Below are 115,343 nucleotides of genomic sequence, written 5' to 3' on the forward strand. Positions count from 1 at the left end.
CTCGCGCGTCGGATCCTCGCCGACGGCCAGCAGCAGTTCGCGGACGGCCGCGACCACCCGGTCGTGGTCGAAGGGGCGGACGACGGTCCCGTCGGGCAGGACGACGGGGTTGACGGTCGGTGTGGTCACGGCCGGATCATCCCGCCGTGCCGGGGTGCGGGTGTCCAGTGGGGCCCGGTACCGGACCGGTCGGCGCCGGGGCACTCCCGTTGGCCGGCGCGCCGCTGGCCGGAGCGCCGCTGGCCGTCGTACTGCCGGCGCCCTCCGTACTGCCGTTCGCCGGAGTGCCGTTCACCGGAGTGCCGTGGGCGGCGGCGCCGCCCTGGTCGGCCAGCCGCTCGCGCGGGGTGAGCACCGGACCGCGGTCGGACGGCCGCCGGCGGGTCGAACCGGTCCAGGCCGGCCGGGTGTCCCGGACGACGACGGGCGCGAAGATGCGCTCCACGTCGGCCTTGTCCAACGTCTCCTTCTCCAGCAGCTCCAGCACGAGGTGGTCGAGCACGTCGCGGTTGGCGACCAGCACCTCGTAGGCCTCGTGGTGCGCGGTGTCGACCAGCTTGCGGACCTCTTCGTCGATCGCCGCGGCGATCTCCTCCGAGTAGTCGCGCACGTGGCCCATGTCGCGGCCGAGGAAGACCTCGCCCTGCTCCTGGCCGTAGCGGATCGCGCCCAGCCGCTCGGTCATCCCGAACTGCGTCACCATCGCGCGGGCGACGGACGTGGCCTTCTCGATGTCGTTGGACGCCCCGGTCGTCGGGTCGTGGAACACCAGCTCCTCGGCGGCCCGGCCGCCCAGCATGTACGCGAGCTGGTTGAGCATCTGGCTGCGGGTCGTGGAGTACCGGTCGGCGTCGGGCAGCACCATCGTGTAGCCCAGTGCCCGCCCCCGCGGCAGGATCGTGATCTTGTGCACCGGGTCGTTGTCCGGCAGCGCCGCGGCGACCAGGGCGTGGCCGCCCTCGTGGTACGCCGTGATCTTCTTCTCGTGGTCGTCCATCACCCGGGTACGGCGCTGCGGGCCGGCGATCACCCGGTCGATCGCCTCGTCCAGCGCACGGTCGTCGATCAGCGTGGCGTGCGAACGGGCCGTCAGCAGGGCGGCCTCGTTGAGCACGTTGGCCAGGTCGGCGCCGGTGAATCCCGGCGTACGGCGAGCGACAGCCATGAGGTCCACGCCCGGTGCCAGCGGCTTGCCGCGCGCATGAACCTGCAGGATCGCGAATCGGCCGGTCAGGTCGGGACTCTCGACGGCGATCTGCCGGTCGAACCGGCCCGGCCGCAGCAACGCCGGGTCGAGGATGTCGGGCCGGTTCGTCGCGGCGATGAGGATGACGCCGCCGGCCACGTCGAAGCCGTCCATCTCGACCAGCAGCTGGTTGAGCGTCTGCTCCCGCTCGTCGTGCCCGCCGCCCAAGCCTGCGCCGCGGTGGCGGCCGACGGCGTCGATCTCGTCGACGAACACGATCGCCGGGGCGCTGGCCTTCGCCTGCTCGAACAGGTCACGAACCCGGCTGGCGCCGACACCGACGAACATCTCGACGAAGTCCGAGCCGGAGATCGAGAAGAACGGCACGCCGGCCTCGCCGGCGACCGCCCGGGCCAGCAGCGTCTTGCCGGTGCCGGGCGGGCCGTACAGCAGCACGCCCTTGGGAATCTTCGCCCCGACCGCCTGGAACCGGGCCGGCTCCTGCAGGAACTCCTTGATCTCCTGCAGTTCTTCCACGGCCTCCTCCGCCCCGGCGACGTCGGCGAAGGTCGTCTTCGGCATGTCCTTGTTGAGGGCCTTCGCCTTGGACTTCCCGAAGTTCATGATCCGGTTGCCGCCGCCCTGCATCTGGCTCATGAAGAAGAACAGCAGCAGCACGATGATCGCGATCGGCAACAGCGAGACCAGGAGCGTCACCAGGACGCTGTCCTGCGGAACGGTGACCTTGTAGCTGGTCAACTGGCCGGCGTCCACCTTGGACTGCAGCAACTCCTGCAGCCGGACTCCCTGCCCGTTGATGAACTGGGTCGTCTGCTTGTCGCCGTTGGTCAGCACGAGCTCCAGGCGCTGCTCGCGGTCCACGAGAGTCGCCTGGGACACCTGGTTCTGCTGGATCTCCGTGATCGCCTGGCTGGTGTCGACCTGCGTCGGCCCGCCGATCCCGGACACGAGGTTGGAACCGACGAGCACCAGCACGACGGCGAGCACGACCCAGAAGATGGGCCCGCGGATGATGCGCCTGACGTCCATCGAGCGGGGTGGCCCCGTCCCTCCTGCCGTGGGGTGGTGCCAGCCGCAGCCGGCGCCCTAGACGGTACACGCCGGTTCGGACACGTCGCCCAGCGTTGACCTGCTGGCCAAACGCCCGGTGGCCACTGCGGTGTTCCCACCGCCGACGACGAGGCGGCAGCCGAAGTCGGCGACGGCGGGTCAGCCGCCGTACACGTGCGGAGCCAGCGTCCCGACCACCCGCAGGTTGCGGTACCGCTCGCCGTAGTCCAGGCCGTACCCGACGACGAACTCGTTGGGGATGTTGAAGCCGACGTACCGTGCCTCGAGGTCCACCTTCATGGCGTCGGGCTTGCGCAGCAACGTGCACACCTCGACCGACGCCGGGCCGCGCGACCGCAGGTTGCGCAACAGCCACGACAGCGTCAGGCCCGAGTCGATGACGTCCTCCACGAGCAGGACGTCCCGGCCGGCGATGTCGCGGTCGAGGTCCTTGAGGATCCGGACGACGCCCGAGGACTTCGTCCCCGATCCGTACGACGAGACCGCCATCCAGTCCATCTCGACCGGCCGCTGCAGCGCCCGCGCCAGATCGGCCATCACCATGACGGCGCCCTTGAGGACGCCTACCAGGACCAGCTGCCGACCGGCGTAGTCCGCGTCGATCTCGGCGGCGAGCTCGCCGATGCGGCGGTGCAGGGTCTCCTCGTCGATCAGCACCGAGGCGAGGTCGCCCTCGAGGTCCTTGGCGTCCACGGGACCTCTCCTCGCTGCCGGCGTACGACGAAGCATCCGGCCGGGCGGGCCCCCGCGACCCCGCAGGCCGAGCCCTCAGTCAGGCTGCGGCTGCCGGCGCAGCGTCAGCCTGCCACACGCGCGTGACGCGCAGACAGCACCCGGCAGAGCGACCGGTCCCTGCCCCCGCCACGCGACGACGAGCGCGTCGAGCCGACCGACGTGACCGGCCGTCAGCGCACCGGCTGGCGCGCCGGCCTCGCGGGCAGCGGCGAGCAGGACCCGGGAGCGGACCGCAACCGGTACCGCGGCCAGGACGGCGCAATCGAGGACGACGCCGACCGTGTCCGCCCGGCTCGCCGCGGGCGGCGCGGCGACCCGGGCTCGTCCGGCGACCAGCGCTCGTCCGGCGACCTCCGCGGCCCAGTCGTCGAGCGCGTCGGCGTCGGCCCGCAACAGGTCGGCCGACCGGGCCAGCGCCGCCACCACCGCCGGACCCAGTTCGGCGGTGAGGACCGGCAGGGCCCGGTCGCGGACCCGCACCCGGGCATAGCGCGCGTCGGCGTTGTGCGGGTCGTCCCACGGCTGCAGGCCCGCGGCCTGCACCGCGGCGCGCAGCACCGAGCGAGGCAGCCCCAGCAGCGGCCGTCGCAGCAGCCCGGCGACCGGCGCCATGCCGGCCAACGACCGCGCCCCCGACCCGCGCGCCAGACCGAGCAGCACCGTCTCGGCCTGGTCGTCGCGACTGTGGGCCAGCAGCACGGCCGCGGCACCGTGGCGTTGCGCGGCCGAGATCAGCGCCTGGTGGCGCGCCGCGCGCGCGGCAGCCTCCGGCCCACCCGAGCCGGGCCCGGCCGCCACCTGGACCGAGACGACGTCGACCGGCGCCAAACCGAGCCCGGCGCACTGCGACGCGGCCAGTTGCGCCACCGCGGCCGACCCGTCCTGCAGGCCGTGGTCGACGACGACCGCACCCGACCCCGGCCGTACCGCCGCCGTCGCCGCGGCCAACGCCAGCGAGTCCGCGCCGCCCGAACACGCCACGAGCACCACCGCCCCGGGCGGCAGGTCGGCCAGTCCCGCGCGGACCGCGGCGCGGACTGCGCCTTGCGGGCTTCCCGGCGACCCGCCGGGGCCGGCCGGGGTGACGGCGACCATCGCCGGTCAGCCGGCCCCGCCGACCACCCGGGCCACCCAGGCGGCCGGGTCGGCGATCTCGCCGCGGGTCGGCAGGTGCTCCGGCGTCGTCCAGACCCGGGCGAAGCCGGCCTCGCCGGCACGAGCCAACACGCCGCGGACGAACGCGGCGCCCTCGGAGTACTGCCGCAGCTTGGCGTCCAGCCCGAGCAGCCGGCGGGCCAGCCCGTCGACTGCGCCCGGCTCACGGCGGCGGCGGTCGAACCGTTCGCGGATCTGCGCCACGGTCGGCACGACCGACGGACCCACCTCGTCCATGACGTGGTCGGCGTGCCCCTCCAGCAGGGACATCAGAGCGGTGAGCCGATCGAAGACGGCCCGCTGCGCCGGAGTCTGCGCGGCCTCGACCACGCTGGCGTCGGTGTCGCCGCGCAGGACGCCGACCAGGGCCCGCAGCAGCGCCAGCGCGCGCCGTACCGCGTCGCCGGCGGTCAGGTCGGCAGCCAGCAAGTACTGGTCGATCTCCGCCCGGAGGTGATCGCCGAGCCACGGCACTGCGCCGAACTGGACCCGGTGGGTCTCTTCGTGCAGCGCCACCCACAGCCGGAAGTCCCGCGGATCGACCTCGAGCTTGCGCTCGACCTGGACGATGTTGGGCGCTACCAGCAGCAGCCGGTGCGGGCGCCCGGGCGCCGCGAACGCCTCGAACTGGCCCAGCACCTTCCCGGACAACCACGCCAGCACCGCCCCGACCTGGGCCCCGGTGGCGCGGGAGCCGACAGCGGCGATCGCCCCGGCGGCCGGGGCGCCGGACGCCTGCTGGCGTGCCCGGACCCGCTCGAGGTACGGCGTGACGACCGTCCGGAAACCCTCGACGTTGGACAGCAGCCAGGCCTGCCGGTCGACGACGACGGTGGCCGCGTCGGTGCGGGCGATCAGGCCCGTGACCTCCCGTACCGGACCGACGGCGGCGGCGGCCACCTGCCGCAACTGGTCGACAGCCTGGCGCGCAGCGGCAGGAGTGGCCGGCGGGCCGCCCGGGACCAGCCGGAGGCCGGTCGCCGCGGCGAGGTCCCAGTCGACGACATCCGCCATACGTCGACCCTAGGCGACCACGACCGCCGCAGCCGCCGGTCGACCGATCATCGGCAGCCGCAGCTCAGCCACAGCCGCGGCTCAGCGATATCCGGAGCTCAGCCACAGTCGAAGGTCAGCGACAGCCGCAGCCGGCGATGGCGGACGCGATGCGGTCCAGCGCGGCGGGCGCCGACGCCGGGTCTCGCACCCGGTCGGTGAGCACGGCGAAGACCAGCAGCCGGCCGTCGGCGTCGCGCACCGTGCCGGCCAGCCCGTTGACCCCGGTGAGGGTGCCGGTCTTGGCGCGGACCGTGCCCGCGCCCGCCGCGGTGGCGGGGCTGGCGTACCGGTCCGCGAGCGTGCCGGTGGCCCCGGCGACCGGCAGCCCCGTCATACCGGGCCAGCCGTACGGCGCCGCCCCGGTGCTCAGCGCGCTCAGCGTGCCGGCGAGGACCTGCGCCGGGACTGCGTTGCCGCGCGAGACGCCGCTGCCGTCCACGACGGTGAGCCCGGCGACGTCGACACCGAGCTCGCCGAGGACCTGCCGGGTCGCCGCGGCGCCGCCGGCGAAGGTCGGCTGACCCAGCAGCGCGCGGCCGGCCAAGTGCGCCAGCGCCTCGGCAATGTCATTGTCGGAGTAGGTGAGCATCCGCTCGACGACGTCGGCCAGCGGCGGTGAGCTGACCGCGGCGACCTCGGTCGCGGCCGTCGGGGCCAGCCCGCGGACCACTCCGGCCACGGTGACTCCCAGTCCGGACAGCAGCCGGGCGAACGTCGTTGCCGCGGCCATCGCCGGGTCCGCGGACCGCGACGTCGCCGCCGGACCGGTGCGGCCGGCGTCGACCGACAGGGCGCTCACCGGGGACACCACCCCGAGCGCCGGGTACGACGGTTGCCAGCCCGGCCCCAGCTTCGGACCGCTGAACAGGCTGTCGTCGACGACGAGGGTGATCGTCGTCTTCGACGGCGCCCCCGCGCCGCGCTCGGCGGCCAACGCCGCGGCGGTACGGGCGGCCAGATCGGTCAGCGTCGCCCCCGGCGGGCTCGCCGTACCCAGGTCGCCGTCGCCGGCGTGCCCGACCTGCTGGTCGGCCGGGGAGGTGACCAGCGTCGCGTCGCCACCCCCGACCAGCACCAGCTGGCCGGGTGCGCTGCCCCGCACGACCCGCGTGGTGAGCCGGCTGTCCGGTCCGAGCGCCCGTAGCGCCGCGACCGCGGTCAGTGTCTTCAGCGTGGAGGCAGGGATCGTCGGGCGCGAGGCTGTCGCGTCCAGCAGGACGGTGCCGGTGGCGGGGTCAACGACGGTGGCCGATACCGCCGGCCCGAGCGCCCGGTCGGCCAGCAGTGGGGTGAGCGCGGCCGTCAGCCCGGCGGTGGTGGGCACCGGCGCGGCCGAGCCGGCCACAGCGGTCGGCGGCAGCACGACGATGGGGGCCAGCGACGACACCGATGGGGTCGCGGACGGCGTCGGCGTACCCGACGGGGTGCCAGAGGCGGGGCCGGCGAGGCCCAGCGTTGTGATCCCGATGACACCGAAACACAGCGCTGCGCGGCGGCGGGACGCCGTACGACGCTGCCCCACCGTCGCCTCCTCGCCGCGAAACCGCGCTCAGCACAACCACTTTGCGGCCTTCGTGAGCCTCACCGCGCCGCGGCCGGCGGGGCCGGCGGCCGCTCGGTGCTGCTGCGGCACGGGTGACCCCGCGGTGGACTGCCACCTGGCGGCCTACGGGAGACTACGTCGCACACCCCGACGCGTGAGGAGTCACCCCGTGGAGCCGCTGCAGTTCGACGTGACCGTCGAGATTCCCGCGGGCAGCCGCAACAAGTACGAGGTCGACCACCACACCGGCCGGATCCGACTCGACCGCCGGCTGTTCACCTCGACGCGCTACCCGAACGACTACGGGTTCATCGACGACACGCTCGGCCAGGACGGCGACCCGCTGGACGCCCTGGTGATCCTGGACGAGCCGACCTTCCCGGGCTGCGTCATCACCTGCCGGGCGATCGGGATGTTCCGGATGACCGACGAGGCCGGCGGCGACGACAAGGTGCTCTGCGTGCCCGTCGGCGACCCTCGCGTCGAGCACATCCGCGACATCCACCACGTGGCGGAGTTCGACCGGTTGGAGATCCAGCACTTCTTCGAGGTCTACAAGGATCTCGAGCCCGGCAAGTCCGTCGAAGGCGCCTCGTGGGTCGGCCGGACCGAGGCCGAACAGGAGATCAAGGCCAGCCGGGACCGGTTCACCGCCGAGGGTTCCACGCACTGAGGCCCGCCACCCGGCGCCCGAAGTCCTGAGCGCCGGGGAAGCCGGCGCGCCGAGTCGGACCGGCGCGCTCGGTCAGACCGGCGTGCGGTGGAAGTTCTGGAACGACCGGCTCGGGGTCGGGCCACGCTGGCCCTGGTACCGCGAGCCGTAGACGGCCGAGCCGTACGGGTGCTCCGCCGCCGACGACAGCTGGAACAGGCACAGCTGGCCGATCTTCATCCCCGGCCACAGCTTGATCGGCAGCGTCGCGACGTTCGACAGTTCGAGGGTCACGTGGCCGCTGAATCCCGGGTCGATGAACCCGGCGGTGGAATGGGTGAGCAACCCGAGCCGGCCGAGCGAGGACTTGCCCTCCAGCCGGCCGGCGACGTCGTCGGGAAGCGTGATCACCTCGTACGTCGACGCGAGTGCGAACTCGCCCGGGTGCAGGATGAACGGCTCGTCGGCCTCCGGCTCCACGAGCCGGGTCAGGTCCGGTTGCTCCTGCGCCGGATCGATGTGCGGGTACCGATGGTTCTCGAACACCCGGAAGAACCGGTCCAGCCGGACGTCGATGCTCGACGGCTGCACCATCGCGTCGTCGTACGGCTGCAAGGCGACGCGACCGGCGGCGACCTGAGCACGGATGTCGCGGTCGGAGAGCAGCACGGGCCGGAGGCTACTGCTTGGCGACGGTCGCCTGTGCGACCAGATCGATGACCACGGCCCGGGCGGGGATGGCGGCCTGACCCGTCGCGGCGTTCGCCGGCGAACCGGGCAGGGTGAGCAGGACCCGGGAACCGACCGGAATGCCCTGCAGCGGATAGGTGATCGAGCCGTCGCCCTTGGTACCCACCGGGATCGTCGTGGGTACGCCGGCATCCCACGTGCTCTCCACGGCCTTGCCGGTCCAGTCCACCATCGCGTACCGCGTGATGACCTCACCGGGCACGACCGCGGGCCCGGTGCCCTTCGCCAGCACCACCGCCGTCGGCTCGGTCGGCTCGGGAGAACCGGCCGGCACGGTCACCGTGGGCTGCGCCGTCAGGTCACCGGTGACCTGCGGCCCGGTCGAGGGCGCCGGCTGCGGTATGGCGCCGCCCGGCGCCTTCGCGTCGACGGAGTACGCCGCCTTGATCTCGATGAGGAACACCAGCGTGTCGGTGCCCTTGATGCCGGCCTGCGACTGGCCGGCGGTGCCGTAGCCCTCGGCCGGCGGCAGGGCTGCCAGCACCCGGCTGCCGACCGGGAGACCCACCAGCGCCTTGTCCCAGCCCGGCGGGACCTGGCCGACGCCGATGGGGAAGACGGACGCCTCGCCGCGGTCGAAGGAATTGTCGAAGACGGCGCCGTTCCAGATCTGCCCCAGGTAGTCCACGACGAGCTGGTCGCAGGTCCGCACGATCGGGCCGGTACCGGTCGTCAGCACCTGCACGGTGAGCTCGGTCGGAGCCGGGCTGGCCGGGAAGGTGAAGGTGGGCTTGGTCCCGGCCGCGCCCGCGACGGTCGGCAGGGCCGGGTTGGCCGCGGTCGGCACGGGCGCCGGGCTCGCCGCCGGGCAGTCCGCCCCACTGGCCGACGGCGAGGCCGCCGCCGACGGGTCGGCGGCGGACGAACCGCCGCAGGCGGCGAGCAACAGGGCCGACGTCGCCAGCAGAGCGGCGGCAGCGGTACGGCGCATGGCGAAGCCTCAAGAAGGAGGGGGCGGGGGCACCAGCACCCTACGTCGGGCCCGCCGCGCCCGTCGCCGCCGCAGGTACGGGCTTGATACGGACTTCCTATGAGAATCCTGTGACTGCCCGCGGCGGCCGCAGTCCGGCCGAGTGCCCGGCGTACCGATGCCGCCTACCGGACCAACACCCCCGCATCCACCGGAATGGGGATCCCGGTCACGTACCGCGATTCGTCAGAGGCCAGGAACAGCACGGCGTTGGACACATCCTCGGCCTCGACCCACGGGACCCCCAGGGCGCTCAGTGCGGCGAAGCGTTCGCCGACCTGGTCGCGGGTGGGATTGGTCAGATCAGGAGCGAAGAGTTCGTACGTCGCGGTGTTGTGGATCAGGTCGGTGTTCACCGAGCCCGGATTCACGCTGTTCACCCGGATCCGATACGGCGCCAGCTCGAGTGCCAGGGTCCGCATGAGGCCCATGACGCCGTGCTTCGCGGCCGCGTAGTGGCCGACGTGTGGCGCCGATTTCAAACCCATGGCCGAACTGGTGAAGATGATCGAACCGCCCTCACCCTGGTCGATGAGAATCGGAATGACGGCTCTGGCTGTGTTCCAGGCCCCGGTGAGGTTGACGTCGAGGGTGTCCTGCCACTCCTCTTCGGTGAGTTCGTGGGCCGGTCCGTAGGTCCAGCTTCCGGCGTTGGCGCAGACGATGTCGAGCCGTCCGAACTCGGCGACACCCGCCCCCACGACCGTCCGCAATGCCTCGACGTCGCGGACGTCGGCCACCATGGCCACGATCCGCCCACCGAGCTTCTCGACCAGCCGCGTGGTCTCGGTCAGGTCCTCCGGAGTCGCCGCCGCCGCCACGTTGGACCGCAGGCCTTCACAGAGATCGACCGCGATGATGTCCGCGCCCTCGTCGGCGAGCCGCAGCGCGTGACTGCGACCCTGTCCGCGGGCCGCTCCGGTGATGAAGGCGACCTTGCCTTCGACTCGTCCCATGGTTGTCCTCACTTCCACGTCGGTGTCAGCTGAGCGAGATCGTCAGCTCGGGGAGTCCGCGCCGCTACGAGCGATGGTGGCCGCGCCGATCGCCGAGGCGGCAACCCCGGACGTCGACGGCAGCGCAATCGTCTTGGTTTCGAAGTACTCCAGCAGACCCTCCGGTCCATGTGAACGGCCGATACCGGAGTCCTTGTAGCCACCGAAGGGGAGCTCGTGGCCGACGCCGAATGCGTTCACCCCCACCGTCCCGGCGCGAATCCTGCCGGCCAACGCCCTGCCGCGATCGAGGTCGCCGGTGAACACGGCCCCACCGAGTCCGTAGTTGGTGTCGTTGGCGATGCGCAGGGCGTCCTCGTCGTCGTCGTACGGGATCACCGTGCCCACCGGTCCGAAGATCTCCTCCCGGCACAACCGCATCCCGTTGTCGGCCCCGACGACCAGGGTCGGCTCGACGAACCAGCCCTTGGTCAGCCCGGCCGGACGTCCACCACCGAAGGCGATCTTCGCGCCCTCGCCGAGACCGCTGCGGATGTAACCCTCGACGCGGTCGCGCTGCCGCTCGGCGACCAGCGGACCGATATCGGTCGCCGGGTCGAGGGGATCGCCGACCTTGACCTGCTCCAGCACGCCGCAGAACGCCTCCACCATCTCGTCGTGCCGACTGCGTGGGACCAGGATCCTGGCCCAGTTGATGCACCCCTCGCCGTTGTTGAGCAACATCCCGGTATGCAGCACCATCGCGGCGAGCTCATCGAGGTCGGCGTCGTCGAGCACGATGGCGGCGGACTTGCCGCCGAGTTCGAGAATGGCGCGCTTCAACTGCTCCCCGCAGATGGCGCCGATCTTGCGGCCGGCCGCCGTACTCCCGGTGAACGACACCAGGTCGACGTCGCGGCTGCGGACCAGGTGTTCGGACACCTCACGGTCGGCGGGCACGACGTTGAGAACCCCCGGCGGCAATCCCGCTTCGCGGAATGCCTCGGCGAACACATAATCCTGCAACGGAGTTTCCGGTGACGGCTTCAATACCACCGTGCACCCGGCGAGCAGCGCCGGTATCACCTTCTCCAGAGCGAGCGGCACCGGGGCGTTCCACGGCACGATGGCCGCCACCACACCCGCGGGCTCCTTGACGATGGTTGCGTCGGCCTCACCGGGAATCTGGCGCGCCACGGGTTCTGGATACGGGAGGTTTCCGTAGTAGCCGAACTCGTGTGCGACGTTGCCCTGCTGATAGCGGATGATGATGCCGTTCTCCTTGGTGACCAGCTCGCTGAGCTCGGCCGCCTGGGGGCGCAGCACGTCTGCCGCCTTCGCGATGACCGCCCGGCGTTCCTCGACGGCCATCCTCGGCCACGGTCCGGCATCGAAGGCCTGGCGTGCCGACGCGGCGGCGCGATCGATCTCGGCCTTGGTCGCCAAGGTCACGCGGCCGATCCGTTCCTCGGTCGCCGGCGAGACGACGTCGAGCTCTTCGCCCGCCGACGGCGTCAGCTGGTTGTCGATGAACATCCCATGCCGTTCGAACATCATGCCTCCTGTATTGGCAGTCGGGTCGCTCAGTTCGTGGTGGCGCCGACGTAGCGCTCGAAGACGTCGTCCTGCAACAGATCTCGCGCCGGTCCGCTGTGCGCTACCGACCCACGGTTGAGGACGTATGCACGATCAGCGATCGCCAGGACGCGGTTGATGTACTGCTCGACGACGAGCAGTGCCGTCCCCTGTGCGGCGACGCGCTGGAGGAACTCGAAGACGAGATCGACGACGAACGGCGCCAGTCCCATCGATGCCTCGTCGACCAGGACCAGTCGCGGATCACACACGTAGGCCCGACTCAGCGCCAGCATCTGCTGTTCGCCGCCGCTCATGGTGCCCGCGGTCTGTCGTAGCCGACCCGACAATGCCGGGAATGCCTGCAACGCGAGGTCGATCGCTGCCGTGGCGTCCCGTCGGGCGGCGAACAACGTGATGTTGTCGCGGACCGAGAGGGTCGGGAAGATCCCGCGGCCCTCCGGGATGTGGCACAGGCCGCGTCGTGCCCTGCTGTCCGCTCGCTCGCCGCCGCTGTCGCGACCGGCGTACTCGACCGTGCCGGACGACGGCTGCAGGGATCCGGCGGCAACCCGCAACAGCGTTGTCTTGCCTGCGCCGTTCGCGCCCAGCAGGGCGACGACCGTGCAGGGTGCGACCTCCAACGTGACGTCGCGCAACACCGTCGTCGCCCCGTAGCCGGCGGTGACCCCTGTCAGCCGCAGCACCGCCCCGTCCCCGGCGCCACTGTCCGCGATCGAGTCAGTCATCGGCGGGGCCTCCCGCCAGCACCGGCGCTGCATCCAGCAGGGTGGTCACCTCGTCGGAGCCCAGGTACGCCGCGCGAACGATGGGGCTCGCCAACATCTCCTGTGGTGCACCGTCGTAGATCAGCCGGCCGAAGTCGAGGACGTAGACCTCGTCGCAGATGTCGCGGACCAGGGCCATGTCGTGCTCGACGATGAGCATCGTCAGGCGGCGCTCCCGGACGACGCGGGTCAGGACTTCGGCGAACGCTGCTGTCTCCACCCGATCCAGGCCCGATGACGGCTCGTCGAGCAGAATCGTGTCGTAGCGACCAGCCAGGACGCGGGCAAGCTCGACCAGGCGCCGCTGCCCGGTGGACAGCGACGTCACGTCACGGTCGAGCAGGTCCCCTACGCCGGCCTGCTCGGCCGCATCCGCCACAGCGGCCGCGACGACGTCGCGGTCCCCCCGGCGCGGCACGATGTGCCGCAACGGATTGCTGCCGGCAAGCGCACTCTCCCGGCCGAGTGCGAGGTTCTCGGCGACCGACAGGGACTGGCACAGCTCGACCCGCTGGAAGGTCCGCCCAAGACCGAGCCGGGCACGCGCCGCGGCGCTTCGGCGGCTGACCTCGCGACCGCCCAGCTCGATCCGGCCCGCGGTGGCATGGAGCAGGCCACTGCAGGCGTTGAACGTCGAGGTCTTGCCCGCTCCATTCGGGCCGATCAGCCCGGTGATCCTGCCTGGGCGCGCAACCAGGCTGAGGTGCTCCACCGCGACGTTGCCGCCGTAGCGCACCACGAGGTCGTGGACGGTCAGGCCGCCGCGCGGCTGGGCCGACTCCACCGGCCCGTCGGACACCACCGCCACCACCGGTTCCTCGGCGCGCGGTCGGCCGAACCGCAGTGCGGCGTCGATGCGCCATGCCAGCCGGCGAAGCCGCTGGGGCATACCGGGATGCGACAGGAGGGTGTACGGCGCCAGTACGGCGCTGATACCGAAGATCACGTTGAGGTAGTTGGTGACCTCGCCGCTGCTGATGTAGGCGGGGATCACCTGCAAGGCCAGTCCCGCCACGACGGCGTACCACGGTGTCCCGAACGGAATGATCACGACCAGCACGAGCAGGGTCAGCGACGAGAACGACGAGAACTGGCTCGCCGTCGCCACTCCGAACAGGCTCACCAGCAGTCCGCCGGCGACGGCGGCCATGAACGCTGACAGGCAGAACACGATGACCTTGCTGGTGTTCACACTGGCGCCGTTGGTCTCCAGGACCACCGGCGAGTCGCGGATCGCGCTCAACAACCGCCCCAACCTGCTGCGCTGCACGAGCACCGTGGCCGCAGACGCCACCACGACGAAACCGAGGAGCAGGTAGAAGTAGCCGGTGTCGGTCGACAAGTCGAGTGGCCCGATGCTGAGATCCGGGCGCCCGACACTGATGCCGTTGGTGGTCTCACCGAACATCAACGGCGTCGTGTACAGCAGCTGCTCCAGGAAGATGCCGAAGCCCAGCGTGGCCAAAGCCAGGAACACTCCCGACAGCCGCATCGCGGGAATGGCGAGCAAGGCTCCGACGGGGACGGTGATGGCCCCGGCCAGGACGAGTGCCAGCAGCCAGGGCAGACCGACGTTGGTCGACAGCTGCGCCGTCGCCGCGCCACCGATGGCAGCGAAACCGTACTGACACAGCGAGACCTGCCCTGACAGCCGGGTCAGCAGTCCCAGTGAGAGCAACAGGACGATGGCCACGAGCGCGGCGGAGAACACGACGAGTTTGGTACCCACCACCGCCGGGACGAAGCACGCGATCAGGACGGCAACCGCGCCGGCCAGTATCCGGACCCGCGGCGGCGCGTGCCAGGCGTCGGGTGTTCGCCGCGCGGTCAGGTAGCGGCGATCGGCCAGCAACCGTCGCGGCAGGACGATCAGGACTGCGAACAGGACGATGAACGGCAATGCCGGCGGCAGTCCGGTCAGCCAGTTGATGGACACGGAGTACTTGGTTGCCATCGCTCCGGCGATTCCCAGCAGCAGACCGCCGACGTACGCCAGCGGCAGATTCGTGAAGTAGCCAATGGCTGCAGCCCCGAATGCCTGGATCGCGAGCTGGGTGAGTACGACCCCGTCCACGCTCAGGCTGGGGGCCAACAGCAGCCCGGACAACGAGGCGAAGCTGGCGCCGATGATCCAGGCGGTCCGCCGGATCCGGATCGGACTCGCCCCGGTCATGGCCACCAGCGCCGGGTCGTCGACGACCGCACGCATGGCCACCCCGCTACGCGCCCAACGGAAGTACAGATACAGCCCGGCGGTGGCGAGCGTGGCTATCACGAAGATGATCAGCTGGTCCCAGCCGATATTGACCCCGACCGCTTCGAACGTCCCGGTCGGCAGGTACGGCTCGACAGTGGGCGCCGCACCGCCGTGCAGGATGACGCCGACGGCGATGACAGCGACCACGATGCCGACGGTGGCGGCAATCTTGATGGTGTGGTCACAGTCGGCGAGGCGACGCGCGAGCAGTTCCAACAGGAACCCGCACAGCGGTCCGCCGACGACCAACGACACTGCCGCCGCCCACCACCACGGCATCCCGAGGTCGTGGGTGAGCCAGTAGTACAGGTAGACCGAGACCGCCGCCAGCGACCCCTGGGCGAAGTTGAAGATCCCCGACGTCTTGTACGTCACCACCAGCCCGGTGGCCGCCAGGCCGATCACAGAACCGGTGGTCAGTCCGATGATCACGAAGGCGATGAACTGCTCCACGAATTGCCGTCCTCACTACCTGGGCGAGCGGCCTGCCGGGCTCTTACGGCGACGTGGGCGTCGGCCGCGTCGGGCGGGGCCCCTGCTGTGGCCCCGCCCGACCGATGCGACCTCCACCCTGACGGTCAGCTCGGCTGACACTGCGCCTTGTCGCCACCGGGTGGGACCACGAAGGAACCGTTGCTGACCTTGTAGGTGAACCAGCACGGGATCGTGGTCGGCTTTCCCTTGACGAAGGTCAGCGGCGGCGCGAGGCCCCCGAGAGTTTCGCCCTTGAGTGCGTACAGACCGTCCAGTACCCCGGCGGCGGTCGGGCTGTCGCCCAGCTTGGCCGCCTTGGCCGCCGCGGCGAAGAGCTGCCCGGCAACCCAGTTCATCTGCGCAGTCCCGCCGTACTTCACGCCGGGCGCGTATGTCGCCATCGCCTTCACGAACTCCTGGTTGGCCGGCAGCGTCGAGGCGATCGGCACGACGGCCGAGGCGATGATCGCGCCGTCCGCCGACGGGGTCGTCAGCCAGGTGTCGTTGACCTGGTAGAGGTTTCCGACGTGGGTGAAGTTGTAGTTCTGCTTCTTGCAGTCGTCGTACACCTTCAGGGTCTGCGTGGTGGGGGCGCCCACATACACAGCCGCGATGTTCTGCGACTTGGCTTCCAGACACTGGGCCGTGTAGTTCGGTGATACGTAGTCCATCGTCACGATCAGCGGCGGGCTGGTGAAGCCCAGGTTCAGCTTCGTGGTGTTCTCGCGGTACCAGGCGATCGTCTCCTGCGCGGCCGCGGTGTTGGTCACACTGAAGAAGCCGAAGGTCTTCGCCCCGGCCTTGGCGGCCTCCGCCAGCATGCCGTACTGAATGCCCTCGAACGTCGCCCCGACGGGGAAGAAGTCCGGGTTGGTCCCGAACGTCTTGTTGAACAGGATCGCCCCGATGACCGGTACGCCCTTGTCCTTGACGTAATCGGCCCAAGCGGAGTCGACGAGGCTGTAGTCGACGATGGCGATGACCTTGTCCTGCTCGACGAGTTGTTTCACCGCAGCAGTCGACTTGGCGGGGTCGGCCCCGTCGTCGAGTTGCACCAGTTTGATCGGGTGATTGTCGATTCCGCCGTGGTCGTTGGTGTACTTGACCCACGCCTCGAAACCCGGTGCTGCCTCGCCCAGCGTTGAGGCAGCGGGCCCCGTGAACGACCCGATCTGGCCGATCACCCAGGGTGTTCCGGTCGGCGTCTTGGCCTGGCTCCCGGTACTGCTCGGCGAACTCGAGGTTCCCCCGTTGCTGCTTCCACATGCGGTCATGGCGACGGCCAGCATGGCGCCGGCGGCGACCCATCCGATCCTTGAACGTCTCACGCACATCCCCTTGCCCGCGCGAAAGCAAACCCGCGCGTGCTCGATGTATCCGACGAAGGTGACGAAACCGATGTCCGTCTGCGGGGACGTTTCTAGGACTATTCGGCACCCGGTGTCAAGGGGTGGTCTGTCCTCGCCGCAAAGACGTTTCGGTACTGCGGGGCCGGACACCGAACTGCTCGCGCCAACCGGAAACGGAGCGCTGGTTCACGTTGCCAGCGGCGATGTTTCCCTGGTCCGAGCCAAGTCAGCATCCAGTTCGCGAAATTCGGCGACGGTGCTGCTACCAGGCCAGGCGTGGCACCACTGGTTCCCAGGTGCGATCGCGCACACAGCCCCACCAGACGCCGGCGCCGTAGGCCCCCTGCAGGAGAATCTCCCACGACACCCAGCGGGCAGGGTCGCCCCCGCGGTCAGTCCACCAGCGGCCCAGCGGGGCGCCTACCAGCAGCGCCAGGCATAGCGGGCGGGTGCGACGCTGTCCCAGCCCGATCAGCGTCAGCGGCAGCAAGATCGTCCCCGCGACGTGGCTCAGCGCGACGGCCGTCGAGCGGGCCGCCATCGCCACCACCCGCACCGCCAGCCGCAGATCGGGTGGGCGCTGCGGCCAGGAGCGTGCCAGCCGAACGGCGAGGACGGCGAACCCCAGAGTTCCCAGCAAGGCCGCAGGCCAATGACCGCTCAGGATCGCGACGATGCCGGTCAGCACAACGGGCCTGACCAGCAGCGGCGCGAGCCGACCCGGATGCCGGCGAGCCAGGGCGGCCGCCGATGTCCCGTACCGGAATCGGCGACGAAGCTCGGCGCGGATGCCCACCGGTTCGCGGTGGCCCACTGTCACGGCTGAGTCGTACCGGATTCGCCAACCATCGGACACCATGCGCCACAGCAGGTCCACGTCTTCGCCGTACCGCAGTGACTCGTCGAAGCCGGACCCGACGGCCGACGTGCGCACGACGAGCGCCGCAGTCGGCACATAGGGCACGCGCCTGCCCGGTCCGACAGGTCCCGACCGGTCGCCGAGGTCCAACGGGGAACGGGTCTGCCGGTACGTCGACCATCCGGCCGCGATGGCGAGACGACCACGGCGGGCCCCACCGGCCGGCCGGATGCGGGGGGCCACGGCGCCCAGCGCGGCGTCGTCGAAATGCGGCACCAGCTCCGGCAACCAGTGACGGGGTGCGACGCAGTCGCTGTCGAGGAACGCGATCAGGTCGGTGGTCACCGCGGCGCGGCCACGGTTGCGTGCCTGGCTGGGCCCATGACCACCGGAACGCACCAGATGCGCGCCGTACCGACGCGCCACTGCGGCCACCGCGCCACTGTCGATCGATCCGTCGTCCACCACGATGACCGCCGGGCCGGTGCCCAGCGCCGACAGGCATTCTTCGAGTTCGTCGATCCGGTCACGAGCCGGAATCACGACGGTGACCCGCGCGGCAACCTCTGCGTCGGTGGCCTGGCGGACCGGTCGAGGGTCGGCGAGCCCCGCGTCGGTCAGCCGGCGGGCGAGCCGGGCTGCCGGCTGCGCTTCGGTGGTCCCGTCGGTGAGTATCTGCTGCAGCACAAGGTGACCGCGCTGGGTGAGCAGCACCGACCGGCTGGGCGAGCCGCCGACAAGCCGGTGGCCAGCCCGCCCCCGCAGCGTGGTCGAACTCAGCCGTAGCCAGAAGCCGGCTGGCAGCGGCGGCATGGGAAGGTCGCCGGTCACAATCTGGTCACAATGCCAGCCCGCCATCCACGGGTACGGCCACGCCGGTGATGGCGTCGGTCGTCGGACCGGCGAGCCAGGCCAGCGCCGCGGCGATCTCGTCCGCCTCCAGCAGCCGGCCGATCGGTTGCTGCTGGCTGAAGGAAGTCGGGCCGGGCAGTCGGTAGAGCCGTGCGCTCTCAGCCAGCATCTCGGTCGCCGTCGAGCCGGGGCTGACGGCGTTGGCGGTGACTCCGCTGCCGCCCAGTTCCACGGCCAGCGCCCGAACCAGGCCAACTACCCCGGCCTTGGCGGCGCAGTACGCGGCGAGCATCGGGAAGCCGCGCGTCGCGGCGGCCGACGCTACGGCGAGGAACCGCCCCGACCGCGGCGTCGGGCGACGCAACAACGCCGGAACACCCACCCGTGCGGCGACCACGACGCCGGTCAGGTTGACGTCCAGTACCGCCTGCACGCGGTCGCCGGCCATGTCCCACAACGGTTCACCCCCGGCGATGACACCGGCTGCCGCGATCACCGCGTCGACCCCGCCCCAGCTCGATTCGGCCATCGCCACCGCGCCGGCCATGGCATCGGCGTCGCAGGTGTCCGCGACCGCCGCACGGACGCGGCCGGGCTCACCGGTCGCCCCCACCACAGCCTGCAGTTCCGTGAACGTCCCGAGCGGGTACGGCAGCCGCGGATCGTCGGCACAGCGATCGACAGCTAGCACGCACCAGCCGTGCGCGGCCAAGACGCCGACGGTCGCCGCCCCGATGCCTCGCGCCGCACCCGTGACGACGGCAACCCTCGTCACAGCAGTGGCCAGTCGTCGACGAATGCGATGAGGGCGGCGGTCGCCGCGGTCAGCAACTGCTCGCCATGCTCGGCGGTAGCACCGCGCGGATCACCGAGGACGCCGTTGGCGCTGACGGCCTTCACGCCGTGCGCGCGCAGCCGAGACATGAGGGCCGGCAACGCTTCGCCGTTGCCAGCCTCGGCGAGCGACAGCCTGACCGACTGCGGAGCTATGGCGAGCATCAGCGACGTTTCGGTGTAGCCGGCATGGGCGTCGCCGTCCCAGGACGGTGCCCAGCAGCGGACGCGCCGCCCTTCGCCGAGCAGGGTCGCCGTTGCGTCCGCCAGCGCTGCGGTATTGCCGCCATGGGCCGAGACGAACAGCAACCGCGGCCAGGTCTGCGTCGCGGAACGACCGAGTTCGACCAGGAGCTGCGTGGTCGCCGCGGTCCCGATCGACAGCGTGCCGGCGAATCCGGCGTGCTCCCCGCTGGCGCCGTAGGACAAGGCTGGCGCCACCAGGCACCCGGCCCGGCCGGCGGCGGCGACGCGTTGTGCCAGTGCGACGGCGATGAGCGTGTCGGTGGCCAGCGGCAGATGCGGACCGTGCTGCTCGGTCGAACCGACCGGGACCAGCAGCAGCCCGGTGGCGGCCGATGCCGCCACCTCCGGCGAGGTCAGCCCCGCCACCTCCGGCGAGACGAGAGCCGCCACCTCCGGCGAGACGGCGGCCGCCCCGTCGAGCGCTGCGGACGGATCGATCACGAGGCGGGGACGAAGCCGGCCAAGGGGTCCTGCGCGCACCCCGGCACGGGTGGCAGCGCGTCATCGTCGGGCCGTGTCCCGATGCGCACCGGAACAGGCGTTCGGCGGCCCGCCGGGCGCGAGTGGTCGCGGGACGCCCGCGGCACGGCTCCGGCCTGCTGGAGGGCGACTTCGCCATGTCCCAGGACGCATTCGGGATCCGGACCATCCAGCGGCAAACCGGTGAAGAACTTCGCAGCCGGGCAACCGCCCCGGCAGGTCTCGCTGTGCTCGCACGATGAGCACGTCCCGCCCGCGGTCGGTTGACGCAGCGACGCGAAGAGGTCCGACTCCCGCCAGACCCGGGCGAAACCACCCGGGGCCCGAATGTTTCCCGCCAGGAACGAATCGTGGATCGTGAAGGGGCAGGCGTACACGTCGCCTACCGGGTCCACCAGACACACGACCCGCCCGGCGCCGCACAGATTCAATCCGGGCAGCGACTGGCCCAAGGCATTGAGGTGGAAGAACGAGTCGCCGGTCATGACCCCCTCGCCGTGCGATACGAGCCACTGGTGCAACTCGTGTTGCTGCTCCGGATGGGGGTGCAGCTGTGGCCAGACGTCGGCACCCCTGCCGGACGGCCGAAGCCGGGTGAGGCGCAGCGCCGCGCCGTACCGCTCGGCGAGCTGCTGGAACTCGTCGAGCTGACCGACGTTGTGACGCGTCACGACCACGGACACTTTGAAGCCGGTGAACCCGGCAGCCGCCAGATTTTCCATCGCCGCGAGCGCCATGTCGTAGGAGCCACTCCCCCGGACGGCGTCGTTGACCTCGCGAGTGGTGCCGTCGAGGGAAATCTGGACGTCCACGTAGTCGTTGGCTGCCAGCTGAGCCGCAACCGCCGGAGTGATCCTGACGCCGTTGGTGGAGAACTTGACGCCGACACGGTGCGCAGTCGCATAGTCGAGCAGGTCGAAGAAGTCGGGTCGGATCGTCGGTTCGCCGCCGCCGACGTTGACGTAGAAGACCTGCATCCGCTCGAGTTCGTCGATGAAGCGCCGACACTCGTCGGTGGTCAACTCGTGTGGATCGCGTCGGCCGGAGCTGGACAGACAGTGGACGCACGCCAGGTTGCACGCGTACGTCAATTCCCAGGTCAGACAGATCGGTGCGGCAAGCCCGCGTTCCAACTGGTCGGCCAATCGCCCACGGCCAGGTGCAGGGCCGACCACGATCGCCGCGTCGGCGCTCACCGCGTACCGCGCCCAGTCATAGCCGGCTCCTCGATCATTCCGGTGCGCGCCAGGGTTGCCAGGGACCGGGCCAGTACCGCGACCTGATCGTCGTCGGCACCAGCTGCCAGGCATGCGGCGCGAGCCGTCGGGCTCGTCGCGAGGTGCTCGACCGCCGCGACCAGTAAGGGGTGCTTGAGGAACGACAACCGCCGAGACCGGTAGTCGTACAGCAACGCGCCGAACGGCTCCTGGCGCAACGCCACCTGAGAGCCCAGCGACCACGGTCGGTCCAACAGCTCGTCGGCTGTTGCGACGGCTCCACTGGGCGCACGAGCGGCCGACCCCTCCGACGTCGTCACTGCGCTGTGACCGGCCGGCCTAGTAGACGCCGCACATGCCGTCGATGCTGACGTCCTCGACGAGGAGGTCCTCCTCGACCAGGTCGTCGGCGATCGCGAGATCGGCTTCGGTCCGGCGGTCGATCATGCATCCCTCCTTGGGCCACGGCGCACCCTACTAGTTGCATCGAGTGCCACCAAGTGTTTCCGGCAGCGGATACCTGGCGACTCCCGTCGCGGGCCTGCCGACCGGGTCATGCCGACTCGATACCGGATCACGTCGACTCGATGTCGGCAAATCCGCTGAGCAACAGGCTCAAAGCCTGGTCGAGGAGTTCGAGCAGATCGCTGCCCGGCTCCCGGAGCCAGGTCTGGTATCCGACCAGGCAGGCGCCCAGCGCGCTGTACCCGATGGTGCGGGGCACCAGGCCCAACGGATCGTGCCCGAGCCGAGCAGCGGCGTACTCGGCGATGACAGCGACCCAGTGCTCGTACTGCAGGGTGGAGTGTGCCCGCAACGTATCGCTCTTGAGGATCAACGACATCCGCTTGCGGTGCCACGGCAGTTCCTGAGGATCCACCCGGTTGAATTTCAGAATGCCCTTCCGGATGGCGTCGAGCAGCGGAACCCGGGCCGGCGTGGCGGCAAGATCTGCCGCCAGCCGGTCCAGTTCCTCGGTGAATCCGCCCCACGGCACGTCGTTCTTGGAGGAGAAGTAGCGAAAGAAGGTGCGCCGTCCGATGCCGCAGGCCAGCGCGATGTCGTCGATGGTGGTCTCGTCGAAACCATTCTCCCAGAACAAGTTCAGGGCAACGTGCTCCAGCTCTGCACGCGACGTCACCGGCGGGCGGCCCGGCCGCGCGTCGGCCTTGACCAGCACCGGAGGCGGCTTCGCCGCCGTCCGAGATGTGGATCGGGGCATGCATCCTCCACGACGGGCGCCAGGATCGAGATCCTAGAGGCGACCGGGCCCCGGAGGTGGTCCGGACCGATGCGATCCCGACCGCCCCACCGCACCATAGGGACACTTCGTGCCAATATACGGTGGGACAACCCGGAGGGCGGAGGCGAGGATGGGCACTGCGTGGTTCGAGTCGGTGGCCGAGGCGCAACGTCGAGCCAGTCGCCGGCTGCCGCCCTCGGTCTACCGGGCCATCGTGGCCGGAACCGAACGCGGCGCCTCGCTGCGGGACAACCTCGAAGCGTTCACCCAACTCGGCTTCGCGCCCCACGTCGTCGGGCATCAGCCGGTCCGCAGCCAGCACACGACCCTGCTCGGCATGCCCGTGTCGATGCCGGTGCTGCTGTCACCGGTCGGCGTGCAGGCCGTACATCCGGACGCGGAGGTCGCGGTCGCCCGCGCCGCGGCCTCTCGCGGGGTCGGCATGGGTCTGAGTTCCTTCGCCAGCAAGTCGGTCGAGGAGGTGGTCGCGGCCAACCCGCACACGCTCTACCAGACGTACTGGATGGGTAGCCGCGACACGATGCTCGCTCGACTCGACCGCGCCCGCCGTGCCGGCGTCGCCGGGCTTGTCGTGACACTGGACTGGTCGTACTCCCACAGCCGCGACTGGGGCAGTCCCACGATCCCCGAACGGCTGAGTGTGACGGCGGCTGCGCGCTTCGCGCCGGAGGCGGTGCGCCGGCCGGCCTGGCTGCTGCAATACCTGCGCCGCCGCGAGATCCCCGATCTGACGACGCCGAACCTCGCGGTCGACGGCGGCAGAGGACCGACCTTCTTTCAGGCCTACCGTGAATGGCAGGACACGCCGCCACCCACCTGGGACGACCTCAGCTGGCTGGCCAAGGAATGGGGCGGGCCGTTCATGATCAAGGGGGTGTGCCGGGTCGATGACGCGAAGCAGGCGGTCCAGGCAGGCGCCACCGCGATCTCGGTTTCCAACCACGGCGGCAACAACCTCGACACCACCCCGGCGCCGATCCGAGCGTTGGCCACGATCGCGGCGGCGCTCGCCGACGACGACGTGGAGATCCTCCTCGACGGCGGCATCCGCCGCGGCGGCGATGTCGTCAAGGCGCTCGCCCTCGGCGCCCATGGGGTCATGATCGGTCGCGCATACCTGTGGGGCCTGGCAGCCAACGGCCAGGCCGGCGTGGAGAACGTCCTGGACATCATGCGCGACGGGATCGACAGCGCGCTGCTGGCACTGGGACGCAGCCACATCGACGAACTCGACCCCTCCGACGTGGTCATTCCCGCCGGCTTCGAGCGCTCGATGGGCCAGGCCTGAGGCAAGCGAGGGCCTGACGGAGTACGGCGCTTAGCGGGCCCGCTAGGCTGCTCCGCGTCCGCGGGCAGGTCCGGCGGATCCGCGGGTGTAGTTCAATGGCAGAACATCAGCTTCCCAAGCTGACAGTGCGGGTTCGATTCCCGTCACCCGCTCCTTGTATGAGTGCAGGTTAAGAAGCATGTCGAGACGAGATAGACCCGGCTGGATCCTCCGGCAATAGACCTTCGTGGGCTCCACTTGACCCATGGTCGCCGTCCGTTGGCGCACGCAAGACCACGACGATTCGTGGCTATCGCTTGCCGAGCGCACTGTCAGCATCCTGAGGCCACGAGGCGCCGGGAACTGAGATGAGGCTTCTGAGGTGCGGTGACTTGGCAGTGTCAGAGGGTCGGCCGAGCGGCGATCACGGCAGGCAGCGAGGACTTGCTCGCCACCCAGGCTGCAGCCTGAGGATGGATCCAATCGCAAAGTCGTACGGCACCGTCGAAGTCAGCCTGCAGATTGCGGCGGTGAATCGGCTCGTGATGGGCCGCTCGGTTCCGGACGAACTGCTGCTCCTGGAGCAGGTGCTCGACGTCCTTACGTCTCCGTCGGAGATCGGAAGCGCCGGCCGGGAAGGCCTCGTGCAGCTGCGGAACCCACAGCGCGGTGAAGTAGCGGCTGGCCACCAGATAACGCCAGAAGCCGAACGTCAGCTCCGCGATGACCTTGCCATGGCTCGCGCCTAGGCCCCCTGCTCGTCGTCGGGCCTTGCGGAGGTCGTCCTGACCTCGAGGGTCCAGGGGAATGACGTCGAGCCACGAGGCACCGCTGTGCCGAGTCGCAGCCCACTCGGCCAGTTGCCGATCGAGTGCATTGCGCACGATGACTTCGACCATGCCGGTCGTGGTCATCACCGCGGCGGACGCGACCATGTTCCACTCGTAGAGCGCGAAGGCGCCGTCCAGAGTGCGACCGGCCCGATACGAGGCGAATCTCTCGTCGGTGAGCAGGTGGAGTATGACCGCGTGGTCCCAGCCCTGGTCCCCGCCGGTGGTGCTGGCACTTGACAACCGATCGGCTCCCCGTATCTTTGCTAGCGAAGACCCCGGAACGATCCCTGGCCCCGGCCACATCGCCGGGGTTTCGTCTTTCCCGCAGGTACCTGAACTGGGATGCGCCGCGGTGGACGTGAACCCACACTGTCAGCTAGGGACGGTGCTGGGAACACTTGGGTGCATGGGCTCTCACCGATTCCCGTCACCCCCTCCAGCGAGACACCTTGCCGGACAAGCCGTTCCAGAGTTTTGTCCGATGGTGCGGTGCGATCACGACTCGGGGCCGTCGGGCGGTTGCTCGCCGGTCCCGAGTTCCTCGGCCGTGGCGTCGCCCGGCTCGGCAGGGCCGCGCCGGCGCCCGACGATCAGCCATCCAGCAAGTGCGGCGATGGCGGCGAGGACGACGAGGGCCAGCAGGATCCACACCCAGGTCGCGACGCCCTCCGACGAGGCCGGCTGCGCGGGCAGGGTCGTCAGCGTGGTCGACGCGGAAGGGGCTGACGCACTCGGTGACGTCGCGGTCCCCGACGACGTCGTGCCGCTGCTCGGACCGGCGGAGGTGGTTGACGGCATACTGCTGCTCGGACCGGCGGAGGTGGCAGGCGGCGTACTGCTGATCACGGGGGCTGCCGGCGAGGTCGCGGCCGCGGTGCTGCCCGACGGGGTCGGAGCCGACGTGCTTCTGGTGGGCGACACGCTCGGTGCGCTGCTTTCGCTCGCCGTGGGCGTCGGGGTGGGCGTCCGGGTCGCGACGGACGCAGTCGGCAGCGCCACGGAGGGCGCGGTCGACGCGGCGGATGCCGTCGGCAACGCGACCGACGGTAAGCCTGTCGGGCGCAGGCTCGACAGCGCAGCGGACGCGCTGGAACGGAGGTCGGAGGCCCGGTCGGCGACCTGTCCGCCGCACCCGGCCAGTGAAGCGACGACGATGCTGATTCCGACGCCGGCGAACGTCCAGCGGCGCGCACGCGTACCGATCACGCCATTGCCTCCACGACGTGTCACGACTCGCTCCAGTTCGCCGAGGGTGCTCCTCGCCGGCGACGCGGCGATCATGGCAGCTCTCGGGCTACTGACGCGGATGCCGGGCTATCGACGCGGGTGTCGGGCTACCGCCGCCGGGCCGCGGCGTCCAGCGCCGGGCTGACCCAGCCGTTGTCCGCCGGATTGACCGTCAGGCCCGGCGCGACGATCTCGTCGATGCGGTCGAGTACGTCGGTCGACAGCACCACCTCGGCCGCCGGCAGCTGTGACTCCAGATGCGCCATCGTCCGGGGCCCGATGATCGCCGCGGTGACGGCCGGGTGGCGCAGCACGAACGCCAGAGCGAGCTCGACGAGCGAGAGGCCGGCCTCCTCGGCCAGCAGGGCGAGCCGCTCGGCCGCGTCGAGCTTGATCGTGTTGACCGGCAGCGACAGGTCGTAGCGGCGCGGCAGCCGCTGCCGGACCGCAGACGCCGGCCCTGCCGGGTCCGCACCCACGCGGTAGCGACCGGACAGCCAGCCGCCGGCCAGCGGGCTGTAGGGAATGACTCCCATTCCGTACCGCTGGCAGGTGGGCAACACGTCGGACTCGATAGCACGGGTCAGGGTCGAGTAGGACGGCTGCTCGGTCACGAATCGCTCCCGGCCACGTTCCCTGGCCGTCCATTGCGCCTCGACGATGGCCGAGGCCGGGAACGTCGAGTGCCCGGCGTACCGGATCTTGCCCTCACGGACGAGGTCGGACAACGCGCCGAGCGTCTCGTCCAGTCCGACCCGCGGGTCGTACCGATGGATCTGGTAGAGGTCGATCCAGTCGGTGCCGAGCCGGCGCAACGACTCCTCTGCGGCTCGGACGATCCAGCGGCGGGAGTTCCCCCGGCGGTTCGGATCGTCGCCCATCGGGTTGAACACCTTCGTGGCCAGGATGACGTCGTCGCGGCGGCCGGCCAGAGCCTTGCCGACGATGACCTCCGACTCGCCGGCGGAGTAAACGTCCGCGGTATCGATGAAGTTGATCCCGGCATCCAGAGCGCGGTGGATGATCCGAATGGATTCCGCGTGGTCCGGGGTCCCCCAGTCGCCGAACATCATCGCGCCGAGGCACAACGAACTGACCGAGACGCCGGTGTCACCGAGTAACCGCTGTTGCATCTGTCGCTCCTCCCGTCGCCGTCCACCCGGCTGCCCGCCGCCCCGGCGTGCGGCCGGGGGTTGTCGCATCCCAGAAGTGGTACTAGTTTTCGACTGTCAATCGAGCGCGTCGGCGTTCGCCGGGGGCATCCAACGGACTCTACGAGAGACGGGCGCCATGACCGAGACCCTGGTGAAAGTCGACGATCTACCGGAACTCGATCTCGACGCATTCCGTGCCGACCCGACTGCCACGCTGGACGCGCTGCGGCCACACCGCATTGTTCGTAGCATTCGCGGGTACGAGGTCATCTCGTACGACCTCGCCTACGAACTGCTGGCCGATCAGCGGTTGCGCCCCATGTCGGCCGCGGACTTCTCCTCCCACGGCGCGAGCCCGTACATCGCGGAGTTCGTCGACAAGGGAATCTTCCTGTTCATGGCGCCGGAACGGCACCGGGAGATCCGCAAGATCTTCGCCCGTGCCTTCGCTGCGCGCCGGGTCATGGACCACCGTGAGGCCATCCTCGACACCGGCAACAGCCTCGTCGACCGGTTGCTAGCCCGGGGCGAAGGTGACCTGGTCGAGGACTTTACGCAGCGGTTCTCGGCCGAGGTCTTGTGCCGGCTATTGGGTTTCCCGCCGGCCGACATTCCGGAGTTCGTGCACGCCGCGCTCGATCTGCGCCACCTGGTGTACGTCCCGATGCAGCCGCACATCCCGACGATCGAGGCCTCGCTGGACACGCTGCGCGCGTATGCCATCGAGTTGTTGGACGAACGGCGTCGCAACCCGCAGGGCGACTTCCTCAGCGCGCTGATCGATACCGGGGAGACGCAGGGTCGGCTCACCACGGACGAGGTCGTCTGGGGGACGGTCAACCTGCTGCTCGGCGGGATCGACACCACGAACTTCCAGCTCGCCTCGACACTGCAGCACCTGATCACGAACGGGGTCTGGGAGCGCGTCGCGTCCGATCCGGCGATTCGTGAGGTCGCCATCGAGGAGGCGACCCGGCTGACCCCGATCTCGACGATGCTCGGCCGGATCGTCCACGAATCGCTGGAGATCGACGGCGTCACCCTGCCGGTGGGTGCGGACGTGAAGATCAACCTGGTCGGGGCGGGCCGGGACCCGGCGAAATTCGCCGACCCGCACTCCTACCGCCTGGACCGGGTAGCGCCGTTCTTCCCGGCCGCGTTCGGCAACGGAGTCCACGTCTGCATCGGCAAGAACCTCGCCTGGCAGGAACTGCGGGTCGGCACCGAGCTACTCACCACCCGGCTCACCGACGTCGAGCTGAGCGCGGCACCGACCATGCACTCGTGGACCGATGCCTTCTACGGCCCGTACGACCTGCAGGTCACCTTCCGCGCCCGGTCGTAGCCGTCGCTCCGGGCCGCGTCACCGCGCAGCAAGGCGGGGGAGCTCGACCGCCGGGCACCGGTTCATGACCACCCGCAACCCGGCCGCGCGGGCCCGTTCGGCTGCCGCGGTGTCCACCACGCCCAGCTGCATCCATACGCCGACGGCGCCACAGGCCACGGCCTCATCGGCAACGGCGCCGGCGAACTCGGAGCGGCGGAACACGTCGACGACCTCGACCCCGGCCGACGACGGGATGTCCGCCAGGCTCGGATAGCAGGTCTCGCCGAGCACGGACTCGACGGCCGGGTTCACCGGGATGATGCGGAAGCCGTTGCGCTGCAGCAGCTCGGCGATGCGGTGCGAATCACGCCACGGCTCCGGGGAGCAGCCGACCACCGCCCAGGTGGTCGTCTCCTGCAGCAGGTAGGCGATGTCGTCCGGCGTTGCCTCTGGCTGCCCGTCGGCCATGCGATGCCTCCTGCCGGTCGATCCGCTACGGCCCGGTGAGCGCCGCCAACGCCGTCAACGCCAGCACCTGCACGCCATAGCCGATGGCGCGCTCGTCGACATCGAACGTAGACGCATGAAGGTCGCCGCGCGACCGGCCGCTGGCCGGATCGTGCACGCCGAGCCGGACGTACGACCCCGGGACATGGTCGAGGTACCAGGCGAACGAGTCGCCGCCACGTGACCGCGGCGCCTCGACCACGCCGTCGTGGCCGAGGACCGCCCGCCCGACCTCGGCGACCAGTTGCGTCGCGGCCTCGTCGTTGACCACCGGCGGCACCCCGGTGCGGTAGGCGAGCTCCCAGCCGGCACCGAGGGGGTCGGCAACCGTGGCTACGGCGTCGCGCAGCAGCTGTTCGGCACGGCCCCACACCGCCCGGTCATGGGTGCGCAGGGTCCCGCGGATCGTCACCTGCGAGGGGATCACGTTCGCTGCGTCCCCGCCACGCACGGCACCGAAGACGATCAGGACATCGCCGCCGGACCGGGTCGCGACAAGGCTGGGCACCTGCAGGACGAGCTCGGCCGCCACCGCGACCAGGTCCACGGTCAGTTCGGGGCGGGCCGTGTGCCCACCGGGACCGGTGAGGGTGAGCTCGATCAGGTCGGCGGCAGCGGTCAGCGGGCCGGGGCGGACGCCGATCACGCCGACGTCCAGCTTCGGCTCGCAGTGCAGCCCGAAGGCGGCGCTCACCCCGTCCAGGCGCCCCTCGGCGATGACGTCGACCGCGCCACCGGGCACCGCCTCTTCCCCTGGTTCGAAGACCAGCCGGACCCGCCCGCCGGTGTCGGGCAGCAGCTGGGCAAGGACGAGACCGGCACCGAGCACGATCGCGGTGTGGACGTCGTGTCCGCACGCATGCGCGCGGCCGGGCACCCGCGACCGGTACGACACGTCCTTGCCGTCCGGCATGCCCAGCGCGTCGAGATCGGCACGCAGCATCACGACCGGACCGTTCGACGCACCCACGTCGCAGGTCAGCCCGGTCCCGACGGCCAGCGGCTCGGGGCGCAACCCGGCCAGCTGCAGCCGTTCGCAGACCGCCTCGGTCGTCTCCGTCTCGCCCCCCGCGAGCTCAGGATGGGCATGCAGCCGGCGACGGAACCCGACCAGTTCATCGCCGTGGCCGGCCAGGAACGCGGCGAGCGCGGGGCGATGGCGCTCGACGACGTCCTCGGTCGCGCCGCGACGGCGAGCCGGGTCAGCCACGGTGCACCACATCGGTGGCCCATTCGTCGCGCAGCACCCCGACGAGTTCCGGCAGCGTCGCGCCGGCCGCCACGACCGACCGCTGCCGGTCGTAACTGGCGCCGTGCTCGAGGATGTCCAGCACCCCGGCCAGTTCCCCGTCGCAGCCGAGCTCCGCAGCCACCGGCGCCAGGTCGGCGACGAGGCCGGCCGCGACCTGCTCCACGGGAGCCGTGCGGCCGTCGTCGTCGACGACGAGCCGGGCCTGCAGCCCCCACCGGCAGGCCCGCCACTTGTTCTCCCGCAGCACCCATTCGGCCGGCACCGGCAGCGGCTCCCCGGCGTCGAGCCGGCGCTCGCACTGTTCGACGAAGGACTGGCCGAGGGCGGCCAGCGCGGCGACCTCGGACAACGTCGCGGCCCCGTCACACATCCGCAGCTCGACGGTGCCGAAGTCCGGATGCGGGCGCACGTCCCACCACACCTCCCGGATCGTCCGGATACTGCCAGCGGTCACCAGGGTGCCCATCAGCCGCTCGAACTGGTCCCACCCGGTCAGCCGCGGCGGCAGGCCGGTCGTGGGCAACGCCTCGAAGACCTTGGTGCGCACCGACGCCAGGCCGGTGTCGCGACCGTGCCAGTACGGGCTGGACGCCGACAGCGCGAGGAACACCGGCAGGACGCCGGTGAGGGCACCGGTGATCGCCAAGGCCCGCGGGCCCGACCGTACGCCGACGTGCACGTGGACGCCGTGCGTCATCAGCCGCCGCGCCGGCCAGCCGATCCGCGACACCAGGTCCTCGTACCGCTCACCCGGGCTGCGGACCAGGTCGTGGTACGACGCGAACGGGTGCACTCCAGTCGCCAGCAGGCCGAGTCCTCGCTCAGCGAGCACGGGACGGACCTGCGCCAGCGACCGCTCGAGATCGGCCCGGGCGGCCGCAACGGTGGGGCACACGCCGGTGACCAGTTCGAGGCTGCACTCGTACAGCTCGTGCTTGACCGTCGGATGGACCCCGCCCGGGTGGCCCTCGCCGAGCACGGCCAGCACGTCGGACGCGCGACCGGCGAGGCCCTCGGTCGCCAGGTCGACGATGCCCACCTCGACCTCGACGCCGAGGCTGGTCGTCACAGAGGGGTGAAACTCGACGCGCACCGTGCCGAGCGTAGGCCCGGCACGGTGCGCGTGCGCTTCAGCCGCGCTGGCGGCGTCAGTTCGTGGACGAGGTACCGAGGGTGATCGTCAGGTCCCGGCTGGCGCCGTCGCGGGTGACGGTGAAGGTGACCTTCTCGCCCGGAGCGTGCGCCCGGATGGCCACGATCAACGCGGTGGCGTCGGCGACCCGCTGGCCGTCGACCGCGGTCACAACGTCGCCGGCCTTCACCCCACCGGAGGCCGCCGGGCCGGCGGGGACCGCCGAGACCCGGGCACCGGAACCCTCGTAGGTCTGGTCGACCTGGATCCCGGCGATGGGGACGGTGGCCTTCCCGGTCGCGATGAGCTCGTCGGCGATCCGCTTCGCCTCGTTCACCGGGATCGCGAAGCCGAGGCCGATCGATCCGGCCTGCCCGCCGGCGCCGCCGCCGAGGCTCGCGATCGCCGAGTTCACCCCGATGACCTGACCGGCCCCGTTCACCAGCGGCCCGCCGGAGTTCCCGGGGTTGATCGGGGCGTCGGTCTGGATGGCGTCGATGAACGACCCGTCGCCGTTGCCCTCGCCCGCGGTGACGGGCCGGTGCAGCGCGCTGATGATCCCCGCCGTCACCGTGCCTTCCAGGCCCAGCGGGCTGCCGATCGCGATCGCCGTGTCGCCCACCTTCACCGCGGCGGAGTCGCCGAGGGTGACCGCCGGCAGGCCCGTCCGGTCGACCTTGACCACGGCGAGGTCGTAGTCGGCCGTCGCGCCCACCACCTTGCCCGACACCGTCGTGCCGTCACTGAAGGCGACCGACACCGTGTCGTCGACGGCCCCGGCCACCACGTGGTTGTTGGTCAGCACGTAGCCGTCGGCGCGGATGACGAAGCCCGTGCCGGTGCCGCCGCCCTGCGCGGTCGTCGTACTGATCTTGACCACCGAGGGCAACAGCGCCTGGGCGACGGAGGACACCGAACCGTCCGCCGGGGCAGACAGCGAGGCGGGGTTGATGCTTGCCCCGAGGGAGCTGGTCGTCCCGGCGCTCCCACCGTCCCGTTCGGCCAGGCCGTAGCCGACCGCGCCGCCGACGCCGCCGGCCAGCAGAGCCGCGACCAGGGCGGTGGCCGCCGCGATGGCGACCGGGCCGGTCTTGCGCGGCGGCGGCGGGTTCACCGGCAGCTGCCCCGTACCGCCGTTCGGCGGCACCCCGTCGTTCGGCGGCACCGGTGCGTACGCCGGCGCCGCGGCGTACGCCGGACCCGTTGCATACGAATGAGTTCCGGCATACGCCGGAGCGGGTCGAGCGGCCTCGTCGGCACCGCCGCCGTCGGCCCAGCGCCCGGCGTAGGCCGGGCCAGCGAAGGCGTACGCCGGCGTCGCGCCGGTAGCCGTTGCGTCGGGCGCCGCGGCGTTCGCGTTCGCGTCGGTCGCGGTGTCGCCGGTGGCCGGGGCGCCGGCGGGACGGGAAGCGTTGCTGTCGGTGCTCACGTGATCCTCCTGGGCGGGGGCGCCACAGCAGGCGGCGCCGTCGCGAACCACTGTGGGCCGGCCGGGCCGAGGAGGACCAGGGGCCTTGCACGGCCCTAACACACCGCAGCGGCGGCACTGACATACCGCGCGGTACGGCACGATGGCCGGGTGGACGACCTGTCGGGCCCCGAGCGCGACGAACCACTCGACGATCCGTTCGTGACCCCCGGCCTGCGGGCGGTGCGCCGGGTCGAGTACGCCGCGGCGCTGGCCGCCCAGGGCCGGCACGCCGAGGCGCTGACGGCGTACGACGACGCGCTGCGGTACGTCGAGCTGGTCCGCGCCGGCGGCGGCCACGACGAGCGCCGCTGGATCCGGATGACCTCAGCCGCGGCACCGCCGCCGGAGCTCGGCGATGTCGACCTGGGCGCGCTGCAGGCCCGGATCGAACTGTCCCGCGCAGACTCGCTGCTGCGGCTGGGCCGACCGGAGGAGGCCGCGGCGGCGGCCGCCCGCGCCGAACCCCTCGTCGCCGGCTTCGGCCGCCGCGGGCTGCGCAAGGAGTTGCGGCGGGTCCAGCAGGAACTGGCCGCTGCCGCCGGCGATCCGGTCGCCCGGCTGCAGCAGCTCGACGAGCGGCTGCGCGGCCGCGGCTTGGACCGGCACGAAGCGCTGGTCCTGCGACTCGAGCGCGCCGACCTCTACCTGGAGGCGGGCCGTACCGACGACGCACTGCGGGAGGCGTTGCTCGTCGTCCGCGACGGCAAGGAAGACACCGACGCCTACGTGGTGGCGTCGGCCCGGCAGCTGACCGGATTGGCGTTGGACCGGGCCGGTCGGCCCGCCGAGGCGCTGCCGAGCCTGCTGGCGGCGTACGGCGACCTGCACCGGCTCGGCTACCACCACGACGTGCTGGCGATGGCCTCGCCGCTGTCGTGGCGGCTGTCCGAGGCGGGGCGCCACGACGAGGCGGTGGTCGTCCTCGACGGCGCGCTGCACAGCGCACGCGCGCTCGCCGATCGCCGCAGTGAGGCAGCGCTCGGTGCCGCCCGAGCGGCGACCCTCGACCGGGCCGGCGACGCGACCGCTGCGGCACAAGGCTTCCGGGCTGCGCTGGAGCTGGCCGAGCGCGCCGGTGACCCGGTGCTGACCGCCGACGTCGGGCACGGTCTGGCGGTGGTCCTCGCGACGAGGTTCAGCGACGACCCGGCCGAGGTCGTGGAAGCCCTGTCGGTGCTGGACCGCGCCAAGAACACCTACCGCGAGCAGGGTCTCGGCGGCCGGGTCGCCGGCTGCGAGCACGAGGCGGCTGCCCTGTTGGGGCGCAAGGGTTCCTACCCCGCGGCGGCGGCGCGGTACGAGGCCGCGCAAGCGGCGTACCTCGGGGTCGAGGAAGCCGACCGCGACGCGGGCGCGTGGCCGGACGAACTTGCCGACGTCCAGCGCAACCTGGCCGCGCTGCGCGCCGGAGGGCTACGTCCGGCGCCGGCGACGGATGACGCGGCGGCGGAAATCCTTGGTACCAGCGCTATCGAGGTGACCACCGCGGCCTCCGATCGGAACGGGGAGGCCGCTGCGAGCAGCGCGACCGTGACAGGCGTGGCAGCCGCCACCCTGGAGGGGTTGTTCGCCAGCGGCGGGCACACCATGCGGCACAACGGAACATGACGGTTCCCCGCACGGCCGATCCCGAGGCAGCAGCCAGAGTGCTGCGCGCCGGCGGACTGGTCGCCCTGCCCACCGAGACCGTGTACGGCTTGGCCGCCGATGCCGAGCAGCCCGCTGCGGTCGCCCGGATCTACGCGGTCAAGGGCCGGCCGGCCGGGCACCCGGTGATCGTTCACGTCGCCGCTGCCGACGCTGTCGATTCGTGGACCCGAGCGGTTCCCGGCTACGCCCGGAACCTCGTCGCCGCCTGCTGGCCGGGGCCGCTGACCGTCGTCCTGCCACGGTCAGCGCGGGCCACCGACGCGGTCACCGGCGGTCAGTCCACCGTGGCGCTACGGATGCCCTCGCATCCGGTGACGCTGGCCACCCTGGCGGCGTTCGCCGGTGACAGCGACCGCGGCGTGGCCGCCCCGAGCGCCAACGTCTTCGGCACGGTCAGCCCGACCTCGGTGGACCACGTCCTGGCGAGCATCGGCGACCGCCTGGATCCCGGCCGGGACCTCGTGCTCGACGGCGGCGCGTGCGAGGTGGGCGTCGAATCAACGATCGTCGACTGCACCGGCCCGGCGCCTCGCCTGCTGCGCCCGGGCGCGGTCTCGGTCGAGACCGTCGAGGCGGTGACCGGCTTGGCGGTGACCGCCGCCGCGGGCGGCTCAGTTCGCGCGCCGGGCACCCTCGCGGCCCACTACGCACCGCGGGCGCGTGTCGTCGTCACGCCGACCACGACAACCGAGCCGCAGGTCGCCGCGCAGACCGGCCCCGGATCCACCGGCCTGATCGCACCGGTGGGTGTCCCGACCCCTGGCGGGTTCGTCCGCCTCGCCGCCCCGACGGATGCCAGCGGCTACGCACGGATCCTGTACGCCGCGCTGCGTCGCGCCGACCTCCTCGGGCTGCAGGTCATCGTCGCCGTACCCCCGTCCGGACCCGGGATCGCCGCGGCCGTCCGGGACCGGCTCGACCGTGCCGCCGCGGCCGGAGGTTAGCCCGGCACGGGTTCAGTGGTCGGCGCGCCCGGCGTACGCCTCGGATGCGCTTGGCCACACGACCCGGCGTCGCCACGGCGCGGGCACCCTGTCGGTGGGATCAGCCGTAGCCGAGGTCGTGCAGCCGGTCGTCGTCAATGCCGAAGTGGTGGGCGAGCTCGTGCACCACGGTGATCCGGACCTCGGCGACGACGCGCTCCGGGGTGTCGCAGATCGCCAGGATCGGGCGGCGGAAGATCGTGACCCGGTCCGGCAGGGTCCCGGCGTAGCTGCCGTCACGTTCGGTCAGCGGGACTCCCTCGTACAGGCCGAGCAACTGTCGATCATGAGCAGGAGCATCGTCCTCGACCACCACGACGAGGTTGTCCACGAGCGCCGCCAGGGCTGCCGGGACCTCGTCGAGGGCCTGCGCGACGAGGTCTTCGAAGGCGGCCGCATCCAACTCGAGCACTACGACATCCTGCCTCTCCGGCGCCGCGGGACCGCGTGTCCGAGGCAGGAAGGGGACCCCGGTGCTGCTTTGGTGATCGCCGATGTGCTCCCCTATGCTGTGGCGGCACCCGACGACGATGGTCGGCGGGGGCCCGGTGTGACGACCACAGGCCCCCATCGTCTAGCGGCCCAGGACACCGCCCTTTCAAGGCGGCAGCGCGGGTTCGAATCCCGTTGGGGGTACGCCTCAGCAGCACCGAGGCCCCGTAGCGCAGTTGGTTAGCGCGCCGCCCTGTCACGGCGGAGGTCGCGGGTTCGAGTCCCGTCGGGGTCGCTCTACCGGGTCCGCACGATGTGCGGACCCGCGCCATGTCCGACGTACCAGCGTTGCGCGCCTTGTCGGCCGTTAGCCGGCCGACAGCGGCCACGTTGATGACCACAAAGCGCGCAACACCGGGACGTCGCGGCCGGCTTTGCAGTCGCCGAACCGCCACCTGGTGGCCCGATGCCGGCCGCTGGAAGGGCGGTCGTAGCGCCTTGCCGGGGCGGGCTGTGGAGTAGGTCATGGGAGATTGACCCCATGCTGCTGCGAATCTTCACCGAGCCCCAGCGGGGTGCGTCGTACGACGATCTGCTGCGGGTGGCTCGCGCCACCGAGGATGCCGGCTTCGACGCGTTCTTCCGCTCCGACCACTACCTGGCGTTCGGCGACGCCGACGGCCTGCCCGGCCCGACCGACGCGTTCATCACGCTGGCCGGACTGGCTCGCGAGACGTCGCGAATCCGGCTCGGGACGCTGGTCAGCCCGGTGACGTTCCGGTCACCGGGTCCGCTGGCGATCAGCGTCGCGCAGATCGACGCGATGAGCAGCGGGCGCATCGACCTCGGCATGGGCGGTGGCTGGTTCGCCGCTGAGCATGCGGCGTACGGACTGCCCTTTCCTCCTGTGGCAGAACGGTTCGACCGGCTCGAAGAACAACTCGAGATCATCACCGGGTTGTGGACGACGCCGCTCGGGCAGATGTACGACTTCCACGGCCGCTACTACGACGTGACCGATTCGCCAGGGCTGCCCAAGCCCGTACAGCAGCCGCACCCGCACCTGATCGTCGGCGGCGTGGGTCCGCGCAGGACGCCCGCGCTGGTGGCGAGGTTCGCCGACGAGTACAACGTCTCGTTCCGCGACGTCCCGATCGCGCAGCAGGCGTTCGAACGCGCCCGCGCGGCGTGCGAGCGGATCGGCCGGGACCCCGGCTCTGTGATCCGGTCGGTCGCGCAGGTGCTGTGCTGCGGCCGCGACGACGCCGAACTCGCCCGGCGTGCCGCGACGATCGGGCGGGAGGCCGGCAAGCCGCGGCCCGACGAACTGTCCGGTACGCCGAACCAGCTCGTCGACCGGCTCGGCCGGTTCGCCGAAATCGGGGTGTCGCGGGTGTACCTGCAGATGCTGGACCTGGCCGACCTCGATCACCTCGAGCTCGTCGCGTCCCAGGTGGCCCCCCAGGTCGCCGCCCTGTGACACGGGCCGCCTGACACCGGCGGCTCGACACCGGAGCGGCGGACCGCGGCTCGACACCGGAGCGGCGGACCGGTGGCGCGGTCGGGGCACTAGCCGGTCCGATACGATCGCCCGGCCGCTGCGGCGGTCACGGCCAGGTAGCTCAGTTGGTACGAGCGTCCGACTGAAAATCGGAAGGTCGGCGGTTCGACCCCGCCCCTGGCCACACCGTTTGCCCAGGTCGGAAGCCTGACAGGCGCACAGAGCCCGAGGCACAAGCTGGGCGCCTTGCGATCTCTCACAAAGAGGTCTGGGGACCCGCCGTCACGCCGCAGGAGCGGTGCTAGGTGGTCGTGCCCGCCACCGCATCGTCGTGCCGCGCTTGGCGCAGATCCGTTCGATGAGGACGCACATGGTGCCCGTAGACGCTCGTCACGACGTGCACCGGGATCCCAGCGTTGACCCGCGACCCCGACCCCAGGCACGACGAGATGATTTTGCAGATTGGTCGGACTGAGCCCATCCCGCTAGACCGGCCTGAACTCGATACGTTCGTTGCCAGTCAGTTGGCCTCGTCGGTTGCCGTACCCGGTGGCGTGGTGGTGCCGCTGCCGGCGCCGCCACGGCCGAAGGCGTCGGACAACCGCATCGGACGGGACGGCCCCGGCAACGCGGCCGCGCTCCCAGGCGTCAGGCAGTCCCCCGTGGGGTTGAGCCAGCGCGCCAGCCGATCGTCCCCCTCAGCGAGCGCCGGACCGAGGACCGCGGCGCCGACGATGATGAACGCGAAACCCGTGAGCCACATGACGAATGCCAGGCTCAACCCGAAGGCACCGAACTGGGCGTAGTTCTTCGCCACCGTCGTGGGAAACCAGACCGATGCCGCCAAGGTGTACAGCCAGGAGCCGAACCCGGTGGCGATACCGGTCGGCAGCAACGCACGCCAACGCACCTCACCGCGGACCATCAGCCGAGCCGTCCACCACCACAGCCCGATCGACAGCGCCGTGCCGACAACCCACGCGACGACAGCGCCGACCGAGCCCTTCACCAAGGCGTTGACCAGCGCGAGCGTGCCGAACAGCGCCAGCACACCCCCTACCCAGGCGGCTCCCCGGCGCTTGTTGCCAATGCCGCCACCAGGCGGTCGGCGCCACGCGCGCAGATAGGTCCGCTGCAGCGCGGTGGTGAAGGACACCGCGAACGCCAACGTCAGAATGACGCCGACGAGCCCGGTCGCGGTCCTCGTCTCCGCCGGAGAGGCGAACGCGACCCGAAGCACGTCCAGCGCGCCACCGGACAATCCGAACCGGGCGATCACGGTGTTCACGATCGCCTGCCGGGTCTCGTCCGGCGCGATGGCGACCACGAGAACCAGCAGCGGGAACACGCACACCAGCAACTTGGCCGCGAGCGCCACTGCCCGGTCGACGAACTCGACTTCCAGCAGCCGGGACCAGAACCGGCCCACGGCTGTGGGTTCGAGCAGCTCGGCGTACCGCTGCATCGTCGCGCGCAGCTGCATCGTGACCGACACGAGCCGAGGGTACGACCCAGCGGTTCCCTGCGACGGTCAGGTCGGGCTAGCCGACCGAATCGCCTGCGGCGGCGGTGATCCGGGAATTCATGTGCACCAGCAGGTCCGCGCTGCTGGTCGGGACCACCCCGCCGGCCGTCGAGGTGATCTCGTCGATGTGATCGGCGACCGACTCCGGGGTGAGCGGCGTACCGCCGGAGGACCAGCCGTCGGCGACCCCCAGATAGATCCGGCCGACGAACGTCGCACCGACCCGGAAGCACTGCCCGCCCACCGCGCACTCGTCGGATGCCAGGTAGCCGACCAGCGCTGCGACGTTGTCCGGTGTCGCCAGTTCGACCGGGATGGGGGCGGTCGGCACCCTCGGCCGGGTCGCGGCCAACGGGGCGATGACGTTCACCTTGATGTCCACGCCCTGCTGCACGGTCTCCAGATGCATGCTCGCAGCCAGGCCGAGCAGGCCGGCCTTCGCGCCGCCGTACGTCGGCACCCTCGCGTCACCGAAGATCCCTGCTGACGAGGTCAGCACGATCCGGCCACGACCGTTCGCTGCCATCCAGCGCCACGCCGGCTGTCCCACGTAGTAGGCGGCGCAGAAGTGCACCGCGAGCAGCCGCGTCAACTGATCGGCCGGCACCTGCCCGAACGGCGCGTGTTCGACGACGCCAGCGTTGTGGACGACGATGTCGGCGGACCCGAACTCCGCGATGACCGCTGCGACCAGGTCCTCGCCACCGGTCTCGGAGGCGATGTCATGAGTGGAGACGAGCGCCTGCCCGCCGGCAGCGACGATCTCGTCGACCACGGAACCGGCTGCGGCAGCGTCGATGTCGTTGACGACGACGGCTGCGCCGCGCGACGCCAGCAGGAGGGCATGGGCCCGGCCGATGCCACGGCCCGCTCCGGTCACGACAGCGGCTCTGCCGCGCAAGGACAACTCAGCCATGGGATCCCCCGCTCCGATCGGTGCCGCGCGCGGCCTGTGGCCCCCGGACGACTCGGCCCGGTAGCGCACCGGTCGACTCGCCGTCCTGGTAGGTCTGTACGCCGGCCACGAACGTGTGCAGGTAGCCGTCTGCCCGCTGCAGCAATCGTTTCCCGCCGGCGGGCAGGTCGTAGGCCATCCGCGGACAGTGCAGTCGCAGGCCGTCGAGGTCGATGACGTTGATGTCGGCACGGTAGCCCGGCAGCAGCACTCCCCGATCGAGCAGGCCGACGGATCGAGCGGTATCGCGGGCTTGCTGCTGGACCACATACGCCAAGTCCAGCCGGTCATGGTCGCGGTCGCGGACCCAGTGCTGCAACAGCGTCGTGGGGAAGCTGCTGTCGCAGATGGAGGCGACGTGGGCACCACCGTCGCCGAGGCCGGGCACGGTGTTCGGGTGCACCATCATCTCGCGCGCGGCATCCAGCGAGCCGTAGGCGTAGTTGGCGAACGGCTGGTGGATGAAGCCCTGGCCGTCGTCGGAGATGAGGATGTCGTATGCCAGGTCCAGGGGATCCCGGCCGGTCGCGGCAGCCTGCGCCGCAAGCGATTCCGATGCCTTGGGCTCGTAGTCCGGGGTCAACTCGCCCAGCGGGAACATCCACTCGAAACGGTCGATCCGCATGCCGCCGATGAGATCGGGACGTTTGGCGTCAGTCTGCGCGGCCAGGATCTCCTGCCGCACCAGCGGATCGGACATCCGCCGCGCCTGCTCCGGCACCGGCAGGTGACTCATCGCCAGCCACACCGGGTTGGCCACGAGGGGGTGCACCGGGCAGTGCAGGCCCATGAGGGCGCCGATGCCGCGGCAGGCGACCTGGCCGGTGAGCCGCAGTCCGTCGGCGTTGGCCGCGCTCAGCTCGTCGAGTATCTGCCGGTACAGCTCCGGCCGTTCCCGTGTCTGGAACAACGACACTGTGACGGGGCGGCCGGACGCCGACGCCATGCCGCGCAACAGGGCCATGTCCTCGGCCACGTCGGGGAAGTCGGTGATCAGTTGCAGCACACCGCGACCGGTCCCGCCGATGGCAGCCGCGATCGCGGTCAGTTCCTGTTCGGCGGTCCCGTAGACCGGAGTGACCGCGCCGGCCTTGGTCTTGTGGGCCAGCGTCCGCGAGGTCGAGAAGCCCAACGCCCCCGACAGGACGGCGTCGCGTGCCAGCCTCGCCATGAGCTCGATCTCGTCCGGACTCGCCTGCTCGAAGGCCGCCGCCCGTTCCCCCATGGCGTAGAAACGAAGCGCGGCGTGCGGCACCTGCGTGGCGAGGTCGAGATCCCGCGGACGACGCTCCAACGCCGACAGGTAGTCGTCGAACGACGTCCATTCCCAGGTGATTCCCTCGTACAGCGCCGTGCCGGGAATGTCCTCGACGCCTTCCATGAGCTCGATCAGCAGGTCCCGATGCTGCGGCAACACCGGGGCGAAGCCCACTCCGCAGTTGCCGGTCACCACCGTCGTCACGCCGTGCCAGGAGGACGGCTGCAGCCGGTCGTCCCAGACCGCCTGGCCGTCGTAGTGCGTGTGGGCGTCGACGAAACCGGGCGCCACGATAGCTCCGTCGGCGTGGATCTCGCGCCGGCCCCGGCCGGCCACCTTGCCGACCTCGACCACGACGCCGTCGGCGACGGCGACGTCGGCCACTCGCGGTGCAGCGCCGGTGCCGTCGACGACGGTGCCGCCCCTGACCACGAGGTCCAGCGAACTCATCGGCGTCAGCCCAACCCGGTCCAGTCGGACGACAGCTGCCAGAGCCGTTGCGCCCCATCCGGATCCACCGCATAGGGGGCGAAGCCCTCCCGGGTGCCGGGGACATTCGGCTTGGCCAGCGCGCAGCGCTCGAAGTACTTCCCGCTGACCCCGGCCAGCTCGGGCGCGACGGCGACGTACACCGAGGTCGCCGCACCGAAGTCCGGGGTGCTCCAGGTCACCGCAGCGCCCGCCGGCAGCTGCCGGATCCGGCCCACTTCTTCGTCGGTGACGTGCTTGAGCAGGTTGGTCCGGATCCGGCCGGGCATCACCGCGTTGACGTCGATGCCGTCGTCAGCCCACCGGGGGGCGGCGCCGACGGCGAACAGGACATTGGCCGTCTTCGACTGGGCGTAGGCGATCCAGGGGTCGTACGGCCGAACCTGGAAATGGATGTCGTCGAAGTCCACCGGCGAGTTGAGGTGCCCCGCGGAACTGAGCACCACGACGCGGGCGTGGCCGGCGGCCGCGAGTGCCGGCCGCAGGCCTACGGCGAGCGCGAAGTGACCGAGGTGATTGGTGGCGAACTGCAACTCCCAGCCCTCGGCGGTTCGCTGCAGCGGGCCGGCCATGATCCCGGCGTTGGCGATGAGGATGTCGAGCGGGCCGTCCCAGCCCGCGACGAAGGCCGCGACGGACTTCTGATCGGCGAGGTCCAGATGCCTGACGCTCACCGGTGGTCCGTCGACGGTGGCCGCGACGTCGGCCGCGGCAGCCTCGCCGGCGGCGACGTTGCGGACCGCGATGGTGACCTCGCCGCCCACCTGCGCCAACGCGCGCACCGTTTCCAGACCGATGCCGGCACCGCCGCCGGTGACCAGGATCCGCTTGCCGGACAGATCCGAACCCGCTGCGACCTCGGCCGCCGTCGGTCCGGGGTCGGTGGCCGACGTGTCGGCTGCGCCGGAACTCCCGGTGTCAGGCGTCGTCTCGGAGACCGCAGGATCGGAATTCGTCGTGGTCATCGGCTCTCTCAGCACAGAACGCGGCGCCGGCTCGTCCCCCGGCCATCGGCCGCACTCCGGCGAGGGCCGCACACCGGTCCCGGCCCGACTGTAGGACGCCACCCCGGGTGGCTGGCAAGGCCGACCACCGCTGCGCCGACGCGCGTCGACCGTCATCGGCCATTGATGGCTAGGATCCGCTGCCGTGTCCGCCCGGGCACCCGTAGCGAAGGAATGGACCCATGACGAAGCCAGCCGAGCTGTTCGATCTCACCGGCCGGGTGGCCGTCGTCACGGGCGCCTCGAGCGGACTCGGCGTCGACATGGCCCTGACGCTGCGCGACGCCGGGGCGACCGTCGTGGTCGCGGCCCGCCGTACCGAACTGCTGGCCGACCTGTGCGCCCGCGAGACCGGGCTGGTGGCACTGCCGTGCGACCTGACCGACGAAGAGTCCATGACGACGTTCGTGCAGACCGTCGCCAAGGACGTCGGCCCGGTCGACGTCCTGGTCAACAACGCCGGCATGACCGTCGCCGAACGCGCCGAGAACCACACCATGGCGGACTTCCGGCAGGTCCTCGAGGTCAACCTGATCGGGCTGTTCCGGCTCACCCAGCTCGTCGGCAGCCAGATGCTCGAGGCGCGGCGGGGCAGCATCATCAACAACGCCTCGATCCTCGGCATCGTGGCCGCGTCGCCGGCCAATGCCTCGTCGTACGTCGCCTCCAAGGGTGCGGTCATCAGCCTCACCCGCGAACTGGCCGTGCAATGGGCCCGCAACAACGTCCGGGTCAACGCGCTGGCCCCCGGCTACGTGCACACCGCGCTGACCGCCGAGCTGTTCGAGGGCGAGAACGGGCCGGGATTCATCGAGCGCAACACCCCGATGCGTCGCCCCGGCCAGTCCCACGAACTTGCCGGCGCCCTGCTGCTGCTGGCCAGCGACGCCGGCAGCTACATCACCGGGCAAACCATCGTCGTGGACGGCGGCTGGACGGCACGCTAAGCGAGCTGGTCGCGCAGCACGTCCTTGCGGACCTTGCCCATCGTGTTGCGGGGCAGCGCCTCGACGACGTAGACCCGTTTGGGAATCTTGAAGCCGGCCAGGTCGGCCCGCAGCAACCGGCGTAGCTCCTCCGGGTCCAGGCCGGCACCGGGCTCCGCGACCACCGCGGCGACCACCGCCTCACCGAAGTCCGGATCGGCGACGCCGACCACGGCCGATTCGAGGACGCCGGGCAACGCGTCGAGGGCCTGCTCGACTTCCTTGGGATAGACGTTCAGACCGCCGGAGATCACCAGGTCCTTGGCGCGCCCCACGATCTCCAGGTATCCGTCGGCGTCGAACCGCCCGACGTCCCCGGTGACGAACCAGCCATCCGGCGTGAACTCCGTCGCCTGCAGTTCCGGACGCCGCCAGTACCCGCCGAACACGTTGGGGCCGCTGACTTCGATGCCACCGGGTTCGCCGGCGCCGGGGGCCGTCGCACCGGAACTGGAGTCGTCGGCGACACCGCGATCGTGGACAGCAACGCCGGCCGCGCCGGGACTGCCATCCGAGGCGGAGTCGCCCGCCGGACCGGCGACGATTCGCACCTGAACGCCGGGCAGCGGCGGCCCCACGGTGCCCGGCCGGCGCTGCCCGTGCAGCGGATTTGACGCGATCATGTGCGTCTCGGTCATGCCGTACCGCTCGAGGATGGCCGCGCCGGTCCGCTCCCGGAATGCCTCGTGGGTCGCGGCCAGCAGCGGCGCCGACCCGCAGGTGAACAGCCGGACCCGTTCGGCCGCCGTACGGTCGAGGCCCGGATGGGACAGCAGTCGCGTGTAGTGCGTGGGGACACCCATGAAGACGGTGCAGGCCGGCAGGTCGGCCAGGACCCGTCCGGGTTCGAACGCCTCGTGGAACCGCAGCGCACCGCCGGCGGCGAGGGTGACGTGGACGGCGACGAACAACCCGTGGGCATGGTGCAGCGGCAGGACGTGCAGCACCACGTCGTCCCTGCTGAAACCCCAGGCCGTCGCCAGGTTCCGGGCGCCGAAGCACAGGTTGCCGGCCGACAGCACCGCACCTTTCGGCCGCCCCGTGGTTCCACTGGTGTAGAGCATGACGGCCGGATCGCCGGCCGAACGCGGGACGTCGTCGTACGCCGGTGACAGTGACTCGGCTTCGGCCTGCAGCGCTGCCAGCGCCACTGTCGTCACGCCCCGCACCGGCCGTTCCCGCACGACCAGCACCGGATCGGCGTCGGCGACGAGGTCGTCGACCTCCCGATCGGTGTAGGCGGTGTTCAGCGGGCACCAGACCGCACCGACCCGGGCGCACGCGACATGAAGGGCGAGCAGTCCGGCCGACTTCGGCAACTGGACGCTGATCCGGTCACCCGGTCGGACGTCGCGGGCGGCAAGTGCATGCGCCAGCCGGGCCGACGTCGCGTCCAGGTCCCCGTACGTCCAGGTCGTGCCGTCCGGGCCCCACAACAACCGGCGGCCAGGCTCACGCCCGGCCTGCCCGAGCAGCAGGTCGGCGAACGCGTTCGTCGGCGGCGGCACAACAGGGGGTGGCACAGCGTTCGTCGGCGGCACAGCGGGCACGGCGCGACTCTAAGGTCCGGCCGCAGCCGGCGGCTCACGGCGTACGGCATCCTGGCGGCATGCCGTCGGTCCCGCCGTCTCGACACCTGGCGCGCGCCAAGGACCTCGCCGACTCCCGGTACGCCGAGCCGTTGCGCGTGGCCGATCTCGCGGCGGCGGCGGGACTGTCGCGGGCGCATTTCAGCACGCAGTTCCGGCGGGCCTTCGGCGTCTCGCCGCACGCCTACCTGCTGACGCGCCGGCTCGAGCGGGCTGCGGCGCTGCTGCGCAGCACCGACCGCACCGTCGCCGACATCTGTCACCTGGTCGGGTGCAGCAGCGTCGGCTCCTTCACCACGGCCTTCACCCGCACCTACGGCCGCTCGCCGACCGCCTACCGGGCCGCGGCTCCGCCGGCAGCGACGTACGCCCAGATCCCGACCTGCATGCTGCGCGCCTACGGCCGGCCACAACGCCGGACGTTTCGAGAAGACCGGGGCGCGGCCGCCTCCCTACGGTGGACGCCGGACAGCAGGATCGGCGAACCGGAGACCGGGAGGTCGGCATGATCACCGTCGGAAGCGCGCAGTTGTGGGTGCATGACCAGGACGCGGCGTTGGAGTTCTGGACGAAGCGGGTGGGTTTCGAGGTTCGCTCGGATGTGACCGTGCCGGAGATGGGCAATTTCCGGTGGCTGGTCGTCGGCGCGCCGTCGCAACCGGACTTCGGCGTGGTCCTCATGGCGATTCCCGGGCCGCCGATCATGGATCCGCAGACGCAGGCCGATGTCGCCGACCTGATGGGCAAGGGTTTCGCCGGCACAGTCTTCCTCGTCACCGAGGACTGTCAGGCGTCGTATGAGGAACTGTCGGCGCGGGGCGTGGAGTTCGTGGACAAGCCGACCGTGCAGCCGTACGGCAAGGACGCCGCCTTCCGCGACCCGTCCGGCAACAACGTTCGCCTCACCGAGGTCTACCCGACGGCCTGAGCCTCGTCGCGCCGCGACCCCGGCGCAGTCCGCGGGATCCGGCCGGTGAGCAGTAGCGATCCCGCGGCCAGCACCGCGGCGACGGTCAGCGCCGACCGCAGCGCCTCCAACCGGGCCGCGGTGTTGATCTCGACGATGACCTCGGCAGTCGCCGGCGCGACACCGGCGTCGGCCAGTGCCGTCGACAGGTCCGCGTCGGACAGGAACGGCACGCCGCTCACCAACTCGGTGCTGGCCTGCTGCTTCACCGTGTCGGGGACCCGCAGATCGGATCCGATGCCGGCCAGCACTGCTGCGGTCAGCGACGCGATCAGGACGGACCCGACCAGCGCGGTGCCGAGGGACGCTCCGAGATTCGTGGCGGTGTTCTGCAGGCCACCCACCTCGGCGCTGCGCTCGTCGGGCAGCGCCGATACCGTCACGGCTCCCAGCTGCGAGCTCAGCGCGCCCAGCCCGAATCCCATGAGCAGCATGGGAATCGCCACGATGCTGGCGTTGGCGCCGGGATCCATCCCCCCGATGAGCACGACGATGCCCGCCAGCACGGCGATCAGGCCGAGCCGGACCACGCGGCGCGGGTCGGCCCGTGGCGCGAACCGCGGAATTCCTGCCGCCGCGATCAGCAGGGCAGCGGACAGCGGCAGGACGCGGATGCCGGTCTGCAGCGCCGACAGGCCGAGCACCACCGACAGGAACAGCGGCACCGTGAAGAAGACCCCGGCCTGGATCGCGAACTGGGAGAAGAACATCGTCAGGCCGCCCCCGAGTTGCCGGTTCGCCAGGGTGTCGGCGCGGACCAGGGGTTCGCCGCCGCGCCGTTCGAGCCGGGCCTCCCAGTGCAGGAACACCGACACGACCAGCAGACCGCCCAGCAGCAGCCAGACGACCGGCGACACTCCCAGCAGGGTGGGTGTGCCGTCGTTCGGCGCCACCCAACCCCACTCGCCGGACCGCAGCACCCCGAACACGATCATGCCCAGACCGAGGATCGACAGCAGGGACCCGACGGCGTCGAGCGGTCCGCGACGGCCCGGGATGTCGGTGATGATCCGCAGGAACACCAGGATCACCACGACGATCACGACCTCGCCGGCGAAGACGTAACGCCAGCTGCCGAACGTCGTCACCGCGCCACCGATGAGCGGTCCGGCGGCCACCGCCATGGCCCCCGCGGCCGCGACCAGTCCGTACGCCCTGGTCCGGCCTGCCGGCGCGACGTTGCTGGCCACCAGGGCGACCACGGCCGGCATGATGAGCGCCGCCCCGATGCCTTCCAGCACAGACCATCCCAGCAGCAGCACGGTGAGGTTTGGGGCGAGCGCGGTGACGAGCGAGCCCGCGCCGTACACCACGAGGCCGATGCCGAAGGTGCGTCGCCGGCCGAAGATGGTGCCGAGCCGGCCTCCGGTGATCATCAGGGTGGCCATCACCAGGGTGTAGAGCGTGATGGCGGTCTGGATTCCGGTGATGGTGGTGCCGACGTCGGCGGCGACCTGCGCCATGGACACGTTCATGACCGAGCTGTCGAGGGTCATGAGGAACTGGCTGGCGGCCAGCACCGCGAGCACCGTTGCGGTATGCCGTCCGGCCGAGGTCGTCGTCACGGCGCTGATGGTGACAGCCTCGCGTCGCCGGCAAGCGCCCGGTCTGCGGCAGCGCCATCTCCGGTCAGGCCGTCTCCGGTCAGGCCGTCTCCGGTACGGGCTGTCTCCGGTACGGGCTGTCCGGGCAAGGCCGTCGGCGGCAAGGCCGTCTGGGGCAAGGCGATGCGGCCGGGGGACGCTGCGCGACATCATGCGGGCGTGACCGACCCCACCGGAGTGACCGCGGACCGGCAGTTGCCGGTCGAGCGGCTCCCCCATGCCAACTACGCCGGAGCGATCTACGGCTCGCTGCTGGCGGCCGCAACGATCCTCGGTACGGCCGCTACCGAAGGCGACGATCCCAGTTCGCAACGTCTCGTCGCCACCCTGATCGTGACGTCGCTGGTGTTCTGGCTGCTGCACGTCTACGTGCGGATCATCGGCGACGAGCTGCCGACGGGGCGGCCGCTGCGCCAAGCGGTACGCCGGGCAGCGGCGTACGAGTATCCGATCCTCGCCGCCGCCGCGCTGCCGTCGTTGGCCGTGGCAGCGGGTCTGCTGCTCGACGAGACCGGCCGGTGGGCGGCATGGCTGGGCTTCCTGGTCGCGCTGGGTGCGCAGGTCGTCGCCACCTGGATCGCGCTACGGCTGGCCGGCGGCCGGCTGCCGGCGACTGTGGTCGGGATGGGACTGAGCATCCTGCTCGGTCTGGTGCTGATCTGGCTGAAAGTCCTCATCAGCCACTGACCGCAGAACCGATGTCACCGGTGGCGCGGTCGCCCGTACCGCGTGGCGGAACCGGCCGCGATGCCCGCCGGGCAGCAGGATCGTCGCGATGCCTCAGACGTCCTCGGCGCCCGGCCAGCAGTCCGCACCGGAGCAACTGAACTACGCCGGCGCGATCTACGGCTCGCTGCTGGCTGCCTCGACCATCATCGGGACAGCGGCCACCGCCGACGATCTGCCGGAACCCGGCCAGCTGCTGGCCGCGGTCGCCGTCACCGCGACGGTGTTCTGGCTGCTGCACGTCTACGTCCGCGTCATCGGCGAGGAACTGCCCCGCGGTCACCGCGTCACGGCTGCCGTACGGCGTGCCGCCGCGTTGGAGTCGCCGATCCTCGCCGCGGCGGCCGTCCCCACCGTCGTCCTGCTGCTGGCCGTCGCCGCGGACGAACCCGGTGACTGGACGGCCGCCACCAGCCTGGCCGCTGCGCTGGTGACCCAGGTCGTGGCGACCTGGCTGGCCCTGCGCGCCACCGGCGCGCGGCGGCTGGCTGTCGTCCTCGGGGTGATCGTGAGCATCGCGCTGGGGATCGGGCTGATCCTGCTCAAGGCCCTGCTGACCCACTGACGGCCGCCGCGCTAGGGTCCGGCTGCTGCGCCCGGCGCCGTCCGGCAGCGTTGCCCGGGTGCGGTGAACCAGAGGAGGTCGGTCATGCCGACGTCGGCAGCGAACCGGAGCACTCGGTGACCGCCCCCGTGCTCGGCCGGCGGACGATCTTCGGCGAGGAGCACGACGACTTCCGGCGGGCCGTGCGGACCTTCCTGGAACGCGAGGCGCAACCCCGTGCGCCGCAATGGGAATCCGACGGCATCATCGACCGGGAGTTCTGGCGTACCGCCGCGGCCAACGGCCTGGTCGGGTTCGCGGCCCCGGTCGAGTACGGCGGCCTCGGCAGCACGGACTTCCGGTTCAACGTCGTGCTGGACGAGGAGGTCGTGCGCGCCGGGATCGGCACGGATGCGTTCAGCCTCACCAACAACGTCATGATCCCGTACCTGCTCGACCTCACTACGGACGAGCAGCGCCAGCGGTGGTTGCCGGGGCTGACCTCCGGTGAGCTGGTGGCCGCCGTGGCGATGTCCGAGCCGGGCGCCGGCTCGGATCTGCGGGGGATCCGCACGACCGCCCGCCGCGACGGCGACCACTACCGGATCAGTGGCCAGAAGACGTTCATCACCAGCGGGATCCAGGCCGACCTGGTCGTCGTGGTCGCCCGCGTCGAGGGGGGCGACGGGCTCGGCCTGTTCGTGGTCCCGGCGGATGCGGCAGGTTTCGCCCGCGGCCGCAAACTGGACAAGATCGGCCGGCGGGCCCAGGACACCGCCGAACTGTTCTTCGACGAGGTCCGCGTCGGACCCGAGGACGTCCTGGGCGAACCGGGAAACGGACTGGCGCTGCTGAAACGCAACCTGCCGCAGGAGCGGCTCGGTATCGCCGTCATCGCCCAGGCCGACGCCGAATGGATGGTCGAGTTCACCCTGACGTATGCCCGCGAGCGCACCGCGTTCGGCCGGCCCATCGGGTCGTTCCAGGCCAACCGGTTCGCGTTGGCCGATCTGGTGACCGATATCCGAGTGGGCCGTACCTATATCGACCGCTGCATCGAACTGCACGCCGACGGCCAGCTCAGCGGTGCCGAGGCGGCCGGTGCCAAGTACTGGGCCACCGATCTGGAATGGCGGGTCGCCGACCGCTGTCTGCAACTGCACGGCGGCTACGGCTACATGGAGGAGTACGAGATCGCGCGCCGTTGGCGCGACGCTCGGGTGCAACGGATCTATGGCGGGAGCAACGAGATCATGCGTGACATCGTCGGCCGTTCGCTGGGTCTGTGACGTGGCCGAGAACCCCGCCGGGAATCGGCGTACGGCGTTGGTCACCGGCGGCAGCCGAGGGATCGGGCGGTCGGTCGCCGAACAGCTGCTGGCGGCCGGCCACCGGGTCGTCATCACCGGCCGCGACGAGGCGACGCTGGCGGCGACCGCGGCCGAGTTGACCGCAGCCGCCGCGAACCTGACTGCCGGCGCGGCTACGGTCGATCCGGTGCAGACCCTCGCCTTCGACGCAGCCGACCCGGCCGCCACCGCCGAGGCGCTGGCGGGGTCGGTGGCCGACATCGTCGTGGCCAACATCGGCGTGGCCACGTCCGGCACGATCACGAGCACGACGTACGACGAATGGACACGGGTCCTCACCACGAACGTCACCAGCACGTTCGTGGTGATGCAGGCGGTGCTGCCGCACATGGTCGAGCAGGGCTGGGGCCGCGTGGTGACGGTGGGCTCGCTGGCCAGCCATCAGGGGATCCGGTTCGGTGCGGCATATGCGACGTCCAAGCATGCGCTGCTGGGGTTGACCCGGGCCGCGGCCATGGACCTGGCGAAGACCGGGGTGCTGGTCAACATGGTGTCGCCCGCGCTGGTCCGGACCGACATGACACGGGACAACATCGCCCGGATGGTCGCTGCCCGCGGCGGCACCGAGGCGGAGGCAGAAGCCCGTCTGGCGCGCAACACCCCCGAGGGCCGCATCATCGAGCCCGACGAGGTCGCCCGGGCGATCGTCGCGCTGACCACGGAGGACCTCACCGCCACGGGCACCGTCGTCGCGGTGGGCCACCAGCTCGCCGACCCGCCGCCGGTGGGGTGACCGCCGGGCAGAAACTCTCGGCGGCAACCTGGCCGGCGTGACTACCCTCGCCGTCATGCGCTGGCCTTGAACAACTCCCGGCCCCGCCACTGATGTCGACGTCGATGTCCGGCAGTTGTCCCGGCGTGCGATCAGCTGGGCGTTCGTCGCCGACCTGATCCCGCTGTACCCGTTGTACGCGTTGCTGTTCGCCGACGAGGGCCTGTCGGACGCGGGGATCTCGGCACTGCTGGGGATCTGGACCATCGTTGCGCTCGTCGGCGAGATTCCCGCCGGGGCGCTGGCCGATCGTTTCTCCCGGCGCGGCGCGCTGGTCGTCGCGAGCGTGCTGCAAGCCGCGGGATACACCGTCTGGGGCCTCGCCCCGGGTTTCACCGGCTTCGCGGTCGGCTTCGTCCTGTGGGGCATCGGCGGGACCTTCGTATCCGGTTCGCTGGAAGCCCTGTTGTACGACGGGTTCGACGGCATTGCGCCGGCGGGCACGTTCGGACGGGTGCTGGGTCAGGTCCGCACCGCCGGGCAACTGGCCGCCGTCCCGACCGCGGCGCTGGCCACCGTCCTGTACGCCGTAGGCGGCATCGGCGCGGTCATCGTGGCGAGCGTCGGGTCGTGCCTGCTGGCCGCGGTGCTGGCGGCCCGGCTGCCCGAACGCCGGGCGGGGACCCGCCACGCACCTGGTCAGTCGACTCGCGCCGAGGCCGGCGACGGGCGGCCGGCCGGATACGGCGCGATGCTGCTCGCCGGCATCCGGCAGGCAGCGCGCCGGCCGATCGTGCGCTGGGCGGCGGTCGCGGCCGCCGCGGTCGGCGGCTTGGACGCGCTCGAGGAGTACACCCCGCTGCTGGCCGAGGACTGGGGCGTACGGCGGGACCTGATCCCCACCGTCCTGCTGACGCTGGCACTGGCAGGCGCGGCCGGCTCCTGGGCCGGCGGACGCTGGCGCCGGTGGTCCGGGACGACCCTGGGGATCGCGCTGGCCGTGGTGGCAGCGGGGCTGGTGACGGCCGGTGCCCTCGGCACACCGGTGGCGGTACTCGTGCTGGCGGCGGCGTACGGCGGCTACCGCGCGGTGCTCCTGGTGGCCGACGTCGCTCTGCAGGAGCGCATCACCGGCTCTGCGCGCGCCACGGTGACCTCGGTGGCCGCCGTCGGTACCGAGCTGTCGTACCTGATCTTCGTCGGCAGCTGGGCGGTCGGCGGGCTGGCGGCAGCCGGCCGGTCCGGGCCGGCCGCGGCTGACGATCCCTGCAGGGCCGCTCGGCCGCCCCGGACGGTGAGCAGGGCCACCAGCGACCCGGTCAGCAACGCCGCCGCCGCGACGACCACGGCCACCCGCCAGCCGTGGTTGAGCGCGGCGGGGTCGGCAGCGTCGTTGCCGGACAGCCCGGCGACCGCGGGCAGCGCCGACACGGCGAGCAGTGCCGCCGCCCGCGCCACCGCGTTGTTGACCCCCGAGGCCACCCCCGCGTGCCGGTCGGCGACCGCGGCGAGCACCGTGGCGGTCAACGGGGCTACCAGGACCGCCAGGCCCAGCCCCCAGACGACCATGGCCGGCAGCACGTCGGCGACGTACGACGCGTCCGGACCGATCCGCAGCATCAGCAGCATCGCCGCCGCGCAGATCAGCGGTCCCACGGTCATCGGGATCCGCGGACCGATGACGGTCGCGACGCGCCCGGCGCGGGCGGAGAACAGCAGCATGATCACGGTGATCGGCAGCAGCGCCGTACCGGCGGCCAGCGCGGAGAATCCCGAGACCACCTGCAGCACAACGGCCAGCAGGAACAGGATGCCGCCGAACGCGCCGTACAGGATGAAGGTCACGGCGTTGGCTCCGCTGAACTGACGCGAGCGGAACAGGCCCAACGGGAGCATCGGGTGCCGCAGCCGTCGTTCGACCATGACGAACGCAACAGCCCCCAGCAGCGCCGTCGTCAGGGCCGCGAGGACCTGCGGTGACGCCAGCCCCGCACCGGGCAACGCGATGAGCCCGTACGTCAGCCCACCCAGCGCGAGCGCCCCGAGTACCGCACCGGCCAGGTCCACCCGGCCGGTCGCATTGGCGTCGCGCGTCTCCGGCAGGTGAACCCGGGCCAACACGACGACCAGGATCGCCAGCGGCAGGTTCACCCCGAAGACCCAGCGCCACGACAGCGCGCCGATCAGCCAGCCGCCGAGGAACGGACCGACGGCGGTGGCCACACCCGACAGGCCGGTCCACGCCCCGATCGCCCGGGCCCGGTCGTCCGGCCGGAACGACGCCTGGATCACCGCGAGACTGGCCGGCACGAGGAGGGCACCGCCGACGCCCTGCAACGCGCGGGCCACGACGAGGACCGCAGCGGTAGGCGCCAGTCCGCACAGCAGCGACGCGACCGCGAACCACACCGCCCCGACGATCAGCAGCCGGCGGCGGCCGTAGCGGTCGCCGAGTGCGCCGCCGAGCAGGATGAACGAGGCCAGCGTCAGCGTGTACGCCGTCACCGTCCACTGCAGGGCGGCCAGATCGGCGGTCAGGTCCTGCCCGATGGCCGGCAGCGCCACGTTGACCACGGTCGCGTCGATGCTGGCCAGCGCCGAGGCCAGCACGCAGACCACGAGTCCCCAGCGGCCAGTGGCGGACGACACACGGAGCCCGGCGTCGACCACGCCGCCACGGTAGGCGCCATCGGCGCCGCCCGCCCGACCGGCGAGCCCTAGGGTGGCGCGATGCCTCGCCACGCCGTCACCGCCGTCGTCGCCGTCCTCGGGCTGGTCGTCGGCTTCGCCGTCGCCCAGGTCAGCGGGAACCGGACGGCCGGCGGTGTCGTCCTCGTCCTGGCCGGCGCCTGGTGCACGGCGCGGTGGTGGCGCAGCTGCGGGCGGGCCCGCGCGCTACTGCTGCTGGCGACGTACGCCGCCGCGTTCGCCCTCGCACACGTGCTGGCCGGGCCGCTCGGGGCGTGGCCGGCGGTCCTGCTCGTCGCCGCGGTGACGGGCCTGGCGGCGCTCGCCGTGGGGCGGCCGCAGCGGCGTACCCACGCCAGCGAACGGGTCCGGCTGCGCACCAGCTGACGCCGCGAGGTGCGGTCGGGGCGCGCACCGGCACGCGTGTCCCGCGTGGGCCAGCCCGGCATGGCCGGTTTGACGTGGCGAACCCGGCGTCAGGCGACCACGAGCGAGCCGGAGGTGCTGACGAGCAGGATCGCGTCGACCACCGCCAGCACCAGCACCGCCTCGAACAGCAGGTTGCCGGAACGCCAGATCGAGGCAGTCACGGCGATGCCGGCGACCGCGACCAGCACGACCACCGTCAGCGGGCCCGGCCGGCCGGGCCCGACCGCGATCAGCACGGTCGCGGCCAGCAGCAGCAGCACGGCCAGCAGCCGGGCCCGTCCCGCACCGAGCCGGTCGGCGAGCGCGCCGCCTCGACCGGCAGCCTGATCCGACGCCAGGTCGGGCAACGAGTTGGCCAGGTGGGCACCCAGGCCCATGCAGGCGCAGGCGGCCACCGACCACGGCGCCGGCCACGACGGCGGTTGCAGACTTCCGGTGACCGCCAACGGGATCGATCCGAACGCCACGACGTACGGCACCCCGGACCACACCGTCCGCGCCAGCACCAGGTCGTACAACCACGCACAGCTGACTGCCAGCACGTGCCAGCCGCCGCCGATCGGACCGAACCCCCACCACGACAACGGGATCACCAGCAGCAGCGCGATCAGGGCGGCCACCGCGACGGCGCGCACACCGACCAGGCCCGCGACGATCGGCTTGTCCCGGCGGCCGGCCCGGGCGTCCGCGGCGGCGTCGTGGGCGTCGTTGCACCAGCCGACGCTGAGCTGGCCGGACAGGACCGCCAGCGCGACGCCGAGGCAGCCCACCGCACCCCGGCCGGCACCGGCTGCCAGGGCGGTGACGACCGTGGTCACGGCCACGGCCGGCCCCGGATGGGACGCCACCACCAGGCCTCGCGCGGTCGCCAGTCGGCTCATCGACGGCACGGTACGGCGACCGCAGCGCCCGCGGAACGGCGCTACCGGCGCGCGGTGCGCCCGGCCGCCGGGCGGAGCGCGGCATGATGCGCTGCGGGGGCATCGGGCAGGAGCCACGCCGTACGCCGGTGTTCAGCGGTGCACTGATCGGACCTGCACGACCGGACCTGCACCGACCGGAACCGCACCGATCGGACCGAACTGATCGACGTTGCACCGTCGGTGTTGCACCGTCGGTACTGCGGATCGGGGGGCCAGAGGAGTCGGCATGAACGTTCCCCAGTGGCTGCAGCGCTGGACCGCCGACCGCGCCGTACGGGCCGGCGTGATCGGCGCGGCGTGGTCGGTCGCCCCGTCGTACGCCCGCGGCCTGCTCCCGCGAAGCGCGGTCGACCAGGCCGCCGCGACCGCCGTGGTCGCCACGCTCGGCTACCAGCTCACCGCGACGACGTGGTCCACGGTGGAGGCCGTCGTCGCCGGGCGGCCCGGCCACGTGCCCGGCCCGCGGGCGTTGCTCGCCGGCGCCGCGGGCGCCTGTGCGATCGGCTTCGGTACGCAACAGGCACTCCGTCGCCGGGCCGACGACAGCCTGGTCGCCGCGGGCGCGTTCGCCGCGGCCCGCACACTGGCCAACGCCGGGATCGCCGGGACGGTCGTCATGGTGGGCGACCAGGTCCTCCACCGGGTGCTGCGCCGCCAGGTCGGGCTGCACACGACCCTGCTCGCCGACGTCCTCGGCGGAGCGGCGCTGGCCGGCGTGACCGTGCTCAGCCGGCAGCAGCGAGCAGCCCGCTACGGCCTGGTCGACCCGGAGCGCCGGGCGGTCACGGCCGGGTCGCCGGTGGCGTTGGCCCGGGCCGGGGCCGTCGGCGCCGCGACCGCGGTCTCGCTCGTGGGCCTCGCCCTCGCCGAACAGACCGTCGCCCGGGCCACGGCAGCCGGCCTCGCCGAGCTGCTCGGCGAACCGGCCGGCGCCGCCGGCGAGATGATCGGGCACGGGGTCGCGCTGACCGGGATGGGCGTCGCGGGTGCGGTGGCCCTCACGCAGGTGCGGCGACGCATCTCGCGCCGCGACGACGTGGTCGAACCGGCGTACCCGGCACCGCCGACCTCGCGGCACGTGTCCGCCGGACCGCGCAGCGGCATCGGCTTCGACACCATCGGCAAGGAGGGCCGCCGCTTCGTCCTGATGGCCCTCACCGCCGCCGACATCACGCGCGTCATGGGCGAACCGGCGCGCGACCCGGTCCGCGTCGTCGCCGGCTACGAGGCCGCCCCGACGGTCGCCGGCCGAACCGCGCTGGCGCTGGCCGATCTGGAGGCGCTCGGCGGCTACGAGCGGGGCCTGATCATGGTGGCGGCGCCGACCGGCGTCGGGTATGTGAACTACGTGGTCGCCGAAGCGCTGGAGTACCTGACCCGTGGCGACTGCGCGATCGTCGTCCCGCAGTACGCCCTGTCGCCTTCGGCACTGGCGCTGGGCAAGACCAATGACGGGGTGGAGTTGCAGCGGGCCGTGCTCGCCGGGATACGCGACAGGGTGGCGAGCCTGCCGGCCGACCGGCGGCCGCGGGTGGTGCAGTTCGGGGAGAGCCTGGGCGCGCAGGTCGCCCTGGACGTCGCCGGCTCGGCCGGTACGGCGATCCTGCCGGCGCTCGGACTCGACGGCGGGCTCTACCTCGGCGTGCCGTTCCGCAGTCGCACCTGGGAACTGTGGCGCGAGTCGGCTCATCTGGTGGATCCCGAGGGCCGCCTGACGCTCGTGGCTGAGCCGAGTCAGCTGGTCGGCGTACCGACCAGCGGGCGGCACGTGCTCGTCGTGCACGACGACGACCCGGTCAACAAGTTCTCGTACGAGATGGTGGTGCAGCGGCCGTGGTGGCTCGGCGCCCCTGCGACCCGGCCGGCGAAGGTCCCGCGGGAGACGTCGTTCCGGCCGGTCGTGTCGTTCGTCCTGGCGCTGGTCGACCTCAAGAACGGGATGAACTCCAAGCCCGGCGAGTTCGTCCGACGTGGTCACGACTACCGCATCGATGCCCGCGAGGCGCTGCAACGGACCTTCGGGCTGCCCGCCTCGGCCGCCCAGGTCACCGCGATCGAGGCGGCGCTGCGCGAACGGGAGCAGGCCTGGGCGGCCCGCCGGCTGGTCAGCCGCAAGCTGGACGAGGCGCGGCGCTCCATCGCGCGGACCCTCAACAGCTGGGGCCAGTCCGCCGTACCGGTCGTCGCCGAGGCCGATCCGGAATCGCTGGTCGACGGGACCGGCCGGTCGATCATGGGCTCGGTGCCCTGGTCCTAGCGGGCTGTCCGGTCCTGGCGGGCTGCCCGGTCCTGGTGGATGCCCTGGTCCTCGCGGTCCCCGCGGTCCGGCACGTCACCCGGGCCGGCGCTGCCGGCTCCGGCCAGCAGTGAATACACCTCGCTGGACCGGTAGCGCCGGTGGCCACCGAGGGTCCGGATCGAGGTCAGCTTGCCGGACTTCGCCCAGCGCGTGACGGTCTTCGGATCGACCCGGAAGAGCGCCGCGACCTCGGCCGGGGTGAGCAAGTCCGTCGCGCCGGGACGCTGCGGCACGGCTTCGGACATCGCGTCCTCCTCGCGCACGGGCCCGGGGGAAGCACGGCGGACGCCGCGCGGGGCGGATTGTCGGACATGCCCTGCTACGGGGGGTCTGTCCGATTCCGTGGGACTGTCCCACAGCCCGCAGGACCCCGCAAGACGCCGGGACGGCGCGACACCGCGGCGCACGACTGCCGGCGAACCGGACACCGGCGGCCACGAGCGCTCCCCCGACGGCACCGACCGGCGGGCGCGCACCCCCGCGTGGCAGGCCGGACCGGTGTATCGGTACGGCGGCGAGCAGGTACCATCGCAGGGCTGCTGCAGTCGAAGATGCCAGTCCTGACGTGTGCCGGGCTGGGACCCGGACGAGGGGGTCGAGCCATGGGGCGGGGCCGAGCCAAGGCCAAGCAGACCAAGGTCGCCCGCGACCTGAAGTACGGCGGTCCGCAGACCGATCTGGACCGGCTGCAAGCTGAGTTGTCCCGGCCCGACAGCGGCCCCCTGGGCACCCGGCCGAGTTCCCCGGCCCCCGGCGGCAGCAGCGAGCACGACGCTGACGACATCGATTCCGACGGGTTCGAGGACGACGACTTCGACGAGGACGACGACGACGTCCGCGCGGGGTCGGATCAGGCCCGGTAGTCGGCCACCAGCGTCACCGCACCACCGCCGCCGCCCTTGGCGGCCGCGTCGCCGGTCTCCCCCTCCCGACGCTCCCGCACGGTGCCACACACCCAGGCCGGCAACCCGCGTGCCGCGAGCATCGCCACTGCATGCTCGACGCCGTCGGGCGCCAGGACCGCGATCATCCCGACACCCAGGTTGAACGTCGCCTCCAGCTCGGCGCGGACGACTCCGCCGATCGAACCGATCATCCCGATCACCGGCGGCAGCGCCCACGTCGACCGATCGATGTCGACGGCAAGCCCGGCGGGCAGCACCCGCGCCAGATTCGCGGCCAGCCCGCCACCGGTGACGTGGCTGAACGCGTGGATCCCGGCGCGCGGCTCGGCCGCCAGCGCCAGGCAGTCACGGGCATAGACGCGGGTCGGGACAAGCAGCTCCTCGCCGACGGTCCGGCCGAGGTCGTCGACGTACGCCGCCAGCCCCGGGCCGTCCGGGCCCAACAGGACGTGCCGGGCCAGCGAGTAGCCGTTGGAATGCAATCCGCTGGCGGCCATGGCGACCACGACGTCGCCGGCGGCGACGCGGTGCGGCCCGAGCATCCCGTCGGCCTCGACCACCCCGGTACCGGCGCCGGCCAGGTCGTACTCGTGCGGCGCCAGCAGCCCGGGATGCTCGGCGGTCTCGCCGCCGAGCAGGGCGCAACCGGCCTGCCGGCAGCCTTCGGCCACACCGGCGACCAGGGCCGCGATCCGCTCCGGCACCACCGAGCCCGTCGCGATGTAGTCGGTCAGGAACAGTGGCTCGGCACCACAGACGACCAGGTCGTCGACCACCATCGCGACCAGGTCGATCCCGACCGTGTCGTGCCGATCCATCGCCTGCGCCACAGCGACTTTGGTTCCCACACCGTCGGTCGAGGTGGCCAGCAGCGGCCGCCGGTAGCGCAGCAGCGCGGACGCGTCGAACAGCCCCGCGAATCCGCCGAGGTCGCCGACGACCTCCGGCCGGCGGGTCCGGGCGACCGCGGCCTTCATCAACTCGACGGCACGTTCGCCGGCCGCCACGTCCACCCCGGCGTCGGCGTACGACGTCCGGCGGCCCGGCACTCGGGCCGTCACGGCCGGCTGAGCGCGTCGGTCGCGCCGCCGGCCACACTCACCGAGGTGAGGCCGTCGAGGTCGGCCGACAGGGCCTCGCGCGCGGCGACGTCGGTGGTGACGCGCCGCTCGATGCCCTCAAGCAGGTGCTTTCCCAGCAACTCGTCGGCCGGCAGCGGCACCGGGTACTCCCCGTCGAAGCACGCCCGGCAGAGACGGTCCTTGGCGACCGTCGTGGCGTCGACGAGCTGGTCGAGGCTGATGAAGCCGAGCGTGTCCGCGCCGATCGAGGTCCGGATCTCGTCGATCGTCAGGCCGCTGGCGATGAGTTCGGCCCGGGTGGCGAAGTCGATGCCGTAGAAGCACGGCCACTGCACCGGCGGCGAGGAGATCCGCACGTGGACCTCCCGGGCGCCGGCCTCCCGCAGCATCCGGATCAGCGCGCGTTGGGTGTTGCCGCGCACGATCGAGTCGTCGACCACGACGAGCCGCTTGCCGGCGATCACGTCGCGCAACGGGTTGAGCTTCAACCGGATACCGAGCTGCCGGATCGTCTGCGAGGGCTGGATGAAGGTTCGCCCGACGTAGGAGTTCTTCACCAGACCCTGCGCGAACGGGATACCGGCGCCCTGGGCGAAGCCGACCGCGGCCGGCGTCCCGGACTCCGGTACCGGGATGACCAGGTCGGCGTCGGCGGGGTGTTCCAGAGCCAGCCGACGGCCGATCTCCACCCGCGCCGCGTGGACGCTGCGCCCCGAGATCGTGGTGTCCGGCCGGGCGAGATACACGAACTCGAACAGGCAGCCCTTGGGGTCCGCCGCAGCGAAGCGGCGGGATCGCAAGCCGTGCTCGTCGATGCTCACCAACTCGCCGGGCTCGACCTCGCGGACATAGGAGGCGCCCACGATGTCCAGCGCCGCGGTCTCGCTGGCCACCACCCAGCCACGTTCGAGGCGGCCGAGCACCAGCGGCCGGATCCCCTGCGGGTCGCGGGCGGCGTACAGCGTGCCGTCGTCCATGAACACCAGCGAGAACGCGCCGCGCAGCCGCGGCAGCTCGTCGACGGCGGCCTCCTCGACCGAGGTGTCCGGATGGGCGGCCAGCAGCGCGGTCACCAGTTCGGTGTCGCTGGTCGCGTGCGGCACCGTGCCCAGCGGCAGCTCACCCGAGCCGGCGGCGGTGTCGGCCAGCCGCCGCGACAGCTCCGCGGTGTTGGTGAGGTTCCCGTTGTGCGCCAAGGCAAGATGGCCGGTAGCCGTCGCCCGGAAAGTCGGCTGGGCGTTCTCCCACACGCTCGACCCGGTCGTGGAGTACCGGCAGTGTCCGATCGCGAGGTGGCCGTGCAGTGACTCCAGGCTCGCTTCGGTGAAGACCTGCGAGACCAGGCCCATGTCCTTGTAGACCACCGTGTGGTTGCCGTCGCTGACCGCGATGCCGGCCGACTCCTGGCCGCGATGCTGCAACGCGTAGAGGCCGAAGAAGGTCAGCTTGGCGACTTCTTCGCCGGGTGCCCAGACACCGAATACCCCGCAGGCGTCCTGCGGACCCTTCTCGCCGGGGAGCAGGTCATGGGTGAGCAGTCCGTCGCCGCGCGGCACGCGCCCATGCTACGGCCACCGCCACGGCCGGGCGTCGCTGACGTGCGCAGCACGTCCTGACACCGCTGACGTGCGCAGCACGTCCTGACACCGCTGACGTGCGCGGCGCCGGCTACGACGTCGGCCCCACCGGACCCAGCAGCGGCAGCCACGGCGACAGGTCGGCCCGCTGGCCGCTGGCGCGGACCGCGCCGGAGTCGACCGCGGCCGCCCACGACAGGGCCCCGGTCGCCAGTCGCAGCCAGGTCACCGCGTCGGTCTCGACGACGGCCGGCGGCGTACCCCGGCGATGCCGCGTGCCAGGGATCGCCTGTGCGACGGCGTACGGCGGTATCCGCACCTCGACGCTGCCGCCGGGCGCGACGGCCACCAAGGCGTCCAGCGCCGACTTCACGGCCGCCTTCACCGTCGCCCGGTCGGCCGTACCGGCCAGCGTCGCGGCGACCGCGTCCGCCGGCGGGGGCAGCTGGCGGCCCGGGGGGACGCCGTCGCTCACGGCATGGCACGCCGGTCGAGGTCGACCTGCGTCCGCATCAGCATGGCGTGGGCGATCCCGATGCGGTCGGCGAACAGTCGGCGCCACCGATCGGTGAACGCGCGACGCTGGAACCGCAACGTCAGATCGGCGTACGTCGCGAGCTGGTGAGCCAGTTCCAGCGCCCGCGGCAGGAGCTCCGGCAGCGGCCAGATCTCGTTGACCACACCGAGGTGCCGGGCCTCGACGGCGGTGAGCCGGTGGCTGGTCAGCAGGAAGTAGGTCCCCCGGATCTGGCCGAGCAGTTCCAGCCACAGCACGTGGTTGCCGTCGGTCGCCGGCTCGCCGAGGCTGGGCGGCCACTCCGAGGTCGGATCGGTCGACCCCGGCAGGTAGCCGTCGCCGAACACGGTGGTGTCCGCGGCGAGCACGATGTCGGACAGCAACGGCACCTGGGAGTGGTAGAAGCACGGCCCGTTGACCGCGGCGATGACCGGTGCATCGATCTCCAGCAACGACCGGTAGATCCGCGGATGCCGGATGGTCGCCCGGTCATAGTCCAGCGCGCGGTCCAGCGGCTCGTCCCAGGAACTGTGCGCGGCGACGAACGAATCACCCGTTCCGGTGATCACCACCACCCGGTTACCCCGGTCCGCGGCGACGTCGCCGAAGGCGTGCGACCAGTCGTTGTGATGGGTCGAGCCGTACCGGACCGGACCGTCGTCGCTGTGCAGCCGGATCAGCAGCACGCCGTCGGCGGTGCGGGTGAAGGCGATCGTGGCGTAGGCGTCGAAGTACGCCGGACGCACCGGGTCGAGGCCGTGGGGATCGCTCGTCATGATCGGCTCCGCAGGAGGGTGGCCCGGGCGGGGGACACGTACAACAGGCTGGACAGTAGGGCGACGACGCCGACGATCCGCAGCGCCGTTTCGTAGGCACTCAGCGGCGGGACGACGGCTCCTGCCGGAGTGGCGATCGCGATGACCGCCGCCGTGCCCGCGGTCCCGATCGCCTGCCCCGTCATCCGGCAGATGAAGTTCATCCCGGCGGTGATCCCGCGCTGGGACGGATCCGAGATCGCCACGACATGGACGGCGAAGGCGGTGATGGCGAAGCCGAAGATCGCCGTACAGAGGCCGCCGGCGACGATCAGCGCCAGCACCGTCGAGTTCCACCAGGACGTCACGAGCAGACCGATGCCGCTGGCGATCAGGCTCACCCGGACGAGTGCGGTGGTGCGGTAGCGGCGGCCCAGCCGCCCGACGAGCACCGACCCGCTCATCTGGCCGAGGACACCCGGCAGCAGGAGCAGGGACGCGGCGAAGACGCCGAGGCCCAGCCCGTAGCCGGCGACCGCAGGGTCGGTCTGGGCGATGACGACCACCGACAGCAGCAGCGTGAACTGGCAGATCCCGAGGCAGATCGAGCCGAGATTCGCCGCCAGGACCTGCCGGCTGAAGAACACCGGCATGTCCACAATGGCGTCCGGTGTCGCGAAGCCGTGCAGGATCCAGGCCGCCAACCCACCGATGCCGACCGCGGCGCTGACCAGCGTCGGCCACGCCGACCAGCCCCACGTGCCGCCCTGGGACAGCGTCAGCAGCAGGCCACCGAGTCCCAGGGTCAGCAGGACACTTCCGGTGACGTCCAGCCGCCCGGTCGCCATAGGCGGCGCTGCCGGCACCGACCAGAAGGTCACCAGCAACGCCAGCAGCGCCAGCGCCGCCAGCACCCAGAAGACCGGCTGGATCCGGCCGGTGAGTTCGGTGATCCCGCCGCCGAGCAGCAATCCGCCGGACGCGCCCAGCGACAGCGACACCGTCACGAAGCTGATCGCGAACCGGGTGCGTCCCGGCGGCGCGATGTCCGCTGCGACGGCGATCCCGAGCGGGATCGCCGCGCAACCCGGCCCTTGCAGCAGCCGGGCGACCAGCAACACCGCGAAACTGTCGGTGGCCGCAGCAAGGGCGCAACCGACGAACGTCGAGGCCAGCGATACCAACAGCATCTGCCGTTTGCCGACCAGGTCGCCGAGGCGACCGAGCACCGGCGTGGCCACCGCACCGGCCAGCAGGGCGGCGGTCAGCACGAGATTCGCCGTACCGACCGAGACGCCGTACTGCTCACTGACCTGCGGGACCAACGGCAGCATCGCGGTGGTCAGCAGCGAGAAGTTCAGCGGGCCCAGGACCAGGCCGCACAAGGCGAGCACGAACGGCGCATCCGTGTGCCGCGTCGTGGTCATCCCGCTCCCGCCCGCACCCGCCCGCGACGCCTCCCGCGCCGGCTGGCTGCCGGGCTAATCAATACACCCTGAGTATCTGGAGCGTGGCGGCGGCGCTACGCCGTCGCGAGCGCGGCGGTCACCACCGGGGACTCCACCAGATGGTGCGCGGTCTGCGCCTGCAGGTAGTCCGCGGCACGCAGGACGGTCGCCTCGTCGAAGGGCCGGCCGGCCAGTTGCAGTCCCAGCGGCAGCCCGGAGTCGTTGCTCCCCATGGGAATCGACATCGCCGGGAATCCGAGCGCCGCCCAGTAGCGGGTGTTGCTCGGCGAGCCACCCATCGTCATCGTCGACGACGCGCTGATCGGGGGGCACGCCAGCTTGGCCGTCGGGCTCACCACGACGTCCACGTCGGCGAACAGCGCCGTCGCCTGCCGAATACCTTCCCGGCGGACCCGCTGGGCCTGCAGGTAGTCCGTGCCGTTCAGCTGGGCGGCCGTCGCCAGCGTCAGCCGGGCCGGCGCGCCGTAGTCCGCCCAGCGGGAGCGCAGATCCTCCTGGTGGTAGGTCGCGGACTCCGCCGCCATGCCGACGACGACCACGATGCCCAGCAGGTCGTACCACGGCAGCTCGACGTCGACCACGACCGCGCCGCCGGCCTGCAGGACCGCCAACGCGTCCTCGGCCAACTGCTGGACGGTCGGGTCGGAACCCTCGCGTGCCATGAGCCGGCGATCAACGCCCACCCGCAGCCCCTCGACGGACCCGGTCAAGGCCGCCACGTAGTCGACGTTCGCCGCCTTCGCGCTGCTGCGGTCGCTGGCGTCGTACCCGGCCAGCGCGGACAGCAGGATCGCGCAGTCGCGGGCCGAACGCGCCATCGGCCCGATGGTGTCGAAGGTCCACGCCATCGGGACCGAGCCGGACTTGGGCACCAGTCCGTACGTCGGGCGCAGACCGCTGATCCCGTTCCAGCCGGCCGGCATGCGGATACTGCCGCCGGTGTCGGTGCCCAGGCCGGCGAGGAACACGCCCGCCGCCACCCCCGACGCCGTCCCCGAGCTCGAACCCCCGGCCCACCGCTGCGGATCGAAGGCGTTGCGCGGGCTCGGAAAGCCCTTCGAGTCGTCCGGAGCACCCAACGCGAACTCCATCGTGGTGCTCTTGGCGACGATGATCCCGCCGGCCGCACGCAGCCGCGCGATGGCGACGGCGTCGCCCTGGGCCCCGAACGCCGGATCCAGGACCCGGCTCTGCGCGGTGGTCGGCAGCCCCGCTGTGGCGATGTTGTCCTTCACGCCCAACGGGATCCCCAGCAGCGGGCCGAGGTCGTCGCCGGCCGCCAGCGCCTCGTCGGCCACCGCCGCCGCGGCCAAGGCCGCCTCGTCGTCGCGCGCCAGGCAGATCCCGAGCATCGGGTCGAGCGCCGCCGAACGCCGTTGCACCGCCCGCATCAGGTCGACCGCGGACAACTCGCCGGCCCGCAGCGCGGCCGCGGCCGCCGTCACGGTCAGCGGCAACCCGTCGGCCTGCGATCGGGCACCGGCTGATGGGGCACTGCCGGCTGATGGGGCACTGCCGGCTGATGGGGCGCTGTCCGGTGACCTTCCGTCCGACCTGACCTGCTCTGACATGTCGTCCTCTCCTGTCGCTTCCAGCCGAACTCGCCGCGGTCGCTGTTTCGTTCAGCCGGCGACCGGCGGGGGATCGGCCGGGGTGAACACGGTCAGCGGGTCGTCCTCCCGCGGCAGCGGAGCGTCGTACAGCCGGTCGACCATCGCCCGGAAGGCCGGGTATCCGGCAGCCAGCGCCGCCTGCTCCTGCGGACTCGGTGACAACCCGGCAGACGCCAGCAGTGTCCGGACGGTGTCCAGGGCGTCGTTGTCCGGTACGTCGTTCATCAACGGTCCTTTCCTTCCGGCGAGCGCGAAGCCCGTAGCGGACGCAGCTGCTCCACGACGGCACAGCGGCCGGGCGCTGCCAATGCCTGGCGACCAGGTGCGCGCTGTCCGGCGAACCATCTCACAGCCCGCTGCGGTCGATCGGCGACGAGTCTGGGGCAGCGGAGCGGTCGAAGCAACACCGCCGTTGACCTTCGATGAAATCGCCGGTCCTAACCGAACAAACCCGGCAAGGTCCCTTCGTGGGCCGCCCGCAACTCGTCCAAACCGACGGTGAACTGCCCGGACAACTCCAGTACCTGCGACGATCCCCCACCCAGCCCGGAGTCGACCACACCGATGCGCTCGGCCGGCACCCCTCGGGCCGCGCACATGTCGGTGAAGCGCAGTTCTTCGCTGCGGGCCACCACCACGACAGCCCGCCCGGCGGATTCCGAGAAGAGGAACACGAACGGCTTGACGCCGTCGGGCACCCAGCAGCGGGCGCCGATCCCAGCCCGCAGCGCCATCTCGACCAGAGTCTGCGCCACACCACCGTCGGAGACGTCGTGGGCGGCGGTCAGCATCCCGTCGCGGCTGCCGGCCACGAGGATCTCCGCGAGGATACGTTCGCGCTGCAGGTCCACCGCCGGCGGCAAGCCGCCGAGATGACCATGGACCTCGTGCGCCCACTCCGACCCGCCGAACTCGTCGCGGGTGTCGCCGAGCAGGTAGATCAGCTCGCCGTCCGGGCCCCAGGCGATCGGCGTACGCCGTTCGACGTCGTCGATCACCCCGAGGACGCCCACCACCGGAGTCGGGTTGATCGCGACGTCGCCGGTCGAGTTGTAGAAACTCACGTTGCCGCCGGTCACCGGGATACCCAGCAGCTGGCAGCCGTCGGCCAGGCCACGGACGGCCTCACTGAACTGCCACATGACGCCGGGATCCTCCGGCGAGCCGAAGTTCAGGCAGTTGGTCACCGCCAGCGGGATCGCCCCGGTCGCCGCGACGTTGCGGTACGCCTCGGCCAGCGCCAGCTGGGCGCCGGCGTACGGGTCGAGCTTGGTGTAACGCCCGTTGCCGTCCGTCGCCAGCGCGACGCCGCGGCCGGTCTGCTCGTCCACCCGGACCATGCCGGCGTCCTCGGGCTGGGCCAGCACCGTGTTGCCCTGGACGTAACGGTCGTACTGCGAGGTGACCCAACTCTTGGACGCCTGGTTGGGGGCGGCCACCAGCTGCAACAACGTGTCCCGCAATGCCTCCGGCGTCTCGGGCCGTTTGAGGCTGGTCGGCGACGCCGCCTGCAGGTCGTCGAGGTAGTCGGGGCGCGCCAGCGGCCGTCGGTACACCGGTCCTTCGTGCGCGACGGTGCGCGGTGGTACGTCGACGATGCGTTCGCCGTACCAGTCCACGGTGAGCCGTCCGGTGTCGGTGACCTCACCGATGACGACGGCCTCCACGTCCCACCGGGCACAGGTCGAGAGGAACCGGTCGATGTGGGACGGGCTGACGACCGCGCACATGCGTTCCTGCGACTCGCTCATCAGGATCTCTTCGGGTCGCAACGTGGAGTCCCGCAACGGCACGCGGTCCAGCCACACGTGCATGCCGCCCTCGCCGTTGCTGGCCAGTTCGCTTGTCGCGCAGGAGATACCAGCGCCACCGAGGTCCTGGATGCCGAGGACCAGCCCGGCCCGCAGCACCTCCAGGGTGCATTCGATCAGCAGTTTCTCCATGAACGGATCGCCGACCTGCACGCTGGGCCGCTTCGCCGGACCGTCCTCGTCGAAGGTCTCGCTCGCCAGCACGCTGACCCCGCCGATGCCGTCGCCACCGGTGCGGGCGCCGTACAGCACCACCAGGTTCCCCACCCCGGTCGCCTTGGCCAGGTGGATGTCCGAGTGCCGCATCGCGCCGACGCAGAGGGCATTGACCAGCGGGTTTCCGGCGTACGAGGGGTCGAACACGACCTCGCCGCCGATGTTGGGCAGCCCCAGGCAGTTCCCGTAGCCCCCGACGCCGGCGACGATGCCGGGCAGTACCCGAGCGGTGTCCGGCGCGTCGGCCGGGCCGAACCGCAGCGGGTCCATCACGGCCAACGGCCGCGCGCCCATCGACAGGATGTCGCGCACGATCCCGCCGACGCCGGTGGCGGCACCCTGATAGGGCTCGACGTACGACGGATGATTGTGGCTTTCGACCTTGAACGTCACCGCCCAGCCGTCACCGATGTCGACCACGCCGGCGTTCTCACCGATGCCGACCAGCAGGGTGTCGGTCTGCGGTTTCTTCTGCCCGAACTGCGCCAGGTGGACCTTCGACGACTTGTACGAGCAGTGCTCGCTCCACATCACCGAATACATCGCCAGTTCGCTGCTGGTCGGCCGCCGGCCGAGAATTCGCCGGATGTCGGCGTACTCCTCGGGCCGCAGGCCGAGTTCGGCGTAGGGCTGCGCGACATCGGGTTCCCGCGCTGCGTCGGCGACGGTGTCCATCCCGGTCAGCTGTCCCTCCCCGGTCACCGCAGCACCAGGCTCTGCAACACGCTGGTGAAGAACGTCAGGCCGTCGGTGCCGGGGCCGGTCAACGCTTCGACCGCGTGTTCGGGATGCGGCATGAGGCCCACGACGTTGCCGGCGGCGTTGCGGATCCCGGCGATGTCGCGCCGGCTGCCGTTCGGGTTGGTGTCCAGGTAGCGCGCGACGACCAGTCCGTCGCCCTCCAACCGGTCCAGCGTCGCGTCGTCGGCCACATAGCCGCCCTCACCGTTCTTCAGCGGCACAACGATCTGCTGCCCTGCGGTGTAGCCCGAGGTCCAGGCGCTGTCCACCGACTCGATGCGCAGCCGTTGGTCACGGCAGACGAAATGCAGATGGTCGTTGCGGGTCAGCGCGCCGGGCAGCAAGTGAGCCTCGCAGAGGATCTGGAAGCCGTTGCAGATACCGAGCACAGGCATCCCCTGCGCAGCCCGCTCGATCACCGCACCCATCACCGGCGCGAACCGCGCGATCGCGCCGCACCGCAGGTAGTCGCCGTACGAGAACCCGCCGGGCAGGACCACCGCGTCGACGTCCGGCAGGTCGGCGTCGCCGTGCCACAGCCGCACGGCGTCCGCCCCCGCCAGCCGGACCGCACGCGCGGCGTCGCCGTCGTCCAGTGATCCTGGGAAGGTGACGACCCCGATCCTCACCGGCACAGCACCCGCCGTGGGCCAGGCTGGCAGGGACTCGTCACCAGTCGACAGTTCACCGGCCGACGGGTCACGGGCCGATGGGTCGGCGACGGACTCGACATCGGGTGGCTGGTCATCCGTCGACTCGGACGGCGTAGTCCTCGATGACGGGATTGGCCAGCAGCGTCTCGGCGAGCCGGCGCAGCTCGGCCAGCCGCGCGTCGTCGACGACGCCGTCGACCTCGATCTCGAAACGTTTACCCTGCCGGACCGCCGAGACGCCGCGCAATCCCAGTCGACCCAGCGCGCCCAGCACGGCTCTGCCCTGCGGATCGAGGATCTCCGGCTTGAGCATGACGTCGACGACGACGCGGGCCACGGGCACTCCGAGGTCGGGTGGATCGGACTGTCGGATCGATCGGACCGAGCCGGGAATCCCGCCAGGGGAGACCCGGCAGCAAGCCGGGCGAGTCCGGCAGAGTCTACCGAGCCACGGTGCGGCAGCCGACGAGTCCGGGACAGCCCGGGGTCAGCCCATCGTGGCGGCGTCGATGACGAAGCGGTACCGCACGTCGCTGGCCACCACCCGGTCGTACGCCGCGTCGATCTGGTCGGCCGAGATGACCTCCACCTGGGCACCGAGCCCGTGGGCCGCGCAGAAGTCGAGCATCTCCTGGGTCTCCGGCAGGCCGCCGATCGGCGAGGCGGCGAACGTACGCCGGCCGTTGAAAAGGGAGGAGATCTTCAGCGAGACCGGCTCGCTGGGCGCCCCGACGTTGATCAGCGCGCCGTCGACGTCCAGCAGCGACAGATACGCGTCGACGTCGAAGGCCACCGACACGGTGTTGAGAATCAGGTCGAAGCTGCGGCGCAACTCGCCGAAGGTCGCCGGGTCGCTCGTGGCGCGGAAGTCCCGGGCGCCGAAGCTGCGGCCGTCGGCCTGCTTGGACAGCGTCTGGCTCAGCACCGTCACGTCGGCACCCAACGCGCTGGCGATCTTCACCGCCATATGGCCGAGGCCGCCCATCCCCACGATCGCCACCCGCTTGCCCGGACCGGCGCCCCAGTGCCGCAGCGGCGAGTAGACCGTGATCCCCGCGCACAGCAACGGAGCGGCCTCCGCCGACGAGATCCCTTCCGGCACACCGACAACGAAAGCCTCGTCGACGACGATGTGCGTGCTGTATCCCCCGGCCGTCGGCCGGCCGTCCTTGCCGACGCCGCTGTATGTGCCGACCCGCCGCCGGCAGAACTGCTCTTCGCCCTTGAGGCAGTAGTCGCAGGTCCGGCAGGACTCGACCAGACAGCCCACGCCGACGCGGTCCCCGATGCGGTGCCGGGTGACGTCCGAGCCGACCTCCCGCACCGTCCCGACGATCTCGTGCCCGGGAACGATGGGGAACCGCGTACCGCCCCACTCGTCACGAGCGGTGTGGATGTCGGAGTGGCAGATGCCGCAGTGGCTGATCTCGATCAGCACGTCGCCCGGTCCGGGCTCCCGACGCTCGATCACGGTCTTGGCGAACGGTGAGGTGGCCGAGGCGACGGCGTACGCGGTGACATCCACGGCGTGGATCCTTACCCATGACCGAGCCGAAGTCCACGGCTGCGGACTTCGGCAACGGTGCCGTCGTGGTCAGGCCAGTGCCGCTGCCCCGACGGACTTCGCCTGCTGCCACGCCGACCAGGCGGTGGCGACCATCGAGGTGAGGTCGTGTTCGGCGGCCCAGTCCAGGTCGCGCTGCGCGGCTGCCGGCGAGCACACGATCCGGGCCGGGTCGCCGGGGCGGCGGGGCCCGACCGACCACTGGAACGGCACCCCGGTCACCGACCGGACGGCCGACAGGATCTGCTTCACGCTGGTCCCCTCACCGCGGCCCAGGCAGTAGACCGGCGAGGGCGCGGACCCGGCTTCGAGCACCCGGGCCGCCGCCACGTGGGCGGACGCCACGTCTGCCACGTGGATGTAGTCGCGGACGCAGGTGCCGTCCTCGGTCGGGTAGTCGTCGCCGTGGATCGTCGGCTCCCGACCGTCGTCGACGGCCTTCATCACCAGCGGGAACAGGTTGTGCGGCGACACGTCGAACACCGCCGGGTCGCCGGACCCGACGACGTTGAAGTACCGCAGCGAGACGTGCCGCAGCGGCGTACCGCCGGCCAGCTCGCGGGCCCGGGCGGCGTCCCGGACGAGCCATTCACCGATCAGCTTGGACTCGCCGTACGGCGACTCCGGCCGGGTCGGCGTCGCCTCGGTGACGAGGTCGACGTCCGGCGTCCCGTAGGTCGCCGCGGACGAGGAGAACACGATCCGGTCGACCCCGGCGGTCGCCATCGCCTCCAGCAGCAGCCGGGTGCCCTCCACGTTGGCGTGGTAGCACGCGAACGGCGTACTCACCGATACCCCGGCGTACTTGAAACCTGCCAGGTGCACCACGCCGTCGACGTCACCGGATCCCAGCGCGGCCCGCAGCGCCGCCGGGTCGGTGATCGAGCCCTCGACCACTCGCACGCCCTCGGGCACGAACGCCAGCCGGCCGGTCGAAAGGTCGTCGAGGACGACGACGTCGCGGCCGTCGGCCAGCAGCGCCCGGGCGACGTGAGAGCCGATGTACCCGGCGCCGCCGGTGACCACCCAACTCATGAGAACGCCTCTCCGGTCAGTCGTTCGTACGCCTGCAGGTAGCGCTGCCGGGTTCGTTCCACCACCTCGTCGGGCAACGGTGGCGGCGGCGTACCGGAGTCGCGGTCCCAACCAGCGGCCGGGGAGGTGAGCCAATCACGGACGTACTGCTTGTCGTAGGACGGCTGGGGCCGGCCGGGTGACCACTGCTCGGCCGGCCAGAACCGTGACGAGTCCGGGGTGAGCACCTCGTCACCGAGGACCAGCGTGCCGGCCAGCCGGCCGTGCTGGGCGAAGCCGAACTCCAGCTTGGTGTCGGCCAGGACGATCCCGCGTTCGCCGGCGATCGCCTCGGCGCGCCGGTACACCGCCAGGGTCAGTCGCTTCAGTTCTTGCGCCTCGTCCTGACCGACCAGCGCGACGACCTCGTCGAAGGTGATGTTCTCGTCGTGTTCGCCCACGGCCGCCTTGGTCGCCGGGGTGAAGATCGGCTTGGGCAGCTGGGAGCCGTCCTGCAGGCCCGGTGGCAGGCCGACGCCGCAGATGCTGCCGGTCTGCCGGTACGCCGCCAGCCCGGAACCGGCCAGATAGCCGCGGGCGACGCACTCCACCGGCAGCATGTCGAGGCGAGCGCAGACCAGGGCCCGGCCGGCGACGGAATCCGGGACCTGCGCCGACACGACGTGATTCGGCACGAGGTCGGCCAGCTGCGAGAACCACCAGAGGCTCAGCCGCGTCAGGATCGCGCCCTTGTCCGGGATCAACGTCGGCAGTACCCAGTCGTACGCCGAGATCCGGTCACTGGCAACGACAAGCAGCCGGTCGTCGGGGGCCCGGAACAGGTCGCGAACCTTGCCGGAGTACACGTGCTCGTAGCCGTCGGGCAACGCGGGAAGGTCTGAAACAGGGGCAGCCACGACGCAGACCCTAGGGCCAGCGCATCGGTCAGCGGTTCTTAGCCGGTCAGGCCCTTGGCCGGTCAGGCCTTTAGCCGGTCAGGGTCCCTTCGCCGGCCAAGACGCTGGGCTGGCCACGACGCTGCGCCGGCCAGGGTCCTGCGGCGGAGGTCAGAGGATCGCGCGCGGGGTGTACTGCGCCGCGGCCGGATGAGCGTCACGAACCTCGGCGACCCGCGCCACCACGGCGGCGACCTGGTCCCGCGCGGCGCCGGTGAACTCCAGCGGGGCGCTGGTGACCACGGCCAGGTCGTCGCGCGACAGCCCCAGCCGGGGATCCGCGGCCAGCCGGTCGAGCAGATCGTTGTGGGCCAAGCCCTTCTCCCGCATCGCCAGCGCGACGGCCACCGCATGCTCCTTGATCGCCTCGTGCGCGACCTCCCGCCCGACGCCGCGGCGTACCGCGGCCATCAGCACCTTCGTGGTGGTGAGGAAGGGCAGGTAACGCTCGAGTTCGCGGTCGATGACAGCGCCGAACGCGCCGAACTCGGCCAACACCGTGAGAAACGTCTCGAACAAGCCGTCTGCAGCGAAGAACGAGTCCGGCAGGGCGACGCGCCGCACCACCGAGCAGGAGACGTCGCCCTCGTTCCACTGGTCGCCGGCCAACTGGGCGGTCATCGCGGCATACCCGCGCAGCAGGACGGCGAAGCCGTTGATCCGTTCGCAGGACCGGGTGTTCATCTTGTGCGGCATCGCGCTGGACCCGACCTGGCCTGGCGCGAAACCTTCCGTCACCAGTTCGTGGCCGGCCATCAGTCTGATCGTGAGGGCCAGGCTGGACGGCGCCGCGGCTACCTGCACCAAGGCGGAGACGACGTCGTGGTCCAGCGACCGCGGATACACCTGGCCGACGCTGGTCAGCACGTGGCGGAAACCCAGGTGGCCGGCCACCCGTCCTTCGAGCTCGACGAGCCGGCCGAGGTCGCCGCCGAACAGGTCGAGCATGTCCTGTGCGGTCCCCACCGGACCCTTGATGCCGCGCAACGGATAGCGCTCGATGAGGTCGGCGAGCCGGTGGTAGGCGACGAGCAGTTCGTCGGCGGCGGAGGCGAACCGCTTGCCCAAAGTGGTCGTCTGCGCCGCCACGTTGTGCGAACGACCGGTGAGGGGCTGCTCGTCGTATCGCATCGCCAGCTCCGCCAAGCGGACCAGCGTGGCGACGACCTTGTCGCGGATCAGCTCGAGGGAGGCGCGGACCTGCAACTGCTCGACGTTCTCGGTGAGGTCGCGGCTGGTCATGCCCTTGTGCACGTGTTCGTGGCCGGCGAGCGCGTTGAACTCCTCGATACGCGCCTTCACGTCGTGCCGGGTGACCCGCTCCCGGGCGGCGATGCTCGGCAGGTCCACGTGCTCGACGACCCGCTGATAGTCCTCGATGACGCCGTCGGCCACCTCGACGTCCAGGTCGCGCTGCGCGGCCAGCACCGCCAGCCACAACCGCCGCTCCAGGACGACCTTGTGATCCGGCGACCACAGCAGCGCCATCGGCTCACTGGCGTATCGGGTGGCGAGGACGTCGGGGATGGCGGGTTGGCTCACCGGACGATTGTCCCGCATCCGCCCACCGGCCGGCGCCGCCGCTGGCACCATCGCCCTGTGCCCGACACGAACGCCCAGCCGGCCCAGACCATCTCCTATCCCGCGCCCTCCTACGACCAGCCGTCCGATACCTCGCCGCCGCCCGCCTCGTCTCCGCGGCACCGACGCGACGGGTCCGAGCCGCTGGATCCCCACGTCATCGTCCTGTTCGGCGCCACCGGCGACCTCGCCCGGCGCAAACTGCTGCCGGGCCTGTCCCACCTCGCTGCTTCGTCACTGGCACCGGACTTCCGCGTGATCGGCAGCTCGCTGGACGACCTCGACGACGACAGCTTCCGCGCGTTCGCCGCCGATGCGGTGCGGGAGTTCGCTTTGCACAAGCTCGGTCCCGACCAGTGGGAGGCCTTCGCCAGCCGGCTGTCCTTCGTCCCGCAGCACGCCGGCCCGCAGGCCCTGGCCGCCGCCGTCGCCGACGCCGAGACGGCGCTCGGACCGACGGCCCGCCGGCTGCACTACCTCAGCGTCCCGCCGCGCGCCGCACTCGCGGTGATCGCGATGCTGCGCGACGCCCACCTCGTCGACCGCGCACGCGTGGTGATGGAGAAGCCGTTCGGTGAGGATCTGGCCAGCGCCATCGCGCTGAACGACCAGGTGCACGAGACGTTCCGTGAGTCACAGATCTTCCGCATCGACCACTTCCTCGGGAAGGAAGCCGCGCAGAACATCCTGGCGTTCCGCTTCGCCAACGGCCTGTTCGAGCCGATCTGGAACCGGAACTTCATCGACCACGTGCAGATCGACATACCCGAGACGCTCGGACTCGACCGGCGAGCCGCGTTCTACGAGGCGACCGGCGCCTACAAGGACATGGTCGTCACTCATCTGCTGCAGGTCCTGGCATTCGTCGCCATGGAGCCGCCGACGGCGCTGGAGCCGCGGGCCATCAGCGAAGAGAAGAACAAGGTGTTCCGCTCGATGCTGCCGATCGACCCCGCCCGGGTCGTACGCGGGCAGTACACCGGATACCGCGACGAGGAGGGGGTCGCACGCGACTCCGACACCGAGACCTTCATCGCGTTGCGCTGCGGCATCGACAACTGGCGATGGGCCGGCGTTCCGTTCTACCTGCGCACCGGCAAGCGCATGGCCGAGGGCATGCGGATCATCTCGATCGCCTTCAAGGAGGCGCCCCGCACGATGTTCCCGCAGAACTCCGGCGTCGGGGCGGCCGGGCCGGACCACCTGACCTTCGACCTGGCGGACTCGTCGAAGGTCTCCTTGTCGTTCTATGGCAAACGGCCCGGGCCGGGGATGAAACTCGACAAACTCTCGATGCAGTTCTCGTCGCACGAGACCGAGCACGCCGACGACTTCCTCGAGGCGTACGAACGGCTGATCCTCGATGCCATGCGCGGTGACCACACGCTGTTCACCACCGCGGAGGGCATCGAGAGCCTCTGGGAGCGGTCAGCCCCGCTGCTGGAGTATCCGCCGCCGGTGAAGCCCTACGCCCCGGGAACCTGGGGGCCGAACGCGATCCATCAGCTCGTCGCGCCCCACGCCTGGCGACTGCCGTTCGAGCGAGGCTGGCGCGAGAGCCGGTAGCACCGCGGCCGTCAGCCCCGCGATGCCGGCAGGTCGTCACTTCGCCGTGCCACCGCAAAGGTCCACAAGCCCGTCCCGTTGTCAGCCCTAGCGGTGGCACGGCGGGCTGTGGACGGCCGTCACCGTAACCAACCGAGGTTGGCGATGATCCGGCGGTGCCAACACCGCCGCTGACCGCCCCTCGTCCGCATTCGGCCCCCTGTTCGCGCCCTGCCCTGCTGCCAAACAGCCGTCCGCGGCTCACCGCGCCGCCAAGCCTCAGTTCCCGTCCGACGCGGTCCACCGCGCCCAAGTCACTCGGCAACCACCGAAACTCACCGCCCTGCAACAAGCCTGGGCTCGATGCGGGCTGCGGACCATCGTGAGCGGCGACTGGCGCGGCCAGCAGATCTCGCCGGGCCTGGCAAATGAAGCTCCCGCGCCCGACAAGGCCTCCTCCGCCGCGCGGCGAGGGCGGGCCGGCACCGCGGCGACCGCCGCAATCCTGCGGGACCGCTTCGGTCCCGAGCCGTTCACGACCGCCGAAGCGTTGGCCACGGTATCCCGCGGTCGATGGCGGGCAGCCGTGGCCGCCGGGAGGGTCGACCGGGTGCGGCGCGGCCACTGGATTGTTTCGAAGGTTCCCGCCGTGCCACCGCACGGGCTGCTACTAGCCGATTCCGACGAACCGTTGCGGTGGCATGGCGGACAGCAGACTGTCACGGTACGGAGGGTCGCCCTGGAGGTAGCCCGATTCGCGGCGGACGGTGTCCCGGCGACCGCCGCCCTCGAGACAGCGGCGCACCTGCACGGGATTCCCACCGTGGGCCACGACCACGCTGGCGCCAATCGCGTCACGTTGTTCGTGCCCCGACATGCCGACGTACGGCGTGGTGCGCGGTCCGACCTGCTGGTGCGGGCCACGAATCTCCCGCGGCGACAGCGCGATACCCGCCTGGGTGTGCCGACGACGTCGTTGTTGCGCACCGCCGTCGATCTCGCTCGCGGCCAGCCCCTGCCCTCGGCACTGGTACCGCTGGATGCTGCACTACGGCAATGGATCCTGCGGCTTTCCGACAGCCAGAGGGGGAGCGCCAATTCGGCGCTCGAGGCCGCGTCCGTGCCGCGGGCCCGGGCCACGGACGAGCTGGCGGCCATCATTGCGACGATGGCCCGACTGCCGGGCATCCGTGCTGTACGAAGGGCCGCCGAGGACGTCGATCCGAAGGCTGAGACTCCCCTGGAATCCCTGTCGCGCGGCAGGTTTCTCGCGGCTGGCTTGCCACGCCCTGTGGCGCAGCTCGCCGTCCACGGCGACGACGGCCGCACCTACCGCTCAGATCTCGGCTGGCCGCAATACCGGGTGCTCGGCGAGGCGGACGGCGCGCTCAAGTACGTCGATCGAGCAGATCTGTTGCGCGAGAAGGAACGCGAGGACTCCCTGCGCCGCGCCGGCTGGATCGTCGTTCGCTGGACATGGGACGAGATTTTGCGTCGCCCTGAGGTCGTCGTCCGCCGCATCCTCGCGGCGTTGAACAGCTACCTGACGGCACAGCCCTTGCGGAGCCACCGCAAGGGCTGACAAGCCGGTCTCGTTGTGAGCCCTTGCGGTGGCACGGCGGACATGGGACGAGCTGGCGACGTGCCGGGACAGCCGGCGAGCACAGGTAACCAGGCTCCATCGGGACCGTCCCTCATCACCCGACGGCGCTACGGGATGGTGATCTCGTCGCGGGAGGCGCGGGCGGCGATGTCGGTGCGGTAGACCGCGCCCGGCAGGTCGAGTTTCGCCACTGCGTCGTAGGCCCGCTGCCGCGCCGTCGCGAGATCGGGCCCGATGGCGGTGACCGACAGCACACGGCCGCCGCTGGACACCACCGATCCATCAGGCCCGGCGGCCGTACCAGCGTGCAACACCGTCACCCCGTCGACGGCGGCGGCCGCGTCCAACCCCGTGATCGGGTCGCCGGTCCGCGGCGTCCCGGGGTACCCGGCAGCGGCCACCACGACCGTGACGGCGGCCGCGTCGCGCCACAGCAACGGCTCCACCTGGTCCAGCCGACCGGTCGCGGCGGCGTACAGCAGGCCGCTCAGCGGCGTGCGCAGCAACGCGAGCACGGCCTGGGTCTCCGGGTCGCCGAACCGGACGTTGAACTCCACCACCCGCAGCCCACGGGACGTCAGGGCGAGGCCGGCGTACAGCAGGCCCGCGAACGGCGTCCCCCGCCGCCGTAGTTCGTCGACGGTCGGCTGCAGCACGCGGTCGGTGACCGTCGCCACCAGATCTTGGGGCGCCCAAGGCAACGGCGCGTAGGCACCCATCCCCCCGGTGTTCGGTCCGCTGTCGCCGTCGCCGACCCGCTTGAAGTCCTGGGCCGGCACCAGCGGGACGACCGTCGTCCCGTCGCAGATCGCGAACAGCGACACCTCGGGCCCGTCGAGGTACTCCTCCACCACCACCGTGCCGCCGCCGTCGACGCAGGCGACGCCGTGCGCCAGCGCTGCCGCGCGGTCGGTGGTCACCACGACGCCCTTCCCGGCAGCGAGGCCGTCGTCCTTGACGACGTACGGCGGCCCGAAGGCGTCCAGCGCCACGGCGATCTCGGCCGGATCCGTGCACACGTGCGCCATCGCCGTCGGCACCCCCGCGGCCGCCATCACCTGCTTGGCGAAGGCCTTGCTGCCTTCCAGCGCCGCCGCCGGAGCGCTGGGTCCGAAACACGCGATGCCCTGCGCGCGTACGGCATCGGCCGCCCCCGCGACCAGCGGCACCTCAGGCCCGATGACGACGAGGTCGGCCCCCTCCGCCGCTGCGAGGTCGGCGACGGCCGTGGCCGAGGTGACGTCGAGCGGGCGGGTCGGCACCTGCGCGGCGATCCCGGCGTTGCCCGGGGCCACGACGATCTGCGGGCCCTCGTCATCGGCCAGCAGGGCATGGACCAGAGCATGTTCGCGGCCACCGGACCCGACGACGAGGACCTTCACGGCCGGTGAGCCTAGGGGACGCGCTCAGCCGGTGTAGTAGCCGTCGAGCAACCCGAGGACCTCGTCCAGCACGCCGAGGCCCTCCCGCACCTGGTCGTCGGTCACGATGCACGGCGGTACGACGTGCATCCGGTTGCCGTTGGTGAACGGCAAGACCCCCCGCTGCAGGCAACCGGCGACGAGTTCGGCCATCGCCGGCGAGGTCCCGCCGTACGGCGCCAACGGCTCGCGGGTCGCGCGATCGGTGACCAGTTCGATCCCCCAGAACACGCCGAGCCCTCGGACCTCACCGATCACCGGGTGCCGTTCGGCAAGGGCCCGAAGACCGGGACCGAGGACGTCGGTGCCGATCCGGGCGGCGTTGCCGACCATCCCTTCGTCGCGCATCGCGTCGATGGTCGCCACGGCGGCCGCGCAGGCCAGCGGATGCCCGGAGTACGTCAGGCCACCGGGAAACACCCTGTCCCGGAACGTGTCGTAGATCTCGTCGGACACGATGACGCCGCCCAGCGGCACGTAGCCGGAGTTGACCCCCTTGGCGAACACGATCAGATCGGGGTCGATGCCGGCGTGCTCGTAGGCGAACCACGCGCCGGTGCGGCCGAAACCGGCCATCACCTCGTCGGCGATGTACACGATGCCGTGCTCGGCGCACAGGGCCTTGACCCCGGCGAGGTAGCCCGGCGGTGGGACCAGGATGCCGCCGGTCCCGACGACGCTCTCCAGGATCACCGCGGCGATCGTGTCCGGTCCCTCCAGGGCGATCACTCCGGCGAGGTGCTCCAGGGCGCGCTGCCCCTCCTGCTCGACCGAGGTGGACCAGAACGGGGTGCGGTAGGGGTAAGGGCCGAAGAAGTGGACGTGGCCGACGGCGTACTCGTTCTGCCAGCGGCGCGGATCGCCCGTCGCCGCGATCGCCGCACCGGTGTTGCCGTGGTAGCTGCGGTAGCTGCTGAGAATCTTGCGCCGACCGGTATGCAGGCGAGCCATCCGGATCGCGTTCTCGACCGCGTCCGCCCCACCGTTGGTGAAGAACACGTGATCGTGCCCGGGCGGAGCCAGGGCACTGATCCGCGCTGCCGCCTCACCGCGGGCAGTGGTCGCATGCTGCGGCGCCACAGTCGCCAGCAGACCGGCCTGCCGCTGGATCGCCGCGACGACCTTGGGGTGCTGATGACCGACGTTGGTATTGACCAGCTGACTGGACAGGTCGAGGTAGCGCTTACCGTCGAAATCCCAGACGTAGCACCCCTGCGACCGGGCGATCTGGAACGGATTGAGCCCGCCCTGCGCCGACCACGAGTGCATGACGTGCGCTCGGTCCAGATCGTGAACCCGCGCACCCTCAGGATCCGGTGTCACCGTCGGCCCGGGGTCATGACGCTTCGCCAGCAGGGCGCATCACAGGTCATCGCTCATCACAGGCCATGGGTAGCCGAGTAGGGATGCCCGACCTTACGGCGTCGTGGGCCCCACATATCCCGGCGGGGTCCGCCCGGGCGGGAAGAGATCGTGGTAGTACTCCCCGCGCGGAAACTCCAGATTCAGCAGTTCCAGGTACCCGAACGGCGTCTTGTGGAACGCAGCCGGCGGCGGGGTGGTCGGGCCGGCGTCCTGCAACCATGCCCAACCGCAGTCGTTCACCTCGCGCGAGCGGGTCACCAGGTCGTCGACCCAGTAGCCGATGTGGTGGAACCGCGGAGTGTCGCCGCCCTCCAGGATCGTGCCGGGAATGCCCTCGAAGAGCTCGATCGACGGCGCTCCCTTCGAGTGCACGTAGGTCGTCGTGTGCTCGTGCTCGACACCGTGCTGATCCTTCAACCGGATCGGCGCCACCCGGACCTCGCGCCACTGCAGGCCCAGGACAGTGCTGAACTCCTCCATCCACACCGCGACATCCGGTACGACGAAGGCCGTGTGGTGCGGGGCCATGACGCGTGGTTCTGTCGACACTGACATTCTCCGTTGGCACTCGGTCCATCAGGCAGGTCTGTCCGCCCGCATCCTGCTACACGACGACAACTGTTCCGCATCCTGCTACACGATCAGGATTGGTTCCGCATCCTGCTACACGATCAGGATTGGTTCCGCATCCTGCTACACGACCAGGATCGGTTCCGCATCCTGCTACACGACCAGGATCGGTTCCGCATCCTGCTACACGATGATGCTGACCGTGCCGTGCGGACGCAGATCCTCCAAGTCGAGCGTCGACCGGCGTACGACGTAGCGCAGGTCCCCATCGACCAGCCGCAGCCGGTGGTCGTAACGGCCCACGTACACATCGGCCTGTCGATTACGGAAGCGGTACACCGCGAATGACGCGGTGAGCTCGATCTCGTCCCCGGAACGGCCGAGAATCACGACATTCGTGATGAGCCGGCGAGTTCGGGCGTATGGAAACTCCCGGAACGCTCGGCGACTCTTCAGCCGGGTCACCCGCGCGCGCAGTCGTTCCATGGTGTCGTCGATGTAGACCTGGTCGACGGTCGGATCACCGTCGGGCAGGTCGGCGCTGGGCATGACGTAGACCGCGTCCTCGCAGAACAACTCGAGCCACGAGTCCAGTTGCCAGCTGTCCAGCAACGCTGCTTCTCGGTAGAGGAAGTCCTCCAGCTGCGCCCGGGTAACCGCCGCCACTGACGCGGTCACCGGCAGCTGGTCGCTAGGCGCCGACATGGTGCCCCACCGGACGATCGGCCAGCGGCAGGTCGCTGCCGGTCATGAGGTTGGTCCAGTGGCGCCAGTACGCCCGGATCCCGGCTTCGTCCACGATCTTGGGATCACGCCGCATGCCTCGGGAGATGTCGTTCCATTCCACCTCACCGATCGAGTAGCCCTGCTGGCACGCCTCGAGCGCCTCCGCGTCGTCCGGCGTCGCGAAGCCGCCGGGGCCCAGGAAACTGATGAAATTGTCCAGCCGGCGAGCCAGTGCCGCGCCGCTCTCCTCGCGGGGAGCCAGCTGCCAGTAACGCACCTCGTGGGTATCCACGCCGACCGGCTCGACAGTCCGAGCAAAGATCGAGTGCGAGTCGGCGAGGGTGAAGTTCGGGAAGACGATGAGATTGCGGGTGTAGTCGCATACCCGGCTCCCCCGCTCCTCGCCGAGCCGGGCGATGACCTCGGCCCGCAACCGCTCGATGTCGGGCTTGGCCTCCTCGCCGAAGAACGGATTCCAGTGCGCGATCGGCTTGGGGAAACCGGGCGGCATCTCGAACGCGGCATGCCCGTGGGGATAGATGTGCGTCCGAGATTCGTCGCCGTACCACCCGGTCGGGCGCCGGCTGCCGAACTCCTTCATGTAACTGAAGTAGGTCGTGTGCAGCGGCTCACCGTGATAGCCGTCGAGCGTATTCTCGACGTTGAGTTTCCAGTTCGATTTGACCGTGTAGTGCGTGTGGCCGCGGATGACGCGGAGGCCGTCGCGGCTCTGGTCCACCGTCAGGTCGATCATCTCCGTGGCGTCGCCGAGGTAGTCCGCCAACGACGGCGCCTCGAGCGAGTAGTTCACGAAGTAGAAGTCCCGGTACGAGTCGAACTGCGCCGGTTGCCGCAGTGCCAGGCTCTCGACATCCAGATCAGGGGAGTACCCGTCCCGGTCCGGCATGCTGTTGAGTTCGCCGGTGGTCGTGAATACCCATGCGTGGTAGAAGCACTGGAATGCCTTGGCGTTGCCTTCGTCCTCCCGGCACAACGTCGCTCCGCGATGGGTACACGAATTGAAGAAAGCGCGCACCTTCCCGTCGCGACCGCGGACAAAGATCAGCGGGCGGCCGCCGACGGTGCGACGACGGAAGTCTCCGGGCGCCTCGACCTCGGAGCCGTGGCCGACGTAGAGCCAGGAACCATTGAAGATCCGGCGCTGCTCCTCGAAGAACACCTCTTCAGAGCGCAGGGTGTCACGATGGACCCGGCAGGTCCCGCGGTCCCTGTCCTCCATGATGAACCGACTGGAATCGGTGAATCTCCTGGCCTCAGGCACAGCTACTCCCTGTCCGGCGCCCGCGATCGGCCGGCGCCCGTCCTTGGCCCCCTGGTTAGTACAGTTTACATACTATCTGCTACGGTGCGCGCCATGTCAACGACGGAGGCGCTGCGGATCGGATTCGTCGGTCTGGGCGACATGGGCAAGGGCATGGCGGCCAATCTGGTCCGCAACGGTTTCGACGTGGCCGTCCGCGACCTGCGGCCCGAAGCCGTCGATGAGCTCGTCGCCCTGGGTGCCGACGCGGCAGCCAGCAACGCCGACGTCAGTCGCGATCGCGACGTCGTGGTCGTCGTTGTCGTCAACGACCAGCAGGTCCGTGATGTCTGCGTCGGCACCCCGGAGACACCGGGAGTCATTGCGGGATTGACTCCCGGCGCCGTCGTCGTGGTGGCCAGCACGGTGTCGTTGGCCGCGCACCGGGCGGTCAGCGAGCACGCCGCCACCCACGGCGTGCAGTACGTGGATGCAGCGATGACCGGCGGCAGCGTCGGCGCCCGGGACGGAACGCTGACGTTCTTCGTCGGCGGGCCGGTGGCCGCGACCGACCGCATCACGCCGGTCCTCGAAGCGATGGGAAACCACGTCTTCCGATGCGGGGAACTCGGCGCCGGAGCCGCGGTCAAGATCGTCAACAACCTGCTGAGCATCTCTCACATTCTCGCTGCGCGCGAAGCGATCCGGCTCGCCGCTGCGGCGGGGGTCTCCGAGAGCGACCTGCTGTCCATGATCAATACCGGCGACCTCGGCTCCAGCTGGGCAACCCGCAGCTGGGAGCGGCTTCGCTGGCAGGAGCGCAACCACACCGCCGGTCCGGCGGGCATGGTCGCGATGACGGGGAAGGACCTGCGCCTGGCCCGCGACCTCGCGGCCGATCTCGGCGTCGACGCGCCACTGGTCCAGGCGCTCGTCGACGACGTCCTGCCCGGCCTCGGCGACGAAGGGCTGACCAGCTGACGGGCGCCGCCGGACAACCCTGCTAGCCGAAAGCGGCCAGCCGCCGGCGCAGACCCGAACGAACCCGGGGCCAGTCCTCCGCGACGACCGAGAACAGCGCGGTGTCCCGGACGGTGCCGTCGCTGCGGCGCTGGTAGCGGCGCAGCACACCTTCCGGAGTCGCCCCGAGCCGCTCGATCGCCCGCAACGACCGGACGTTGCGGACGTCGGTCTTCAGCTGGACCCGGCCCATGCGCAGTTCCTCGAACGCCACGGTCAGCAGCAGCAGCTTCGTCTCGGGATTGACCGGACCACCCCAGACTGCCGGAGCGTAGGCCGTCGCCCCGATCTCCAGTCGCGCATCGTGGACGGAGATCTCCAGGTACGACGAGGTCCCCACGACCGTCCCAGGCGACAGTCCGGCATACGGCCGGCGCAGCCGCACCGTCCATGGATGCCGGCCGGCGGCCGGGGCTGCGTTCACCACGGCGACCCAGCCATCGGCATCGACGGGGCGTCCGAAGGTGTGCCGCCATACCTCGTCATGATCCGTGGCGGCGAATAGTTCGGCGCTGTCGGCGGCCACGGCCGGTGTCAGCTCGACCCACGTCCCACGCCAGGGTCCGCCAGGCGGGGGCCAGCCGGCGTCGGGCCATACCGCGTCGTGCGGACGACTGTCCCGATAGCGCTCGTCGAGCATGCTGGGAGAGTTCCGATACCTTGCGGCGCAGGTGATCCGGTCAGCCGACGAGGTCGCGCAGGACGATAGTCGCGTCGCGGTCGGGCCCTACCCCGACCGCGCTGATCGGTGCGCCGGACACGTCCTGCAGGAACTGCACGTACGACCGGGCCTGCGGCGGCAGATCCGCCAGTTCCTTTGCCCCGGAAATGTCCTCGTGCCAGCCGGGCAGCTCCTCGTACACCGGGACCGCGTGATGAAAACCGGTCTGGGTCAGCGGAAGCTCGTCGGTGCGCTCGCCGTCGACGTCGTAGCCGACGCATACCGGGATCCGGTCGAGACCGGTGAGGACGTCGAGTTTGGTGAGGAAGAAATCCGTCAACCCGTTGACCCGGGCGGCGTAGCGGGCGATCGGTGCGTCGAACCAGCCGCAGCGCCGCGGGCGGCCCGTGGTGACGCCGAATTCGCCACCGACACTGCGCAGCCGCTCGCCGTCGGCATCGAACAGTTCAGTGGGAAACGGCCCGGAGCCGACGCGGGTCGTGTACGCCTTGAGGATCCCGATCACCCGGGTGATCTTCGTCGGGCCAATTCCCGAACCTGTGCTCGCTCCGCCGGCCGTGGGATTGCTGGACGTCACGAACGGATAGCTGCCGTGGTCGACGTCCAGCAGCGTGCCCTGACCGCCTTCGAGCAGGACCAGCTGCCCGTCGTCGAGGGCACGATTGAGCAGCAGCGCGGTATCGGCGACGAACGGGCGGAGGCCCTCGGCGTATCCCAGCAGTTCGTCCACCGCCTCCTCGACGGCGATGGCCCGCCGATTGAAGACCTTGACCAGGACCTGGTTCTTCGACTCCAGCGCGGCTGCGACCTTCTGCCGCAGGATCGACTCGTCGAACAGGTCCTGCACCCGGACGCCGACCCGCGCGACCTTGTCGGCGTACGCCGGCCCGATGCCCCGGCCGGTCGTGCCGATCCTCGCCTTGCCCAGGAACCGCTCGGTCGTCTTGTCCAGCGTCACGTGGTACGGCGCGATCAGGTGCGCGCTGGCCGACACGACCAGCCGCGACGTGTCCACTCCCCGCTGCTGCAGTTCGGTGAGTTCTTCGAACAGGACAGCGGGGTCCACCACGACGCCGTTGCCGATCACCGGGACGCAGCCGGGCGTCAGAATGCCGCTGGGCAACAGGTGCAGGGCGAACTTCTGGTCACCCACGACGACGGTGTGCCCGGCGTTGTTGCCGCCCTGGTATCGCACGACGTAGTCGACCCGGCTGCCGAGCAGATCGGTGGCCTTGCCCTTGCCCTCGTCACCCCATTGGGCGCCGAGGATGACGATCGCGGGCATGGTGATCCCCTCGGCACGCGGCGGCAGGGCGCTCCCGGCGAGCGCGGCAGCAGGAGGTTACCGGAGGCGGCGACGCGCCGCCGAAAACCCGGGTTGCTCAGCCGCCCAGTGCGGTGACCGCCGTCGGGCTGGAGTCGCGCAAGAACGTGGCACACCGGTCCTGTTCGGCGGTTTCTCCGATAGCGCCGGCCGCCCTGCCCAGGGCGTGCAACGACCGCAGGAAGCCGCGATTGCCCTCGTGCTCCCACGGTATCGGGCCGTGTCCCTTCCATCCGTTGCGCCGCAACAGGTCCAGGCCTCGGTGGTACCCGGTGCGGGCGAAGGCGTACGACGTCACCACGTGCCCGTCCGCCCACGCCGCATCCGCCAGGACCGCCCAGACCAGCGACGACGCCGGGTGACGGCGAGCCACGTCGTCCGGCGACGCTCCGTCAGCCAGCAGGCCGCGGACGTCGGCGTCGTCGGGCAGGAAGGTGGGCGGCGGGCCGCCGAGCAGGTCGGCGTCCAGGGTCATCGCGGCATCCTCGTCATCGGCCCATCCTGCCGGGCGACCGGTCGACTGCCGGCGGCGGGACGGCGCGGGCACGATGTCGACTGCCGGCAGCGGGACGGCGGCCGCCCGTCACGGCGACGACGGCCCGGTCGGCCGTGACGGGGGCGCGAGCAGCAGCTCGGCCAGCGCAGTACCGAGCCAGTCGGCCACCGCGTCGAGGTCCCAGCCCGGCTGCTGCAGCAGTCGCTCGACCAGTTCCGGCGCGGCTACGGCCCAGAGCACCTGGCCGGCGCGCGGCACGGGCAGGTCCGCACGCAACACGCCGGCGCCGTCGAGTTCGGCGGCGATCCCGGTCATGGCCGCGAGCCGACCGGATTCGGCACGGGCCTGCAGCGTCGCCACGTCGGCGTCGGCGGCCGCCGCCTCCCGCATCGCCGCCCATAACGGCGCAACCCGTTGCGAGGCAATGACGAAGGTCCGAGCGAACACGGCCAGCAGTGCAGTGCCGTCGCCGGTGCGGTGCAGTTCGGCGAGCGCCGCGCGCGGTTCGTCGCGATCGGCCACCGGCACCTCGGCATGATCGCCGGCGATGGCGACGTCGACCGCGCGCTTCAGCAGCGCGGACTTGGTCCCGAATGCGGCATGGACGGTGGCGACCGACACCCCGGCCCGCGCCGCGACCGCGGCCATCGTCGTGCCGGCGTAGCCCTGCTCGGCGAAGCACTCAACGGCGGCGTCGACGACGCGGGCCCGAGCGGCGGCCGCGGCGGCCTGCCGGCCGGACGAGTCGTACGACCGCGCCTTGACGTGTCCCGCAGATTCGTTCACACTCACCTCTAATGAATAGAGCCACACTCTATCAAATACTGGGCTCCGGCCCGGGGAGGAGCGGACCATGTATGCACAGTGCGTCACGATGCCCGGAGTCACCGCGGAGCAGTCGGCCACCGTCGATGCGGCAGTCCTGGCGTTGACCGGAGGACACCTGCCGGACGGCTGCCGCGCCCACGTCGCCGGTCCGTGCGAGGGCGGCTGGCGGTTCATCGAGGTCTGGGAGTCCGAGGAGCACCTGCGGCGGTTCGAGAGCACCGTCCTCGGCCAGGCGATGCAGCAGGTGCAGGCCCAGCTGGCGGCGCTGCCCGGCACGCTGACGCGGTCGCCGTTCGACGTGCTCGCGGTGGCCGGAGCCAGCGCCGTCCCCGCCGTCGCCCCAGCCTGACGGGTCGACCGCCGGCGCGGCTGGTCAACCGCTGGGGGCCAGCCGCGCCAGCAACCGCAGCGCATCGCGCGGGGCATGGGCGTCGATGTCGTTGTCGAAGTACACGTGGGCGTCCCGGCCGGCGGCGAGGTCCGCGGCCACCCGGGTCGCCCAGCCGTCGAGCTCCGCGTCGGTGTAGCCGGAGGCATACAACTGCCGGGGACCGTGCAACCGGTAGTACGACAGCGGGCCGGCCGCGAAATGCGGCGGTGGCGCAGGGAACCGCGACGAGTCGGCGTGGACCAGCGTGACCCCGCGCTCGGCAAAGGCGTCCAGCCGGCTGCCGGTGAACCAGTCGGGGTGCCGCAACTCGACGGCGATCGGCGGCCCCGGTACCGATCCGACGTAGTCGAGGAACCCCGTCATCCGCTGCCAGCCCAGGTCGGTCGGGCCGAAACTCGCCGGCAACTGGACGAGGACCACCGCCAGCCGGTCCCCGAGTGCACCGACACTGCCCAGCAGCCGCGACCAGCTGTCGGGCAGCTCACCGCCCAGCCGCTTCACGTGGGTGAGGTAGCGCGACGCCTTGACTGCGAAGCCGAACCCGGCCGGCGTCGCCCGGACCCAGCCGGCGACCGCGTCGGCAGCGGGCAGCCGGTAGAAGGAACTGTCGACCTCGACCGCCGTGAGCCGTTGCGACAGATAGGCAAGCCACGATCGCTGTGGTACGTCGACGGGATAGAAGGGGCCCCGCCAGGACCGGTACGCCCAGCCCGACGTACCGAGGAAAAGCCGGCCCGCGGTCAGCTCAGCTTCGTCCCGGACGACCGAAGGTCTTCGCACGCCTGCGTGACCCGGGCGGCCATCGACGCCTCGGCCAGCTTGCCCCACGTCCGCGGGTCGTACGCCTTCTTGTTGCCGACCTCGCCGTCGATCTTCAGGACACCGTCGTAGTTCTTCATGACGTGATCGACCACCGGACGGGTGAACGCGTACTGGGTATCGGTGTCGACGTTCATCTTCACCACGCCGTAGTCGAGCGCCTCGCGGATCTCGCTGAGCAGCGAACCGGAGCCGCCGTGGAACACCAGATCGAACGGCTTGTCCTTGCCGTACTTGGCCCCCACCGCATCCTGGATGTCCTTGAGGATCGACGGCGTCAGTTTCACGTTGCCCGGCTTGTAGACGCCGTGCACGTTGCCGAACGTCGCGGCCACCATGTACCGGCCGCGCTCGCCCAGGCCGAGCGCAGCGGCGGTCGCCAGACCGTCCTCCGGAGTGGAGTACAGCTTCGCGTCGTGGGTCGCCTCGACCCCGTCCTCCTCGCCGCCGACGACGCCGATCTCCAGCTCCATCACGATCCGCGCGCGATCGCACTTCTCCAGCAGCTCCTCGGCGATCGCGAGGTTGCGGTCCAGTTCGATGGCCGAGCCGTCCCACATATGCGAGCCGAACAGCGGCTCGCGGCCGTCGGCCACCCGCTGCAGCGAGATGTCCAACAGCGGGCGCATGAAGCCGTCGAGCTTGTCCACCGGACAGTGGTCGGTGTGCAGGGCGATGTTGACCGGGTACTTGGCGGCCGCTACGTGCGCGAACTCCGCCAGTGCCGTCGCCCCGAGCACCATGTCCTTGACCAGCTGGCCCGACGCGTATTCCGCGCCGCCCCAACTCACCTGGATGATGCCGTCGCTGTCGGCTTCGGCGAAGCCGCGCATCGCCGCGAGAACGGTCTGCGACGACGTGCAGTTGATCGCCGGATAGGCGAAGGCGCCCGCCTTCGCCCGGTCCAGCATCTGGGCGTATACCTCAGGGGACGCGATGGGCACGGCGCTCAACTCCTCGATCCGGCGGCCGGGCCATCCTGGCAGAAGACGTGACGGCGTACCCAGGCATGCATCGCGATCGCAGCAGCAGCGCCGGCGTTGATCGACCGGGTCGAGCCGAACTGCGCGATAGACACGGTCGCCGCAGCACCGGCGCGGGCGGCCTCGGAGAGTCCCGGGCCTTCCTGGCCGAACAGCAGCACGCAGGCCGGCGGCAGCGCGTAGGTCTCGAGCGGTACGGCGCCGGGAAGGTTGTCGACGCCGACCACGGGCAACCCGTGGGCACTCGCCCAGCCGAGCAACTCCTCGACGGTCCGGTGGTGCCGGATGTGCTGGTACCGGTCGGTCACCATCGCGCCGCGGCGGTTCCACCGGCGCCGCCCGACGATGTGGACCTCGGCGGCCAGGAAGGCGTTCGCCGTACGCACCACCGAGCCGATGTTGAGGTCGTGGGCGAAGTTCTCCACCGCGACGTGGAACGGGTGCCGCCGGCTGTCCAGGTCCGCCACGATCGCCTCGACCCGCCAGTACCGGTACCGGTCGGCCACGTTGCGGTGGTCACCTTCGGCCAGCAGCTGCGGGTCGAGCCGGTCGTCGTCCGGCCACGGCTGCGGATGCGGTCCGAGGCCGGGTCCGCCCGGGTCAGCCGGCGGCACGTGACCGTCGTCGAGGCCGGTCACCACCCGCGGAGGCCCTTCACCACGAGTCGGGACCCTAACGACCACTAGCCTGCCGTGATGCGCTTCGCCGATCAGCTCGCCCTGCTGCCCGACTGGCTCGACCCCATCGAGATCGTCTCGCGCTACGGCAGCGCCGCGTTCTGGATCGCCGTACTGATCATCTTGGCCGAGTGCGGGATCTTCATCGGCTTCTTCCTGCCGGGCGATTCGCTGCTGTTCGTCGTCGGCCTGCTCATCGCACAAGGCGCCATCGACATCAACATCTGGGTCGCCGCGGCAATCCTGTCCGCCGCGGCTGTCGCCGGGAACCTCGTCGGGTACGGCGTCGGGGCCTGGCTCGGCCCGCACCTGTTCGACCGGCCGGACTCGAGGCTGTTCAAACGCAAGCATCTGGACCGGGCGCACGCCTTCTTCGAGCGGTACGGGGCGCCGGCGATCATCCTGGCCCGCTTCGTGCCGATCGTGCGGACGTTCATCACGGCAGTCGCCGGCATCGCCCGCATGAACTTCAAGGCCTACGCGCTGTACTCGGCGATCGGCGGTGTGATCTGGGCGGCCGGGTTCACGATCCTCGGCTACTACCTCGGCAACGTCGCGTTCATCAAGAACAACATCGAGGTGCTGACGATCCTGATCGTCCTGGTGTCGGTCATCCCGATCGCCATCGAGATGATCCGGCACCGCCACGACGCGCCACTGCTACCCGAGGACGCCCCGCTACCGGCTGACGACGCCTTGCTCGCCGGACCGGACGGAACCGCGGCGGACGCGCCGGGCACCGGCGCTCGCGACGACACCCCGACACCGGGGCAGGTCGGCTGAGGGCTACAGCCCGAGGTCGGCGAGCGAATACGCGGCGCGGTAACCGAGACCGGCCGCCGAGACGGCGTCGGCGGCACCCCGCTCGACGATGACGGCGACGCCGACCACCTCGGCGCCCGCTTCCTGCAAGGCCGTCACGGCGGTGAGCACCGAGCCGCCGGTCGTCGAGGTGTCCTCGACGGCGAGGACTCGCCGGCCGGCAACGTCCGGCCCCTCGATCCGGCGCTGCAGCCCGTGCTGCTTGGCCTCTTTGCGGACGACGAAGGCGTCGAGGCGGCGGCCCCGAGCTGCCGCTGCATGCAACATCGCCGTGGCGACCGGATCTGCGCCCAAGGTCAGCCCGCCGACCGCGTCGTACTGCAGGTCCGCGGTCAGCCCGAGCATGACGGCGCCGACCAGCGGGGCAGCCGCGCTGTCGAGGGTGACGCGGCGCAGGTCGACGTAGTAGTCGGCCTCCCGCCCGGACGACAGCACGACCCGGCCGCGCACCACGGCCTTGTCGAGGATGTGGGAGCGCAGCGCAGCGCGATCGGTGTCGTACGACGATGACGCGGTCGCGGTAGCCATGGCGGCGGAGCCTAGCGAGTCGCCACAGCCGGTCCGTGTCGCGACCGGGCGCCGTTCGTCCCGTGCGTCAGGCTGGCGCCATGACCGTCGGCACCGTGGTGTTGTGCCCGGCGGCACCCGGCGAGCCCGCGGTCGACTGGGACGACATCGCCGAGTCGCTGGTGGACCACGGCGTCCGGGTGGTCCGGCCCAATGTGCCTGCCCTGCACGACGAGCCGGGCGGCGAGGCACTGCGTACCGCGCACTGGGTCGCCCACTGCGCAGTCTCGTTGTCCGCGTCGAGTTCGGCGGCCGGATCCGGACTGCGCGAACCACTGCTGCTGGTCACCGTGGGCGGCGCCGGCCCGATGCTGCCGGCGCTGGGCTTCGCGCAGCGGGCCGCACGCCGCACCGTCGGCGGTTACGTCCTGGTGGACGCGGCGCTGCCGCAGCACGGCAGCGCGCCGGACTGGCCGGACGCGCCGGTGACGGTGCTGCTCACCGCCGCGGCGAGCGACGCTGCTCGATCAGCGGCGCTGCAGGCGAGGCTGCGCGGCTGGGATACCCGCCCGACGCCCGACCTGGCGACCGAGCTTGCGACTATCGCGTTGCAGCCGTAGGTCTTTCCCGCTACCCGCGTTGTCGGCTTGCGGCGGCGTCGCGTTCGCCACGACCGGGGCCGCATCAGCCCCGGCGGCCCGGCCAGCGGCGGGACACCACCCGGAGCACGGCGTACGGCAGCCGCGGCACGACGAGCGAGGCCAGCCGGTACGGCGCCCCGGCCACACTGACCGCCCGGCCGCGACCGGCGTCACGCAGGGCCGTGCTCACCACCTCCTCGGCCGACAGCCAGACCCACTCCGGCAAGCCGGACGTGTCGATGTCGGCGCGGTCGTGGAACGCGGTGTGCACGAAGCCAGGGCACACCGCGACGACGCGCACGCCGGTGCCGTCCAGCCGCATCGCCAGTCCGGTGCTGAACGAGGTGACCCAGGCCTTGGCCGCGGCGTACGTCGAACCGGGGACCCAGGCGCCCACGCTGCTGACGTTGAGCACGACGCCGCGGCCACGCGCGAGCATCCCCGGCAGTGCCGTATGGGTCAGCCGCAGGACAGCGGTGACCAGGACGTCGAGCAGCCGTTGCTCGTCGTCGACGTTGGTCGTGACGAACGACCGACCCAGCGAGAAGCCCGCGTTGTTGACCAGCACCGTGATCGGGCGCCGCTCGTCGGCCAGCCGTTCCTCGACCGCGGCCAGTTCCTCCTCGTCGGCCAGGTCGACGGCGAGGACCTCGCAGGCCACCCCGTGCTCGGTGCTGAGCACGCTGGCCACCTCGTCGAGCCGGTCGGCGTCGCGCGCGACCAGGACGAGGTCGTGACCGCGGGCGGCCAGCTGCACGGCGAACTGGTAGCCCAGGCCCGAGGTCGCGCCGGTGACCAGAGCGGTACTCATGGCCGGAACCGTACGGGGCACCGGCTGGCCGCGCCGTACCCTTGCCGCTCATGGTCGGCCGGTCGCCCGAACTCGTCGCACGGATGCTGCCGCACGCCACCAGCGTCTTCGGGCAGATGTCGGCCCTCGCCGCGCGAACCGGAGCCATCAACCTCGGCCAGGGATACCCCGACACCGACGGTCCCGACGAGCTGAAAGCCATTGCCTGCCAGGCGATCAGCGACGGCCGCGGCAACCAGTACCCGCCGGCGCACGGGCTGCCGCAGCTCCGGGACGCCATCGCGGCCCACCAGCAGCGGTGGTACGGGCTGTCGGTCGACCCCGCCGACGGTGTCGTCGTCGGAACCGGCGCGTCGGAGATCCTCGCGGCCGCGCTGCTCGCGCTGCTGGAACCCGGCGACGAGGTGCTCGTCTTCGAGCCGTGGTTCGACATCTACGCGGCGGGCATCGCGCTGGCCGGCGGCGTACGGGTGTCCGTCCCGCTGGTCGCGCCGGCGTTCCGGCCCGATCTGGCTGCGTTGCGGGCGGCCGTGACCGCGCGCACCCGGCTCATCCTGCTGAACTCGCCCCACAACCCGACGGGGGTGGTGTTCACCGCGGCCGAGTTGACGGAGATCGCCCGGATCGCCGTCGACCACGACCTGCTCGTCGTCAGCGACGAGGCCTACGAACACCTGTGGTTCGACGAGCACCGCCATATCCCGATCGCGACGTTGCCCGGCATGGCCGAGCGGACGCTGACGGTCGGCAGCGGCGGCAAGTCGTTCTCGTTCACCGGATGGAAGGTCGGTTGGGGCAGCGGCCCGGCCGACCTGGTCGGCGCCGTACGGGTCGTACGCCAGCACCTGTCGTATGTCAGCGGCGGCCCGTTCCAGTGGGCCATGGCCGCGGGGCTGGAACTGCCGGACAGCTATTTCGAGAATCTGCGCGCCTCGTTGCAGTCCCGCCGAGACCTGTTCTGCGACGGGCTGACCGGGCTGGGGCTGCCCGTCGAACAACCGCAGGGGACGTATTTCGTGACGACCGACGTCCGGCCGCTCGGGTACGACGACGGCGTGGCCTTCTGCGACGAGCTGCCCGAGCGCGCCGGCGTGGCGGCCATCCCGGTGCGAGTGCTCTGCGACGATCCCGAGGTCGCCGCGACCACGGTGCGCTGGACGTTCTGCAAACGGCCGGAGGTGCTCACGACCGCGCTGGACCGGCTCCGCGCCGCCTTCGGCTGACGCTGGCACACCCGCGCGGTGCCACCGCAACGGCGGCCAACGGCACCCGGTTGCCGGCCCTTGCGGTGGCTTCGCGGTGACGTTCAGGCCGCGCGGGTCACGGTGAGGCCGGCGCTGGTGCCGTCGGGGCCCGGATCGGGCGACCGTCGGGACGTCGCCTGCGCCGCACTGGCGGGCGTCTTGGCGTTGGTCACGACACTACTGTTTTCGGTATGGTTGTGACATGGCTGCCCACGTGAAGTACCGAACGATCGTGCGCGAGATCGCGCTCGATCACCATGGCTACGTCACGACGAAGGCGGCCGCCGAGGCCGGGGTCCCAGCGGTGGAACTGCCCAAGCTTGCCGCCCGGGGCGGTCTGGACAACGTCTCGTACGGGCTGTACCGGATGCCCGACATTCCGCCGACGGCATATGACCAGTTCGCGGAGGCGCTTCTGCGAGCGGGCGAGGGGGCTTACCTTCATGGGGAGTCGGTGCTCGCTCTTCTCGGCCTGGCCGACGTCAACCCTCGACGGATCAAGGTGGCCGTCCGTCGACGCGCCCGCCCCAAGCTGCCGCCGTTCGTCGAACTGACCCGCGTCAAAGACGAGGCCCGAACCACGCTCTACGAGGGCCTGGCGGCGCAATCAGTGGCCGACTCCATCCTTGAGTGCCGCGGCCGCATTGAGACCGAGCGTCTGCTGGACGCCGCCAAACAGGCTCGTAGCAGCGGACTGCTGACCACGACGGAATGGCAGCACGTACGAAAGGAACTTCGGTCGTGAGCTACATCGACGCGCCGACGAATGTGCGCTCGCTGGAGCAGCGTATCCGCAACCTCGCGGGTAGCGACGGCGTTGCCCTGCGGCGTCGAGTCGGAATGGCTCTTGTTGTGGTCAGCCAGATGGTGCCCGAGGGCGCGATCAAGGGCGGCAGCGCCATGGCCCTGCGCTACGGGCGCGAGACCCGCTTCACCCGTGATCTCGACGCTGCGCGAGTTCAGCCACTCGCCAGATATCGCAGCGACTTCGAGGACTCACTGGCGGCAGGGTGGGCGGGGTTCACCGGGCGGCTGGTGGAGAAGGCTGCACCGCGCCCAACCGCCGTGCCGACGGCCTACCTCATGCAACCATTCGAGGTGAAGCTGGACTATCTGGGCAGGCCGTGGTGCACGGTGAAGTTCGAGCTCGGCTACAACGAGATTGGTGATGCCGACGAACCCGAGTATCAGCTTGCTTCCGACTTGGTCGGACTCTTCACCGAGGTTGGCCTCGAGATACCGAGACCGGTACCGGTCCTGCGGGCCGACCATCAAATCGCGCAGAAACTTCATGCTGTCTCAAGCGAGCGAAGTGAACGTGCGCGAGACCTGGTTGACCTTCAACTCCTCGATCGAGGCGACGATCTCGACCTGACGCAGGTCGACGCGATCTGTGTCCGACTCTTTGCCTACCGACGTCAGCAGACATGGCCGCCCACAGTCGTCGTCGGCAACCAGTGGGACACGCTCTATGCACAGGCGGCCGACGGCCTCGACGTCCTCCCAACGGTCGACGCTGCCGTTGAGTGGGTCAACGAGTTTGTCCGACGTATTGCGGCGGCGGCTTCGCGGTGAGGTTCAGGCCGCGCGGGTCACGGTGAGGCCGGCGCTGGTGCCGTCGGGGCCCGGATCGGCGACATCGACCACGACGGTGTCGCCGTCGAGCACCTCGGCGGCCAGGATCGCCCGCGCCAACGGGTCGCCCACCGCCGACTGGACCAGTCGACGCAGCGGCCGGGCGCCGTACACCGGGTCGAACCCCTGCAGTGCCAGCCAGTCCTTGGCCGGCTGCGACACCTGCAGCGTCAGCCGACGGTCGGCCAAACGGGCGGCCATGAGGTCCAGCTGCAGGTCGACGATGCGCGTGAGTTCGGCGGATCCCAGCGGATGGAACAGCACGACCTCGTCGAGCCGGTTGAGGAACTCCGGCTTGAACGACGACCGGACCGTCGCCATCACCGCCTCCCGCTTCTCGTGTTCGCCGAGCAAGGGATCGGCCAGGTACGCCGAACCGAGGTTCGACGTCAGGACCAGGATCGTGTTGCGGAAGTCCACGGTACGACCCTGGCCGTCGGTGAGCCGCCCGTCGTCGAGCACCTGCAGCAGGATGTCGAACACCTCGGGGTGCGCCTTCTCGACCTCGTCGAGCAGTACGACGGTGTAGGGCCGGCGGCGTACCGCCTCGGTGAGCTGACCGCCCTCCTCGTAGCCGACATACCCGGGCGGGGCACCGACGAGCCGGGCGACCGCGTGCTTCTCGCCGTACTCGCTCATGTCGATGCGGACCATCGCCCGATCGTCGTCGAACAGGAACTGCGCCAACGCCTTGGCCAGTTCCGTCTTGCCGACGCCGGTCGGCCCGAGGAACAGGAACGACCCGGTCGGCCGATCCGGGTCGGCCACGCCGGCGCGGGCCCGGCGGACCGCGTCGGAGACGGCGCGGACGGCCTCGGCCTGCCCGACGACGCGCTCGCCCAGTGCCGCATCCATCCGCAACAACTTCGCGGTCTCGCCCTCCAGCAGCCTGCCGGCGGGGATCCCGGTCCAGGCGGCCACGACCTCGGCGACGTCGTCCGGACCGACCTCGTCGGAGACCATCGCCGCGCGAGCGTTGGTCTGCGACGACAGCGCCGCGAGCTCTCGTTCCAGCTCGGGGATCTCGGCGTACAGAATCCGGGACGCCTGCTCGAAGTCGCCATCCCGTTGCGCCCGTTCGGCAATCACGCGCAGCTCGTCGAGCCGGATCTTCACCTCGCCGACCCGATCCAGGCCTTCGCGTTCGGACTCCCAGCGCGCCCGCAACGCGGCGAGTTCCTCCCGGCGGTCGGCGAGGTCGGCGCGCAACCGCTCGAGCCGGGCCACCGACGCCGGATCGCTCTCCCGCCCCAGCGCGAGTTCCTCCATCATCAGGCGGTCGACGGTGCGCTGCAGTTCGTCGAGCTCGACCGGGGACGAGTCGATCTCCATCCGCAACCGGGACGCCGCCTCGTCCACGAGGTCGATCGCCTTGTCCGGCAGGAACCGTGCGGTGATGTAGCGGTCGGACAGCTGCGCGGCGGCGACCAGCGCGGCATCGGCGATGACGACCTTGTGGTGGGCCTCGTACTTCTCCTTCAGGCCACGCAGGATCGCCACGGTGTCCTCCACGGTCGGCTCGCCGACCAGGACCTGCTGGAAACGCCGTTCCAGCGCCGGGTCCTTCTCGATGCGCTCGCGGTACTCGTCCAGCGTGGTCGCCCCGACCATCCGCAACTCACCGCGGGCCAGCATTGGTTTGAGCATGTTGCCGGCATCCATGGCCGAATCGCCGGACGAACCGGCACCGACGACGGTGTGCAACTCGTCGATGAACGTCACGACCTGACCGTCGCTGCCCTTGATCTCCTCGAGGACCGCCTTGAGCCGCTCCTCGAACTCACCGCGGTACTTCGCCCCGGCGAGCATCGCGGCAAGATCCAGGGCGATCAGCCGCTTGCCGCGCAACGACAACGGGACATCGCCGGCGACGATGCGCTGCGCGAGGCCTTCGACCACCGCGGTCTTGCCGACGCCCGGCTCACCGATGAGCACGGGGTTGTTCTTCGTCCGCCGGGACAGCACCTGCACGACGCGCCGGATCTCGGCGTCGCGCCCGATCACCGGGTCGATGCGGCCTTCCCGGGCCCGGGCGGTGAGGTCCACGCCGTACTTCGCCAGCGCTTCGAACGTCCCCTCCGGCTCGGGGCTGGTCACCCGGGCCGAGCCGCGGACCTTGTCCAACGCGGCCAGCAGCGCCGTCGGCGTGGCGCCACGCGGCGTCAGCAGCTGCGCAGGAACCCCGTCGCGGGCCAGGCCGATGAGCAGATGCTCGGTCGACACGTAGTCGTCGCCCCGCTCGGTGGCCAGGTCCTGCGCGGCCTGCAGCGCCCGGAATGCGGTCTGCGCCAGTTGGGGTTGCGCGACCGCGGCACCGTGCGCACTGGGCAGCCGACCCAGCTCGGTACTGACCGCGGCCGCCAGGTCCGCAGCGTCGACTCCGACGTCGTCCAGCAGGGCCGCGGCGATGCCGTCCCGTTGCTCGACCAGCCCCGCGAGCAGATGGATCGGCTCGACGTGCGGATTGCCGGCCGTGGTCGCCAGCCGGACCGCGGCCGCCAGCGCCTCCTGGCTTCGAGTGGTGTAGTTCAGGTCCACGAGATTCCCTCCCGAGGTTCGCCGAGGTCATCGGCGTACGAACGAAACTGCCGGCGGGATCGGGCCGGCGACACGGTGGCCTCAGCCGCGGGTCACCGGACGCCAGACCACCAAGGCGGTCGAGCGTCGGTCGCGGGTGAGGTCGTCGAGGCGGTCACGCAACGCCACGACCTCCTGTTCCAGCACCAGGATCCGCTGGATGCCGGCCAGGTTGATCCCCTCGTTCGCCAACCGCTGCACCTCCCGGAGCCGAGCGATGTCGCGCATGGAGTAGAGCCGATTGCGGCCCAGGCTGCGGTCCGGTGACACCAGACCGAGCCGGTCGTACTGTCGCAACGTCTGCGGGTGCAGCCCGGCCAGTTGCGCGGCGATCGAGATCACGTAGACCGGCGCGTCCTCGTCGGGTCCGAAACTCGACCGAGGGTTCTCAGGGGAACTCATCACGCCTCCGCTGCCACGGCGGCGGCCAGCAGTTCGGCCCGCGGGTCATGGTCGGCGGTCGCCTCGGCGTACGCCGTGAGTGCCTCTCGCGCCGCACCGGTGAGGTTCTGCGGTACGGCGATCTCGACGGTCACCAGCAGGTCCGCGCGGGTGCCGTCCTTGCGGGGCGCGCCCTTGCCGCGGACCCGCAGGACCCGGCCGTTGGCCGTCCCCGGCGACAGTCGCAGCGTTACCGGGGAACCACCCAGGACCGGCACGGCCACCTTGGCACCGAGCGCCGCTTCGGTGAACGTCACGGGCACGGTGACGGTCAGGTTGTCCCCGTCGCGGCCGAACACCGGATGCGGCCGGACGTGAACGGCCACCACCAGGTCGCCCGCCGGGCCACCTCGCTCACCGGGAACTCCCTTGCCCTTCAGGCGAATCCGTTGCCCGTCACGCACCCCGGCGGGGATCCGGGCCGACACCGTCCGGGTGCTGCGGCCTCGGCCGGAGCCGTGGCAGGTCGGACAGGGATCGTCCACGACCAGCCCGCGGCCCCGGCACTGCTGGCACGGCTCGGAGAACGCGAACCCGCCGGCATTGCGCGACGTCAGGCCGGTGCCGCTGCAGCTGGGGCAGACACGCGGTGCGCTGCCGTCCCGCGCACCGGTGCCCGCGCAGGTCGGGCACGGTCCCTCACTGGCCAAGCCGAGCTGGACGGTGGCTCCCTCGATGGCCTCGGTGAACCCGAGCGTCACCTCGCTCTCGATGTCGGCACCCCGACGCGGCGCGCGGCCACCTGCCGCGCCACGGCCGCGGTTGAAGATGCCGCCGAGTACGTCGCCCAGCCCGCCGGATCCGCCGCCTCCCATGCGGGAGAACAGGTCGTCCATGGTGCCGCCGTAGTTCCCGCCCCCGAAACCACCACCGGGACCACCGAGCCCGCCGTTGCCGAACAAGGCCCGGGCCTCGTCGTACTCCTTGCGTTTGGTGCTGTCGGACAGCACGTCGTAGGCCTCCGACACCTCCTTGAACCGCTCCTCGGCCTGCGCATCGCCCGGCTTGGCGTCCGGATGCAGTTCCCGAGCGAGCTTGCGGTAGGCCTTCTTCACCTGGGCGGCAGTGGCATCCTTGGGGACGCCCAGGGTCTGGTAGAAGTCCTTCTCGACCCAGTCACGGTTCATCGACGCCCCTCCTCCCGGTGATCGACGGTTCCGACGGCACGCAGGTCAATCGGTGTCGGCGACGCCGACGCGGGCCGGTCGGACGACCCGCCCACCCAACCGGTAGCCGGCCTGGTACACCGCGATCAAGGTCGGACCGGCGGCGTCCTCGCGGGTTTCGTGGGTCAGCGCCTCGTGCAACGTCGGGTCGAATGCCTCGCCGACCGCACCGAAGGTCTCCAGGCCCAGCCGAGCCGTGGCCGCCTCCACCGCCTCGCCGACAGCCTTGAACGCCCCTTCGAGTTCGCCGTGCTCGCGCGCCCGGCCGATGTCGTCGAGCACGGGAAGCAGGGCGACGAGCACGGACGCCACGGCCTGGTCGCGGACCGCTTCGCGGTCACGCTCGACCCGCTTGCGGTAGTTGGCGTACTCGGCCTGGACCCGTTGCACGTCCGCGGTGAGTTCGGCTACTGCCGCAGCCACATCCTCGGCCTGCGGGTCCTGCCCCGCACCACCCGGCCCCGCCCCGGTCGACCCCGGGCCGCCCGGCGGGACCTCGCCCGCCGGGCTGTCCGGCGCCGCGTTCTCCCGCAGCCGCAAGGTGTCCGGGTCGATCCGGCGACGGTCGGTGAAGGTCACGCCCTCCCGACGGTCCGGGTCACGCTCGGCTTCGCGGTCGTCGCCCACCATCACTTCTGCTCGTCCTCGTCGATGATCTCCGCGTCGACGACGTCGTCGTCAGCGGAACCGGTGCTGCCCGCCGCCTCGCCGGCGGCCGGCCCGGCCTGGGCGTACATCGCCGCACCCAATGCCTGACTGGCCTGGGCGACCTTGTCCGTCGCCGTCCGGATCGCCGCGATGTCGGAGCCGGCCAGCGCGGTCTTGAGTTCGCCGAGCGGGCCCTCGACGTTGGCCTTCGCGTCCGCGGGGACCTTGTCGGCGTTGTCGGACAGGAACTTCTCGGTCTGGTACACCAACGACTCCGCGGTGTTGCGCACCTCGGACTCCTCGCGGCGCTGCCGGTCCTCCTCGGCGTGCGCCTCCGCGTCGCGCATCATCCGGTCGATCTCGTCCTTCGACAGCGCCGAGCCGCCGCTGATCGTCATCGACTGCTCCTTGCCGGTGGCCATGTCCTTGGCCGCGACGTGGACGATGCCGTTGGCGTCGATGTCGAAGGTCACCTCGACCTGCGGGATGCCCCGCGGCGCCGGCGGCAGACCGGTCAGTTCAAACGTCGCCAGGCGCTTGTTGTACGCCGCCATCTCCCGCTCGCCCTGGTACACCTGGATGAGCACCGACGGCTGGTTGTCCTCAGCCGTGGTGAAGATCTCCGACCGCTTCGTCGGGATCGTCGTATTGCGTTCGATGAGTTTGGTCATCACGCCGCCCTTGGTCTCGATCCCCAACGACAGCGGAGTCACGTCCAGCAGCAGGACGTCCTTGACCTCACCCTTGAGCACGCCGGCCTGCAGCGCGGCACCCACGGCGACGACCTCGTCGGGGTTGACCCCCTTGTTGGGCTCCTTGCCGCCGGTCAGTTGCCGGACCAGGTCGGTGACCGCCGGCATGCGGGTCGAGCCGCCGACGAGGACCACGTGGTCGATGTCGCTGACCGCGATCCCGGCGTCGGAGATAACGTTCTTGAACGGCGCCTTCGTCCGGTCCAGCAAGTCCGATGTCATCTGCTGGAACTGCGCGCGGGTGAGGGTCTCGTCGATGAACAGCGGGTTCTTGTCCGCGTCGACGGTGATGTACGGCAGGTTGATCGAGGTCTGCATCGAACTGGACAGCTCGATCTTGGCCTTCTCCGCGGCCTCACGGAGCCGCTGCATCGCCATCTTGTCCTTAGTCAGGTCGATGCCGTTGCCGTTCTTGAACCCGGTGACCAGCCAGTCCACGATCTTCTGGTCCCAGTCGTCACCGCCGAGGTGGTTGTCGCCACTGGTCGCCTTGACCTCGACCACGCCGTCGCCGATCTCCAGCAGCGAGACGTCGAAGGTCCCGCCACCGAGGTCGAAGACCAGGATCGTCTGCTCGGCGTCGCCCTTGTCCAGGCCGTACGCCAGGGCCGCCGCGGTGGGCTCGTTGATGATCCGCAGCACGTTCAGCCCGGCGATCTCGCCGGCCTCCTTGGTGGCTTGCCGCTGCCCGTCGTTGAAGTACGCCGGAACGGTGATCACCGCATCCGTGACGCCCTCGCCGAGGTACGCCTCCGCATCCCGCTTCAGCTTGGACAGCACCCGGGCGCTGATCTCCTGCGAGGTGTACGCCTTGCCGTCGATGTCGACGGTCCAGTTGGTCCCGATGTGCCGCTTCACGGACCGGATGGTGCGGTCGACGTTGGTGACCGCCTGCCGCTTCGCGACCTCGCCGACGAGCACCTCGCCGTTCTTGGCGAAGGCGACCACGCTGGGGGTCGTGCGCGCTCCTTCGGCGTTGGCAATGACGGTGGGTTCGCCACCTTCGAGGACGGCCACGACGGAGTTCGTCGTACCGAGGTCGATGCCGACTGCACGGGCCATGGGATGTACCTCCGGTAGGGCGGTGATGCGTGGCCTCAAGAGTGCGCCCGGCTCTGACTATGTGTCAAGTCGTACCGGAGGAAAGTTGAGCCGCTCGGACTCAAGTCAGTCCTCGACGTGGCTGGGCGGGCCGCCCACCGACCGCACCGCTCCCCCTGGGGCGCCCGCAGCCACGGGCCAGTACCGTGCCGTCTGGGCCGGCCGACCTTCCGGGGACCACGCAGACCGGCCGGTTCAGGAGGAGCGGGTGGACTCGATGGTCGTACGCGCCGTCGTCGGAGTGCTCATCACGGTGGTGGCATTCGCGCTGGCGGGCCGGCGCGCGTGGTTCCTGTTCTCCCTGGTGCGCTCCGGCCAACCCGCCGTGGGCCGCACCGATCAGGTGCCGGCGCGCGTGGAAACCCAGTTCACCGAGGTGCTCGGGCAACGGAAACTCCTGGCCTGGACCGTGCCCGGGGTCGCCCACGCCTTCGCGTTCTGGGGCTTCCTCGTGCTGGTCCTCACGATCATCGAGGCGTACGGCGCGCTGTTCGACGCGGACTTCCATATCCCGTGGATCGGCACGTGGCCGGTCGTCGGCTTCCTCGAGGACCTGTTCGCCGTGCTCGTGCTGGTCGGGCTGGCGATCTTCACCGTCATCCGGTTGCGGACCAAGCCCGCCGAACGCGGTCGCGCCTCCCGGTTCTTCGGGTCGCACACCGGGGCTGCCTGGTTCGTCCTGTTCATGATCTTCAATGTGATCTGGACGCTGCTGCTGTACCGCGGCGCCCAGATCAACACCGGGGTGTTCCCGTTCGAATCCGGCGCCTTCGCCTCCGAAGCGGTCGCCCGCGTACTGGAACCGTTGGGCGAGCACACCAACGAGGTCATCGAAACCGTCGCCCTGTGGCTGAACATCGCGGTCATCGTCGGCTTCCTGGTGTTCGTGCTCAACAGCAAGCACCTGCACATCTTCGTCGCCCCGATCAACGTGCTGACCTCCCGGCGGCCGGACGCGCTCGGCCCGCTGCTGCCGATGTACTCCGGCACCGAGAAGATCGACTTCGAGGACCCGGCCGACGATGCGATCTTCGGTCGCGGCCGCATCGAGGACTTCACCTGGAAGGGCCTGCTCGACCTGGCCACCTGCACCGAATGCGGTCGGTGCCAGTCGCAGTGTCCGGCGTGGAACACCGAGAAGCCGTTGAGCCCCAAGCTCATGATCATGGACCTGCGCGACCACCTGTTCGCGAAGGCGCCGTACACGCTGGCCGTCGCCGGTTCGCCGCCGGCCATCGGTGAGGTCGACGAGGCCGCGCTGGGGACGGTGTCCGAGGCGGTCCGCGCCGAGGTCGAGCGGCCCTTCATCGGCTCCCGGGACGGCGACCCGCACCAGGCGACCGACGGGTACGACGCCAGCGGACACCGCACCCCCGGCGGTGCGGTGATCGACGAAGACGCCCTGTGGTCGTGCACGACCTGCGGGGCGTGTGTGCAGCAGTGCCCGGTGGACATCGAACACGTCGACCATTTCGTCGACATGCGCCGCCACCAGGTGATGATCCAGACCGAGTTCCCGTCAGAACTGAACGGCCTGTTCAAGAACCTCGAGAACAAGGGCAACCCGTGGGGGATGAACGCCTCGACCCGCAACTCGTGGATCACCGAGGTCGACTTCCCGGTCCGCGTCTTCGGCGCGGATGGTGAGGACACGATCCCCGACGACGTCGAGTACCTGTTCTGGGTCGGCTGCGCCGGCGCGTTCGAGGACCGGCAGAAGCGGACCACCAAGCACGTCGCGGAGTTGCTGCACACCGCCGGGGTCAACTTCATGGTGCTCGGCGACGGCGAGACCTGCACCGGCGATCCGGCGCGCCGGGCCGGCAACGAGTTCCTCTTCCAGATGCAGGCGATGCAGAACGTCGAGGTCCTCAACGAGATCAAGGCGCGCCGGATCGTCGTGACCTGCCCGCACTGCCTCAACACGCTGTCGCGCGAGTACCCCCAGCTCGGCGGGAACTACGAGGTGGTCCACCACTCCCAGCTGCTGGCCACGCTGCTGGCCGACAAGCGCCTCACCCCGGTGACGCCGATCTCCGAGAAGGTCACCTACCACGACCCGTGCTATCTCGGCCGGCACAACAAGGTCTACGTGCCGCCGCGGGAGCTGGTGGCGTCGGTGCCCGGCGTCACCCTGCTGGAGATGGACCGGCACGCCGAGAAGTCCTTCTGCTGCGGCGCCGGCGGGGCCCGGATGTGGATGGAGGAGACGCTCGGCACGCGGATCAACCTCAACCGGGGCGACGAGGCCGTGGCGACCGGCGCCAGCAAGATCGCCGTGGCGTGCCCGTTCTGCTCGGTCATGCTCAACGACGCGGTGACCGTGCGCCAGCAGGAAGGCGGCGCCACCGGCGTCGAGGTCGTCGACGTTGCGAGCCTGCTGCTGTCCAGCGTGCGACCGCGCTCCTGACCCCGGCTCGCCCGACGCGGCGGGGCAAGATGGCCCGGTGCGGCGCAGTGGCGACGGTTTCGTACACCTGCCTGACGGCCGGGTGTTCTGGGGGCGCTTCGGCGCGGCGGGACTGCTGCTGGGACACGACGACGGGACCGGACTGCAGCTGCTGCTGGCTCGCCGGTCGCACCAGGTGCACCGCGGCGGGGGGACCTGGGCCATGCCAGGCGGCGCGATCGACCTGGGTGAGGACGCACTGAGCGCCGCCCGCCGGGAGTTCACCGAGGAGATCGGGCCGTTGCCCGAACGGCTCCAGCTGCTCGCCATCCACGAGGAGGTCGTAGTCCCGGGCGTGTGGTCGTACCACTCCTGCCTGGCGCTGGTCGACGAGCGACGGGCGTACGGCGACGACCTGACCTGGGAGAACGACGCGGTCGCCTGGGTCGGCCTCGACGAACTGGCAACCCTGCCGCTGTTCGGGCCCTTCGCTGCCACCTTGCCGTTGCTGCTGCCGCGGTACGGCGTCGCGCCGTGATGACCGAACCTCGCGGCGGGCCGCTGGCCGGCTCCGGCGACCGCGCTGTGGCCGGACGACCGGCGCTGCCCGGCCGCGGCACACTGCAGGCCGAGGTCGCGATCGTGCTGGCGCTGTCGATAGCGGCGACCGCGGTGCGCGCCGCCCTGTCGATCGTCGATTCGCTGACGCGCGGCGAACCACTGTCGAGCCAGACCGCCGCGATCATCGTGTCCCGTACCCCGGACCGCCCCTGGCTGGATCTGGCCTACCACCTGGTCGGCATCACCTTGGCGCTGGCGCCGGTCGCCCTGGTGATCCACCTGCTGCTGCGCACTGGTGAAGGACCCCGCGGCATCGGCCTCGACCTGAGCGAGCCGCGGCGGGACGCCGTCCGCGGTGCCGTGCTGGCCGCGGTCGTCGGCGGCACCGGGCTGGTGCTGTACCTGGTCGCGTACAACGCCGGCCTGTCGGTACGGATCGCGGCTGTCGCGGTGACCGACGCCTGGTGGACCGTGCCGGTGCTCGTCCTGTCGGCGGCCGAGAACGCGCTGCTCGAAGAGGTCGTGGTGCTGGGCTACCTGCTCCACCGGCTCGACCAACTCGGTGTGCGGCCAGCGGTGGCGATCGGCGCGAGTGCTCTGCTGCGCGGCTCGTACCACCTCTACCAAGGGCTCGGCGGCTTCGTCGGCAACCTCGCCATGGGCGTGCTGTTCGGCGTGCTCTACCGTCGCTGGGGCCGGACGGGACCGTTCATCGTGGCGCACACGCTGATCGACACGGTCGCGTTCGTCGGGTATTTCTTCCTGCGCGGCAAGATCTCCTGGCTGCCCTGACGAGCCGCCCGCCTGCCACCGCCATCGCGACCCTGCGATCCACCACGACAAGGAGGCCCGGTGCACACCGAGGACCTGACCCTGCCCACGCCCGACGGCCCGATGCCCGCGTACGTCGCGGTCCCCGACGCTCGGCCCACCCGCGGCGTCGTGGTGCTGCAGGAGGCATTCGGGGTCAACGAGCACATCCGCGACGTGACGCGCCGGCTGGCCGACGCCGGCTACCACGCCGTCGCGCCGGCGCTGTTCCACCGCAGCGGCGCACCCGAACTCGGCTACGGCGACCCCACCCTGATCCGCCCGCACATGGCGGCAGTGACGCTGGCCGGCGTCCGGACCGACGTCGGCGCGAGCCTGCAGTACCTCGCCGACGCCGGCTACGAGTTGCAGCGCACCGCGGTCGTGGGTTTCTGCATGGGCGGTTCGGCGGCCCTGATCGCGGCGGTGGACGAGAAACTCGGCGCGGCTGTCACCTTCTACGGCGGCGGCATCGCCTCCGGCCGCTTCGGCTCCGACCCGCTGCCGGAGTTGGCATCCCGGCTGCAGACGCCATGGCTCGGGCTGTACGCCGACGAGGACCCCATGATTCCGATCGAGGAGATCGAGCAATTGCGGGAGGGTGCCGCGGGCGCCCCGGTCAGCACCGAACTCGTGCGGTACGCCGGAGTCGGCCACGGCTTCAACTGCGACGTGCGGTCGTCGTACAACGCGGCAGCGGCCACGGACGCCTGGGGGCGCACGCTCGCCTGGCTCGACACCAACCTCGGCTGACGGCGGCCGGCCAGGCCGCGATGCCCGACGAGCGGGGCGAGGCCGCCGTGCCCGGCGAGCGGGGCGAGGCCGCCGTGCCCGACGAGCGGGGCGAGGCCGCCGTGGCCGACGAGCGAGGCCTGGCCGGACTGCACCGCGGCGGCCGGATCGTCGGGGTCGACGTCGCCCGGGGCGTCGCGCTGCTGGGCATGCTCGCCGTTCACCTGCTCCCCGCGGTGGACGGCGGGCAGGTCTCGCTCGGCCACGCGGTGGCCGCGGGCCGATCCGCGGCGCTGTTCGCCCTGCTGGCCGGTGTCACCATCGCGTTGACCAGCGGCGGCCCGGTGCCACCGCGCGGGCTCGTGCTGGGCGGCCACGCCGCAGCGCTCGCCGCGCGCGCGGCCATGATCGCGCTGCTCGGCCTGGCCCTCGGATCCCTCGGGTCCGGGCTCGCAGTGATCTTGACCTACTACGGGCTGCTGTTCGCCGTCGCGATCCCGCTGCTGAGGCTGCCGGCCCGGGCCCTCGCCACGATGGCGGCGCTGGCGGTCGTGGTGGCGCCGGTGCTCAGCCAGCTGCTGCGCACGGTGACCCCGGAGCCGTCGCTGGTCGTCCCGTCGTTCGCCGCCGTGTGGGCGGACCCGCTCGGGCAGCTACGGGACGTCGGCCTGACCGGCTACTACCCCGTGCTCAGCTGGTCGGCGTACCTGCTGGCCGGGATGGCGGTCGGCCGGTTGGCGCTGCGGCGGTGGCAGGTCGGCCTCGGACTGCTGGTGGGCGGCGCGGTTCTCGCCGGAGTCGCCCACACGGCGTCCTGGCTGCTGCTCGACGTGGCCGGTGGCGCGGCGGTGGTCGATCCGGCCGGGCAGCTGGCGACCACGGCCCGGTACGGCACGACGCCGACCGACTCGTGGTGGTGGCTCGCGGTCGACGTACCGCACTCCGGCACGCCGCTGGACCTGGCCGCGACCATCGGGTCCTCGTTGTTCGTGCTCGGGCTGGCTCTGCTCGCGGTACGACTGCTGCCGCGGCTGCTGTTCCCGCTGGCCGCTGTGGGGGCCATGCCGCTCACGTTGTACTGCGTGCACGTGGTGGTGCTCGCCGTACCGGACGTGCCCCGCAGCTCACCCGCGGCCCTGCTCACCCAGGCGGTCGTGGCCCTGCTGGCCGCGACGGCTTGGCGGGTGTTCGTCGGCCGCGGCCCGCTGGAGACGCTGGTGGGCACCGTGGCCCAGGCCGCCCGGGTCGCCGCGCTCAGTTCGGCGCGGCCGCCCCCGCCGCCGTCGGCGCCCGCCGGCTGACGACGAGTGGGTCAACCGACCGCGAGCTGGCCGGCACCTGCTACCCGACCGCCTGGCGGGAGGTGTGCGCTGCTGCCGGGGTCGTCACCGGCGACGTCACTGCCGGAGTCGTCACCGGCAATGTCACTGCCGAGGTGGGCGCGGGTCCGGCCGCCCCGCCGCTGCGGCCGCGGCGGGCGAACACCCAGTTGCGCAGCACGAGGAACCGGCCGACCGTGCAGGCCGCATTGGCGACGACGAGGACCACCAGCTGCAGCGCGGTCGACGCCGACGGATCGGCGAGGGCGAGCAGCCAGAGGCTGCCGGTGGTGATCGCCAGTGCCCCGCCGAACAGGACCAACCCGGCGGCGTGATGGGCGACGCGGCCCTCCCGCCCGGCCACGCCGAACGTCACCCGCCGGTTCGCTCCGGTGTTGAACACCGCGGACACCGCCAGCGCGACGCCGTTGGCCCACACGGCCGGCAGTAGTGGCGCCAGCCCCGCGAACAGCACGAGGTACACCACCGTCGAGGCCACGCCCACCGCGGCGAAGCGCAACACCTGGCCGGCGCGCGATGGCGCCGGTGGCGGCCGCAACGCCGCCGCCGCGGACACCACACCCGACGTACGCCACAACCGCAGCACGCCGGCCAGGTCCGCCGCCACGGTCCGGGCCACCTCGACGCGGCTGTCCGGATCGTCGTGCCAGTCGACGGGCACCTCGTGGACTCGCATCCCGTGACGCTCGGCCAGGACCAGCAGTTCGGTGTCGAAGAACCAGCCGTCGTCGCGCACCAGCGGCAACAGGACCCGCGCTGCCCTGGCGCTGCACGCCTTGAAGCCGCATTGGGCGTCCGACGTCGCCAGTCCCAGCGTGGTGCGCAGGATGAGGTTGTAGCCGCGCGACAACACTTCGCGCAGCGGGCCCCGATCGACGCGGGACCCGGCGGCGAGCCGGCTGCCCACCGCCACATCGCTGTGCCCGGATACCAATCCGGCGACCAGCGGCAGGAACGCGGCGAGGTCGGTGGACAGGTCGACGTCCATGTAGGCCAGCACATCGGCGTCGCTGGCCGACCAGACCGAACGCAGCGCCCGGCCGCGGCCACGTTCGGCCAACCTGACGTACCGCACCTCGGGATACCGCGCCGCCAGCGCGGCTGCGACCAGGGCCGTGGCATCAGTGGACCCGTTGTCCGCCACCACGATCCGGAACCGGTACGGCAGTTGCCGGGCCAGATACGTCTGCAGTCGCTCGACGCACGGCGCCAGCGCGATCTCTTCGTTCAGGACGGGGATCGTGACCTCGACGAGGGGGCCGGCGGTCGTGGATGGCGCGGTCATGGACAGCACCGTGACCGGCGCTGTTATGAGCCGGCCCAGACCGACGCCGGAATGCGCTATGAGCCGCAATTCCCTGCCGGCGGCCGTCCCTACGACGACTTGTCGTCGCCGTGATCGAGTTGCGCCAGGAAACGTTCCAGCTCTGCGCCGATCTCCTCGCCCGAGGGCAGGTCGCGCTGCGCGAGGCCGGGGCCCTGGGCGCCGAGGGAGGCGTCGTACTGCTGCTCCAGCGCAGTCACCACGGCCTGCACCTCGGCCGACTCCCGCACCTGGGTCTCGATCTCGCGGACCCGTTCCGCGCCCGCCTCGGCCAGTTCGCCGGCCGGCAGCGACAGACCGGTCGCCGAGCCGACACCGGCCAGCAGGGCCGCCGCCGCGTCGGGGTACTCCATCCCGGCGGTGTAGTGCGGGACGTGCGCGACGAACCCGACGGCGTCGTGGCCGGACTCACCGAGCCGCAACTCCAGCAACGCCGCGACGCTGCCGGGGACCCGCAGCATGCCCTGCCAGGGGTTCTGCTGCGTCACCAGTTCCGGCCGGGTGCCGTGCATGGTCAACGTGATGGGACGGGTGTGCGGCACCGTCATCGGGACGCCGCCGACGCCGACGGTGAGCCGGACCCCCAGCCGGTCGACCAGCCCGATGACGTCGCGGACGAAGCCGCTCCAGCGCAAGTCCGGTTCCGGGCCGGACAGCAACAGGAACCTCTCCCCGGCGGCGTCCTGCAGCTCGTGCAGCGTCAGCTCGGGGGCGTCGTACTCCTCGTAGTGGTCGCGGGAGAAGACCAGCGAGGAACGCCGGGAGCGGTAGTCGAACAACTCGTCGAGGTCGAAACGGACGAGTTCCCGTCCGGGCAGCGAGCGCTTCAGGTGGGCGGCGACCAGTTCCCCGGACGACCCGGCGTCGAGGAAGCCCTGAAACGCGTGCAGCAGGACCGGACCGTCCCCGTCCGCGGCCCCCTCGGGCACGGGGCCCGTCTCGTCGTACAGCGGGCGGTACTCAGCCATCGTCGACCTCCGGTTCGGGTCCTTGCGGCGTCTCGACGGCGTCGCGGCTGCGGCTCGTCCGGCCACGGCGCCCGTACGGCGACCTCAACGCCGCGACCGACGTCCATCATCCCCCCGGCGCAGCGGCCCTGGGCGAAACGGAGCGGAGCGCTCCGCTCCGTGATACAGTCCGGAACGCCGGTTCCGCTTCTGTCGCTGGAGATCGTTGATGAAGGGCTTGACCGATCCGTCGGTACGACTCGTCCTCCTCGTCGTCGTCCTCAGTGCCCTCGGCTACTCGCTGCTGCAGTCGCTGGTCATGCCCGTGCTGCCGACCCTGCAGGCCGAGCTCGGCACCACCACGACCGGCGTGTCGTGGCTGATGACGGCGTACCTGCTTGCTGCCGCGGTCGCGACCCCGGTGCTGGGCAAGCTCGGCGACATCCACGGCAAGAAGGGCTACCTGCTGGTCAGCCTCGGCGCGCTGTGTGCCGGCTCGGTCGTCGCGGCGCTCGCGCCCAACCTCACGATCATGATCATCGGACGCGGCATCCAGGGCCTGGGCGGCGCGGTGTTCCCCCTCTGCTACGGGATCATGCGCGACGAGTTCCCGCCGCAACGGGTGGCCGGCAGCATCGGGATCGTGTCGGCGCTGCTGGGCGTCGGCAGCGGGGTCGGGCTGCTCGTGGCGGGTCCGGTCGTCAGCACGCTGGGGTACCACTGGCTGTTCTGGCTGCCCGCGCTCGTCATCGCGGTCGTGATCGTTATCGCGGCACGCGTCGTGCCGACCGGCCCTCGGCACGGCTACGGACGGGTCAGCTGGGCCAGCGCCGTGCTGCTGTCGGCCTGGCTGGTGACCCTCCTGCTGGGCATCAGCCAGGGCCCGACCCTCGGCTGGACGTCCCCGGCGACGGTGAGCCTGTTCGCTGCCACGGCGGTGTTCTTCCTCGGCTGGATCCGCACCGAGCTGCGGTCGGCCCATCCGCTGGTGAGCATCACGATGATGCGGTTGCCGATCGTGGCGCGGACCAACCTCACCGCCCTGGTGTTCGGCGCCGGGATGATGGCCCCGAACATCCTGCTGCTGCAGTACGTCCAGCTCCCGGTCAGCAGCGGCGGCTACGGCGCGGGGATCCTCGGCGCCGGGCTGTTCATCCTGCCCAGCGCCGTCGGGATGCTGATCGCCGGTGCGCTGGCCGGCCCCCTCGCGAGCCGGTTCGGCTCCCGCAACCTCCTGGTCACCGCCGGGATCCTCAGCGTCGTCGGCGAACTGCTCGTGCTGGTGTGGCTGCGTGAGCCGGCGGCGCTGTCGCTGTCCTCGGCGATCGTCGGTGCTGGGACCGGCCTGGCGTTCGGCAGCCTGTCCAACCTCGTGATCGCGGCCGTCCCCCGGGATCAGACCAGTGTGGCCGCGGGCATGAACACCAACATCCGGGTGATCGGCAGCGCTGTCGGCACCTCCGTCATCGCCGCGATCCTCACCGCTGGGACGGTCGGTGCCGCCGGCCTGCCGCCGGTGTCCGCGTTCGTCGTCGGTGCGGCCGTGATCACGCTGCTGTTCGTCGCCGCCACGGTCGCGGCGGCCACCATCCCGGACCCGCGTCGGCACGTCACGACGAACCACGCCATCGACACCGTCCGGGAACCGTCGATGGCAGGATCATGACGTGACCTCCGGCCGGCCACTGCGACGTGACGCTGCGGCCAACCGCGAACGCCTGCTGGCGACCGCGCAGGAGGTATTCGAACAACACGGCATCGACGCCGGCGTCGACCTGATCGCGGCGACCGCGGGGGTCGGGGTCGGCACGCTGTACCGCCACTTCCCGACGAAGTCGGCGCTGTACGACGCGGTATCGCTGCAGATGGTCGAGGCGGTGGTCGCGGTGGTCGAGCAGACGCAGGAGGTGGAACCCGGCCGGCAACTGGAGCACTACGTCCGTGCGGTCGCGGAGTTGCAGCCCAGCTACGGCCGCCTGGTATCACGGCTGTGGACCACCGAACTGGCCCTGGAGCTTCGGCAGCGGGTCGGCGCCGCAGTCCACGAGTTCGTCGTGGCGGGCCAGCGCGCCGGGACGGTCCGGCCTGACCTGGTCGACGAGGACATCCCGTTGGTCATCTGGTCCCTGGCGGGCGTCCGTGCCTACGCGCCCGGGATCGGCAAGGCCTGGCGCCGGATGCTCGACCTCGCGTGTGACGGGCTACGGCCCGCCGGGGCCACGCCCCTGTCAGCGCCTCCGCTGGACGCCGACGAACTGGAATCCCTGGCCGAACGCCGGCCGAAGCTGCCAGCGGCCAAGGACTGACCTCCGCAGGGGCGGACAGATCGGTCGCGGTCAGCTGATCACGTAACGGACCGGCACCCAGGACTGACTGTCCAGCGGCGGGCGGATATACCCGCGCTCCTGCAGCGGTGGCAGTTCGACCTCGCCGCGCGGGACGTCTTCGTACCGGACCTGCGTGAGCAGGTGACTGATGAGGTTGAGCCGTGCGGCGCGCTTGTCGTCGGCGTCCACGATGTTCCAGGGGGCTTCCCGGATGTCGGTGAAGGCAATCATCTGATCCTTGGCCTCGGCGTAGTCGACGAAATGCGCCCGGGCCTGCAGATCCATCGGGCTGAGTTTCCACCGCTTGGCCGGATCCTCGATCCGGGCGAGGAATCGGCGTTCCTGTTCGGCGTCGGACAACGACAGCCAGTACTTCACCAGGACGATGCCGGACCGGACCAGGGCCCGCTCGAACTGCGGGCAGGTCCGCATGAACTCGTCGTACTCGGCGTCGGTACAGAAGCCCATGACCTTCTCCACGCCGGCGCGGTTGTACCAGCTGCGGTCGAACAGGACGATCTCGCCGGCTGCCGGCAGGTGGGCGACGTACCGCTGGAAGTACCACTGCGTACGTTCCCGGTCGGTCGGCGTGCCGAGCGCGACGACCCGGCAGGACCGCGGATTGAGTTTCTCGGCGATCCGTTTGATCGTGCCGCCCTTGCCCGCGGTATCCCGTCCCTCGAACACCACCACCAGCTTCAGCCCGCGGTAGACCACCCAGTCCTGCAGTCGCACCAACTCGCGCTGCAGCCGTTCCAGTTCGCCGTCGTACTCCTTCTTGGCGAGGTGGATCTGTTCGATGCCAGCCTTGTCGCTCATCTGGTCCTCCGCCTGACGTCCGCTGGAATTCAGGCGCGGTGCTCGGTCCACTGGCGGCCGTCCCAATACCGCTGCCCGCCAGGCCGTTGCGCATCCGGATACCACCCCGGCGGCGGACCTGCGCTCGGCGCAGCGGGACCAGGCTGCCCGGGGATGGGCTGCCCCGGGGTCGGCTGTCCCGGAACGGCTTGTCCCGGGATCGGCTGTCCCGGAAGGGCTTGCCCTGGACCCGCCTGCGCCAGCGGAGTTGCCGGTCGGCGCGAGGAGGAACGGCGTACGGCGCCGACGATCAGCAACACGACAGCGGCAATGCCGATGAGGACCGCGAGACCGACGAGGAGCCCGAAAACGGCAGTGGAGAGGAAGTTGCCGAAGGTCGGGGCGACCACCGCGACGGCGCCGGCGGTCTGCACGGACACGCTGTAGGCGCCGGACGTCGGCGCGACGAAGGTCGCGGTGGCCAGGTAGGTGTACCCGTCGGTGGTGAACGAGTCGCCGCCCGAACCGGGGTCGCGGACGGGCACGGTCGATCCGTTCGGCGCACGGACCGAGACCTCGGCGGGCGAGATGGAGTCGTAGCGGGCACCGAGCCGGGAGAACACGGCGTACGTCTTCCCGGCGTCCAGCGAGACCGTGACCTGGGCGGGGGTCTGGAACGGATCGCCGAAGGCGTTCAGGAGCCGTTTCGCGGTGGCCACGACGCCCACCACACCGATCACCCCGATCACGATCGACACCGCGAGCAGGACAGCTCCGGTGATGAGCGCGGTCTTGCCCTTGCGCGGCTGCGGGGCACCGGGCGTCGCCGGTGAGGTCTGATAGGCCATCTCGGGTCCTCCTGAGGCGACGGTGCGGCTGGTCGACGTGAGGCCGGACGAGGCCACCGTTGGGCGGATGACGTCGGACGACGTGCGGCTGGCGGACTGCACCGCGCGTCGCGGGCCCGACCCTAGAACGGTCGGGACCCGGATGCTCGGACAAGCGGCCGCTCGCACCGGCGACTGCGCGGACAGACGATCGCGCGGGCAGACGATCGCGCGACCCCGGACGGCGTCGTCAGACCAACTGGGGTGCCGGCCGGGCCGGATCGTGCAGGTAGCAGGCGACGTGGTGCGGTACGGGGTCGGTCGTGCCGCCGTCCGGTGACAGCCGGGACTCGATCTCGAACGCCGGCGGCATCGCCGTCGAGCACACCGGCATCACGTACGGACACCGGGCCCGGTACGGACATCCGGCGCGAAGATCGGTCTGCGGCGCCGGCTCGACCGGCCCCCGCGACCGCCGCGCACCCTCGCGCGGCACGACCGACGGGATGGCAGCCAGCAACGCCTGGGTGTAGGGATGAGTCGGCTGGGCGAACAGTTCCTGCGCCCCGGCCTCCTCCACGATCCGCCCGCCGTACATCACCACGATCCGCCGGGCGAACTGGCGGACGACGCCCAGGTCGTGGGAGATGAAGACGTAGGACAGGCCGAACTGCTCCTGCAGATCGACCAGCAGGCTCAGGATCTGGCCCTGGATGGACAGATCGAGACTCGCGACCGGTTCGTCGCACACGATCAACGACGGTCGGGTCGCCAGCGCTCGGGCGATGGCGATCCGCTGCAGTTGACCGCCGGAGAACGACCGTGGGTAGCGGTCGGCGAACGCTGCGGGCAGCCCGACGTGGTCGAGCAACTCGGTCACCCGGGCCGCGGTCTGCCTGCGGCTGAGGTTCTCGTGGATCGTCAGCGGCTCGGCGAGGGACTGGCCGACGGTCATGACCGGATCCAGCGATGAGTACGGGTCCTGGAACACCATCTGCATGTGCTTGCGGGCCGACCGCAACTGGCGGCCGTTGAGGGCTCGCAGATCCGTTCCCTCGAAACTGATCTCGCCCTCGTCGGGCTCGATGAGCCGGATGAGCAGCCGTCCCAGCGTGGACTTGCCGGCGCCGGACTCCCCGACGATGGCCACGGTCTCGGCATGGCCGACCCGGATGCTGGCGTCCTGCACGGCCGGGACCCCCTCGTCACGCGACGAGCGCCGCCCAGACGAGCTGAAGGTCTTGCGAAGTCCGCTGGCCTGAAGCAGGTACCGGGATTCCGTCGCCGAGGGCGCGGCCGGATCCAGTGCAGGCGGACTCATCGAGGACTCCCGGATCTGAAGGGTGCGGGTGGGGCGTATCGGGACGGCAGGCGCCGGATCTCACACCGCCGCAGCGGAGCCGGGCGCGGCGGACACCCCGGCCAACTCGAGCTCGGCTGACCGGACGCACCGAGCCTGTCCGCCAGGATCGGTGGGCCGCAAGGGGATCGGCTCGACCGTGCATCGATCGGGCTCGCAGTAGTCACACCGCGGGTTGAACCGACAGCCGTGCGGCCAGGCGGTCGGTGCCGGCACGGTGCCACGGATGAATCCGAATCGGCCCGTACCGGCGCCGGCCATGCCCGGTATCGAGCCGAGCAGCCCAGCGGTGTACGGATGCTGGGGAGTCCGGAACACCTGGTGGGTATTGCCGATCTCGACGAT

Annotated in this window: 107 protein-coding genes, 4 tRNA genes and 1 pseudogene (2 of these 112 running past the window's edge); 37 read left to right on the forward strand and 75 right to left on the reverse strand. The window is 71.1% G+C overall.

Annotation, left to right across the window (positions count from 1 at the left end; genetic code table 11):
• The 6 genes from folE to dacB form a co-directional block, all read right to left on the reverse strand.
• A protein-coding gene (gene folE, locus EPO13_04195; protein TAK70455.1) for a GTP cyclohydrolase I FolE crosses the window boundary here: on the reverse strand, positions 1–99 show its start. The gene continues 489 nt to the left of window position 1, outside the view; the window shows 99 of its 588 coding nt (coding positions 1–99); the start codon lies at positions 97–99; the stop codon falls past the left edge of the window.
• 37 nt (positions 100–136) lie between these two features.
• Positions 137–2,236, reverse strand: coding sequence for an ATP-dependent zinc metalloprotease FtsH (gene hflB, locus EPO13_04200; GenBank protein ID TAK70173.1), 2,100 nt, complete (start codon positions 2,234–2,236; stop codon positions 137–139).
• A 180-nt stretch (positions 2,237–2,416) separates the two neighbouring features.
• Positions 2,417–2,971, reverse strand: a complete 555-nt coding sequence (gene hpt / locus EPO13_04205; protein ID TAK70174.1) for a hypoxanthine phosphoribosyltransferase — start codon at positions 2,969–2,971, stop codon at positions 2,417–2,419.
• Positions 2,972–3,046: 75 nt separating this feature from the next.
• Entirely contained in the window at positions 3,047–4,108 is a 1,062-nt protein-coding gene (gene tilS / locus EPO13_04210; protein TAK70175.1) for a tRNA lysidine(34) synthetase TilS, read from the reverse strand.
• A 6-nt stretch (positions 4,109–4,114) separates the two neighbouring features.
• Entirely contained in the window at positions 4,115–5,182 is a 1,068-nt protein-coding gene (locus EPO13_04215; protein TAK70176.1) for a coenzyme F420 biosynthesis-associated protein, read from the reverse strand.
• A 115-nt stretch (positions 5,183–5,297) separates the two neighbouring features.
• Positions 5,298–6,746, reverse strand: a complete 1,449-nt coding sequence (gene dacB / locus EPO13_04220) for a D-alanyl-D-alanine carboxypeptidase/D-alanyl-D-alanine-endopeptidase (protein ID TAK70177.1) — start codon at positions 6,744–6,746, stop codon at positions 5,298–5,300.
• Between the two features lie 199 nt (positions 6,747–6,945).
• On the opposite strand from dacB, the gene EPO13_04225 reads away from it, so the two are divergent.
• A complete protein-coding gene (locus tag EPO13_04225; protein TAK70457.1) occupies positions 6,946–7,440 on the forward strand; it encodes an inorganic diphosphatase in 495 nt (164 codons plus the stop codon).
• Between the two features lie 72 nt (positions 7,441–7,512).
• Here EPO13_04225 and EPO13_04230 read toward each other — a convergent pair whose 3' ends face one another.
• The 14 genes from EPO13_04230 to mftR form a co-directional block, all read right to left on the reverse strand.
• Entirely contained in the window at positions 7,513–8,088 is a 576-nt protein-coding gene (locus EPO13_04230) for a dCTP deaminase (protein ID TAK70178.1), read from the reverse strand.
• A gap of 10 nt (positions 8,089–8,098) precedes the next feature.
• The gene (locus tag EPO13_04235; GenBank protein ID TAK70179.1) at positions 8,099–9,100 is read right to left on the reverse strand and encodes an FKBP-type peptidyl-prolyl cis-trans isomerase; all 1,002 of its coding nucleotides are present in this window, start codon (positions 9,098–9,100) and stop codon (positions 8,099–8,101) included.
• Positions 9,101–9,264: 164 nt separating this feature from the next.
• Positions 9,265–10,095, reverse strand: coding sequence for an NAD(P)-dependent oxidoreductase (locus EPO13_04240; protein TAK70180.1), 831 nt, complete (start codon positions 10,093–10,095; stop codon positions 9,265–9,267).
• Positions 10,096–10,137: 42 nt separating this feature from the next.
• Entirely contained in the window at positions 10,138–11,628 is a 1,491-nt protein-coding gene (locus tag EPO13_04245) for an aldehyde dehydrogenase (protein ID TAK70181.1), read from the reverse strand.
• A 29-nt stretch (positions 11,629–11,657) separates the two neighbouring features.
• Entirely contained in the window at positions 11,658–12,356 is a 699-nt protein-coding gene (locus tag EPO13_04250; protein ID TAK70458.1) for an ABC transporter ATP-binding protein, read from the reverse strand.
• A 34-nt stretch (positions 12,357–12,390) separates the two neighbouring features.
• Positions 12,391–15,147, reverse strand: coding sequence for an ATP-binding cassette domain-containing protein (locus tag EPO13_04255; GenBank protein TAK70182.1), 2,757 nt, complete (start codon positions 15,145–15,147; stop codon positions 12,391–12,393).
• A 125-nt stretch (positions 15,148–15,272) separates the two neighbouring features.
• Complete coding sequence (locus EPO13_04260; protein ID TAK70183.1) at positions 15,273–16,502, reverse strand: hypothetical protein; 1,230 nt, start codon at positions 16,500–16,502, stop codon at positions 15,273–15,275.
• Between the two features lie 277 nt (positions 16,503–16,779).
• Positions 16,780–18,234: a mycofactocin system glycosyltransferase gene (gene mftF / locus EPO13_04265; GenBank protein TAK70184.1), complete on the reverse strand. Its 1,455-nt coding sequence runs from the start codon at positions 18,232–18,234 to the stop codon at positions 16,780–16,782.
• Positions 18,215–19,003, reverse strand: a complete 789-nt coding sequence (locus EPO13_04270; protein ID TAK70185.1) for an SDR family oxidoreductase — start codon at positions 19,001–19,003, stop codon at positions 18,215–18,217. Before EPO13_04270 ends, mftF begins: the two co-directional genes overlap by 20 nt.
• The gene (mftE, locus tag EPO13_04275) at positions 19,000–19,674 is read right to left on the reverse strand and encodes a mycofactocin biosynthesis peptidyl-dipeptidase MftE (protein TAK70459.1); all 675 of its coding nucleotides are present in this window, start codon (positions 19,672–19,674) and stop codon (positions 19,000–19,002) included. Before mftE ends, EPO13_04270 begins: the two co-directional genes overlap by 4 nt.
• Before the next feature lie 71 nt (positions 19,675–19,745).
• Positions 19,746–21,098, reverse strand: coding sequence for a mycofactocin radical SAM maturase (gene mftC, locus EPO13_04280; protein ID TAK70186.1), 1,353 nt, complete (start codon positions 21,096–21,098; stop codon positions 19,746–19,748).
• On the reverse strand, positions 20,981–21,262 hold the full coding sequence (gene mftB / locus EPO13_04285) for a mycofactocin biosynthesis chaperone MftB (protein TAK70460.1): 282 nt from the start codon (positions 21,260–21,262) through the stop codon (positions 20,981–20,983). The genes mftC and mftB overlap by 118 nt, the downstream gene beginning before the upstream one ends.
• 82 nt (positions 21,263–21,344) lie before the next feature.
• The gene (gene mftA / locus EPO13_04290) at positions 21,345–21,452 is read right to left on the reverse strand and encodes a mycofactocin precursor (GenBank protein ID TAK70187.1); all 108 of its coding nucleotides are present in this window, start codon (positions 21,450–21,452) and stop codon (positions 21,345–21,347) included.
• Positions 21,453–21,579: 127 nt separating this feature from the next.
• Positions 21,580–22,227 (reverse strand): mycofactocin system transcriptional regulator, encoded by a 648-nt coding sequence (mftR, locus tag EPO13_04295; protein ID TAK70188.1) that lies wholly within the window; start codon positions 22,225–22,227, stop codon positions 21,580–21,582.
• 151 nt (positions 22,228–22,378) lie between these two features.
• On the opposite strand from mftR, the gene mftD reads away from it, so the two are divergent.
• Positions 22,379–23,557: a mycofactocin system-associated heme/flavin dehydrogenase gene (gene mftD, locus EPO13_04300; GenBank protein TAK70189.1), complete on the forward strand. Its 1,179-nt coding sequence runs from the start codon at positions 22,379–22,381 to the stop codon at positions 23,555–23,557.
• 81 nt (positions 23,558–23,638) lie between these two features.
• Positions 23,639–23,712, forward strand: a tRNA-Gly gene (locus EPO13_04305).
• A 225-nt stretch (positions 23,713–23,937) separates the two neighbouring features.
• Here EPO13_04305 and EPO13_04310 read toward each other — a convergent pair.
• Complete coding sequence (locus EPO13_04310; GenBank protein ID TAK70190.1) at positions 23,938–24,609, reverse strand: hypothetical protein; 672 nt, start codon at positions 24,607–24,609, stop codon at positions 23,938–23,940.
• Between the two features lie 463 nt (positions 24,610–25,072).
• On the opposite strand from EPO13_04310, the gene EPO13_04315 reads away from it, so the two are divergent.
• Positions 25,073–25,741 carry a hypothetical protein gene (locus EPO13_04315; protein TAK70191.1) on the forward strand — a complete coding sequence of 223 codons (669 nt, stop codon included), beginning with the start codon at positions 25,073–25,075 and terminating at the stop codon, positions 25,739–25,741.
• Here EPO13_04315 and EPO13_04320 read toward each other — a convergent pair.
• Positions 25,704–26,729: an aldo/keto reductase gene (locus EPO13_04320; protein ID TAK70192.1), complete on the reverse strand. Its 1,026-nt coding sequence runs from the start codon at positions 26,727–26,729 to the stop codon at positions 25,704–25,706. The two genes, EPO13_04315 and EPO13_04320, sit on opposite strands and share 38 nt — an antisense overlap.
• Here EPO13_04320 and EPO13_04325 point away from each other — a divergent pair.
• Positions 26,617–28,095, forward strand: coding sequence for a cytochrome P450 (locus EPO13_04325; GenBank protein ID TAK70193.1), 1,479 nt, complete (start codon positions 26,617–26,619; stop codon positions 28,093–28,095). The two genes, EPO13_04320 and EPO13_04325, sit on opposite strands and share 113 nt — an antisense overlap.
• Before the next feature lie 18 nt (positions 28,096–28,113).
• Here EPO13_04325 and EPO13_04330 read toward each other — a convergent pair whose 3' ends face one another.
• From EPO13_04330 to EPO13_04345, 4 genes are read right to left on the reverse strand one after another with little or no spacing between them, the layout of a single operon-like run.
• Positions 28,114–28,545, reverse strand: coding sequence for a CoA-binding protein (locus tag EPO13_04330; GenBank protein ID TAK70194.1), 432 nt, complete (start codon positions 28,543–28,545; stop codon positions 28,114–28,116).
• Positions 28,546–28,570: 25 nt separating this feature from the next.
• Positions 28,571–29,806: an amidohydrolase gene (locus tag EPO13_04335; protein TAK70195.1), complete on the reverse strand. Its 1,236-nt coding sequence runs from the start codon at positions 29,804–29,806 to the stop codon at positions 28,571–28,573.
• The gene (locus EPO13_04340; protein TAK70196.1) at positions 29,787–30,929 is read right to left on the reverse strand and encodes a glutamate--cysteine ligase; all 1,143 of its coding nucleotides are present in this window, start codon (positions 30,927–30,929) and stop codon (positions 29,787–29,789) included. Before EPO13_04340 ends, EPO13_04335 begins: the two co-directional genes overlap by 20 nt.
• 55 nt (positions 30,930–30,984) lie before the next feature.
• Positions 30,985–32,397 carry a PDZ domain-containing protein gene (locus EPO13_04345; protein ID TAK70197.1) on the reverse strand — a complete coding sequence of 471 codons (1,413 nt, stop codon included), beginning with the start codon at positions 32,395–32,397 and terminating at the stop codon, positions 30,985–30,987.
• Between the two features lie 150 nt (positions 32,398–32,547).
• On the opposite strand from EPO13_04345, the gene EPO13_04350 reads away from it, so the two are divergent.
• Positions 32,548–34,047: a hypothetical protein gene (locus tag EPO13_04350; GenBank protein TAK70198.1), complete on the forward strand. Its 1,500-nt coding sequence runs from the start codon at positions 32,548–32,550 to the stop codon at positions 34,045–34,047.
• Positions 34,044–35,033, forward strand: a complete 990-nt coding sequence (locus EPO13_04355; GenBank protein TAK70199.1) for a threonylcarbamoyl-AMP synthase — start codon at positions 34,044–34,046, stop codon at positions 35,031–35,033. The genes EPO13_04350 and EPO13_04355 overlap by 4 nt, the downstream gene beginning before the upstream one ends.
• Positions 35,034–35,133: 100 nt before the next feature.
• Here EPO13_04355 and EPO13_04360 read toward each other — a convergent pair whose 3' ends face one another.
• Positions 35,134–35,643, reverse strand: coding sequence for a metallopeptidase family protein (locus tag EPO13_04360; protein ID TAK70200.1), 510 nt, complete (start codon positions 35,641–35,643; stop codon positions 35,134–35,136).
• Here EPO13_04360 and EPO13_04365 point away from each other — a divergent pair.
• The 4 genes from EPO13_04365 (at position 35,636) to EPO13_04380 (ending at position 37,189) form a co-directional block, all read left to right on the forward strand.
• Positions 35,636–35,708 (forward strand) — tRNA-Glu (locus EPO13_04365). The two genes, EPO13_04360 and EPO13_04365, sit on opposite strands and share 8 nt — an antisense overlap.
• Before the next feature lie 17 nt (positions 35,709–35,725).
• Positions 35,726–35,799: transfer RNA gene (locus EPO13_04370), tRNA-Asp, on the forward strand.
• Positions 35,800–36,045: 246 nt separating this feature from the next.
• Complete coding sequence (locus EPO13_04375) at positions 36,046–36,984, forward strand: LLM class F420-dependent oxidoreductase (GenBank protein ID TAK70201.1); 939 nt, start codon at positions 36,046–36,048, stop codon at positions 36,982–36,984.
• A 131-nt stretch (positions 36,985–37,115) separates the two neighbouring features.
• A tRNA-Phe gene (locus EPO13_04380) sits at positions 37,116–37,189 on the forward strand.
• Positions 37,190–37,525: 336 nt separating this feature from the next.
• Here EPO13_04380 and EPO13_04385 read toward each other — a convergent pair.
• The 4 genes from EPO13_04385 to EPO13_04400 are packed head-to-tail and all read right to left on the reverse strand — an operon-like array spanning position 37,526 to position 42,197.
• Complete coding sequence (locus tag EPO13_04385; protein TAK70202.1) at positions 37,526–38,500, reverse strand: hypothetical protein; 975 nt, start codon at positions 38,498–38,500, stop codon at positions 37,526–37,528.
• Between the two features lie 46 nt (positions 38,501–38,546).
• Positions 38,547–39,446 (reverse strand): SDR family NAD(P)-dependent oxidoreductase, encoded by a 900-nt coding sequence (locus tag EPO13_04390; GenBank protein ID TAK70203.1) that lies wholly within the window; start codon positions 39,444–39,446, stop codon positions 38,547–38,549.
• Positions 39,439–41,193 carry a D-aminoacylase gene (locus tag EPO13_04395; GenBank protein ID TAK70204.1) on the reverse strand — a complete coding sequence of 585 codons (1,755 nt, stop codon included), beginning with the start codon at positions 41,191–41,193 and terminating at the stop codon, positions 39,439–39,441. Before EPO13_04395 ends, EPO13_04390 begins: the two co-directional genes overlap by 8 nt.
• A 5-nt stretch (positions 41,194–41,198) precedes the next feature.
• Positions 41,199–42,197 (reverse strand): SDR family NAD(P)-dependent oxidoreductase, encoded by a 999-nt coding sequence (locus EPO13_04400; protein ID TAK70205.1) that lies wholly within the window; start codon positions 42,195–42,197, stop codon positions 41,199–41,201.
• A 221-nt stretch (positions 42,198–42,418) separates the two neighbouring features.
• Here EPO13_04400 and EPO13_04405 point away from each other — a divergent pair, with 221 nt between their 5' ends.
• Positions 42,419–43,183 (forward strand): SDR family oxidoreductase, encoded by a 765-nt coding sequence (locus tag EPO13_04405; GenBank protein ID TAK70206.1) that lies wholly within the window; start codon positions 42,419–42,421, stop codon positions 43,181–43,183.
• Here EPO13_04405 and EPO13_04410 read toward each other — a convergent pair.
• Positions 43,180–44,730: a malonyl-CoA synthase gene (locus EPO13_04410; protein TAK70461.1), complete on the reverse strand. Its 1,551-nt coding sequence runs from the start codon at positions 44,728–44,730 to the stop codon at positions 43,180–43,182. The two genes, EPO13_04405 and EPO13_04410, sit on opposite strands and share 4 nt — an antisense overlap.
• 101 nt (positions 44,731–44,831) lie before the next feature.
• Between EPO13_04410 and EPO13_04415 the strand changes: the two genes are divergently transcribed.
• Together EPO13_04415 and EPO13_04420 are read left to right on the forward strand one after the other, a co-directional pair.
• A complete protein-coding gene (locus EPO13_04415; GenBank protein TAK70207.1) occupies positions 44,832–45,320 on the forward strand; it encodes an AraC family transcriptional regulator in 489 nt (162 codons plus the stop codon).
• Entirely contained in the window at positions 45,317–45,739 is a 423-nt protein-coding gene (locus EPO13_04420; protein ID TAK70208.1) for a VOC family protein, read from the forward strand. The genes EPO13_04415 and EPO13_04420 overlap by 4 nt, the downstream gene beginning before the upstream one ends.
• On the opposite strand, the gene EPO13_04425 is transcribed toward EPO13_04420, so the two are convergent.
• Positions 45,724–47,532: an MFS transporter gene (locus EPO13_04425; GenBank protein ID TAK70209.1), complete on the reverse strand. Its 1,809-nt coding sequence runs from the start codon at positions 47,530–47,532 to the stop codon at positions 45,724–45,726. The two genes, EPO13_04420 and EPO13_04425, sit on opposite strands and share 16 nt — an antisense overlap.
• A gap of 9 nt (positions 47,533–47,541) precedes the next feature.
• Here EPO13_04425 and EPO13_04430 point away from each other — a divergent pair, with 9 nt between their 5' ends.
• The 5 genes and pseudogenes from EPO13_04430 to EPO13_04450 all read left to right on the forward strand — a co-directional run bounded on the left by EPO13_04430 (position 47,542) and on the right by EPO13_04450 (position 51,929).
• Positions 47,542–48,069: a hypothetical protein gene (locus EPO13_04430; GenBank protein TAK70210.1), complete on the forward strand. Its 528-nt coding sequence runs from the start codon at positions 47,542–47,544 to the stop codon at positions 48,067–48,069.
• A gap of 88 nt (positions 48,070–48,157) precedes the next feature.
• Positions 48,158–48,673, forward strand: a complete 516-nt coding sequence (locus EPO13_04435) for a hypothetical protein (protein ID TAK70211.1) — start codon at positions 48,158–48,160, stop codon at positions 48,671–48,673.
• 128 nt (positions 48,674–48,801) lie between these two features.
• A complete protein-coding gene (locus tag EPO13_04440) occupies positions 48,802–49,941 on the forward strand; it encodes an acyl-CoA dehydrogenase (GenBank protein ID TAK70462.1) in 1,140 nt (379 codons plus the stop codon).
• Positions 49,886–50,755: an SDR family oxidoreductase gene (locus tag EPO13_04445; protein ID TAK70212.1), complete on the forward strand. Its 870-nt coding sequence runs from the start codon at positions 49,886–49,888 to the stop codon at positions 50,753–50,755. Before EPO13_04440 ends, EPO13_04445 begins: the two co-directional genes overlap by 56 nt.
• A gap of 115 nt (positions 50,756–50,870) precedes the next feature.
• A pseudogene (locus EPO13_04450) lies at positions 50,871–51,929 on the forward strand (MFS transporter).
• On the opposite strand, the gene EPO13_04455 reads toward EPO13_04450, so the two are convergent.
• Positions 51,815–53,404: a DHA2 family efflux MFS transporter permease subunit gene (locus EPO13_04455; protein ID TAK70213.1), complete on the reverse strand. Its 1,590-nt coding sequence runs from the start codon at positions 53,402–53,404 to the stop codon at positions 51,815–51,817. The pseudogene EPO13_04450 and the gene EPO13_04455 sit on opposite strands and share 115 nt — an antisense overlap.
• A 60-nt stretch (positions 53,405–53,464) precedes the next feature.
• Here EPO13_04455 and EPO13_04460 point away from each other — a divergent pair, with 60 nt between their 5' ends.
• Positions 53,465–53,809 carry a hypothetical protein gene (locus EPO13_04460; protein ID TAK70214.1) on the forward strand — a complete coding sequence of 115 codons (345 nt, stop codon included), beginning with the start codon at positions 53,465–53,467 and terminating at the stop codon, positions 53,807–53,809.
• A gap of 89 nt (positions 53,810–53,898) precedes the next feature.
• On the opposite strand, the gene EPO13_04465 is transcribed toward EPO13_04460, so the two are convergent.
• Positions 53,899–54,732, reverse strand: a complete 834-nt coding sequence (locus EPO13_04465) for a hypothetical protein (protein ID TAK70215.1) — start codon at positions 54,730–54,732, stop codon at positions 53,899–53,901.
• Between the two features lie 268 nt (positions 54,733–55,000).
• Between EPO13_04465 and EPO13_04470 the strand changes: the two genes are divergently transcribed.
• Positions 55,001–57,031: a hypothetical protein gene (locus tag EPO13_04470; protein TAK70216.1), complete on the forward strand. Its 2,031-nt coding sequence runs from the start codon at positions 55,001–55,003 to the stop codon at positions 57,029–57,031.
• On the opposite strand, the gene EPO13_04475 is transcribed toward EPO13_04470, so the two are convergent.
• A complete protein-coding gene (locus tag EPO13_04475) occupies positions 57,028–57,318 on the reverse strand; it encodes a helix-turn-helix domain-containing protein (protein TAK70217.1) in 291 nt (96 codons plus the stop codon). The genes EPO13_04470 and EPO13_04475 overlap by 4 nt on opposite strands.
• A gap of 357 nt (positions 57,319–57,675) precedes the next feature.
• Between EPO13_04475 and EPO13_04480 the strand changes: the two genes are divergently transcribed.
• A complete protein-coding gene (locus EPO13_04480) occupies positions 57,676–57,936 on the forward strand; it encodes a DUF3073 domain-containing protein (GenBank protein ID TAK70218.1) in 261 nt (86 codons plus the stop codon).
• Here EPO13_04480 and EPO13_04485 read toward each other — a convergent pair.
• The 14 genes from EPO13_04485 to EPO13_04550 form a co-directional block, all read right to left on the reverse strand.
• Complete coding sequence (locus tag EPO13_04485) at positions 57,924–59,027, reverse strand: phosphoribosylformylglycinamidine cyclo-ligase (GenBank protein TAK70463.1); 1,104 nt, start codon at positions 59,025–59,027, stop codon at positions 57,924–57,926. The two genes, EPO13_04480 and EPO13_04485, sit on opposite strands and share 13 nt — an antisense overlap.
• A gap of 8 nt (positions 59,028–59,035) precedes the next feature.
• Entirely contained in the window at positions 59,036–60,616 is a 1,581-nt protein-coding gene (locus EPO13_04490) for an amidophosphoribosyltransferase (GenBank protein TAK70219.1), read from the reverse strand.
• A 112-nt stretch (positions 60,617–60,728) separates the two neighbouring features.
• On the reverse strand, positions 60,729–61,082 hold the full coding sequence (locus EPO13_04495; GenBank protein ID TAK70464.1) for a hypothetical protein: 354 nt from the start codon (positions 61,080–61,082) through the stop codon (positions 60,729–60,731).
• 26 nt (positions 61,083–61,108) lie between these two features.
• Positions 61,109–61,930, reverse strand: coding sequence for an enoyl-CoA hydratase/isomerase family protein (locus tag EPO13_04500; protein TAK70220.1), 822 nt, complete (start codon positions 61,928–61,930; stop codon positions 61,109–61,111).
• The gene (locus EPO13_04505) at positions 61,927–63,336 is read right to left on the reverse strand and encodes an MFS transporter (protein ID TAK70221.1); all 1,410 of its coding nucleotides are present in this window, start codon (positions 63,334–63,336) and stop codon (positions 61,927–61,929) included. Before EPO13_04505 ends, EPO13_04500 begins: the two co-directional genes overlap by 4 nt.
• Before the next feature lie 95 nt (positions 63,337–63,431).
• Entirely contained in the window at positions 63,432–64,835 is a 1,404-nt protein-coding gene (locus EPO13_04510) for an amidase (protein TAK70222.1), read from the reverse strand.
• A 165-nt stretch (positions 64,836–65,000) separates the two neighbouring features.
• Positions 65,001–65,216 carry a hypothetical protein gene (locus EPO13_04515; protein TAK70223.1) on the reverse strand — a complete coding sequence of 72 codons (216 nt, stop codon included), beginning with the start codon at positions 65,214–65,216 and terminating at the stop codon, positions 65,001–65,003.
• A 212-nt stretch (positions 65,217–65,428) separates the two neighbouring features.
• Positions 65,429–67,693: a phosphoribosylformylglycinamidine synthase subunit PurL gene (purL, locus tag EPO13_04520; GenBank protein ID TAK70465.1), complete on the reverse strand. Its 2,265-nt coding sequence runs from the start codon at positions 67,691–67,693 to the stop codon at positions 65,429–65,431.
• Positions 67,694–67,716: 23 nt separating this feature from the next.
• Entirely contained in the window at positions 67,717–68,394 is a 678-nt protein-coding gene (purQ, locus tag EPO13_04525; GenBank protein ID TAK70224.1) for a phosphoribosylformylglycinamidine synthase subunit PurQ, read from the reverse strand.
• A 109-nt stretch (positions 68,395–68,503) separates the two neighbouring features.
• Entirely contained in the window at positions 68,504–68,749 is a 246-nt protein-coding gene (gene purS, locus EPO13_04530) for a phosphoribosylformylglycinamidine synthase subunit PurS (GenBank protein TAK70225.1), read from the reverse strand.
• 150 nt (positions 68,750–68,899) lie between these two features.
• Positions 68,900–69,937 carry an NAD(P)-dependent alcohol dehydrogenase gene (locus EPO13_04535; protein ID TAK70226.1) on the reverse strand — a complete coding sequence of 346 codons (1,038 nt, stop codon included), beginning with the start codon at positions 69,935–69,937 and terminating at the stop codon, positions 68,900–68,902.
• Positions 69,938–70,006: 69 nt separating this feature from the next.
• Positions 70,007–71,011, reverse strand: coding sequence for a UDP-glucose 4-epimerase GalE (gene galE / locus EPO13_04540; GenBank protein ID TAK70227.1), 1,005 nt, complete (start codon positions 71,009–71,011; stop codon positions 70,007–70,009).
• The gene (locus EPO13_04545) at positions 71,008–71,907 is read right to left on the reverse strand and encodes a phosphoribosylaminoimidazolesuccinocarboxamide synthase (protein TAK70228.1); all 900 of its coding nucleotides are present in this window, start codon (positions 71,905–71,907) and stop codon (positions 71,008–71,010) included. The genes galE and EPO13_04545 overlap by 4 nt, the downstream gene beginning before the upstream one ends.
• Before the next feature lie 150 nt (positions 71,908–72,057).
• Positions 72,058–73,506, reverse strand: a complete 1,449-nt coding sequence (locus EPO13_04550) for an adenylosuccinate lyase (protein TAK70229.1) — start codon at positions 73,504–73,506, stop codon at positions 72,058–72,060.
• A gap of 72 nt (positions 73,507–73,578) precedes the next feature.
• On the opposite strand from EPO13_04550, the gene zwf reads away from it, so the two are divergent.
• Together zwf and EPO13_04560 are read left to right on the forward strand one after the other, a co-directional pair.
• On the forward strand, positions 73,579–75,093 hold the full coding sequence (gene zwf / locus EPO13_04555; protein TAK70466.1) for a glucose-6-phosphate dehydrogenase: 1,515 nt from the start codon (positions 73,579–73,581) through the stop codon (positions 75,091–75,093).
• 802 nt (positions 75,094–75,895) lie between these two features.
• The gene (locus EPO13_04560; protein TAK70230.1) at positions 75,896–76,654 is read left to right on the forward strand and encodes a DUF559 domain-containing protein; all 759 of its coding nucleotides are present in this window, start codon (positions 75,896–75,898) and stop codon (positions 76,652–76,654) included.
• A 128-nt stretch (positions 76,655–76,782) separates the two neighbouring features.
• Here the strand turns inward: EPO13_04560 and purD are convergent, their stop codons facing one another.
• The 5 genes from purD to EPO13_04585 all read right to left on the reverse strand — a co-directional run bounded on the left by purD (position 76,783) and on the right by EPO13_04585 (position 81,997).
• Entirely contained in the window at positions 76,783–78,057 is a 1,275-nt protein-coding gene (purD, locus tag EPO13_04565; GenBank protein ID TAK70231.1) for a phosphoribosylamine--glycine ligase, read from the reverse strand.
• 24 nt (positions 78,058–78,081) lie between these two features.
• Positions 78,082–79,365: an aspartate aminotransferase family protein gene (locus tag EPO13_04570; protein TAK70467.1), complete on the reverse strand. Its 1,284-nt coding sequence runs from the start codon at positions 79,363–79,365 to the stop codon at positions 78,082–78,084.
• Between the two features lie 147 nt (positions 79,366–79,512).
• Entirely contained in the window at positions 79,513–80,016 is a 504-nt protein-coding gene (locus EPO13_04575; protein ID TAK70232.1) for a hypothetical protein, read from the reverse strand.
• A 198-nt stretch (positions 80,017–80,214) separates the two neighbouring features.
• Entirely contained in the window at positions 80,215–80,736 is a 522-nt protein-coding gene (locus EPO13_04580) for an aromatic-ring-hydroxylating dioxygenase subunit beta (protein TAK70233.1), read from the reverse strand.
• Positions 80,723–81,997: an aromatic ring-hydroxylating dioxygenase subunit alpha gene (locus EPO13_04585; GenBank protein ID TAK70234.1), complete on the reverse strand. Its 1,275-nt coding sequence runs from the start codon at positions 81,995–81,997 to the stop codon at positions 80,723–80,725. Before EPO13_04585 ends, EPO13_04580 begins: the two co-directional genes overlap by 14 nt.
• Between EPO13_04585 and EPO13_04590 the strand changes: the two genes are divergently transcribed.
• Positions 81,962–82,999, forward strand: coding sequence for an NAD(P)-dependent oxidoreductase (locus tag EPO13_04590; GenBank protein ID TAK70235.1), 1,038 nt, complete (start codon positions 81,962–81,964; stop codon positions 82,997–82,999). The two genes, EPO13_04585 and EPO13_04590, sit on opposite strands and share 36 nt — an antisense overlap.
• Before the next feature lie 22 nt (positions 83,000–83,021).
• Here the strand turns inward: EPO13_04590 and EPO13_04595 are convergent, their stop codons facing one another.
• The 7 genes from EPO13_04595 to EPO13_04625 all read right to left on the reverse strand — a co-directional run bounded on the left by EPO13_04595 (position 83,022) and on the right by EPO13_04625 (position 89,199).
• Positions 83,022–83,678, reverse strand: a complete 657-nt coding sequence (locus EPO13_04595) for an N-acetyltransferase (protein TAK70236.1) — start codon at positions 83,676–83,678, stop codon at positions 83,022–83,024.
• 40 nt (positions 83,679–83,718) lie between these two features.
• On the reverse strand, positions 83,719–85,005 hold the full coding sequence (locus tag EPO13_04600; GenBank protein ID TAK70237.1) for an adenylosuccinate synthase: 1,287 nt from the start codon (positions 85,003–85,005) through the stop codon (positions 83,719–83,721).
• Positions 85,006–85,102: 97 nt separating this feature from the next.
• Positions 85,103–85,519, reverse strand: a complete 417-nt coding sequence (locus tag EPO13_04605) for a DUF3151 domain-containing protein (GenBank protein ID TAK70238.1) — start codon at positions 85,517–85,519, stop codon at positions 85,103–85,105.
• A 108-nt stretch (positions 85,520–85,627) separates the two neighbouring features.
• The gene (locus EPO13_04610) at positions 85,628–86,542 is read right to left on the reverse strand and encodes a TetR/AcrR family transcriptional regulator (protein ID TAK70239.1); all 915 of its coding nucleotides are present in this window, start codon (positions 86,540–86,542) and stop codon (positions 85,628–85,630) included.
• A 199-nt stretch (positions 86,543–86,741) separates the two neighbouring features.
• Complete coding sequence (locus EPO13_04615) at positions 86,742–87,587, reverse strand: DUF72 domain-containing protein (GenBank protein TAK70240.1); 846 nt, start codon at positions 87,585–87,587, stop codon at positions 86,742–86,744.
• The gene (fbaA, locus tag EPO13_04620) at positions 87,500–88,522 is read right to left on the reverse strand and encodes a class II fructose-bisphosphate aldolase (GenBank protein TAK70241.1); all 1,023 of its coding nucleotides are present in this window, start codon (positions 88,520–88,522) and stop codon (positions 87,500–87,502) included. The genes EPO13_04615 and fbaA overlap by 88 nt, the downstream gene beginning before the upstream one ends.
• A 5-nt stretch (positions 88,523–88,527) precedes the next feature.
• On the reverse strand, positions 88,528–89,199 hold the full coding sequence (locus tag EPO13_04625) for an rRNA methyltransferase (GenBank protein TAK70468.1): 672 nt from the start codon (positions 89,197–89,199) through the stop codon (positions 88,528–88,530).
• A gap of 57 nt (positions 89,200–89,256) precedes the next feature.
• Between EPO13_04625 and EPO13_04630 the strand changes: the two genes are divergently transcribed.
• Entirely contained in the window at positions 89,257–90,021 is a 765-nt protein-coding gene (locus EPO13_04630) for a DedA family protein (GenBank protein ID TAK70242.1), read from the forward strand.
• A 3-nt stretch (positions 90,022–90,024) separates the two neighbouring features.
• On the opposite strand, the gene EPO13_04635 is transcribed toward EPO13_04630, so the two are convergent.
• Positions 90,025–90,588 (reverse strand): orotate phosphoribosyltransferase, encoded by a 564-nt coding sequence (locus tag EPO13_04635; GenBank protein ID TAK70243.1) that lies wholly within the window; start codon positions 90,586–90,588, stop codon positions 90,025–90,027.
• Positions 90,589–90,668: 80 nt separating this feature from the next.
• Here EPO13_04635 and EPO13_04640 point away from each other — a divergent pair, with 80 nt between their 5' ends.
• Entirely contained in the window at positions 90,669–91,187 is a 519-nt protein-coding gene (locus EPO13_04640; GenBank protein ID TAK70244.1) for a hypothetical protein, read from the forward strand.
• 64 nt (positions 91,188–91,251) lie between these two features.
• On the opposite strand, the gene EPO13_04645 is transcribed toward EPO13_04640, so the two are convergent.
• Positions 91,252–92,019: an SDR family oxidoreductase gene (locus EPO13_04645; GenBank protein ID TAK70245.1), complete on the reverse strand. Its 768-nt coding sequence runs from the start codon at positions 92,017–92,019 to the stop codon at positions 91,252–91,254.
• 50 nt (positions 92,020–92,069) lie between these two features.
• Here EPO13_04645 and dapC point away from each other — a divergent pair, with 50 nt between their 5' ends.
• The 3 genes from dapC to EPO13_04660 all read left to right on the forward strand — a co-directional run bounded on the left by dapC (position 92,070) and on the right by EPO13_04660 (position 94,838).
• Positions 92,070–93,242 carry a putative succinyldiaminopimelate transaminase DapC gene (gene dapC, locus EPO13_04650; GenBank protein ID TAK70246.1) on the forward strand — a complete coding sequence of 391 codons (1,173 nt, stop codon included), beginning with the start codon at positions 92,070–92,072 and terminating at the stop codon, positions 93,240–93,242.
• Between the two features lie 223 nt (positions 93,243–93,465).
• Complete coding sequence (locus EPO13_04655) at positions 93,466–94,008, forward strand: hypothetical protein (GenBank protein ID TAK70247.1); 543 nt, start codon at positions 93,466–93,468, stop codon at positions 94,006–94,008.
• Between the two features lie 5 nt (positions 94,009–94,013).
• Entirely contained in the window at positions 94,014–94,838 is an 825-nt protein-coding gene (locus tag EPO13_04660; protein TAK70469.1) for a hypothetical protein, read from the forward strand.
• 3 nt (positions 94,839–94,841) lie between these two features.
• Here EPO13_04660 and clpB read toward each other — a convergent pair whose 3' ends face one another.
• The 5 genes from clpB to dnaK form a co-directional block, all read right to left on the reverse strand.
• Entirely contained in the window at positions 94,842–97,436 is a 2,595-nt protein-coding gene (gene clpB, locus EPO13_04665) for an ATP-dependent chaperone ClpB (GenBank protein TAK70248.1), read from the reverse strand.
• An 81-nt stretch (positions 97,437–97,517) separates the two neighbouring features.
• Positions 97,518–97,877: a MerR family transcriptional regulator gene (locus EPO13_04670; protein TAK70249.1), complete on the reverse strand. Its 360-nt coding sequence runs from the start codon at positions 97,875–97,877 to the stop codon at positions 97,518–97,520.
• Positions 97,877–99,043 (reverse strand): molecular chaperone DnaJ, encoded by a 1,167-nt coding sequence (gene dnaJ / locus EPO13_04675; GenBank protein TAK70250.1) that lies wholly within the window; start codon positions 99,041–99,043, stop codon positions 97,877–97,879. The genes EPO13_04670 and dnaJ overlap by 1 nt, the downstream gene beginning before the upstream one ends.
• Positions 99,044–99,088: 45 nt before the next feature.
• Positions 99,089–99,712, reverse strand: coding sequence for a nucleotide exchange factor GrpE (gene grpE, locus EPO13_04680; protein TAK70251.1), 624 nt, complete (start codon positions 99,710–99,712; stop codon positions 99,089–99,091).
• The gene (gene dnaK, locus EPO13_04685; protein TAK70252.1) at positions 99,712–101,544 is read right to left on the reverse strand and encodes a molecular chaperone DnaK; all 1,833 of its coding nucleotides are present in this window, start codon (positions 101,542–101,544) and stop codon (positions 99,712–99,714) included. The genes grpE and dnaK overlap by 1 nt, the downstream gene beginning before the upstream one ends.
• Before the next feature lie 256 nt (positions 101,545–101,800).
• On the opposite strand from dnaK, the gene EPO13_04690 reads away from it, so the two are divergent.
• The 5 genes from EPO13_04690 (at position 101,801) to EPO13_04710 (ending at position 107,376) form a co-directional block, all read left to right on the forward strand.
• Positions 101,801–103,993: a 4Fe-4S dicluster domain-containing protein gene (locus EPO13_04690; GenBank protein TAK70470.1), complete on the forward strand. Its 2,193-nt coding sequence runs from the start codon at positions 101,801–101,803 to the stop codon at positions 103,991–103,993.
• Positions 103,953–104,510 carry an NUDIX hydrolase gene (locus tag EPO13_04695; protein TAK70253.1) on the forward strand — a complete coding sequence of 186 codons (558 nt, stop codon included), beginning with the start codon at positions 103,953–103,955 and terminating at the stop codon, positions 104,508–104,510. Before EPO13_04690 ends, EPO13_04695 begins: the two co-directional genes overlap by 41 nt.
• Complete coding sequence (locus tag EPO13_04700; protein ID TAK70471.1) at positions 104,510–105,325, forward strand: CPBP family intramembrane metalloprotease; 816 nt, start codon at positions 104,510–104,512, stop codon at positions 105,323–105,325. Before EPO13_04695 ends, EPO13_04700 begins: the two co-directional genes overlap by 1 nt.
• Before the next feature lie 102 nt (positions 105,326–105,427).
• Positions 105,428–106,096, forward strand: a complete 669-nt coding sequence (locus EPO13_04705; protein TAK70472.1) for a dienelactone hydrolase family protein — start codon at positions 105,428–105,430, stop codon at positions 106,094–106,096.
• Positions 106,097–106,116: 20 nt separating this feature from the next.
• Positions 106,117–107,376, forward strand: coding sequence for a DUF1624 domain-containing protein (locus tag EPO13_04710; protein ID TAK70254.1), 1,260 nt, complete (start codon positions 106,117–106,119; stop codon positions 107,374–107,376).
• Between the two features lie 40 nt (positions 107,377–107,416).
• Here the strand turns inward: EPO13_04710 and EPO13_04715 are convergent, their stop codons facing one another.
• Complete coding sequence (locus EPO13_04715; protein ID TAK70255.1) at positions 107,417–108,700, reverse strand: glycosyltransferase; 1,284 nt, start codon at positions 108,698–108,700, stop codon at positions 107,417–107,419.
• An 89-nt stretch (positions 108,701–108,789) separates the two neighbouring features.
• The gene (locus EPO13_04720) at positions 108,790–109,707 is read right to left on the reverse strand and encodes a PAC2 family protein (GenBank protein TAK70256.1); all 918 of its coding nucleotides are present in this window, start codon (positions 109,705–109,707) and stop codon (positions 108,790–108,792) included.
• A 208-nt stretch (positions 109,708–109,915) separates the two neighbouring features.
• On the opposite strand from EPO13_04720, the gene EPO13_04725 reads away from it, so the two are divergent.
• Positions 109,916–111,352, forward strand: coding sequence for an MFS transporter (locus EPO13_04725; GenBank protein ID TAK70257.1), 1,437 nt, complete (start codon positions 109,916–109,918; stop codon positions 111,350–111,352).
• A gap of 1 nt (position 111,353) precedes the next feature.
• Complete coding sequence (locus EPO13_04730; protein TAK70258.1) at positions 111,354–111,992, forward strand: TetR/AcrR family transcriptional regulator; 639 nt, start codon at positions 111,354–111,356, stop codon at positions 111,990–111,992.
• 30 nt (positions 111,993–112,022) lie between these two features.
• Here the strand turns inward: EPO13_04730 and ppk2 are convergent, their stop codons facing one another.
• From ppk2 to EPO13_04750, 4 genes are all read right to left on the reverse strand, one after another.
• Positions 112,023–112,832: a polyphosphate kinase 2 gene (ppk2, locus tag EPO13_04735; protein TAK70259.1), complete on the reverse strand. Its 810-nt coding sequence runs from the start codon at positions 112,830–112,832 to the stop codon at positions 112,023–112,025.
• Positions 112,833–112,861: 29 nt separating this feature from the next.
• Positions 112,862–113,659 (reverse strand): DUF2510 domain-containing protein, encoded by a 798-nt coding sequence (locus EPO13_04740; protein TAK70260.1) that lies wholly within the window; start codon positions 113,657–113,659, stop codon positions 112,862–112,864.
• A gap of 229 nt (positions 113,660–113,888) precedes the next feature.
• Positions 113,889–114,959 carry an ABC transporter ATP-binding protein gene (locus tag EPO13_04745; protein TAK70261.1) on the reverse strand — a complete coding sequence of 357 codons (1,071 nt, stop codon included), beginning with the start codon at positions 114,957–114,959 and terminating at the stop codon, positions 113,889–113,891.
• A gap of 60 nt (positions 114,960–115,019) precedes the next feature.
• Positions 115,020–115,343: the end of an ABC transporter ATP-binding protein gene (locus EPO13_04750; protein TAK70473.1), read on the reverse strand. The gene runs 735 nt beyond the window's last position; the window shows 324 of its 1,059 coding nt (coding positions 736–1,059); its start codon lies beyond the right edge, outside the window; it ends in the stop codon at positions 115,020–115,022.

The sequence above is a fragment of the Actinomycetota bacterium genome, assembly GCA_004297305.1.
Taxonomy (GTDB): Bacteria; Actinomycetota; Actinomycetes; order S36-B12; family FW305-bin1; genus FW305-bin1.

Excerpts from the sequence above, each read along its gene's own strand:
- hflB (TAK70173.1), bottom strand. The coding sequence starts at position 2,236 with ATGGACGTCAGGCGCATCATCCGCGGGCCCATCTTCTGGGTCGTGCTC.
- tilS (TAK70175.1), bottom strand. The coding sequence starts at position 4,108 with ATGGTCGCCGTCACCCCGGCCGGCCCCGGCGGGTCGCCGGGAAGCCCG.
- EPO13_04215 (TAK70176.1), bottom strand. The coding sequence starts at position 5,182 with ATGGCGGATGTCGTCGACTGGGACCTCGCCGCGGCGACCGGCCTCCGG.
- EPO13_04235 (TAK70179.1), bottom strand. The coding sequence starts at position 9,100 with ATGCGCCGTACCGCTGCCGCCGCTCTGCTGGCGACGTCGGCCCTGTTG.
- EPO13_04240 (TAK70180.1), bottom strand. The coding sequence starts at position 10,095 with ATGGGACGAGTCGAAGGCAAGGTCGCCTTCATCACCGGAGCGGCCCGC.
- EPO13_04245 (TAK70181.1), bottom strand. The coding sequence starts at position 11,628 with ATGTTCGAACGGCATGGGATGTTCATCGACAACCAGCTGACGCCGTCG.
- EPO13_04260 (TAK70183.1), bottom strand. The coding sequence starts at position 16,502 with ATGTGCGTGAGACGTTCAAGGATCGGATGGGTCGCCGCCGGCGCCATG.
- mftF (TAK70184.1), bottom strand. The coding sequence starts at position 18,234 with ATGGCGGGCTGGCATTGTGACCAGATTGTGACCGGCGACCTTCCCATG.
- mftC (TAK70186.1), bottom strand. The coding sequence starts at position 21,098 with ATGCCTGGCAGCTGGTGCCGACGACGATCAGGTCGCGGTACTGGCCCG.
- mftA (TAK70187.1), bottom strand. The coding sequence starts at position 21,452 with ATGATCGACCGCCGGACCGAAGCCGATCTCGCGATCGCCGACGACCTG.
- mftR (TAK70188.1), bottom strand. The coding sequence starts at position 22,227 with ATGCCCCGATCCACATCTCGGACGGCGGCGAAGCCGCCTCCGGTGCTG.
- mftD (TAK70189.1), top strand. The coding sequence starts at position 22,379 with ATGGGCACTGCGTGGTTCGAGTCGGTGGCCGAGGCGCAACGTCGAGCC.
- EPO13_04325 (TAK70193.1), top strand. The coding sequence starts at position 26,617 with ATGATCCGAATGGATTCCGCGTGGTCCGGGGTCCCCCAGTCGCCGAAC.
- EPO13_04320 (TAK70192.1), bottom strand. The coding sequence starts at position 26,729 with ATGCAACAGCGGTTACTCGGTGACACCGGCGTCTCGGTCAGTTCGTTG.
- EPO13_04330 (TAK70194.1), bottom strand. The coding sequence starts at position 28,545 with ATGGCCGACGGGCAGCCAGAGGCAACGCCGGACGACATCGCCTACCTG.
- EPO13_04335 (TAK70195.1), bottom strand. The coding sequence starts at position 29,806 with ATGTGGTGCACCGTGGCTGACCCGGCTCGCCGTCGCGGCGCGACCGAG.
- EPO13_04355 (TAK70199.1), top strand. The coding sequence starts at position 34,044 with ATGACGGTTCCCCGCACGGCCGATCCCGAGGCAGCAGCCAGAGTGCTG.
- EPO13_04360 (TAK70200.1), bottom strand. The coding sequence starts at position 35,643 with ATGGGGGCCTGTGGTCGTCACACCGGGCCCCCGCCGACCATCGTCGTC.
- EPO13_04375 (TAK70201.1), top strand. The coding sequence starts at position 36,046 with ATGCTGCTGCGAATCTTCACCGAGCCCCAGCGGGGTGCGTCGTACGAC.
- EPO13_04390 (TAK70203.1), bottom strand. The coding sequence starts at position 39,446 with ATGGCTGAGTTGTCCTTGCGCGGCAGAGCCGCTGTCGTGACCGGAGCG.
- EPO13_04395 (TAK70204.1), bottom strand. The coding sequence starts at position 41,193 with ATGAGTTCGCTGGACCTCGTGGTCAGGGGCGGCACCGTCGTCGACGGC.
- EPO13_04400 (TAK70205.1), bottom strand. The coding sequence starts at position 42,197 with ATGACCACGACGAATTCCGATCCTGCGGTCTCCGAGACGACGCCTGAC.
- EPO13_04405 (TAK70206.1), top strand. The coding sequence starts at position 42,419 with ATGACGAAGCCAGCCGAGCTGTTCGATCTCACCGGCCGGGTGGCCGTC.
- EPO13_04415 (TAK70207.1), top strand. The coding sequence starts at position 44,832 with ATGCCGTCGGTCCCGCCGTCTCGACACCTGGCGCGCGCCAAGGACCTC.
- EPO13_04420 (TAK70208.1), top strand. The coding sequence starts at position 45,317 with ATGATCACCGTCGGAAGCGCGCAGTTGTGGGTGCATGACCAGGACGCG.
- EPO13_04425 (TAK70209.1), bottom strand. The coding sequence starts at position 47,532 with ATGTCGCGCAGCGTCCCCCGGCCGCATCGCCTTGCCCCAGACGGCCTT.
- EPO13_04435 (TAK70211.1), top strand. The coding sequence starts at position 48,158 with ATGCCTCAGACGTCCTCGGCGCCCGGCCAGCAGTCCGCACCGGAGCAA.
- EPO13_04445 (TAK70212.1), top strand. The coding sequence starts at position 49,886 with ATGGCGGGAGCAACGAGATCATGCGTGACATCGTCGGCCGTTCGCTGG.
- EPO13_04460 (TAK70214.1), top strand. The coding sequence starts at position 53,465 with ATGCCTCGCCACGCCGTCACCGCCGTCGTCGCCGTCCTCGGGCTGGTC.
- EPO13_04465 (TAK70215.1), bottom strand. The coding sequence starts at position 54,732 with ATGAGCCGACTGGCGACCGCGCGAGGCCTGGTGGTGGCGTCCCATCCG.
- EPO13_04470 (TAK70216.1), top strand. The coding sequence starts at position 55,001 with ATGAACGTTCCCCAGTGGCTGCAGCGCTGGACCGCCGACCGCGCCGTA.
- EPO13_04475 (TAK70217.1), bottom strand. The coding sequence starts at position 57,318 with ATGTCCGAAGCCGTGCCGCAGCGTCCCGGCGCGACGGACTTGCTCACC.
- EPO13_04480 (TAK70218.1), top strand. The coding sequence starts at position 57,676 with ATGGGGCGGGGCCGAGCCAAGGCCAAGCAGACCAAGGTCGCCCGCGAC.
- EPO13_04500 (TAK70220.1), bottom strand. The coding sequence starts at position 61,930 with ATGACGAGCGATCCCCACGGCCTCGACCCGGTGCGTCCGGCGTACTTC.
- EPO13_04505 (TAK70221.1), bottom strand. The coding sequence starts at position 63,336 with ATGACCACGACGCGGCACACGGATGCGCCGTTCGTGCTCGCCTTGTGC.
- EPO13_04515 (TAK70223.1), bottom strand. The coding sequence starts at position 65,216 with ATGAACGACGTACCGGACAACGACGCCCTGGACACCGTCCGGACACTG.
- purL (TAK70465.1), bottom strand. The coding sequence starts at position 67,693 with ATGGACACCGTCGCCGACGCAGCGCGGGAACCCGATGTCGCGCAGCCC.
- galE (TAK70227.1), bottom strand. The coding sequence starts at position 71,011 with ATGAGTTGGGTGGTCACCGGCGGCGCCGGGTACATCGGCTCTCACGTC.
- EPO13_04550 (TAK70229.1), bottom strand. The coding sequence starts at position 73,506 with ATGCGGGACAATCGTCCGGTGAGCCAACCCGCCATCCCCGACGTCCTC.
- EPO13_04570 (TAK70467.1), bottom strand. The coding sequence starts at position 79,365 with ATGCACTCGTGGTCGGCGCAGGGCGGGCTCAATCCGTTCCAGATCGCC.
- EPO13_04575 (TAK70232.1), bottom strand. The coding sequence starts at position 80,016 with ATGTCAGTGTCGACAGAACCACGCGTCATGGCCCCGCACCACACGGCC.
- EPO13_04580 (TAK70233.1), bottom strand. The coding sequence starts at position 80,736 with ATGTCGGCGCCTAGCGACCAGCTGCCGGTGACCGCGTCAGTGGCGGCG.
- EPO13_04590 (TAK70235.1), top strand. The coding sequence starts at position 81,962 with ATGGACCCGGCAGGTCCCGCGGTCCCTGTCCTCCATGATGAACCGACT.
- EPO13_04585 (TAK70234.1), bottom strand. The coding sequence starts at position 81,997 with ATGGAGGACAGGGACCGCGGGACCTGCCGGGTCCATCGTGACACCCTG.
- EPO13_04595 (TAK70236.1), bottom strand. The coding sequence starts at position 83,678 with ATGCTCGACGAGCGCTATCGGGACAGTCGTCCGCACGACGCGGTATGG.
- EPO13_04600 (TAK70237.1), bottom strand. The coding sequence starts at position 85,005 with ATGCCCGCGATCGTCATCCTCGGCGCCCAATGGGGTGACGAGGGCAAG.
- EPO13_04605 (TAK70238.1), bottom strand. The coding sequence starts at position 85,519 with ATGACCCTGGACGCCGACCTGCTCGGCGGCCCGCCGCCCACCTTCCTG.
- EPO13_04610 (TAK70239.1), bottom strand. The coding sequence starts at position 86,542 with ATGAACCGCCAGCCGCCCTCGCACGGACCGGCGACGTGGGCGCGGCAG.
- EPO13_04630 (TAK70242.1), top strand. The coding sequence starts at position 89,257 with ATGCGCTTCGCCGATCAGCTCGCCCTGCTGCCCGACTGGCTCGACCCC.
- EPO13_04635 (TAK70243.1), bottom strand. The coding sequence starts at position 90,588 with ATGGCTACCGCGACCGCGTCATCGTCGTACGACACCGATCGCGCTGCG.
- EPO13_04640 (TAK70244.1), top strand. The coding sequence starts at position 90,669 with ATGACCGTCGGCACCGTGGTGTTGTGCCCGGCGGCACCCGGCGAGCCC.
- EPO13_04645 (TAK70245.1), bottom strand. The coding sequence starts at position 92,019 with ATGAGTACCGCTCTGGTCACCGGCGCGACCTCGGGCCTGGGCTACCAG.
- dapC (TAK70246.1), top strand. The coding sequence starts at position 92,070 with ATGGTCGGCCGGTCGCCCGAACTCGTCGCACGGATGCTGCCGCACGCC.
- EPO13_04655 (TAK70247.1), top strand. The coding sequence starts at position 93,466 with ATGGCTGCCCACGTGAAGTACCGAACGATCGTGCGCGAGATCGCGCTC.
- EPO13_04670 (TAK70249.1), bottom strand. The coding sequence starts at position 97,877 with ATGAGTTCCCCTGAGAACCCTCGGTCGAGTTTCGGACCCGACGAGGAC.
- dnaJ (TAK70250.1), bottom strand. The coding sequence starts at position 99,043 with ATGAACCGTGACTGGGTCGAGAAGGACTTCTACCAGACCCTGGGCGTC.
- grpE (TAK70251.1), bottom strand. The coding sequence starts at position 99,712 with ATGGTGGGCGACGACCGCGAAGCCGAGCGTGACCCGGACCGTCGGGAG.
- dnaK (TAK70252.1), bottom strand. The coding sequence starts at position 101,544 with ATGGCCCGTGCAGTCGGCATCGACCTCGGTACGACGAACTCCGTCGTG.
- EPO13_04690 (TAK70470.1), top strand. The coding sequence starts at position 101,801 with ATGGTCGTACGCGCCGTCGTCGGAGTGCTCATCACGGTGGTGGCATTC.
- EPO13_04700 (TAK70471.1), top strand. The coding sequence starts at position 104,510 with ATGACCGAACCTCGCGGCGGGCCGCTGGCCGGCTCCGGCGACCGCGCT.
- EPO13_04705 (TAK70472.1), top strand. The coding sequence starts at position 105,428 with ATGCCCGCGTACGTCGCGGTCCCCGACGCTCGGCCCACCCGCGGCGTC.
- EPO13_04710 (TAK70254.1), top strand. The coding sequence starts at position 106,117 with ATGCCCGACGAGCGGGGCGAGGCCGCCGTGCCCGGCGAGCGGGGCGAG.
- EPO13_04715 (TAK70255.1), bottom strand. The coding sequence starts at position 108,700 with ATGACCGCGCCATCCACGACCGCCGGCCCCCTCGTCGAGGTCACGATC.
- EPO13_04720 (TAK70256.1), bottom strand. The coding sequence starts at position 109,707 with ATGGCTGAGTACCGCCCGCTGTACGACGAGACGGGCCCCGTGCCCGAG.
- EPO13_04725 (TAK70257.1), top strand. The coding sequence starts at position 109,916 with ATGAAGGGCTTGACCGATCCGTCGGTACGACTCGTCCTCCTCGTCGTC.
- ppk2 (TAK70259.1), bottom strand. The coding sequence starts at position 112,832 with ATGAGCGACAAGGCTGGCATCGAACAGATCCACCTCGCCAAGAAGGAG.
- EPO13_04740 (TAK70260.1), bottom strand. The coding sequence starts at position 113,659 with ATGGCCTATCAGACCTCACCGGCGACGCCCGGTGCCCCGCAGCCGCGC.
- EPO13_04745 (TAK70261.1), bottom strand. The coding sequence starts at position 114,959 with ATGAGTCCGCCTGCACTGGATCCGGCCGCGCCCTCGGCGACGGAATCC.